Here is a 115,343-nt window from a genome sequence, read left to right as displayed (position 1 = left end):
CGATGATCTCAAGTGTTGCTTCTATGCCTAAATTATATTGTTTCATAGTACCACCTCTTCAACGCCAAAAATAACAAAGCTTATCTAATTATTTTTATAATCGCATATCTTCACTCTAAGTCCAATGCACACTTTCAAGTAACTATATTACTTTATTGTGTGTATTTACTTTTTTTGAAGCGTACAGAATAATAATATAAGTATCTACAAAAAGCAAAATATGTTACGCAAGAAAGGTGATTTATTATGAAAACTCTTGTGATTTTAGCTCATCCGAATATTGAAGATTCTAGAGTAAATCAAAGATGGAAACAAGAATTGCTTCAATATACCCATGAAATTACAATTCATGAGATTTATAAAGAGTATCCAAACTGGAGCATTGATGTCTTGAAAGAGCAAAAGTTACTTGAAGCATACAACAATGTAATATTTCAATTCCCTTTATATTGGTATAGTTACCCGCCTTTATTAAAAAAATGGATGGATGATGTCTTTACTCATGGATGGGCTTATGGTTCAAAAGGTAATAAGCTAAAAGGAAAGAAGCTAGGGATAGCAGTGTCCATTGGCGATAAAAAAGAAAATTATTTACCTACTGGTTCCGTTACGTTTACTGTAGATGAAGTTATAACACCTTTTAAAGCTAGCGCAGTACATGTTGGTGCAATATCATTACCCTATTTCGCTGTCTTTGGAGCCTCATTTCAAGCGAGCGATGAAGAAATTGATCAGAGTGCAAAAGACTATATTAAATATATATTCCAGTAAATAGAATGATTATTTATTTCTGATAACATGGCCATAAATGCCGTTCACCAGGAGATGAGCAACACACGGAGCTTCTTGACCATATGAAAACAGGCTCTTGGTGGCATCCAGCCAATCCAAGAACCTGTAATTGTTAGGGTAAGATGCGGTCGAGAGGACTCGAACCTCCACGGGGGGTTAGCCCACACGGACCTGAACCGTGCGCGTCTGCCAATTCCGCCACGACCGCATATTATGTATTCATACGATGTTTTTCAATCATCGTAATTAAGATTATATCTCCCATGAACCATAAAATCAAGTTATTTTTATATAATATTCTCTATAAATTTTTCCTGAAAACATACGAAAATAACTGGATGTCACACACCATATATGGTAAGATGAACGCATCAGGAAAGGAGGTGCGTCAACATTAGTAATCACATGTTGAGCGTATCCCTTACCCGGTACGTTATTCTCTAATTCTCAGAGATGACGGAGGCGCGGGATACGGATCAAAGCTTTAAATAAGCGCCACGGGTAAAAAGGCCGTCTACGGACGGTCTTTTTTATGTTAAACATCATACTATCGTAACCAAATTATATACTGGGAAAAGAGGTCACTCTATGTCTATTCGACCAGGGAAAGTGGAAGAGTTTAAAGAATTAACCGCTATATGGCTGGAAGCTTCCATAGAGGCCCATCATTTTATTGATCCACAATATTGGACATCACAGGTTGGACAAATGGAGGACAAATACCTTCCTCTAGCTCAAAACTACGTTATTATACAGGACGATCACACTATTGGTGGCTTCGTTTCCATGATAGATGGATATTTGGCGGCCTTATTTATACGAGTAGGTTCCCAACGAAAAGGCTATGGCAAGTTACTACTAGAATGGGTTAAGAAGCAATATGATCAGATCCAATTGAAAGTATACCAGTCCAACACGAAGGCATTTAACTTTTACACCAAAAATGGCTTTATCATTCAAGAGGAATCCGTTGATCCCGAAACGAATGAAAAGGAATTTCTAATGGTTTGGACAAGACATAGCCATCATTAAGTTACGCTGTCTCAATGAAACAAGGCTCTGCTCCCGTATGAATACGGCAAAAACAGAGCCTTGTTTCATTTTTATATACACTAATTAAATATGTTCTCTCATTTCAGCCCGTAAACCTCGGTATATAAAATTTGTCTAAATGGAGCAAAATCCTGCTCTGTCAGCGCACACGGATAACTCATAATTTGAAGCCTCAGATCGGACTGCCCTTCCCTCAAAGGAGGCTGTACATACTCAAAATCGTTGAGATGGAATCCCAAGCGTTCGTAAAAACCAATTCTTCTCCGAGTCCATTCATCCTCAGGTGGCTCAACCTCCAGCACTACCGGTTTATCGGACTGTGTAATAAATCTGCTCATGAGCTTTTTACCTAACCCGCCACCACGTATAGCCTGATCTACCGCAATATGCTCTACAAACCGAAAGTGTGTAAATTCCCAGCCTGCCAGAAAAGCGATCGTATGCCCTTGCTCATCCTTTTCAGTGATTAAGTGATAACAAGGATGATTTAGCAGAGCCTTTTGCGACGCAAAGATTCTACATTCCGTTTCAGGAAAAGAGGCTTCCATAATCGCATACACTTGTGAGAATTCAAGTTCATTCATTTTATATTCCCTGCTCCTTTAATTCTAACTTCCCTTTCCAGTTCAATTCAATCCGACCAAATTGTTGAAATCAATTTTCATGCCTTGTGTAATTCCGTAAGCGTCAGCAAAATATGCTCCAATAGCTCCGGGATATCCTCCATCTGATCTTCATTAATTTGTCTGGAAAATTGAAGCTCAATCTTATTTTGGTATGTAGCTGCCTTCTCCCCGTGAACAAAGCTGAGCGTTTGGACCGGCTTAAGATCCGGCTTCCAAATCTGCGTCAATATATCTTCAATCTGGCTACATTGTGTTTCAACCTCACGAACCTCCATATAGAAGCTGAGCAGCAGCACACATCCGGGGATTTGATCTTCGATCTCCAAAATTTCCGCAGCCAGGTTGTTTAAATCTGCCTTTAAGCGAATTTCTGCTGTCACACCGGGTCGTTCTGTCAGCCTGAACTGTATAGCGAATTCACGCGACATCACGGACATTTCCAATCGGTCGATCCGTTGCGTGATTTCAATACGTGAATCCAGACTATCCAGATCGTATACTGCATTTTCCATAGCTACCTTTAAATTATCAAAAACCGTCGGGTCGAACATGTTCATTTCACCTCTGTCTATCTTTCCACATGATTTATCCATTTAACATTCAAATAGGTTTCCAATCCAATGAGTATATCATAAATGTTGGCAGCCAAGAAATTCACCTGTTTTCCAGCAAAAAAGCTTTCTAACAAAACCCATAAAAAACCACAATATGTAGTGTTTATGATCGCGCGAGTGGGTTTTATGAAAATAATGAAAATTCATTAAACCCATTGCTTGCGTGTGCTGACTACTAAAACAAACTATCGCTTCTCCTTACCTTTCTATAACAAGTGAGGCGAAGCTGCTTATCCCCTTCGCCTGTTTCAACAATAAGTCCTCAAATATCACGCTACTCAACATATATATTCCGAATTATGTATTCCATTTTGAGCAGTTAGTACATACTTCATTCCTTTTCTACAGAACTTCCTTAGATTTTACTTCTGAGGGATGAAAAAATACACCTTTGTAACAAAATGTTCTATTATATTTATTTTATTGATAAATATTCCTTTTTATTGTTCCAATTTACTGGTAAATAGTATACAATAATTCAGGAAGCAATTACTAATATATTCATATAAATGAATATAAACCCCAAAATAAGAGAGGACGTTTATTCATGAAAAAAACACTGTTAGCTTCATTAGGTCTTACACTTTTGCTAAGCACTTCTGCAGGTGCCGCTTTTGCTGAAGATGCAGATTCTGCACCAGTAGCAAAGGAATCAAATCTCACCTCCTTACTTGAATATCATGAACAGGAGCCAAATAATAGTTTTGAAGAACCTAACTATTATTTTATAGGTGATGCTGTCATTGGAACCCTCGGTGAAGAGAAGCAGGGGATGTGGGAAAACTACGATGTATATACAATTAAGGCTTTTGAATCGAACAATGTTCAATTTACTATTCAGGGCGACAGATATCCTGATTCTTGGTTGGAACTAACTCTTTACGATAGTAATGGTCAAAAGGTTAAAAGATCAAGAAACGGTCAATATTTTTTAAACGCAGATCTTGAAAAAGGTAAGGACTACTACTTGACCGTCAATGCGTTAGGACTTCAACCTGGAGGACATATATTTGACTATAAAATCTCTTCTGAAGTTGTAAGGTAGACTAATTAAATTTATGTAACTTACCAAATAGTTAATCATTATTTAATGCCTGCTGTTGTATTGGATACATACAAAGGCACGTATAAAAATCAAAAAAATCCCTAACTACGCCAAAAAACCTCGCCCCTATCTCAAGGGGCGAGGTTTTTGTAGTTCAGTTATTCCATTCGGTACAATCAGTCATTTCACACTATACATATCTTAGGACAGACGTGAGCTAAAGTCCTCGTAGGAGAACTGGCGGATCACCTTAATGCCTTCTTCGTCGTTGTAGCTGGCGATGGCTGGCAGGTTGACTCCGTTGAACATGTGGTTTTTGACCATCGTATAATGGGCCATGTCGCAGAATACAAGCTTGTCTCCCGGCTTCAATGGCTCTTTAAAGGAGTAGTCTCCAATTACATCTCCGGCCAGGCAGGTAAGGCCACCGAGTCTGTAGGTGTGCGCATACTCACCAGGCTTACCTGCATCAATGATATTCGGGCGATATGGCATAGCCAGCACATCGGGCATATGACACTCAGCCGAAGTATCCAGAATCGCAATATCCATTCCGTTTTTCATCGTATCCAGGACTGTGGCAACCAGATAACCGGTATTCAAAGCGATAGCTTCGCCCGGCTCCAGGTAAACCTGTACACCATATTTATCCTGAAAATATTGAATACAGCGTACCAGCGTGTCCAGATCATAGTCTTCTCTGGTGATATGGTGACCGCCGCCAAAATTAAGCCATTTCATGTTCTTAATGTATGGCCCGAATTTCTCATCCACGACTTTAATGGTGCGCTCCAGCGTGTCTGAATTCTGTTCACACATCGTATGAAAATGAATACCGTCCACGCCATCCAGATCCTCAGGTCTAAAGTTAGCCAAGGTTACACCCATTCTGGAGTTGTTGTAGCAAGGATCATACAGCGGAGTTTCGATTTCCGAATATTCCGGATTGACCCGAATTCCGATGTCGATTTTTTTGGAAGTCACGCCTTGCACCTTACTTTTGAACCGTTTCAATTGATCGAAGGAGTTGAAAACGACGTGGTCAACATACTCCAGTAGCTCGTCAAATTCACTGTCAACATAAGCTGGTGCGTATACGTGAACCTCCTTGTCCATTTTTTCGCGACCCAGTCTCGCCTCGAACAACGAACTGGAGGTTACACCTTTTAAATATTTGCCAACCAGAGGAAAGGTCGAAAACATCGAAAATCCCTTAAGAGCAAGCAAAATGTTGCAGCCTGTTCGCTCTTGAACAGAATTTAAAACCTCAAGGTTTTTCACAAGAAGTCTTTCGTCAACAAGGTAACAAGGTGATGGAAGTCCGCTAATATCAATATTCATCACAGGCCTCAATCAAGCAACGTTGGCGTAAAGCTCTCTTGCCATGGCAATCCGTGTTTATTCAGTGCTTCCATGAATGGATCTGGATCAAATTCCTCAACGTTATATACGCCTGGTTTTTTCCAGATGCCTTTAATGATAAGCATTGCGCCGATCATGGCAGGAACACCTGTCGTGTAGGAAATGGCTTGGGAGCCAACCTCTGCATAGCATTCCTCATGATCACACACATTGTATACATAATACGTTTTTGGTTTTCCGTCTTTAATACCCTGGATGATACATCCAATGTTCGTTTTACCCTTGGTTCTAGGTCCGAGGGAAGCCGGGTCTGGCAAAATGGCTTTCAGGAACTGCAATGGAATGATTTGTTGTCCTTCGTAATCAATAGGCTCGATAGAAGTCATACCTACGTTTTGAAGCACGTTCAAATGATTCAGGTAGTTGTCCGAGAAAGTCATCCAGAAACGGATTTTTTTCACACCTTTAATGTTTACTGCAAGAGATTCCAGTTCTTCATGGTACAAAAGATATATGTTTTTCGGTCCGATTTCAGGAAGGTCGTATACCTTTTTCTCGGAAAGAGGCTCAGTTTCAATCCACTCTCCATTTTCAAAGTAACGGCCCTTCGCCGTAATTTCCCGAATATTAATTTCCGGATTAAAGTTAGTTGCAAAAGGATATCCGTGGTCCCCTGCATTCGCATCTACAATATCAATCGTATGAATTTCATCAAAATAATGCTTTTGAGCATAAGCCGTAAATACTCCAGTCACGCCTGGATCAAAACCGCTGCCCAGCAGAGCTGTAATGCCCGCTTTTTCGAATCTTTCTTTGTAGGCCCATTGCCAGCTGTATTCAAACTTCGGCGTATCCGGCGGTTCATAATTCGCCGTATCAACGTAATGAACGCCTGTCTCAAGGCAAGCATCCATAATCGTCAAATCCTGATAAGGGAGAGCCACATTGATAACTACATCCGGTTGAAAGCTTCGAATCAGGTCAATGACCATGTCGGTGTTGTCAGCATCAAGCTGAGCCGTTTGTATCTTCGTACGGCCTCCACCCAGCTTTTCTTTAAGCGCATCGCATTTCTCAACAGTTCTGCTTGCGATACAAATTTCTTCAAATACATCTGGGTTTTGGCAACATTTATGCACCACAACGCTGGCCACGCCACCGGCGCCAATAATCAATGCTTTTCCCAAAATAAATAACCTCCTTATTCCATACGCTAATCGCTAATCATTCTTGCAAACAAAATGATTATAAAGACATCCCACCAAATAATCAAGAAAAACGATAATTTGCAGTGTAAAAATTCACACCGCTATGTCACAAAAATTTTACAAATCCCAAATTCAGGTATGAAAACGCCATAAAATGAAGAGAACAATAGCACCTCCGAAGGCGTTCCAAGGAAGTCAGTGTACGTTTACCGGAGGTTTTTTTGCATTCCAGGTAAACAGCCTTAAAGAGTTAATATTATCTTATATCTAATAAAAAGGCCACCCCGCTAATTCCTATGAAGAAGATTCAAGGGGTGGCAAAATGATTGGCTGGTACTGTAGGATTGTTTATCATAAATAAAGCCGCCCCCGATGCGGGAACGGCTCTCTATAAAACTAAAACAAAACTAAACCTTATTAAACCATGATTTTGCAAATATCGTTGGTGAATTCAACCGGGTCTTGCAGTGGCAAGCCTTCGATCAACAGTGCCTGATTATACAGCAATGCCGTATAGAGATTGACCTTCTCCTTGTCCTCGGCAAAAGCCTCTTTCAGAGAGTTGAACACCGCATGGTTAATGTTGATTTCCAGCACTTTATTCGCTTTTACATCGGCGTTGTTCGGCATAGCATTTAAGATTTTCTCCATTTCAATCGTCACTTCGCCGTCTGCGGACAGACACACCGGATGTGTCTTCAAGCGCTTGGAGGCTTTAACACTGGATACCTTGCCTTCCAGCAAGCCCTTCATGTACTCGAACAGCTCTTTGTTGTCGTTTTGTTCCGCATCTGTTTCCTTCTCGTTCTCGTCAGCCTCAATGCCCAGATCGCCACTGGATACGGATTTGAATTCTTTCTCCTTGTAGCTCATGAGCATTTTAATAGCGAACTCATCGATATCATCGGTGAAATACAGAATTTCGTAGCCCTTGTCGGCCACCATTTCGGTCTGCGGCAGCTTCTCGATACGCTCATTGGACTCCCCGGAAGCATAATAAATATACTTCTGATCCTCAGGCATACGCGATACATACTCGTCCAGTGTAACCTGCTTTTTCTCCGTAGAAGAGTAGAACATGAGCAGATCCTGAAGCGTCTCCTTATGAGTGCCATAATCGTTGTAGACGCCAAATTTCAATTGTCTGCCAAATGATTTGTAGAATTGATCATACTTTTCCCGGTCATTTTTGAGCAGAGTCAGTAGTTGGCCTTTGATTTTGCTTTCGATATTTTTGGCAATCAGCTTCAGTTGGCGGTCATGCTGCAACATCTCTCTGGAAATGTTCAACGACAAGCTTTCGGAGTCCACCATACCTTTGACAAAGCTGAAATAATCCGGCAGCAGGTCAGGCGATTTTTCCATAATCAGCACGCCGTTGGCGTACAGCTCCAGTCCTTTTTCATACTCCTTGGAATAGAAATCAAACGGGATATTTTCTGGAATGAACAAAATAGCCTGGTACACGACCGCGCCGTCCGCGCTGACGTGGATATGCTGGAGTGGCTTGTCGTAGCCATAGCGTTTTTCCGCATAAAAATTTTGATAATCCTCGTCGGTCAGCTCGCTTTTGTTCTTTCTCCAGATTGGAACCATGCTGTTAATACGCTGTTCTTCCTCGTAATCTTCGAACTCGTTGTCACTGCCCTCTTTCAGACGTTTGCCTGTAACATCCATCTTGATCGGATAACGGATAAAGTCGGAGTATTTCTTGATCAGTGCTTTTAAACGATACTCGTCCAAATATTCGTCGTAGGACTCATCCTCGGTGTTTTCTTTGATTTTCAAAACAATCACAGAGCCGACCTCGTCTTTTTCAGCCGGTTCAACGATATATCCATCTGCACCTGTGGATTCCCACTTATAAGCGGTATCGCTGCCCAGTGCCTTTGTAGTCACTGTAACAACATCCGCCACCATAAATGCCGAATAGAAGCCGACCCCGAACTGCCCAATGATGTCATGTCCATCCTTGGATTCATTTTCATTTTTGAACGCCAGCGAGCCGCTTTTAGCAATGACACCCAGATTGTTTTCCAGTTCTTCCTTGGTCATACCAATCCCGGTATCGCGAAGAGTGAGCGTTCTGTTCTCCTTGTCGGCTGTTACTTTGATATAGTAATTTTCTTTGTCAAAGACCAGTTGATCATCCGTCAACGCTTTGTAATAAATTTTATCAATTGCATCACTTGCGTTGGAGATCAGCTCTCTTAGAAAAATTTCCTTTTGCGTGTAAATCGAGTTAATCATCATTTCGAGCAGACGCTTGGATTCAGCCTGAAACTGTTTTTTCTCCATTCTGATATCTCCTTTCGAATATGAACCTTATGTAAGGCTGCACATGGGGGACCGCCCAAACAGGAAAGCCTGTTAGCACTCCCCTCTTTCGAGTGCCAGCCTACCTTTTTTTATAACATTCCTCATTTTTTATGTCAATACGATATATGCATGATATAGTCCCAATCCCGAAATTATTAGTGCCTGATCTGCTTAAACATTACGTTAAACATCTCGACAGAAGAGGGAAACAGCCCTTGTACATGGGGAATCAGGTTTTCCCTGATCCGTAACTCGTCCTCGTCCAGATGCTGCAAATCCTCATGAAAGAACCATACGATAGGATAGTCCCCATCCTTATGTCTGCTTCCTGCATTCAAACAAACGGGGCCCTGATCGTCCTCAGCAATTGCAAAAGGAATATAACCTGCCGATAGCAAGGGCGACCATTCGCGGAGCAAATCATGAAATCCCTTCAAGCCTTGGCCGACAGGCAGTCGTGGAAACTCAACGAAGGTACAATCGCTCCAGTACACCCCCGGAATGCATTCGTTATCGAATTGTAAAGACACATAATGATAGGACATGATGAAACTTCTCAATAGGGGAGGAAGCTCGAAATGGTAGGTTTCCTCAAGATCCCGAACTTCCTGCTCTGTGATCTGCGAAGGAAGAGGCTTCCACTTGATCCAGCCTTCCTCATCGGCATTGCCGTCACGCATCTCGAAGGGTACATTTTCTACCAAATCCATAAAAAAAGCTTCATCCATATGTGCAAATAACTCCTTCATGGATGTGCGAATATCCGCCTTTTTGTCCATGTCCCCACACCTCTTTCCTTTCTATATCAGAACTGCATCATATGCCATACACATTTTTTTCAAGTTCAGCTTAACAGATTTTGCTTTTATCCTCATTTGCAAAATATTCGTATTACTAGCGAAGTGGCTTGTGGTTACGTCAGATGATCCAACACCCTGTCTTGCGTATTGGAGCATCTGGTGTAACTGCGGCATACCTTTTTCCTTCACGTCGCACTCTGCGGCCGTTTCTTGATTCAAACAGCTCATTCTGTTTCCTCCATCCAGCGTATGTATTTCCCGTTTGCTCCACAGGCCTCGTTCATCCCGTCAGGCGGCCTCGCACTTTCGTCAGCACAGACCACAGGTCTGTCACCGCCTTAACCTCTTCATAGTCCAGATAGGCATCGTGCTTGTCATAATATTTCACCGCTATAATTACCATCTGAAGCGTCACAGGCTGTCCTGTATCCTTGAGAACATCCACAATACCTTCGAAGGTCGCCAGCTCCAGCCACGTTTGAACCTGACGATCCGCCATCCACACGGGGATATACTCGTCCTGCTCGTTGGTTACGGCCGTACCGGCCTCTGCACATTCATCCAGCCAATGCTCGTCAAAATAATAAACCGGCGTATGAACAGGGTCCTGATCCCATTGATCCACATTCACATATAACCAGTTATTATCCAGTTGCCCCACGCTGCGCACCAGTTCCTGTAATCCTTCAAACATACGATAAGACGGACGCTCTCTGCGAAGGTAATCTGCAAGTCTCCGCTCGTATCTGCTCATTTCAAGCCCACCCCGTTTCGATATCAGCCGAAGTCTTAAAATTCACATATACATACATTTACAACTTATAAAACCCGATATAAGTACAAGCACCTCGTAAAGTGTCAAGACTACATAAGGAGATTGATCTATTCATGAAAAGAATCACCGCACTTGTTATCCTGTCCCTGCTATTACTTGTAACCCCGATCTACGCTGCTGCACCAACACCTATGCTGGTCTATGTGGATCAAAGTAACCATTCGTTCATCCCTCTCCGCCTCCTGAACAGCTATGAAGGGATCACTATCAACAAGACGGCTACGGACAAAAAGATTGAGATTGCCCAAGGCGATACCCGTATCACCTTATTTGCAGGACAATCTACGGCTAAAGTGAATGACCAGACCGTTCGTATGCACAGCGTTCCTTTTACCGACAACGGTTTAACCTACGTTCCCTTGCAGTTCATCAGCCAGCACCTAAACCTGCAAGTCTCATGGCAAAAGGAAACCTCATCCGTACATATCAAGCAGGGCACAACGTCCGTCAGGCTTCCGGTATTCACGGGCAAGCTACCTGGCAGCACCACACCGATCCAGACGGCTCATAAAAGCTTCAAGGTCGGATCACGCACCTTCTCCGCTAAGGTGGTCACCATCTCCATGCTTCATCCCAAGGTGAGTCTGGACGTGGCGCTGGCAGGCAATACCATCGGCAAGGTGGAGAACCTAAGCGGTCTCGCCAAACGCAATCAAGCAGTTTTAGCCATCAACGGTACCTACTTTGACGCCTATACCAAAAGCTCCTACAAAACGCCTTACGGCTATCTGGTCAGCCACGGGAAATTGTTGAAAAAAAGCTCTGGCGACCAACGAACCGTCTTTACGTACGATGCCAACCATTTGGCCGAGCTGGTTTCAGGTCCTGCCTTTGAGCAGTGTTTAAGTCAAGGCAACGTCGAAGGCGCCCTTCAAGCCGGGCCTCGTTTAGTGACGAATGGAAAGGTTTCCCTGAATATAAAAGCCGAAGGCTTCAAGGACCCTAAAATATTAACAGGCGGCGGGACCAGAAGCGCCCTCGGGATTACACGGGATCATAAGCTGATCCTCCTGACCACAAGCGGAGCCACCATGTCACAGCTCGCTCAAATCATGAAGCAGGCAGGCGCTTATCAGGCCATGAATTTGGACGGCGGTGCTTCCAGTGGGCTGTACTACAACGGCTCCTATCTCACCACACCCGGTCGCCAAATCAGCAATGCGATTATTGTAAAATATCAATAGACGGGTTAAGGGCTGTCTTCACGGATATGTAAGCCGTGGAGATGGCCTTTTCCATTCTCCTCAGTGCTGCCTTCGTTCCGTCTGCTCCTAGATTAAAAAAGCTACATTCTCCTGATTCAGCTCGCCTAACTCGTCCTCTTCAACGGACACCAATCCGGCTCATCATCCAAGCGATGCTTAAGTGCTTCCGTATCAAACAAGCAAAGGGTTTATTTCATATTGCTGAGGCAAATTTTCCCTGTATATAAAGTATAGCAATGCTTGCAGGGACAGACAACATGCTTGGGCTAACATCCATTCTGCATTAAAAAGCCTTCCCTCACTATGTAGTGAAAGAAGGCTGCTTAGTAGATTTAAGCGACGCTAACCTGCTGTTAGATCAGAAAAGATTTAGTAATAATCACCAGCAAAATGAACAATACCAGAATCGCGCCTGTGGATGTCCATGCTCCACCGCCACCGTAACCAACTTCACCCATGTCTGAATCCCTCCTTGCTTTAAAGCATACTCTTATCGTATGAAGAAAAACGGTTTACGACAGGGCGCATTGGCAACGTTTATTTGGCATGGTAGGACTTCTTAGAAAATAGACTGATACGTTTCAGATGGATCGGAAATCACTCGGGTTGATAACTGGTACAAAATGTCGTCGGTTCTACGTAGCAGCCTCTTCATATCCTTGTTCTTCATCTTTTGAAGGAGCGGGGTTTCTAACTGGGATGAAAGAAATTGAGTGGTGCCTATAAATACGACAACATCCAAGCCTGGATTGGTTTCGGTATGTAACAAGCGCAGCAGGTCAGTCATGGATAGGAAACCTGGAGACAAAGGCTATTGTTTTCCTTCATATATAGAGCTTTCAGCATAGAAGTCAAAGCCCAGTCACATAGGATAATACAGCATTGGAGTTGGTTTTGCTTTTGCAGGATTTTGGCTAGTTTCATGTGGTATTGGGATTGTGTGTGGAAATCAGTTATTGAATGATGTAAGTGTTGTTCGTGTCTGGATGGCTGGGTATGACTTTGGTTAAGGGTAGAAGGATCTTTTTTCATATCTATTCCTCCAGAGAATTTCAATATTAGTCTTATTATATCCAAAAATAATACTTATAGATATCATTAATATTTATTGTATTCATCATTCAATGTTTTCCTTTAGATATCTTGTCTACACTTTTAGAATAGTGAGGTGTAGACGATGAAAGATAAAGAAGTTCTCAAATTAGTGGGTGCCAGAATACGTGCTTTGCGAAAAGAAAAAGGCTTGTCTCAAGAATCGCTTGGAGAAAAAGGCGGATTTCATTTTTCATACATAGGGCAGATTGAACGTGGGGAAAAAAATGTATCGTTATTGAATATAGCTAAAATTGCAGATGCACTGGATGTTAATTTGATTCAGCTTTTTGCTTATGTAAATGAGGAAATTAAGGTTACAAAGCATGAAGCTGATATACAAGAGATCGTAGAAATGCTTATAAATTCAAGTTCAGAGAAAATCAATTTGGCAAGGAATGTGATAAGGGAGATTACAAATTAAAGAAGGAATGAAACGTTTCAATTAAGAAAGCCAAATAAACCCTCCTGTCCTCTTTATTATTGAAGTTGTGCTTCATCGGAGACCATAAAATAATAGGCATCATATGAATGAAGGTAATAATTTCTCCTCGCTTAAAATACTTAGTTAAAGGTTCTTTTAAAAGAATATCTTCATTGTTTTTTATTAATTCAATTGTCTTGGCAGTAAAATTCCAATTCAAACAACCAGTTAACCATAGCAATGAAGGAAGTCTTTCGAAATCTCTTTGTGAGAGTAATTCTTCTGCATCATATCCCCGTAATACTGCTTTTGCAAGAATTGGAGACATTTCATGAGATGTAATTCCATGCGTTCTAGCGTACCATTTTACTATCCAAGCTAGCCCTTCCACCCTTTCCGTGTATGTAATTGACTCAAAATCAACAACGCCAATAATCTCCCCCGCTTTATTCCAAAGTATATTTAGTATATTTAGGTCAGACTGGACTATATATTCATAACAATCAGTCTTGGCTTTATCTTTATGATATTTAATTTCATTTAAGTAAGTGTTCACCTTGAATCCACTCGAAAAGTACAAATTTCCATTCTTTGTCCACATCTTTTACTAATGTAATGGGTTCTCCATTAACGGTTGACACATGTTCCATGAAAGGGATATCGGAATTAACAAGGTAATTACAGAATCTCATTTGTTCAGTCAGTACTTCGCCTGACAATTTAATAAGCGCGTCCGTTTCATACCGCTTATTTCCAATAAATCTTGCTAAATAAGATTGATTATCCAAATGAATTTTGAAATGTAAGATGCCAACTGCTAGATTGGAGTTCCTTTTCAATTATTAGAATACTAGGATTTAATCCATATTGCTTTAACGACATTTGCAGTAACTGTATCTTATCCAAGATAGAGCCTCCTCCTTACACCTAGAAGCTCGAACAATTAAAGATTCTTTGATCTTATACAATGCATAAGACAAAAATACTTTTGTTGAAATGATCGTTTTCGAAACTATTGAAAGAATGCTAGAGGATGAACTCCATTCTTTGCGGAGATTGATACAGTAGAATTAATTGAAAAGTGGCGAAGCAACAAGGAAATTGTTTAAATGTAAGGCAATAGTATTGTTTATCACACTGGACAAGAACGTATCGAGATTGAATTGCGTAAAAATGCTTTGTACAGGAGTAGATAAGATGTAAATGGACTTGATAGACAATCTACTTCAAACTTCAATGATAACTTATAATATTTGCAGTTGCCTCATTATTGATTTCACACTGAATTATTGATATAAACTATCGCTAAGTATAGTTAAAATGATTCGTTGCTATATTCATAGATGAATATCTGTTTGTCCCTTGACTGCCATTCAAAATGTGCATGCAAACGCCTCCCTTATTTCTCTCCCTGCCATATAGCCGAAATCCCCACACTATAATAGAATAGGAATATAAATGTAGAATTCTCTACATAAATACCAAGCTGCATAACCGGAGGGAACTTATGAAAAAACATATTTACGTTGTTGGAGCTGTCATCATCGAAAATGAAAATATCCTCTGTGCGCAGCGGGGAGCTACTAAAACGTTGGCCTACAAGTGGGAATTCCCTGGCGGAAAGATTGAGGAAGGCGAAACACCTCAGGCTGCACTAAAACGTGAGATCGACGAAGAAATGAACTGCGAGATTGAGATTGGCGAGGCGATCGAAACGACCGTGTATGAATACGACTTTGGTTTCGTCCATCTGTCTACTTTCTATTGTTACCTTGTGAACGGCAAGCCTACCTTGACTGAACATGTTGCGATCCGGTGGCTACCTGCACATGAACTGATGTCTCTGGAATGGGCACCTGCTGACATTCCTACTGTAGAGAAAATTCAGGAGAAGTTGGCGAAATAAAATGGACAATCCCATACAGCATTTAAATGATTCTTTAAGCTGGGCGTTTATTAACCATCAGCAAGATTCCCTGGATCAATACAAACCTAAGCTTCTGGTCAATAACAAGGAGACGAGCGATTATGTCCTTACTCCTTTGTTGGAAGAACTGGATCACTGTCGCTCTTTCACTTTTTCCGTTGCGTTTATTACAGAGAGTGGATTGGCAACCCTCAAGTCTCATTTGGCTGATCTAAGCGCGCGTGGAATAACAGGAAAAATCCTAACCTCAAATTACCTGAACTTCAATCAACCAAAGATTTTTAGAGAGTTGTTGAAAATCACAAATGTTGAAGTTCGTTTGACAGATCTAAGCGGTTTTCATGCCAAGGGGTATGTCTTCCAGCATGTAGGTTACTCCACTATCATTATGGGAAGCTCTAACCTAACAGCTGCGGCGTTAAAAGCCAACTACGAGTGGAACGTGAAACTGACTTCTTTCAAACATGGGGGGCTTCTAGGACAGTTCCAAAGCGAATTTGAAAAGGCATGGCAGAATGCTGTCCCGCTAACGACCAAATGGATCGAAGCGTATCAAATTCTTTATGAAGAGACTCAAAAAGCAAACCGTAAGGTTCAAGAGGCACTGCCTCTGATTCCTGAAACGATTCCTCAGACCGTCTTTAGTCCAATCTCGCCCAATAAAATGCAGCAGAGTGCGTTAAAGAACCTGCAGGACCTCCGCAGCAGCGGGTCGCATAAAGGATTGGTCATTTCGGCGACTGGGACAGGAAAAACCTATCTCTCTGCTTTTGACGTAAGAAGCTTGGCGCCGAACCGAATGCTATTCATTGTGCACCGAGAGCAAATTTTGCAAAAGTCCATGTCCGACTATCAGCGAATTATTGGGGGGAAGGATGGCGATTACGGCATTCTATCTGGCACCAGCAGAGTTGTAGATGCCAAATACCTCTTTGCGACAATCCAGACAATTTCTAAAAGCTCATTTCTAACTAATTTTGATCCCAAGGCGTTCGACTATATCCTAATTGATGAAGTCCACAAAGCCGGGGCAGATTCTTATCTTAAAGTTATTAATCATTTTGAGCCCAGATTTCTGCTCGGTATGACCGCTACTCCAGAGCGAACCGATGACTTTAACATCTATGAACTGTTCGACTACAATATTGCCTACGAGATTCGCCTGCAGGAAGCTTTGGAAGAGGATATGCTGTGTCCGTTTCACTATTTTGGCGTCACTGATTTTGTACATAACGGTCAGCTTATTGACGATACAGCTATGCTCTCTCAACTAGTTACGAATGAACGGGTTTCTTATTTAATCGAAAAGATCGAATATTATGGACATTCTGGCGAATCGGTAAAAGGATTAATCTTCTGCAGTCGAAAGGAAGAGGCCTTGCAGCTATCGGATATGCTAAATGCGAGAGGTTACCGTACCGTGGCTTTGACTGGAAGTGATAGCCAGGAAGCACGTGTTCGCTGTGTAACCGACCTTGAATCTGGAAAACTGGATTACATCCTTACGGTGGACATCTTTAACGAAGGGATCGACATTCCTTGTATTAACCAGGTCGTAATGCTGCGTCAAACACAATCGAGCATCGTCTTCGTTCAGCAGTTAGGGCGCGGTCTACGTAAACACTCGGAGAAAGAGTTCGTCATAATCATCGACTTTATTGGCAACTATAAGAACAACTATTTGATACCAGTTGCCCTCTCCGGAGACAAGTCGCAAAACAAGGATAACATACGTCGCCATATGAAGGACACCAGCTATATTAAAGGCGTCTCGACAATCAACTTCGAAGAAATTGCGATGCAACAGATTTTTCGCTCGATTAGCAACAGTAATTTAACAGCGCTTAAAATACTTAGAGAAGCATATATCGAACTCAAAAATCGGTTAAATCAAATTCCTCAGTTGATAGATTTTATTGAAAATGATTCGATTGATCCGCTTATTTTTGCTGACGAGCACTCAAGCTACTACCATTTTTTACAGAAGATCAGAGAGACTGTGCCACGCTTATCCGAGCAGGAGCAAAAGTATTTGACGCTGCTTTCGGCTGAGGTTTTGAATGGAAAACGAAGGCATGAAATTGTACTGCTGAAGCTGTTGCTTGCCAAGGATAATGTTACCTATGAGGAGTATGTAAATTCCCTCAAAGAAAAAGGCTGTTCTACAGACTCCGAAACGATTAATTCCGTTAAGCGGGTTCTGGACCTGTCTTTTTTCACCGAACCGACTAAGAAAAAATACGGAGACACAGCAGTCGTTGAATTCGCTCAGGACCAGCATTTTGCTTTTCAACCGATAATGGCTCACTCCTTGCAGAACAATGCTTATTTCAGAAAAATGATCGTAGATATTATTCAGACCGCTTTTCATAAAAATGAGCAGTATGTGTGTAGTGAGCCGCTAACTTTGTATAAGAAGTATTCTAGAAAAGACTCCTGTAAACTATTAAAGTGGGATAGCGATGGAAAGTTCCACTATGTACGGGTACAAGACGAAGCATCAAACTTGCCCGATCTTTGTAACTTATCACAAACACGAAGAGGTAGAAGCGAGCACTAACTATCAGGAAGAATTCATTAGCCCAGAGATTCTGAAGTGGTCGACAAGAAGTAGACGAACGCTTGAATCTGAGGAAGTTAAAACAATTCTTGAGGCAGATCACTTAAAGATTGACCTGCATTTATTCGTGAAAAAAGACGATGCGGATGGAACTGAATTTTATTATCTGGGTAAAGTACACCCCGACCAAAAAAGCGCCGTCCAGGCGTCTATGCTCGATAAAAATGGCAAGTCGATATCCGTCGTACACATGAATCTAGTATTGGAGAGTACGGTGGAGAGTAAGTTGTATGGGTATTTGACTAAATTTTAAATTTAAGTTCCACTGGATTAAGAGATTTCTCAAAGTCCTGAAGCTATTTAGCAACACGCAAAACACCGTGTATACGCAGTATATACCTTGTTGCCTGTCTATGTGCACATTTTTAATCGTGGACTTAAGCCGATTATCGCATTGCTTACGTTAATCGTGACCATCGTCGTAGTGATTAGTCATAAAAACACAAAAGAAATAGACCGCCCTTGCCAAAGGAACCGGTCTATTTCACTTAAAAAAAGCTAATTCCGACTTGAATTATGAGGTGAAATGAGATTCTTCCACACAAAACAGTATGCCAAAGGACAAAAATCTAGCCTCTCAAATCAAGTAGTTTAAAAATCTAACATCATTGATTGCTGATGCCCTCTTTTCACTAATGTCCAAGGCTAACGATGAATGGCACCTTCACCTAGTCTTTTATTTATAGCAGAAACCTTTAGTTAATAAAACTTATCTATCAAACTCTCCCCTAAAACCTTACTTCCAAATCTCGTCCGCAATCTCTTTAATGAAGGCAAGCTTCTTCCACTGTTGCTCCTCTGTCAAAATATTGCCCTCTTCCGTAGAAGCAAAGCCGCATTGTGGGCTAAGGCAGATGTGGTTGATATCTACAAATTGAGTGGCTTCCTTAATGCGGTTAATGACCGTCTGCTTGTCCTCCAGCTCACCCGTTTTGGAGGAAACGAGGCCCAATACGACCTGCTGTTGGTCTTTCAGATGCTTGAGTGGTGTGAAATCGCCTGCACGGTCGGTATCGAATTCGAGGTAGTAGCCGTCGATGTTGTCGATGCCGAAAAGGGTTTCGGCAACTGGCTCGTAGCCGCCCGAGGATGCCCAGGTGGAGTGGTAGTTACCACGGCATACGTGGGTCGTAACCACTAGGTCGGCTGGAAGATCATTCACGGTTTCCTGATTCACGCGAGCGAACAGCTTTTTGGTTTCTTCCACATCGCCGCCCTCTTGTTGGCGGGCCTCCCAATAGTTTTTATCGCAGAGCATGCCCCATGTGCAATCATCCAGCTGCAAGCTGCGGCAGCCCTCATTATAGAATGCTTGAATCACGGATTTGTAAGCTTTAGCAATATCCGTCACCAGCTCACCCAGATTGCTGTAATAGGTATCGGTTGTCTCTTTGTTTTCTCCACGCAACAGCTCGGCCAAGAACTGTGCTGGTGCAGGAATGGTTTGGCGTGCAATCGCATCCTCACCTGCTACTTGCTTCAAGAATTTGAAGTCTTCAATGAAAGGATGACGGGAGTGACCGATTTTACCAGTCAAGCGTGCGGTTTCCGCTCTTGTTTCCACGCCTTGGAATTGGTAACCGTTCGAAAGCTCTACCTTTTCCACGCCATCCAGGCCCCACATAAAATCAAGATGCCACCAAGAGCGTCTGAATTCACCATCCGTCACGGCTTGAAGTCCTACGGATTTTTGCTTTTCTACCAGCTTGATAATTTCGTTATCTTCAATCTTTCTCAGTTCATCTGCAGAAATTTCGTTGTTTTGAAATTGAATTCTGGCATCTTTAATCGCTTGCGGACGCAGAAAGCTGCCGACCATATCATGTCTAAAAGGGGCCACTTTACGTTGGGATGCATTGTCAAGGATGCTGCTCATTAGGGTTATCTCCTTTTTCGCTTCTGTAGTGAAGTTCTTGTAACAAAGATAACACACATTTTTAGTTATAATGTAACTCCAATAAACTATAGCTAGTTATAGCCTAAAGCTATACCAAACCTTTTATTCGCCTATCGCCTCATGTAGCGCATCTACATAGACGGAAGCCAACTTGGAGAGCGAAGCATTTTTATGACAAATCCACCCCACATTAATAGATTCCTCACATTCCAAAGGTACGGAAATAATCTCGTTACCGTTCAGATCCTCACTGATCACCCCGGTAGAAATGGTATACCCGTTCAAGCCAATCAGCAGATTGAAAAGGGTCGCCCGGTCATTGACACGAATGCTTTTGGGATGCGACAACGTACTGAGAATTTCCTCAGAAAAGTGAAAGGAATTGTACTCCCCTTGCTCAAAGGACAGATATGGATAAGGATGAAGCTGGTCGATGGTCACAATGGACTGCCGGGATAGCGGATTATTCGTGCTGATAAAAATATGCGGATTGGCGGTAAACAGGCTGTTAAATTGCAGATTTTCATCTTTTAGCAGCTTATTAATGACTTTAGCGTTAAATTCATTCAAATACAGAATTCCGATTTCGCTTCGCAAGCTTTTGACATCCTGTATGATTTCATGGGTTTTCGTCTCCCGCAAAGCCAGTTCATACTCATCCTGTCCATATTGATTCACCAGATTCACAAATGCATTTACAGCAAAAGCATAATGCTGCGTGGATACGGAAAAATGCTGCGGTGAAGGCTTGGCATCCAGATAGCGACTTTCCAGCAGTTCCGCCTGTTCGACGACCTGACGCGCATAACCGAGAAACTCCACACCCTCCTTGGACAAAGAAATACCTTTATTGGTACGATCAAAAATCGTGATATGAATTTCTTCCTCCAGATCCCGAATCGCGTTCGACAGACTGGGCTGGGAAATAAACAACCGCTTTGCTGCCTCATTCATGGAGCCGCGATTGGCAACCTCGATGACATATTTTAATTGTTGTAAGGTCAACGCGTGATATCCTCTCGATTTATGTTTTCTCTATTATATAACACTTGGATACGACATGATTCATGTTATGAGGACGTCCGAGAGAAAATAAAAAACCACTTTCGGAAAAGTGGTTTTTAAATGAACTGTGCCCGATTAGATAAAGATGCTCAGCAGCATTACGATGCCAAAAGCACTGAACCCGAGAATGGTTTCCATGACCGTCCACGTTTTCAGGGTTTGCGGTACGGACAGGTTCATGTATTCTTTGACAATCCAGAAGCGGGAGTCATTGACATGGGACAAAATGATCGAGCCTGCTCCGGTAGCCAGTACCAGCAGCTCCGAGCTTACCCCCGGCATGGTGACCGCAATCGGGGCAACAATACCAGCCGCAGTCGTCATGGCTACCGTGGCAGAACCGACGGCTGCACGGATCAGACCTGCAATGACAAAGGCAAGTACAGGCGCCGATCAGCAGGATGATAGAAGCGACTGGACCAAGACAATCATTCGTAAATTTCAATAGCTGCTTGCTGTCGAAGTTACGTGCATAACCAAAAGAGTAGGGCGAGAACAACAAGGTATGAAATTCGTGGATGACCGAACGCCTAACCCTCTTTTCCTCCCTGAAATACGTCTTTGGCGATTTGAATAGCTGAGGCGGCTCGGGGCCATCCTACATAAAAGGCAAGCTGTGTGATCACCTCGACCAGTTCTTCTTCCGATATTCCGTTATCCTTGGCCAAATTCAGATGATAGGGAAGCTGACCCCCATGCTCACCCGCTACCAATGCGGAAATGGTTATGAGACTCCGTTCTCTGAGAGATAGCTCGCTTCTTCTCCATACATCTCCAAAAAGAACATTCTCCGTATAGTTCACAAAAGCGGGCGCAAAATCCCCAACCTTTTCCCGTACACTCGATGTGATTAATTTATGCTTCATTTATTCGACACTTCCCTTCGTTCCTGATGTGCAGTTATGCAGATCGTATGAAGATGCAGTTTCCAGCTATAAAATCATCTGGGCAAGTCCTTTGCCAAAGGACCAATCCTCTAATTCCGTTTCCACCAGTGTTACAAATACATCCTCCGGTCTGATCTTGCATTCGGCGGATAAGAGTTCGGCTAACCTTTGGTAGAAGCTCTTTTTTTGTTCCGTACTTCTGCCTGATCCGAGCGTAATTTGGATATAGAGCAGCTTGTCTGTTCTCGGTACCTGTAAATAATCCGGACTGTAATAAAACTCGCTCTGCCTATGAGCATGAAAAACCTGAAAATAATCCTTTACCGGCACCTGAAAATGTTCGATCAAAGCGTCCATGATACAGCGGCTAATCCCAGGTAGCTCCTTCTCTGTGTATTGATCCTCCATGTAACCTACTCGTACAAATGGCATGTTCATCTCTCCTGTCCGTCTGGATAAGATGATTTTACCCCATCCTCTTTCATCTGTATAATTGAAAATAATCATAAATATATTCATTTTTACCGATGGAGATGAGTGTCATGGATCTGAAAGAGCTAACCACGTTTCGTACCATTATTGAAGAAGGAACCTTCTCAAAGGCTGCCGCCAAATTAAACTACGCACAGTCTACAGTAACCAGCCAAGTTCAGAGACTGGAGAAGGAGCTGGGATTTCAGCTTTTTAAAAGAGGATGGGATGCGGAATTAACCGCTGCGGGTAAATGTTATGCAGAAGAGGTAGATGGGCTTATTCAGCATTGGAATTATGTATTGGATCAGGCCAAGTCTCTGAAAAAAGAGGAAATCGGCACCCTGCATATCGGGGTAATTGAAACGGTAGCGGCTACCGTGCTGCCCGAGGTTCTGCGTCAGTTTCGGGAGCATAAGCCGAATATGACGTGCCATTTTACAGTAGGAAACACGGATGCACTCTCGAATGCTCTGGTGGAGAACACGCTTGATTTTGCAATTTGCGGGGAACCATACTCGATTCCTTCCCTGCACTTTGAACCTGTGTATCACGAACAGATTGCTTTTATCGTATCCCGTAATCATCCCTTTGCGGCCAAAAGCGAGCTTCATCTCGAAGATCTGTATGAATACCCGCTGATCGTTGGAGGGAAGAACTGCCTGTACCATATTCGGCTGGAAAAAGAGCTTTCGCGCTTTCCGTCGATGCCGTTTTTTTATATTGTCAGTCAAATCTCATCCATACCATCATTTGTAAAAGCAATTCCTTCGGTCGGAGTAATTCTATCGTCGTTACCTGTGTCGGATGAACTCATCACGATCCCACTACAGTTAACAGACCCGGCTATTCCCGTTGGACTATTACACAGCAGCCAGCACCAGCAATACATGTCTTCGGCGCGAAAGCTGCTGATGCAACTGGTTAAGGAGCTTTATATGCGATAGCTCCAATGCAAAAACTACTAATAAGCTATATGCACAAGGCGACACCTTTGCTTAAAGAAAAAGCCGCCAAACACTCAGAAATCTGGTGTTTAGCGGCTTTACTACTATGAAAACCAGAGAGTGTGTGTCTCTCTTCTTATTTCTTTATTTTTGTGATGCCAATTATTTCGCTTCGAGCGGTTTTTTCCACAGTCCCAGAATGAGCGCGGAAATCACGGAGCCAATCGCCACTGCAAGCAAGAATAGCAAAGCATGATTGGCAAGGGCTGCTACAAAAATTCCGCCATGTGGAGCTGGAAGATTGATTTTCCAGAACTGCGTCAGACCACCAGCAATCGCTGAGCCTACAATACAAGAGGTTAAGACGCGCAGAGGGTCAGCTGCTGCGAATGGGATTGCTCCTTCCGTAATGAAGGACAAGCCGAGTACATAGTTCGTCAAACCAGACTTGCGCTCTTGCTCAGTAAATTTATTTTTGAAGAACGTCGAAGCCAATGCGATCGCCAGCGGAGGTACCATACCGCCCGCCATAACAGCAGCCATCATAGCCCCGTTTGTGTTACCGCTGGAAGTAAAGACACCGATCGAAAATGCATAAGCCGCTTTGTTGAAAGGTCCACCCATGTCAATCGACATCATTCCGCCCAGGATCAGACCCAGAATAACCGCATTACCTGTTCCTAAATTGTTCAGAACATTGACAAGCCACGTATTAATGCCACCGAAAATCGGATCAAACAGGTAGAACATAATTGCGCCTGTAATTAGTAGTCCAAATACCGGGTATAACAAGATTGGCTTTAAGCCATCCAGCGTTTTCGGCAGACCTGCAAAAGCTTTACGCAGGAAGATAACCACATAACCAGCCATGAAACCTGCTGCCAGACCGCCAAGAAAGCCTGCATTAGAGTTTACAGCCATCAGACCACCAACCATACCTGGCATCAATGCCGGACGATCCCCAATACTCATCGCGATAAATCCGGCCAGTATCGGAATCAGGAAGTGGAACGCACCTGTTCCGCCGCCAATCGTTTGCAGCAGCTTAACGATTGGATTCTCTGCGCCCGCCATCTGTTCGAACAGGAAGGAGATGGCCAGCAAAATCCCGCCGCCTACAACGAACGGTAGCATATGAGAGATACCGTTCATTAGATCCTTGTAAATTTTACTGCCGACGCTGGCTTTTTCTGCTTTCGTCTCCTCCGTGTTACCATTACCTTCACTACGGTAGATTGGAGCATCGCCGTTTAGCGCTTTGCGGATCAGTTCTTCAGATTTACGAATACCGTCACTTACCGGTCTTTGCAATACAGGCTTACCGTCAAATCTGGCCATTTCAACCTTTTTGTCAGCTGCGACGATTACACCTTTGGCACGACGAATTTCATCCGCTGTCAGTACGTTTTGTGCACCTTCCGAGCCATTCGTTTCTACCCGGATATTTACACCCATCTCTTTCGCTTTCTTAATGAGAGCGTCTTCAGCCATATACGTGTGCGCAATGCCTGTAGGGCAAGCGGTCACCGCAACCACAAACTCGTCTGAATTCGGGTTACCAGCGATAACGTCCGGCGTTTGCTGTGCTTTGGCAGCCTCTTTTTCTTTCTTGGCTGCTTCTTCTTTCGCCTGCTTGGTATCAAACAGCTCGGATACTTCATCCGGTGTTTGCGCATTCATCAGCTTTTCGATGAAATCGGTATCAATTAACAACCGGGAAAGTGCCGCCAGTGTGCGAAGATGCGTATTCGCTGCTCCCTCTGGAGCTGCAATCATGAAAAATACGTTCGCTGGCTCACCATCCAACGATTCGAAATTTACACCTTTACTGCTTTTCGCGAAAACGACAGTCGCTTCATTCACAGCTTTGGTCTTGGCATGTGGCATCGCAATGCCGCCGCCGATTCCTGTGCTGGATTCTGCTTCACGTTTGTAAATCATTTCTTTGAACAATGCCCGGTCATTAATGCGTCCGCTGGCTTCGAGACTGGCGATGAGTTCCTCAATCGCCCCGTCTTTTGTCGTAGCCTGCAAATCCATGATCATCGTTTCTTTAATCATCAGGTCTGTTATTCTCATTTTTCACACTCTCCTAAGTTCGGTCAGCGTGTGGACACACGCATAATAAGCTCATGCTGTAGCAGGGATTACCATTTTGAAATCGCAACTTGCGGCCGTAATTGTTCAATTTTCTCTCTGGTAGCCAGATCATCGGAGAAGGCGGTTGCGCTTCCGGATGCCACTCCTGCACGGAATGCTTCGATCGGATCGCCAAGAAGAGCCAGCGTACCCACGAATCCAGCAATCATCGAATCACCTGCGCCTACAGAATTTTTAACCGTTCCTGCTGGTACATTTGCGTGATACACTTCATCTGCCGTAATGAACAAAGCCCCTTCTCCTGCCATGGAAATCAGTACATTTTTTGCACCTGCTTCCAGCAGCTTACGGCCGTAAGTGACGATCTCCTCCTTTGAATTAATGGTTACACCAAACAACTCAGCCAGCTCATGGTGATTCGGCTTGACGAGCAGTGGCTTATGAACCAGTGCCTTCATCAGCGCGTCACCTGTGGTGTCGATGACGAATTCAGCCCCAGTCTGCTGGCATACGCTAATCAGCCGATCGTAGAAGTCTCCTCCAAGTGACGGCGGGATACTTCCCGACAAGACGACAATGTCATTTTTCTGGAGACCTGACAGCTTCTGCACCAACGCATCCGCCTCATGCTCACGAATCGCAGGTCCCAAACCGTTAATTTCCGTCTCATCGCCATGCTTGAGCTTAATGTTGATCCGAGTGTCATCTTCGATGATTACAAAATCAGTTTTAATGGATTCTTCCCGCAATGTATCGTTGATAAACCTGCCTGTGAATCCACCGAGAAAGCCAATCGCCGTGCTGTCTGCTCCTAATTGGTACAGTATCCGGGATACATTAATCCCCTTGCCACCCGGCAATTTCAAATCTCGTTTCATCCGGTTCAAATCCCCAAGCTTCAAATCGTCAACTTCCACGATGTAATCAATAGAAGGGTTCAGCGTTACTGTATATATCATTGTTATCCCTCGATTATTTTAGTTTTCTGAGCAATGGATCGGCGTGAGCGTTCAGGCACCAATTCGCTAATAAGAGTAGCTTCCTTTAGTTCGAACAGTTTGGCGAAGGTAATTTCTCCAATTTTACTGGAATCTGCCAACACATACGTTTTGCCGGACAGCTGGTGGGCCCGCCGCTTAATCAGCGCCTCTTCAGGATCAGGAGTGGTATACCCCATTTCCACGTCTACCCCGTTCGTTCCCAGAAAGCACTTGTCGAATCGAAAATTGTCCAAATTCTGCAGGGCAATACTCCCGATTACGGCTTTGGTATGAATTTTCATCATCCCTCCCAGTAGATAGCTTCTGATTCGCTTGCTTACCAGGGCTTCTACGTGGGATAGGCCATTTGTCACGACCGTCACGTCTTTAGCTTCAATGTAAGGAATCATCGCCATCGTTGTTGTTCCCGCATCCAGATAAATACATTCGCCATCCAAAATTTCTTTGGCGGCTATACGGGCGACTACATTTTTTTGTTGAACGTTTTTGAATGTTTTTTCTTCCATGCCAGGTTCCTGACTTTTCTGATTCAGCAAGGTCGCCCCGCCATGAATCCGCTTTAGCAACTGACGGGCTTCAAGATCGATTAAATCACGCCGAATTGTTGATTCAGAAGCGCCCAACAGATCAGCTAATTCCTGCAACTTTACAACACCGCGTTCTTGTAAGCGCTGTATTATTAAATTATATCTTTCTTCCGTCAGCATCTTCATTCCCCCAACTGTTCATATCGTACCATAAACCTCACAAAAAACAATCATTTTTCTTCAAAAGGATTCAAAAAACTTCATTCCAACTTCATTTTTTTACAAAATGGTGAATTCCTGCTCCAATCATCATGATCGCGTTTACATTGAAAGGAAAAGCCATCCATTTTTATGTAAATTCATTCTTCTTACATAGGAATTCAGCAGTAAACGTTCAAAAACGTTCTGATGCTTCCATCAGCACCATTTTACCATTAAGCGCACAAATCATCCCAACCTTCTCTATTCAGAAAAAAGCTAAACACCGGGACCGCTCCCCTCTGTGTTTAGCTAATCGAGACGCTTAATGCTCAGTCCTTCACGATTCCAATGACGAAACCGTCATACCCCTTGCTCCCCACGGTTTGGATAGCTGTAGCTGTAATTCTTGATTCTTCAGCCAGCATATCATAAAACTTTCTTACTCCCTGCACACGAGGGTCTGTGCTGTAAGCCTGAATTACTTCTCCTTCACGGATAACATTATCGCCGATAATAACGGTGCCAGGATGCGAGAAGCGAAGTGCCCAATCCAGATAAAATGGATTATTGGGTTTATCCGCATCGATAAAAATAAGATCAAAGGGGGCAACACCCTCCTCCTTCATCTGTGCTAACTGCTCCAAAGCGTCGCCCTCCCGAAGTTCCACCACTCCATCCAACTGAGCCAATGATATATTCGACCGGGCAATTTTAGCATGGTCCGGATTGGCTTCCAGCGTAACTATTTCTCCATCCTTCGGCAACGCCCTTCCCAACCAGATTGTACTGTAGCCTCCCAACGTACCGATCTCCAGCACACGTCGTGCTCCTTGCATTTGAGCAAAGATATTTAATAGCTTTCCCTGATTGGGGGATACATCATGCGGAGGTAGTCCCGCCTTTTGGTTAGCAGCCAATACTTGTTCCAAGACAGCATCATGCGGAATGAGACACTCCGAGATATACTGGTCTACTTGATCCCACGTGTTCGTTTGATTCATTCGCTCCACTCTCCTTTGGATTAACTTACAATTTGATTGTAAATGAATTATTATTATAAAAATAATATATGTTTTTGCTCTATTCATAATCTACATATATGAATCTGTCGGAAAGGGAGTATGGTCTTGAACCTGCATGCATTACGCTTATTTCACGTGGTCGCCTCTACAGGGAGTGTGACACGTGCCTCTGAACTTTTGAATATTAGCCAACCTGCGATTACCGCCCAGATTAAAAAATTTGAAAAAGAAATATCTCTCACACTGCTCATGCCGCTAGGAAGAGGGATTGCCTTAACGGATGCTGGTGAAAAGCTTGCTGTACTCGCCAAACGGCTCTTTGCCGTCGAACAGCAAATCGAACAATTCTCACAAGATTATCGTGATGGAGCCCATGGTCATATCCGGCTAGCGGCTACTTATTTACCGGCTCATTTTCTCATTCCGGCCTGGATCGCTAAATTCAAACAACAATACGAACATGTTGAAATGACGATTAACACCACAAATTCCAATGATGCTTTGCAGCAACTATTGAATATAGAAGTGGATTTGGCCATCTATGGGGGACTGCCGGAGCAATATCCCGATACGATTCAGACGGAAGAACTATTTCGTGATGAGCTGTGGTTCGTGGTAGCTCCAGATCATCGGTATGCAAATCAGCAGGTTTCTTTATTCGAAATGATGCATGAACCCTTTGTTATGCGTGAAAAGGGGAGCTCGACACGGGAGAGACTATTTTCCTTATGTCGAACCTACAATGCCCCCGCCCCCCAAGTCACCCTAAACTTCACAGGGCTGCATGAGGCGATTACCGCAGTTATCGCCGGATATGGTGCGAACTTTGTGTCCTCACTGGTCGTGCGCGAATATGTAGAACGCGGCGAGCTGTGCCGGGTATACGTCGAAGACATCCAGCTTCAAAATTCAATCGCTATCTGTACCCGCAAAAACGAACCTCTATCTGCGGCCAGCATGAACCTTATTCAGCTCATCCGCAACCATTCTTATTCATAAAATCGGTTTATGCATCTGTAAAAAGCCCTTATCGTGCTGAACACAGCAAAGAGCCATAAGTACGGTGGTACCCGCAGCTATGGCTCTTTTGCTTTTTTCGCCTAATCTAAAAGCTCTCCTTCGAGAATCTTCTCCAGAAAGATTGCGGGCTGTGCCAAAAATTCAGCAAAGCTGCACACATCCGCATATTCCTGATGCTCCTCGTCGTAATAACCTAGACACTTTTGCTTCGGATTCCACACCAACAGAATATCCGAGTAGTTGTCTACTTTTAAAGAAACACGTAGCAGCTTTTGTCGCCCCACCTTCATCTCAACGGTATCTACCAATGAGGAAAATTCAACAAATCCAATATCATAATCATTTTCAGGTACATCCACACGAAGCTGGTCACTCGTTAGGAAGGTCACAAGGTCCTTAGGGAGCTTGTAGCTTTTTAAGGCATGTCGTTTATTTTCCAGGTTATGAAACTCTGGAGGCTCCACAGACTTTAAATACTCTGCCATCTCCGTGTTTTTATTAGATATGGCAATCGTATACGCCCGTTCTCCATCTTTTTCTGCCAACGTCACATCTGCGCCTTGCTCGATCAGATACTTCACCATCGCAAAATTATTATCTCTGGTCGCTACGGTTAAAGGCGTGGCTTGATAAGGATATACCATATTAGGAGCATTGAAATTAATATCTACACCATGCTCCAAAAGGAAAGTTACCGTTTTTAAGTCATGCTTACTAACCGCGTTGCGCAGCGTTGCTCCACCATGTTGCTTTATATCCAGCCCAATTAGCGCTTGGCGTAAAGCAGGTATATTCCCTTCAACGATATGCATTGCGATCTCAGGAAGAATGTCAAAAGATATATTACATGTTCTTCGTTCTCTTTAAAATAATCGTAACAAGATCACTCCATTGATCTACACAGGCGAGGGGCAAAGTATGGATAATAATAAAAACCAAATCCCAATTAAAGATACGATATTACAACGAAAAGGGGCTCGCAAAGGAATAGATATTCCTGATGATGTGGTTCAACTGCTACAGCAGGGACAGCTTGAGTCGGTGAATTTGACCGAATGGCTGGCTGTCGATCATAGGGTACTGCTCCCCCGGTTAAGTGTAGATCAGAAATTGGCGGTTATTCGCACTTTTGCAGCGGATTCGCACTTTGGAGTGCGTGAAATTGCCTGGATGGCCGTGAGAGAACCTATTTCCAAGCAACTGCTTGAAGCGCTTGATCTGTTAAACGAATGGGTACGAGATCAGGATGCTAATATCCGTCGTTTTGCCATCGAGTCGACTCGACCACAAGGCGTTTGGGCCAAGCATATTCCCGAATTAAAAGAACGCCCGGAGCTGGCTCTTCCACTTTTGGAAGCTGTCCAATCCGACCCTGCCAAATATGTACAGGACTCTGTGGGCAATTTGGCTGAATGATGCCAGTAAAACCAATCCCGAATGGGTGCTTCAAGTGTGTTCTGCGTGGCTGGAGACTTCTGATACAAAGGAAACCAAACGAATTGTCACCCGGGCCCAAAAAAGCTTGAACAAAAAGAAATAATTGGAGACTCCAAACTCAATATGGGGATAGCGATTTGTCAGAGATTCGAAGTCTCCACCTGCCAAATCTCAGTTATGTTCCAAATCGTTTACGGTAACCGCATTTGCGACACAGCTCTTCCACCGCTTCTCTCTTGGAGAACCCGAAGTACAAACGATTTGCGCGTTCCCCTTCAACAATGTCGGAAAAAGATTGCTCATGCACGTTACCTAAATTAATAACGCCTTCCCCATCAAGACAGCAAGGGACCACCGTTCCATCCACCAATACCGCCGCCTGGCTGCGAAGCGCATGGCAAAAGCCTTTTCCATCATCTTCAGGGGCACTGAGGCTCGGCCATTCAAATTCGTGATCCTGATTCAAATAAACGTTTGGTGCGATTTTGACCCCACTGCCCGGTATCACTTTTTCCTCAATCCGGTAGTCCAGCCCAAACTCTTGCTCCAGTCGCTCAAGTGTCTCCCGGTTGCGCTGACGCTGCACATTAGTCAAATTATCTTGAGTCAGGTTCCAGAGACGGAACGAAATAATGACATTATGCTTCACAGCTTCCCTTACAAACGTAAAAATATTGCCCAAATACCCTTCCCGGTCTACCGAGCCTTCATGCCCGTCAAAGCTGTGAAGCGAAAAATTCATTTGCCGTAGCGCCGGTTGACCCAACAGCTTATGTCCGGTTTTGGGCAGCAGAGTGCCGTTGGTGGTAATATTCACCTTCAACCCTTTTTCATGAGCGCTTTCCAGTAAAAGATCAATTTTTGGATGGAGCAACGGCTCCCCTTTTACATGCAAATAAATGAAATCCGTATGCGGCTTGATCTGGTCAAGAACGTCGCGAAAAATTTCCGGATCAATAAATTTTTTAACACGCTGCGTCTGAGGGCAAAAGCTGCAAGCGAGATTACAGATACTTGTAATTTCAATATATACCTTTTTAAAAGTCTTCAACATGATTTCCCCATTCTAACCTTCATCCTGAGCATCTTGTTTATGCTCACTAATCTTATGATTATAACGGGTTATCACCGACAGGTAAACTCTCCAGTCTACCCCTTGGTGTGGGCATCAAATGCTCGACACATACTTATTTATGTTCGTTTTCCATGCAAAACAAACTTCTGATGCGGATAGTTAAATTCATCTGTCAGATCATCCACATACGCCTATCCAAGATTTGATTTGATATTTTCTATTGACCCTAGGTCTGACCTAAGGTTTATAGTGGAGTTATTCAACTACCAGTAAGGAGTCCTGTCATTGAAAGAACACATTACGATTAGCCAGCTTGCTCAGCTCATGAATGTATCTGTACATCAACTGCGATATTTTGAAGAAAAGGGGGTCCTGTATCCATCATATACAGAAGAAAATCAATATCGAATGTACGGGCTTCATGAGATTTATCAGCTTTCGCATATTTTATTACTACGTAAATTAAATGTCCCTGTCGGTCGGATTCAAGAATGTATGACTTCCTATGCTGCCGATGAGTATAACCGGCTTTTAGAGCATTCGTTGCAGAAGGTACAGGCTGAAATAGCTAACTTAAAGATGCATGAACAGTTTATTCACAAAGTGTTAGAAGAACATGATAATCGGACCCAGCAGGACGATGAGTATCAGGTCAAACGATTAGGTCCCCGTCATTTAAAGCTGTGGTTTGCATTGGAGAATGGTCAAGAGCTCACTGCCGGAAACCTATTTGAACACCGCCCTGCCCCACCTCGATTATTTGAAAATGATCTGCATTACTTGTCTGATGCTGGACAGGTGAAGCTATGTTATGAAACGACGGATGTGGCTGACTATATTCTGGAAGAAGGCAACTATCTTTATAAGCATCTTTCCGTCATTGAAGAACCTGAGATTGATTATGAAATCAAACAAATGGAACGATACGTAGCTCATCACCAATATAACTGCCAAAGCAAGATTGTTCTAGTAGAAAAATCTTATCTTTCGATGTTCGACAACAACAAGCTGCAATACGAAATTCAGGTTAAAGTAGAATAAACCTTGGAGGGCGTTAAATGAGTGCAAAATCCTTTGACATTGTTGCATACCAGAAACAAGACCATGAAGCTGTTTGCAGTCTTTTAGTCGAAGCGTTTAAAGCAAAATTCCAATCTCTTGTTACACTGGAGGATCAAGCTATACAGCAGTTGCTAATGAAGGTTTGGGTTCAAAATCCTTATTCTATATCTATGAAACAATTTGTAGCCAAAGAGAACGAAGATGTTGTCGGTGTTCTTTCCCTTAAATGGAAGGCCCCCTCCTCTTCACTTCCTGAAACAAATCCTATTTCTTTGGCTCCGCTCATAAATCAGTTTGGTTGCTTCAATGTATTTAAATTTTTGACAGGTATGTATGCGCTGGAGTATACCCCCGCTGCAAATGAGTGTTACATTGATCATTTGGCGATTCGTTCAAGTCATCGTAACCAGGGAATAGGACGCCGTCTTCTAGCTTTCGCACAGCAATTTACGGTTGAATCTGGTTTTCATGTATTGACGCTTCATGTAGCGCATAAGAACCAAGGGGCCATCCGTTTGTATCACAAACTGGCGTTTGAAGTAGAACAATCCAAGTATAATGGGTTACGACATTTTTGGTTCAAGGAGCCTGTATGGCATCTGATGAGTTGGAAAGAGAACCTGCATTCGAGGAGAGAACACCATTGAAAAAAACATTCAAGCTTACTTTTGGTATTGCAGCAGCTCTGACTGTTGCCTTGATACTAATTGTTCTATATCAAAATTCCTACAAGATGACAGAAGAAAAAATACAAATTGCGACACCTAAAGGGCTGTTAACAGGTACATTAGCTTTGCCTAAGAACTACTCGGGAAAGGTTGGATTGGTTGTTTTTGTCCATGGGGATGGTCCTATTAATGACACATATGATGATGGATACAAACCACTGTGGGAAAAGTTCGCTTCCAAGGGTTATGCCTCCCTGTCACTGAATAAGCCCGGTATTAACAGCGCTCCTGGCAATTGGCTGGACCAAAGCATGGAGGACCGCGCACAGGAAATCCGATATGCAATAGACTGGGCAAGAAGCTTACCTATGATTGATAAGCAAAAAATCGGCCTATGGGGAGCCAGTCAAGCAGGATGGGTCATTCCGAAGATCGTTAAAGAGGAGCATGATATTGCATTCAGCATCCTTGTATCGCCTGCCGTGAACTGGATTTCCCAAGGACAATTTAATACCAGAAAAGAAATGGAAGAAGAAGGAGCTACTCCGCAAGAAATTCAAAAGACATTGAACTACGATCAAGAAATTCTACAGTTACTGAAAAAACATGCTTCTTATGAAGAATATCTAAGCATAGCCGATCCTGACGATATGATTTCCAAAGAAAGATGGAGCTTTATAGGCAAAAATTTTCTGTCTGATTCCACCGAAGAATTAAGTCACTTCCATTCTCCTATACTCTTGGTTCTGGCTGGTAAAGATATTAATGTTGATGTAAAGGATACCGAGCGAGTATATCGCCAAAAAATACCTTCAGAGCTGCTGTCCGTGATTCATTTACCTGAAGCCGACCATTCCATGATGGATGAAAAAATCGCGCGTTCAAAATCTCTAACTTTTTTAACAGCCGTATTCGCCCCAAGAAAATTGGTGAATGACGAGTACCTGAAAATCCTTGCCGATTATGTCAGTCAGCGTTAAACAATGATGTTCTTTTTTGCCATACTTCTTTTGAATATGCTAATGAAAACCCCATCGAAAGATAAAAGGGCTGACCGGAACCCACAAAAATTCTTTCTGCACCTTTGTCCTTGACTCTTTTTATGGCTTCATAAATAACGGCTTTTCCAAGCCCCATTTTTCTATACTTAGGTATCGTACCTACCGGCTCCAGTATTCCTATTTTATTTAGCTCGTCGTACCAAAGAGTAGTGAAAGAAGCCACATCATTGTTTTGCCAGTATGACTACATCCAATTCCGGTATATAATCAGGGGCATTTCTCAATGATATATAACATCGTTCAGCGATATTATTATCTGGATAATCGCCCTTGTAATACCCAAATGCTCCTCCATGAGCAAACCCTTTTTCAAAATCTCCCGCTTCATTCGCATCCGATATTCTAAACCCTTTTGGTAATTCCACCTTTACATCATGGGGTACATTCATATAGGACGTCGTTTCTTTCCCATTCTGCAAGATATAACTTCTTTTTTTCAAAAGCTTCTTAAGTTGTTCTCCATCCTCGTTTACGATTAAATCTAAAGTGGATACGCTCTCATTGTGTAAAGCTAATTTCATTTCAGCATAATCTATTAATTCATTTAGAAATTCATTCGAAAAATCTCGATCTGCAAGCTGGAAATAGGCTTCACCTATGTTACCTTCTCCTTCCGGGTGAACAACAGCAACAATTTCTTTATGCTCAACCTCCCAAATCCCAACAGTCTCAGGCCACATTTCAAATGTATTGTGCATGATTTGTCCCCAATATCTACAAAAATTCCATCGATCTATAAACGGAGGAACTGACTCAAGGCGTACTTGAAGGAATTATAGAAAAAGACTACGTCATTCCATTTTGCCAGATCTGGTGGATTCCGTACAACGTTCTAGCACCAAGATCATCGCTCAGCTTAGCTGAGGAACGGGTAGAAATGCGTTACCTGACCGTTTCGGTAAACCTCTCGTATCTGCCTCTGCAATTCCAGCGATTTATGTTCCGAGTGTTCTATGCCACCCTCAATTTCAAGATTGCGCTGGAAGAGTAAAAAGAGCCGGGTTTGATGGCATTGATATTGATGCTGGCTCCTATGAAAGAATTGATTATATTTTCCCTCCCGCATATTTGGGAGATGCCTGTATGGATTATTTTGTGAACCGGCACGCAAACGCGTTCAGGTTTCTATGCAGCAAGCGCAATATGATTCCGTGTGAGTGAACTATACTCATACTTGCATATGTGATAAGTAGACCCAAAAAGCAGCCCACTTTAACGAGCAGACTGCTTTTTGCGATGCTTTTGTAATCCTATTTTTTCTGGCTCTTCGTTAGTTAGTTTTACGGATTCAATTGACGTGAACCCCACCTTAGTTTTTCACAAAACAGTCCTCCGTTTAGCCGCTGTAACCTGTAAAATCAGGTCATATGGTTAAGAAGACCTCTATGTTGTAGTAATTCTTTCGTACAATTCCACAGTTTATTTTGCATAGCGATATCTCCACCGGGGTGTACAGGTACAATCGAATGTCCGGTTCCGACATTAAAATACCCTCCTGTAACCGCCTGGTACTGCGGATCCACAATTAAACGAGTCATAATATCAGCTCCTCTACGTGGATCACCAATATGAAAAAAATTCAAAAAACGCTCAAGCATGGATGCAAACCAGAGCTCACGTCCGAGACCTGTAACATTAAACCCTGGATTCAGAGCGTTAACACTGATCCCCGTTCCAGTCCATTGACGTGCCAGTTCGCCAGTAAACATAATGTTAAACAGCTTGGTTTTCCCATATATTGCAGACGAGCCTCTGGAAGTAAAAGGAGATATATTGGTCAAATCCTCAGGGAGTTTAAGCTCGCCATGATTGCGTGAAGCCTCTGAAGCAACATTTACAATTCTGGCGCTTCCTGCATTTTTCAAGGAATGCTGTAAGGCGTGCGTCAATAACCACGGTGCTAAATAATTCACAGCTATCATTTCTGTAAATCCCTCGGAGGTTACCCGTTGTTCGAATGCATGCAGTCCTGCATTATTCAAAAGCACATCTATTTTGGGGTATGCAGTTGAAATCTCGTTTCCCATACGTCTGACATCTTTCATTAAGGATAGGTCCCCGAAAAAAAAGTCTACCTTTGTTGAGGGCATCATATCTTTTATAATTTTTTTAGTAGCTTCAGCGCGATCCCTGCTCCTGGCTGTCATGACAAGATGAGCACCCCGTTTAGCCAATTCAATCGCAACCAGTTGCCCCAGACCACTTGTTGCGCCAGTTATTACAACAATCGGATTAGCCGTCATAGTGATTCTCCTTTGTGCTGAATAGTCATTGTCAATGTAATTGGCCGTTCATTGCTTTACTCCGTTAGACCCGTCTCAAATTTTGACATGTAGCTGACGCAGCTATATACTTGATATAAATCAACTATATTATTTTGATTGATATATGTCAATTAATTGACTTGAACTATTTACTTTATCAATTAAGGTTAGGTGAAATAGGATGAATGATGATCGACACAAAAATACGCCGAGAGGACAACTGGAATTGGAACTCGGCGAGCAAATCAATGCCCTCATAAGCGCCTCACATGCGCTAAATGTCAAAACTGCAGCACGTTTCGATCCTTCAATACAACCTGCGGGTTTCCATATTATCCGTTGGCTGTACTCATATGGCCCAACAAGCGCCACTATGCTGGCGGAATCGACAGCTATGGATCGCAGTTCGGTGAGCCGTCTCGTCAAACAACTTGAGCTTTTGGGTTATGTGAAAAGGGAAGCCTCCCCTGATGATCGTCGAGGAATACTTCTATCCCTCACTGAGCTTGGACAGCAAAAGACGATTGTTGCTCTAAAAGAGAAAGAATTTGTATTTTACGAACACATTTCAAGATGGGACGATGAACAACTTGAAAATTTTATCGGAATGCTCAGGGACTTTAACGGATTTGATCACAAGTAACAGGTCCATTGATCATGAGTGTTAAGGAATGTGATGCTTAACTTCAAGAAGGAAGCCTATCTTCTTATAAGGCAAATTGGGAGGTGCTTAAGGTGAATGAACCCACATTCAAAAAGGCGATGGATACACTGGAGTTTCTAAGCCAAGATCGGGAAGCGCGACGTTTGTACGAGGAACGACAAAAATTTCTGCATGACGAGGCTTCTGCTCTTGAATGGGCTACGGAAAATTCCTCAAGCCAGTTCAAATGTAATGTAAAGGTTGAATGACCGCTTTTCTAAAAAGTTGAAGTAAAACTAAAACAAACGCCATGTCCTCATTCAAGAGAACATAGCGTTTGTTTTTATCAAGAAAATAGAGTCAACTGTGACCAAACGTGTGACCACGAAGGAAAACAAAGCTAAATTCAAAACAAAAAAACGGCATTTCTGCCGTTTTTCTAAAGGATGGACTCTCAGGGACTCGAACCCTGGACCAATTGATTAAGAGTCAACTGCTCTACCAACTGAGCTAAGAGTCCATATTATTATGGTGGAGCCTAGGGGGATCGAACCCCTGACCTCATCGCTGCCAGCGATGCGCTCTCCCAGCTGAGCTAAGGCCCCGTTTTATGTAATCTCAATCATCTGTTTGAAGCGACTCCTATATCATATAAAATTTTTCGCCCTGTGTCAATACTTTTATAAAAAATATAACCTTCCCACCATGAACCAAGATACAGTCAGCGATCTAGTCGCTGGCTGTGTCTTTGGATAACAGTGTTTTCAGTTCCTTCATAAACATGTTGATGTCTTTGAACTGCCGATAGACGGACGCAAAGCGCACGTAGGCCACTTCATCAACAGGATAGAGCTGTTCCATGACCAGCTCGCCGATCTGCTGGCTATCCACCTCTGTAGCGGCTGTGTTGCGAATGACGTTTTCCACCTGAGATACGATCATATCCAGTTGCTCGACAGATACGGGGCGCTTCTCGCAAGCCCGAATGAGACCGCGCAGCATTTTATCACGGCTGAACTCTTCACGGCTACCATCCTTTTTAATGACCATGAGCGGGGTCTCCTCCACCATTTCAAAGGTGGTAAAACGCCTAGCACATTGCTCGCATTCGCGACGGCGACGGATGGACTTGTTGTCATTCGCAGGCCGCGAGTCCAGTACCTTTGTTCCATTGTAGGCACAGTACGGGCATTTCATAAATTCATCACTTCCTTTTTCCAATAAATTCTCTATACTTTTTCGTAATAATTTTGTCAAAACGGTTCATAATATGTTTACCAAGTCGCGAGGAGGTGAACAACAATGGCACAAGGAAACAATGGCAACTCCAACAACCTGGTAGTCAGCAGATCCTCCGGCGCTCTGGAGCAAATGAAATTTGAAATCGCTCAAGAGCTGGGTATCAGCATTCCTCAAGATGGATACCAAGGAAACATGACTTCCTATGAGAACGGTTCGATCGGGGGCTACATCACAAAACGCCTCGTAACGATCGCCGAACAACAATTGGCAGGTCAATACCAATAATCGCGGTAATAATGCAAAAATAACAAAAAAAAGTGTTTGGATGGGCTACTAAAAACAGCCTGTCCTGCGCTTTTTTCATTTTAATGCCATCAGGCTCATTGTGTCATGACATATTTACACGCAGCCTCGCCATCCATTAAAACTGATTATAAATTTTCGTGTATTGCCTGTAGTAGTAAATAACCCGCTGTACATAATGTCGCGTCTCGCCAAAAGGGATTTGCTTGATGGATTCTTCTTTCCCATCCCATACGCCCTTGTCCAGCCACTCCTGTACTTTACCGGGGCCTGCGTTGTAAGCCGCAACGATAGCTACCGGATTGTCCTTAAATTTCACCGACAGATTATGCACATACCAGGTTCCCAGCTCAATGTTGGTGCCCGGCTCGTGCTTGACGCTATCCAGCGGAACCTTTTGAATCTGGGCGCTGTCCATAATCCAATTCGCGGTATCGGGCATGATCTGCATGAGTCCCAGTGCACCCTTGTGCGACTGCTTGCTGGTCTTAAAGTTCGTCTCAACACGGATAATGGACGCCACTAAAAATGGGTCCACTTCATATGTCTGCGAATATTGCCGGATCTCATCCTTATACTGAATCGGATAGAACCACGACATCCAGTTTGAATTAAAAAACAGAACCAAGACAAACCCGACAAACAAAGTCAGCAGGACTCTTTTTTTGCGCAAAATATTCATGCAAGTCCCTTTCGCTGCCAGAATTGATCAATTTGCTGTTTTGTTTCAGCCTGTGTTCCGCTATTGTCGATGACGATATCGGCCAGGCTTCTTTTGTGTTCAATATCCATTTGCGAAGACAATCGAAGTCCTGCTTGTTCCTCGGTCAATCCGTCTCTGAGCATCAGACGCTGGAGCTGCACATCGCGTGGTACGTATACCACCATAATTTCATCGTACAAGCTCTCTAATCCGGATTCATACAGTAGCGGGATATCTGCCAGAACGAGCTTGTCCGGATGTTCGCGCTCGTAAGATTCCATACGCGTGCGCATTTCCTCACGAATCGCGGGATGTGTAATATCATTAAGTGCCTGCCGCTGGACAGGGTCCCCAAATACAATCTCGCCCAGCTTTTTGCGGTGCAGAGTTCCGTCACTGTTCATCACAGCTTGTCCAAAATGCTGTATGACCGCCGCCAGCACCGGATGCCCCGGAAGCATCACTTCCCGGGCAATGGCATCTGCGTCGATCAGCAGCGCACCCTTGGCGACCAGCAGAGCCGACACGGTGCTTTTACCGGTAGCAATACCTCCGGTTAATCCGATATTCATGCTCTTTCACCTCATAACAGCTTCAATATGCCCATCATAATCAGTAATAATGCAGGTAACACACCCAGCGCCTTCATAAATCGAAATGCCGACAGACAGAAACCTGCTCTCATACCCGCAATCAAAAATGTTCCGCAGAATAACGCAATAGCCAGCGCGGTAGCAAGTGGCTGGAAGCCCAGCATAGCTGCTCCCAATCCTGCACCGAACGCATCAACCGATAAAGCGATACCTAACCAAACCGCCTCCATAGCGGAGATACTGCCCGAACGGTCCATATCCGCAGCAGACGGACTTCGGAGAATCCGAATAACAAGACCCCATTTGCGGAATTCCAACGAAAATACGGTCCGTTCCTCTTGTACTTCTTCAGATTTCTCTCCTGCCAGAACACTACTGTTCTCAGGATCGGGTTCATCAATCAGATCCTCCTTGCGATGCAAGGATTGATACAAAGAGTAGCAGCCAATTCCAATCAGGATAACAGCGCCAAAAACGGTCGTATATACAGGAGACAGAACCTGGGACAACAATGCGCCTAGCTGCATGGATATGCCGATGACCAAACCTGAACATACTGAAATGATGACAATGGATAGCAGTGGAATTTTCATTTTGCGCAGCCCATACGTAACCCCGACTCCAAAACTGTCCAGACTTAGTGCAAATGCCAACAGCAGCAGGGCTCCCCAATGATTAGCCACTCCAATTCCCTCCCATTGCGAAGGCAGGGCCTTAAAGCAGCCGGAACCCTTCGCAGTATTGGTACTTGGAATCAATATATGAGAGGTATGGGCTTTGGGTGACTGTACCCGCTTAGCGCAGAGGCTGGCAGACCGGACAATGATGTGTACCACGTCCGGCTACAACGGATTTTTCGATCAATGTACCACAGTTAACACAAGGCTTCGTATTACGCCCATAGATTTGCAATTGATGCTGGAAGTCGCCCGCTTCACCCTGTCCGTTGACGAATGATTTGATGGACGAGCCTCCGACCAAAATCGACGCGCTCAGTGTGGAGATAATAGCTTCGTGCAGCACACGGAACTGGTTTTCATCCAAACTTTTGGCCGGCTGTGCCGGATGTATCCCCGCCTTAAACAACGACTCATCCACATAAATATTCCCGATGCCCACGACATATGACTGGTTTAACAGCGCCGCCTTGATCGAAGTCGAACGGGTCCCCACAGCTGCGCGAAGTGCCTCCGGTGTAAAGGACTCGTCCATAGGCTCCAAACCAAGCTTGTTCAGCGGCTTCTCCAACAAATCCTGTCCTTCCGTAAATAAATGCATCGTGCCGAATTGGCGAACATCCTGATAACGTAATTCCGTTCCATCCGTAAAATGAAAGATAACGTGAGTATGCTTTTCCACAGGATCGTTTTGCGAATACAGGCCATATCGCCCTTCCATTCTGAGATGGGAAACGAGTACCAGCCCATCCAGCAGAATCCGCAAAAACTTCCCGCGTCTCTCCACTCCTGTAATCCGATGATCAGCCAGTTCCATAGCAAAAGCGTGTATATCATCGGGCCGTTGAATGATACGCGGCAAATTCACGGTCACATGATCTATATGTTTATCAACGATAAGCTCGTTTAACGTTCGTTTAATCGTTTCTACTTCCGGTAATTCCGGCATGATGTCTTCACCTCATCCTATATTATAACGGAAGCAGCGTTAAAATGGACTATCTGCTCATTGAAATAACTTATTTCGCTTCATACCAATTGCTTCCATAGCTAACTTCCGCTTTAAGTGGTACAGACAGCTTCAGCGCCGCTTCCATAGTAGCCGGGACAAGCTCTTTCATCGTTTCCATTTCCTCCGGCGGAACCTCGAAAACAAGCTCATCATGTACTTGAAGCAGCATACGGCTGCGAAGATTACGGTCGCGAAGCGCCGCGTCCATCTGTACCATCGCCAGCTTGATAATATCGGCTGCGGTACCCTGAATCGGCGTATTCATTGCGGTACGCTCCGCAAACGAACGCAGGTTGAAGTTGCTGGCATTAATCTCCGGCAAATAACGTCTGCGTTCCAGCAGCGTTTTTACGTACCCATCCTGCTTCGCATCCTTCACAATATCATCCATGTAACGGCGGACGCCCTGGAACACGTCAAAATACTGGTCGATAAAGCGAGCCGCTTCCTTGCGCGTAATATTCAGGTTTTGCGACAAACCGTAATCACTGATCCCGTAGACAATCCCGAAGTTAACCGCCTTGGCAGAACGCCGCATGTTAGAATCTACGTCTTCCGCAGGGATGCCGAACACATCGGACGCGGTCTTCGTATGAATGTCCATATCGTTTACAAAGGCATCCTTCAAGCGCTCATCATCCGAAATATCAGCCAGCACTCGCAGCTCGATCTGTGAGTAGTCCGCCGCCAGAATAGACCAACCGGGCTCGGAAGGCACAAATACCTTGCGAATTTTGCGTCCCTCTTCCAGACGAATCGGAATATTTTGCAAATTCGGAAACTGGCTGCTCAAGCGTCCTGTAGCCGCAACTGTTTGGCGGAAATACGTATGCAGCTTACCCGTTTTATCCGAAATTTCTTTAAGCAACCCTTCCACATACGTGGATTGGAGCTTGGCGATTTGACGATATTGCAAAATGTTTTGCACGATATCATGATACGGTGCCAGCTTTTCCAGCACCTCGGCATCAGTGGAATATCCGGTTTTCGTCTTTTTGATTACGGGAAGGCCCAGCTTGTCGAACAAAATTTCACCTAGCTGCTTGGGCGAATTCAGATTGAACTCTACACCTGCAATGATGTAAATTTCGCGCACCAGCGTTTCAATCTGGGCTTCAAATTCTTTACCCAAAGCACGCAGTTCTTCCACATTCACCAAAATTCCCTGCTTCTCCATATCCGCCAAAATCCGGGACAACGGCATCTCCAGCTCATGGAACAGCTTGTGCATTTCCGTTTTTTCCAGCTCGGCCTGCTGTACAGGCACCAGCGCTTCAATCACCGCCGCCTTGCGCGCCACATGATCGGACAGCACATCCATGTCAGGTACTTTATATTTAGCGCCTTTGCCGAATACTTCATCGTCCGGACGAATCGAGGACAAGCCATGCTTGGCTGCCAATCCGCTCAGCGACTGGTTTGCATCCGTTGGGTCCAGCAAATATCCGGCCAACTGTACATCGAACTCCGCCCCGGCAAATTCAATCCCGTGCCAATGCAAGGCTAAATCCGTACGGTGCAGATCATGCCCCCGCTTGTTACGCCCAGCATCGGCGAGCCATTCACGGACAGGCTTGGCTGCATCAGTTTGCAGTACATCTAAGGTCATAAAAAACTGTCGCCCCGCTCCGCCAAAGACCAGACCCACAATTTCAGCATGATGCGGGTTGTCGCCATGGGTCTCTACATGTAGCAGATCGACGGTATCCAGTACATTTACCAGCTCGCTAATCCGCTGTTCGTCCAATACGGTCACGTCAGCCGCAGCTTCCTCTACATCTATTCCTGCATTGCCAACCTCGCCCGAAAAGGATAAGCGCTCCAGCAAGGACTTGAACTCCAGCTTCGCCAGAGCAGGTCCCGCCGTTTCAGCTTGCAGCCCACCGAAGACGACATCCTCCAGTTGCTTGTCCAACGTTACATCCCGATAGATGGTCGCCAAATCCTTGCTCATCCGTGCATCATCTGCATGCGTTTCGACGCGCTCTTTCATTTTGCCTTTCAGCTCATCTGTATGCGCCAACACCTCTTCCACCGATCCATACTGGTGCAGTAGCTTGAGCGCTGTCTTTTCCCCCACACCCGGAATCCCGGGAATGTTGTCTGACGTATCGCCCATCAGGCCCTTGAGGTCGATAATTTGCAACGGCTTCAAGCCGTAACGCTCCTGAATCTGTTCAGGTCCGTATGTCTCCACCTCGGTAACCCCTTTGCGGGTCAAGCCGACAATGACGTTGTCCGAAGCCAACTGAAGCATATCCTTATCTCCGGTAACCACCAGCACGTTAAAACCAGCTTCGTCCGCGGTTTTAGATAGGGTTCCAATGATATCGTCCGCCTCATAGCCATCCAGCTCAAACTGGGCAATGCCAAAGGCGGTCAGCAGCTCTTTCAGCAGCGGGAATTGTTGGGACAGCTCCGGTGGTGTTTTCTCCCGTCCACCCTTGTAATCCTCATATCCTTTATGACGAAACGTTATTTTTCCGGCATCAAAGGCAACCAGTATATGCGTCGGCTTGTGCTCCTCCAAAAGCCGCAGCAACATCGTTGTAAATCCGTACACCGCGTTCGTCTGCTGTCCGCTCGAATTCGTTAACGGCGGCATAGCGAAAAACGCCCGGTAAATGATACTGTTGCCATCTATAAGCATGAGTTTATCCATTTAGCACCTCGCAAGTTCATCAATGCATTCGAAAGGTTCTTTCGTTTTACGCATTCCTTTTCCTATCTTAACATAAAGACTCCTTTTTCAGAAAAAAACGGCTGTTTCCTAACCAGATTCGCCTTTTGCACAAAGACAAGTCTGGGTCAGAAACAACCGCTATATACCTAAAAAGCCTACTGGTTCAAATCCGGCCGTTCCCCTGTCACGAGATATACGGTGCTTTCACCGATATTCGTCGCATGGTCACCAATCCGCTCAATATATCGTCCAACGAGCAGTTGCAGCATCGCTTGTGAAGCCTCTGCCGGTTTATCTACCATAAACGCATACAAATCGCTGATCATTTGGCTGTACATGGAATCCACACGATCATCTTCTTTAGCCATTTTATAAGCCAGATCTGTATTTTCATCCAAATAGGATGTAATGGCGTCGTCAATCATCTCTTTAACAATCGAAGCCATATGTGGAATATCCACCAGCGGCTTGATGATCTGCTGCCCTTCCAGACGCAGAGTGACCTTGGCGATATCTAGAGCCAAATCCCCCATCCGTTCCAGATCACTGGAAATTTTAAACGCAACAATGATCCGGCGTAAATCCTTGGCTACCGGCTGCTGGGTAATAATGAGCTTGGAGCCCATATCGAGAATGTTCTCTTCCAGCGCATTGAGGGATGCATCATTTTTGACCACCTGCTGGGCCAATTCCGTATTTTTGGTCTGCAAACATTCGATGGCCTGATCGAGTGCCTTCGATACATGTGCACCCATTTCGCGTAGTACGGCTCTCAGCTCATCTAATCCTTCATCAAAACCTTTTCTGCGTATCATTTCGAAGTCACCCCTCCTGGCATTACTAATTTGTTGGCTTTAGCCGAATCGGCCGGAAATATAATCTTCCGTACGGGAATCTTGCGGCGTGGAAAACATCGTCTCTGTATCCGCCGCCTCTACCACGACACCGTTCAAGAAAAACGCAGTCCGACCGGACACACGAGCCGCCTGATGCATGTTATGCGTCACCATGACGATCGTATACCTGTCGCGCAGCTCTTGAACCAGTTCTTCAATCTTCATCGTAGAGATCGGGTCCAGGGCTGACGTTGCCTCATCCATGAGCAAAATATCCGGCTGTACAGCAAGCGCCCGGGCAATACACAGACGCTGCTGCTGTCCACCGGACAAGCTTAGGGCTGAACGCTTGAGAAAGTCCTTAACCTCTTCCCAGAGTGCCGCCTGCCGCAAGCTTTGCTCAACAAGTTCGTCCAGCTTGTCCTTTTGCCGGATTCCATGCAGACGCGGGCCGTACGCCACGTTATCATAAATAGATTTAGGAAACGGATTAGGCTGTTGAAAAACCATTCCCACCTGCTTGCGCAGGGCTTCTACTTCCATTGTATCGCCATATATATCCTGACCTGCGATACTCACCGTTCCTTCAATACGCGTTCCCGGTATCATATCGTTCATCCGATTCAGCGTACGCAGCAAGGTAGATTTGCCGCAGCCGGACGGTCCGATGAAGGCTGTCACCGTTTTTTCAGGAATATCCAGGTTTATATGTTTCAGCGCTTGAAAATTTTCATAATACAAGTTCAGCTTCTCAATCCGAATAACGGAATCATTCATTAATTTATGATCTCCTTTGTGTTGCAGTTATGGTCCTCAAGCATTGCACCTGATTTGCACAATATGAAGATTATATAAGCTGTGTGTAAATTGAGTGTGGTGGATTTGTTAACGGTATGTAAAATGATCAGGGATTCAGCATAAGCTCCAGCTCCTGTGCAATCCCGGCTGCATTCAAAGCCGCTTCCTCTGCGGAACGGGACATTTCGTCGTTTTTGGTCTCAATTTCAGCAACGGCCTGCAACAGTTGGGTAAACGTTTGGGTTCCAGCGGATATATACCGGGAGCCGCTATTAATCTGCTGCATGCTCGTATCCGTCAGATCGGCAGTGTCACGCAGCATTTGTTCAATATCTGTAAGCAAGCTTGTAATCTGTGCGGAAAAGGCTTTCGTCTGAAGTGACATATTCCGCACCTCCTGAGACACGATCTGGAAGCCACGCCCGTGTTCGCCGGCATGTGCTGCTTCAATTGAAGCGTTGATCGCCAGCAGTCCACTTTGATCCGCGAGTGCGCGAATGGATGAAGCCATGTCAGCAATGTCACTTAGCGATTGGGTCAACGCTGTAATCTGCTCATGCTGGCGCTTCATTTGCTCTGTGACTGCACGATAGGAGAGCAGAACATCTTCCAGTTCTATTTTGCCACGGCGTGATAATTCACTCATCGAGCGGGTTAGACGCACACTGTCACTGGCCTCTTTAGCGGCATCCAGTACAGTTGTCTGAATCCGATGGACGCCATCATAGCTATGCCGTACCACGTTGCCCCGATGATCATCCGCTTCTTTCTGCATCCGCTGAACGACGGACAAAATATCACGAATGGTCAGGACGCCAAGCAACCGCGTACCTTCCCTAATTAGCAGACAATCGTAAAATTGTTGATCTTCGCGCAGCATCGCCTGCTCTACAATGTCCGATGCCGGGCTTTCCAGATCCACAATTAATGTATCGGGGTCGGCAAATATCGCCGCAGGCTTGTCATAAAATAGAGCCGCAGCAAACCTGCCCGTAAAATGTCGGTTATACGCATCTCTCATAATAATGCCCAACGGAAGGCCGTTTTTATCAATGACAATGACACAAGGAATGTCTTCTTGCGTTTTCATAAGTGCTAACAGCTCTTTACAAGACATATCCGTACCAATGATCGGAACCTCCCGGCACGGCACGTAGGTAGTAATCAGCTTGTTGGATTCACGTTCAATCACGGCGGTGGAGCTCGGCTGGGTCTTTGGTTCCGTTATCATCGTTCTGAAGTCCCCTTTTTTAACTACATGGAGTGACGGGAACATCATATCGGTCATTTGTTGATTGTAACGTCTATTTATGTTAACGAAATGTAAAATCACGAAATGTACACAAAAATGAACACAAAGAAAAACGCTTCTCATTTATAGTAAATGAGAAGCGCTTCTTTTTTTATTAACAACCAGCTTGTATCCAACTCCGCGAATCGAATCAATATGAACCGAATCGGGGTCCAGCTCCAGCTTCTTGCGCAATGAGCTAACATGCACATCCACCGTCCGTTGACCGCCGATGTAGTCAAAGCCCCAGACCGCGTTCATCAGATCGTCGCGAGTCAATACCACGCCCGGCTTACGGGACAAGTAGAGAAGCACCTCAAATTCCTTCGGTCTTAAGCTGATGGATTGTCCTCCGAGAATCACTTCATATTTTTCAGGATAAATCTCCAGCTCGCCTAATTGAATTTTGGAGCCGTCTTTCTGATCGGACAGCACGCCTTCATCCCCCCCGGAAGTACGACGCAGTACCGCCGTTACGCGGGCCAGCAGCTCGGAAACACCGAAAGGCTTCGTGATATAATCATCTGCTCCTGATTTCAATCCTTGGACAACCTCGGCTTCGCCGTTTTTGGCCGTTAAAATAATGATGGGTGTTGTCAGTCCCTGATGGCGTAGTCTGCTCAAAATATCCAGTCCGTTCATACCGGGCAGCATCAAATCCAGCAGGATCAAATCGTAGGACTCTCTGGAGGCTTTTTCAAACCCTGCACTGCCGTGATCCTCCGTATCTACTTCAAAGCCCTCTTGTATCAAATTGTAGGATAGCAATCTGGCAAGCGTTGGTTCATCCTCAATAACCAGCAAGCGTTGTCCCATAAATAAATTCATCTCCTGTTTACCTTTTAAAGGCGCATTGGTCAAAATTCCAAAATCTTTTCCAAACTCATGCGACACCCGTATATTTTATCACGGCATTGTTAACAGAATGTAAAAACTGATCTAGTTCATTCTTCCTGTTGCAACAACGGCAATTCGATTGTAAATGTGGTGCCCAAACCAAGCTCGCTTTCTACGGAAAGCACCCCATGATGCAGATCCACCAAATGCTTGACGATAGACAATCCCAGGCCGGTTCCACCCGAGTTGCGCGAACGTCCTTTGTCCACCCGGTAAAAGCGCTCGAAGATGCGTGGCAGGTCCTTCTTCGGAATCCCGATGCCCGTATCGCTAACCGTAAATACGACCTTCTCCGTGTCATTCTCCCGCTGTACCGTTACAACCTTGATTTTCACCTTGCCACCGTCGAGTGTGTAGTTAATGCCATTAGACAGAAGGTTTACAAAAATCTGCTGGAGCTTATCTTCATCCGCCTCCATAAACAGTTCATCCGGGACATCCATATGCAGCGTAATTCTCTTTTTGGCAGCTACATTATTCAGCTTTTCCAGCAATGATTCTATAAACGAGGACACATGGACCGGAGAGCAATCCAGCGGAGAACGCTTGGATTCAATTTTGGACAGCTCTAGAATGTCGCCGATCAGCCGATTCAGCCGTTCGCTTTCATCATAAATAATTTGCAAAAAAGAACGGGATGTTTCCTCATCCTTTACCCCGCCGCCGAGCAACGTCTCGGCAAAGCCCTTGACTGCGGCAATCGGCGTTTTTAGCTCATGGGAAACATTCGCCACAAATTCGCTCCGCATATTTTCCAGCCGCCGAATAGCTGTAATATCCTGCAATAGGAACAGCATGCCGCGATATCCGCCTTCATCCTCATACATCGGCACACCATCAAGCAGAATCAGCCGTTCCTCGGGATTATACAGATGAACCTCACCGTGCAGTCTTTCGCGACTTTGTATACTACCCTCAATCAGCTTCGTCAGCTCGTAGTGCTTTTTCAGCTCATGATACGGCTTGTCCGTCACCCGTTTGCTAGTGACACCGAGCATCCGCTCAGACTCACGGTTCACAAGCGCAATGCGCTCCCCGGCATCAATCATGAGAATCCCTCCGGTCATATTGCTCATGACGCTCTGAAGCAAATCCTCATTATCACGTATCGTTTTCATTTGGTTTTGCAGGCTGTCCGCCATGCGGTTAATCGCATCACCCAGTTGTCCTACCTCATCCCGGCGCTGTATGCCAACTCTTGCGTCATAATCCAGCCCGGAAATACGATTCGCTACGCCTGTAATATGCTCAATAGGCGAGGTTAGGCCACGTGCGATACGGTAACTGACCAATCCAGCCGCAAAGAATAACAAGACCAGACCAATGCCAATTGCCGTCCAGCCACGCTGCACACCTTCCTCCACCGCCTTCAGATTCATGGACAAACGAATATATCCGTCGAACCCCTTGTCGGATACGACAGGCTCTGCCACGTACAGCATATTCCGCTGCAAAGTTTCACTGTAGCGTATGGTTCGTCCGATTCCTTCCGACGCGGCTTCTTGGATTTCTTCACGTGATGCATGGTTCTCCATCTTGCGCGGATCACTTAGTGAATCACCAACCACCGTTCCATCCTTGCGAATGAAGGTCACCCGTGATTCGGTCAGATGGGCAATTTCCTTGGCCTTTTCCGAATAATAGGAGACGTAGTCGGTACTGGAAGGAGCATCTGCGTTGACAAAAGGAAATGTAGCCCGAAGCAGGTCGATCTCACGCCCCATATTTTCCTCAAGCACCTTCATGTTCGAGTTTTTAAAAATTTGTCCCATGGTGATTCCGGCAGCCAGGACAGATACGCCGATCAAAATCAGCATAATCAAGGTAAGCCTGAAACGAAACGACTTCATAAATATGCCCATCCTTTAGTTGAGTAGAAATTTTTATGATCATAACAGCTATGTAAGTTAAGTCCCATTCTACAGGCTACCTGCTTTTTGTTCCACTGTTAAAAAGGAAAAAAGGTCAGGGCACACGTTGCCCCAACCTCTCTCTTATCCGTTGACGACTTCACCGCCGTTAATATGAATGACCTGTCCACTTACATAAGATGAATCATCCGAAGCAAGGTACACATAGGCTGGCGCCAATTCTTCCGGCTGACCGGGACGTTTCATCGGCTGCGCGCCTCCGAACTCACTGACGGTCTTGGCATCAAAGGTTGAAGGGATTAGCGGTGTCCAGACCGGACCCGGTGCTACAGCATTTACCCGAATACCTTGATCGACCAAATTGAGCGAAAGGGAACGGGTGAATGAAGTAATCGCCCCTTTGGTGGATGAATAATCAATGAGTGTCTTGTTCCCGGCATAGGCCGTAATCGAGGTGGTATTCACGATGGCGCTGCCTTTCTTCAAATGCGGCAATGCCGCTTGCGTCAAGAAGAACATGCCGAAAATGTTCGTGCGGAATGTACGCTCCAACTGCTCTCTCGTGATATCCTCCAGCTTCTGCTGTGGATGCTGCTCTGCGGCATTGTTCACGACAATGTCCAGCTTACCCAGCTCGTTAACCGTCTGTTGAACTGCTTTTTTGGCAAATTGGTCATCTCCGATATCGCCGGGAATCAACACGCATTTGCGGCCCTCCTGCTCTACCTGACGTTTTGTTTCTTCCGCATCCTTATGCTCATTCAAGTAGATGATAGCTACGTCCGCACCTTCTTTGGCATACGTGACAGCTACAGCCCGTCCAATTCCACTGTCCCCACCAGTAATAAGTGCAACTTTACCTGTTAGCTTGCCAGCGGCTTTGTAAGTTGGTTTTTCAAACTGGGGTGCAGGCGACATTTTGGACTCAATCCCCGGTTGCTGGTCCTGATGCTGTGGGGGCAAGGTTTGCTGAGGTTGATTACTTTTAGGCATTGTACATTCTCCCTTCAAAATCAGATATTTTTTTAGGATGCAACATTTGCATCCACTCTACTCCTGATTTACCACACAAAGTTATTCGTTAAACGAAAAAAGAAAAATGTAGTTATTTGAGCGCACAAAAAAAACGGCCTATGCTTATTCAGCACAGACCGTTTTTTAAATTTAACATTTGTCATCATTCGATTATAGGCTCTCACCAAATGCATAATTAAATAATATGGCTGTATACCATTAAAAACGTAATTAAAATCAGGAAGACGGCAAGCAGCGTACTGAACATTCGCATTTTTCCAGCGTATTGCGTAATAGGCTGTTGGCTACGAATCGCTTCCAGCGACAGCCGTAACGGCTTACCCATGGCCCCAGCGATACCAGAAATGGCGAGAAACAACAACAAAACGACCACGATCCATGCTACGGAATATGGGCCCCAGGCAAAAATCATATAGATACCGCTAACAAGCACAAGGATCAGTGCGAATTGAGCCAAACGGTTCAATAGCTGAACAGCCGATATCGTCCCTTCCTGCACGGTGGGGGCCAGCTTGTCGATTTTACCAACTACAAACGGGAGCAATAAATAAAAACCCATCGCCAGCGAACCGATCATGTGAATAAAAAACATTCTTTACAACCTCCATTTCTTTGTTGACCTGCAAATTCATTTTTCCATAGAACGATCATATTCCAACGAGTAGACTACCATCATTTCAGTGTTTTGGGACATGCTTTTCTATGTACACTTTGAACCTCTCATGACTAAAGTCACGAGATTCTTGGGTAGTCCCTTCTAACGAAGAGAAGTTTACCAAGCTAACCCTGTCGTTCCGACAGTTCGTGTAGTAATTACACTGTAAGCAGTCTTTTGCCTTCGGCTAGAATGTTCAGGCTTGCATTGAAATCTCTGTCGTGATGCGATCCACAATCCAGGCAATCCCATTCACGCAGGTTCAGGTCTTTTACATCTTTATTTTTGTATCCACAACACGAACACAACTGCGAAGATGCAAATGTTTTGCCCACTCTCACCATCTTACGACCATACCATTTCGCTTTGTACTCTAGCATGGAGTGAAACATCGACCAAGATACTTCGCTAATCGCTTTGGCCAATTTGTGGTTTTTCATCATGTTAGATACTTGCAAATCTTCAATCGCAATGAGATCGTGGTTTTTGACGATATGCGTTGAAATCTTTTGCAAGTAATCTGTTCTTGCATTTGCAATATGTTCATGGATTCGAGCCACCTTCATTCGCTGTTGATTCCAGTGAGAAGAACCTTTCACACGTCTGGATAAGACACGTTGCTCACGAATGAGTTTTTGTTCCATATTCTGTAGAAATTTGGGATTCTCGAACACTTCACGGTTAGACAGAATAGCGAAATCCTTTAACCCAACATCTATGCCAACTTCTTTGCCTGTTTTGGGCAGCTCATGGATTTTAACTTCCGCAAGCACAGATACAAAATATATACCTGAGGGATTGCGTCTAACCGTAGCGTTGACTATACGACCTTCGACTTCACGACTTTTAGCAAAACGAACAAGACCCAGTTTCGGGAGTTTGATTTTGTTTCCGTCCACCGCAATATTTGCATTCGTGTAGTTGGTTTGGTAAGACTGTACAGGATTTTTCTTACTCTTAAACGTAGGCGCAGCGTTTTGTTTTTTGAAAAAACGATGGTAAGCATCACTTAAATTCCTCAGTGCATTTTGTAGAGAAAATTTGTCGGGTTCTTTCAACCAGTCTATTTCTTGTTTTAGTTTTGTGAGTTCAGCAGAACATGCACCATAGGTTAAGCCTTTGCCTGTTTCTTTGAAGGTATCGTTCCATAGGGCAAGAAAATGGTTGAACACAAAGCGGCTGCATCCTATCGTTTTGTTGATGAGTGTTGCTTGTTCTGACGTAGGGTACAGGCGGAATTTGTAAGCTTTATTCACTACCATTGCTTTTTCACTTCACCTTCTGATTTTGAATATACGTTCTTATCTGTGCTTCTGTATGTTCGCTTACGGTTGCAACAAAATAAGAAGGGTTCCAAAGATTTCCTCCCCACAACTTCTTTTTAATCTCAGGAAACTCTTTAAACAAAAGTCTCGCGGAAACCCCTTTTAATGCTTTAATCATACTGGGTATGGAATGCTGTGGTGTACAATCCACTAAGAGATGGATGTGATCGGAGTCGCTTTCAATTTCAGATATAGTGAAGTTGTTATCGGATGCAATCCGAATAAGAATTTCTTTTAAGTCTTACGTCTAATTCTTCTTCAAGAATCTGGTGTCGGTACTTTACACACCATACGATGTGGTACTGAATGGCATAGTCGTAACCACGACCATGCTTCATTTCTGACATATCATCACCTCTGACTACATAATAACATATGTCGGATAGTTAACGTGGCATAAGCCACGCCATATCCGAAGTTTTCTAACTCACGATTGAAGTCACGAGTTTGCGAAAACAATGAATCAATGCATACGAAATCTATTATACCGGGGAAGTAGAACAAAGCAAGGGGGGCGCGGGGAAAGTTTCAGCTTGGGTGGGTGCTGGAGAGGCTCCGCGAACGGAACGTTGCTACCATCGCTGTTGTCTCCGGATTTTATTGAATTGAATATAATATTCTACTTAAAAAGTAAAAAGAGGTGTCCGGCGGCCATGACTATGGCTTGGGGACACCTCTTCAAGTAAAAGTATACCGTTTTAATAGGTAAGCGAGCTTATACGGTTACTACTTTAATTACATTGCGGACTGATTCGGCGGATTGATCAAGCGCTGTTTTTTCTTCGGCTGTCAATTCCAGCTCGAACACCTTTTCGATGCCATTACCACCAAGAAGTGTCGGTACGCCGAGGAACAAGTCCTGATAACCGTACTCTCCCTCCAGATAGGCAATGACCGGGATAATACGTTTTTTGTCTTTTACAATCGCTTCTGTCATCTGCGTAAGCGAAGCTGCCGGGGCATAGTATGCGCTACCGTTGCCCAGCAGGTTAACAATCTCCCCGCCACCGACACGCGTCCGCTGTACGATCGCTTCGATACGTTCCTTCGAAATCAGGGTTTCGATAGGGATACCACCAACGCTGGAATAGCGTACCAGCGGCACCATATCATCACCGTGACCACCCAACACGAAGCCACGCACGTCTTCGACGGATACGTTCAGTTCCTGTGCAATAAAGGTACAATACCGAGCCGTATCCAGCACACCAGATTGGCCGATGACCCGATTTTTCGGGAAACCAAGCGTCTGGTATGCGGTATGGGTCATGGCATCGACCGGATTACTCAGAATAATGACGATAGAATCTGGCGCGTACTTCTTCACGTTTTCACATACGGATTTTACAATCCCTGCGTTCGTATTTACCAAATCGTCACGGCTCATGCCCGGCTTGCGCGCAATCCCCGCTGTAATAATAACGATATCCGAGTTGGCTGCATCCTCATAATTGGAAGTACCTGTGACCTGGCTGTCAAATCCCTGGACCGGACTGGCCTCCAAAATATCAAGCGCCTTGCCTTTGGTCGGATTCTCAAGTTGCGGAATGTCGATCAGAACGATATCCCCTAGCTCCTTTTGAGCCAGCAGCAATGCGGTAGTGGCACCGGTAAAACCGGCGCCAACAATGGATATTTTTTTACGTTGAATGGTCACGTGGCATTCCCCTCTTTACAGGTTGCTAATTATGGTATCTGCGAACTCGGAGCATTTCACTTGTGTAGCGCCTTCCATCAGACGGGCAAAGTCATACGTTACGATTTTCTTATTAATGGACGTTTCCAGTCCTTTGTAAATGAGGTTGGCCGCTTCGTGCCAGCCCAGATGCTCAAGCAGCATCACGCCGGACAAAATAACAGAACCAGGGTTCACGACGTCTTTGTCAGCATATTTTGGCGCTGTGCCGTGTGTAGCTTCAAAGATGGCATGCCCAGTAACATAGTTAATGTTTGCACCTGGTGCGATACCAATTCCACCGACTTGAGCAGCCAATGCATCGGACAAATAGTCCCCGTTCAGGTTCAGCGTAGCAATAACATCAAATTCGGAAGGACGAGTCAGCACTTGTTGCAGTGCAATGTCAGCGATCGCATCCTTGATGATGATTTTGCCTGCATCTTCAGCTGCTTTTTGAGCTGTATTTGCCGCATCTTCACCATCTTTTTCCTTGATTGCATCATATTGAGCCCAAGTGAATACTTTATCTGCAAATTCTTCCTCAGCCACTTCATAACCCCAGTTTTTGAAGGCACCTTCGGTAAATTTCATAATGTTGCCTTTGTGCACGAGCGTCACGCTCTTGCGTCCGTGGTCAACAGCATACTGAATGGCTGCACGCACCAGACGTTTTGAACCCTCGGAGGAAACCGGCTTGATCCCGATACCTGACGTTTCAGGGAAACGGATTTTGTTCACACCCAGCTCTTGCTGGAGGAACTGAATAACTTTTTTCACGTCCTCGGAGCCTTCGGCATACTCAATACCAGCATAAATATCCTCGGTATTCTCACGGAAAATAACCATGTCCACCAATTCAGGACGCTTCACCGGAGACGGAACACCGTTAAAGTAGCGAACAGGACGCAGACATACGTACAGATCCAGCTCTTGACGCAATGCTACGTTCAAAGAGCGAATGCCGCCGCCAATCGGTGTCGTAAGCGGGCCTTTAATAGCTACAAAATACTCACGGATGGCTTCCAGGGTATCGTTAGGCAGCCACTCGCCGTATGTATTGAAGGCCTTTTCGCCAGCAAATACTTCATACCAGGCAATTTTTTTGGTGCCGTTATATGCTTTATCTACAGCTGCATCCAGTACGCGCTTGGATGCTTTCCAGATGTCGCGTCCTGTGCCGTCACCTTCGATGAATGGAATAATCGGATGGTTCGGAACCTGTAGTTGACCGTTATCAATCGTAATCTTTTCGCCTTCAGTTGGGAGCTCAAACTTTTCAAATTTCACCATAAGTTCCTTTTCCTCCTCAGATATGAATGGGTACAGGGCGAAAGACGTGATCGTTATCACAGACAAAAATGTTCATCTCTCGCCGTCCCCTTTATTGTACCTTATTTTTTAAATTCAGGGTATACAACCTCAACATTCCTATAACAAGTGACTAGCGCAATTCCGGAGACACATACTTTTGGTCAATCGGACCTGTGTATTCAGCACGCGGACGGATCAGACGGTTATTTTCGTACTGTTCCAAAATGTGCGCAGTCCACCCGGATACACGGCTCACGGCAAAAATCGGTGTGAACAAGTCTCTTTTAATACCCAGTTGGGTATAAACAGAGGCAGAGTAAAAATCAACATTCGGCTTCAAGCCTTTTTGCCCTGTCACAATTTCCTCAATTCGAACCGAAATATCGAACAACGTGGTATTGCCGTTCATTTCGCCCAGTTCGCGGGACATTTTGTGCAGATGCTTGGCACGTGGATCACCATTTTTATAGACACGGTGTCCAAAGCCCATAATTTTTTCGCGGTTATCCAGTTTGGTCTGGATATATGAATCCACCTGATCCAAACCGCCAATTTCCTCCAGAGTTTTGGCAACAGCTTCATTGGCTCCACCATGCAGTGGTCCCTTCAAAGCTCCAATTGCCGATGTAATCCCGGAATAAATATCGGACAGTGTCGCTACCGTCACACGCGCAGCAAAGGTCGAAGCATTCAACTCATGATCGGCATGCAGCACAAGAGCCTGATCGAATGCTTTGATAGCCGTCTCTTCCGGGTCCTTGCCAGTAAGCTGATACAGAAAGTTTTCGGCAATGGAAACACCTTTCTTGGGCGCAATCGGCTCCAACCCTTCGCGCACACGCGCTATGGCTGCCACAATCGTGGGCAATTGCGCCTGAAGCTTGATGGTCTTAATCACATTGAACTCTCTGGACATATCATCCGCCTGTGGATCATACAGGGCGAGGGACGATACGGCCGATCTCAGGGCAGCCATCGTGCTCAAATCTTTCGGGTACAGCTTTAATTGAGTAATAATTTCATCCGGAATGGCAGCATATTCGCTTAATTGGTCGCGAAGCTCCTGCAATTGGGCTTGATCAGGCAATTTTCCGAACCACAACAAATAAGCTACCTCTTCAAAAGCGGCGTTAACAGCCAAATCATCAATGTTATAACCTCGGTACGTGAGAACGCCATCTACGATAGAGCTTATGGAGGAAGTGGTCGCTACGATCCCTTCCAGACCTTTAGTCGCTGTCATCGTTACATCTCTCCTTTGTAAAAACATTGTGAACGGACTTGCAATGTAAACATTTTCAAAAGTAAGTTTTGTCTTTTAAATAAATAAGTAATGTTAACGCCATATGTCAATATTTAAACCTTCTTTCACTATACTGGATTTTGTCGTTTATGTGAACATTCAGGGCTATTCCGACACATTCAAATGTTTTATCGGGTTCATAAATAAATTTTTGAAACCCCTTACAAAATTTATTATTCCATTTGCACTTTTTTACACAGGTCTTGTCTCACCCCCTTCTCGCATATGTATAGTAAAGCACTTATTTCATGGAATACAAGTGTAAAAGAAAGGAGCCGTGAGAGCTTGAGCCGGTTGATCCTGAATCGCATATTTCGCGCTCTGTGGGTCGCAGTCGTGATTGTAGCTCTGTTGCTGGGCATATACATGCTGTTCCCCCTCATCTATCCCTTCCTGCTCGCCTGGGTTGTGGCCTATGTCATGAATCCGCTGGTCCGCTTTCTGCGCAGCAAGGCCCGCATGCCACGTTGGATGGCTGTCACGGTCTCGTTATTTGTATATTTAGGCGGAATCGCCGTTGTCCTCTCTGCGGCCATAACGCGAATGGTTCGAGAGGTTATTAGACTCACTATGACCTTTGACGGGCATATTGAACATTTTAAAAGCCTGTTTATCGACTGGACTCAAAGCGATCTGATTCAAAATGTAATTAATGAAATCAACCATTTTATCCGGAATAACCCCGATTACTACCGTACGATTAACAGCAATATTGATAAGACAACCCAGACGGTCAGTTCGGCTGTCACCACACTGGTTGCCCAATTTTTTAATGGTATCCTGAATTTGCTTACCTCTCTGCCTAACATGGGCGCGGTGCTGATGGTTATTGTATTAGCGGCATTTTTTATCAGTAAGGACTGGGACCAACATAGCCGAATGCTCTCGAATACGGTTCCTGATACGATTCGCAAGCCCATGTCGGGGATATGGCACGATCTGCGCAAGGCAATGTTTGGTTATTTGCGCGCACAGTTTATTATCATTTCCATTACGGCAGTGACCGTCATTATCGGACTATTCATTTTGCGTGTAGAATCCGCCTTCACCATCGGTTTGATGATCGGGCTGGTTGATTTGCTTCCTTATTTAGGGGTTGGCATTGTGATGATTCCGTGGATTTTATATGCATATATGTCGGGTAATTTGGCATTAGGGGTAGGATTGTCGATCCTCTATATTATCCTATTGGTTGGACGGCAAATTGTAGAACCTAAGGTGCTGGCCAGCAGCGTGGGGCTGAACCCGCTTCCCACCCTCATTGGGATGTTCATCGGGCTCAAGCTGTTTGGTGTGTTGGGATTGATTATCGGACCTGTGTCTCTCATTGTAGTGGACGCGCTCAATCGCGCCAATGTCATTCAAGACTTGCGCAACTATATTCTCGCCGGAAGAGTACGTTAAGATCATTTGAGTAGGAAAAACGGTAGCTTACGTCAAAACCGCCGAAACGTAATGCTGCCATTTTTCATTTTTTTCTCCAACCACTTCAACAGAAAGCGTCGGTACAAAGCACGTGTCAAAGGGAAAACCAGCGTAAAACCGATAATATCCGTTAAAAATCCGGGGATAAGCAGCAAGCTCCCGCCGAAAAAGACACATAATCCATCCAGCATTTTGCGTCCGGGCATTTGTCCCCGATTCATTTCATTTTTCGCATCAGCGATGACCTTACGACCTTCAAATTGCATCATGGCGGCTCCGATCAGGGTCGTCAGAATGATAAGCAGAATCGTTTTACCCGCTCCAATCCAGTGACTTACCCATATAAACCCGTACAGCTCTGCCAGAGGAATAAGCAGCAACAACAGCCACAGACGTTTGCGCATCATCATGCTTTCTCTCCCTCCCCGCCCGTCATCGCAGACCGTAGCGCGGTGTACAGCTCAGGTAGCACCTGATCCAGCCGGACAGGCTTCCATTCGGTACTCACCCATACGTGGCGTGTCACTCCGGTTACGAGCAGCTCTCCTGGCAGTGTGTCTGCCTGTGTCCACACCTTTCCAACCTGGCTTTGATGCTCCTCGGCCGTTACACGCCGGACCTCATAAGTGTAGTTCAGACGTAGTCTGGAGAAGTCCGTAATCGCGGTATAAATGGTAATCAAATCATCATATCGGGCAGGACTCACATATTTCGCATTGATTTCGATAACGGGCAGCAGAACACCTTGTTCCTCCATGCTCCGATAGTTAAAGCCTGCCTGCCGGATCATTTCCGTACGCCCGATCTCAAACCAGTTCAGATAATTGGCATGATACACGACCCCCATTTGGTCGCTTTCCTGATAACGCACACGCAGCGGTGCTCCATACCAGCGTAATTCCGTTTGTTTCTCCTCTTGTGTCATACAAGCTCTCCTATCTGTGTACATCTTTATCTCTATTTTTGCCCTCTCTCCATTAAACCATATTTACCGCCCCGGAACAAAAAGAGGGCCGCACCGTGATGGTTCCGCCCTCTCAAGTATTTTATAATGATGATTTTATCATTTTGGCAATGGCTTGGACAGTTTGTAATATCCGCTTTCCGAAGCCATCTTCAGCAAGCTCTTAGCCTCGCTTCCCGCCCACGCATAACCGAGTCGTCTTTCCTCGCTAATTTTCATGATGTCCGTATACTTTTTACCATCCCGATCTGAAAAGAAATACTTATTGTCTTCCACATTGTAAAAACGATACCACATTACGCTCGATGCATCCTTTTGGAAAAACTCCGGACCTTGACGATTGTATTTGATACCGTCGATCCGGTTAGCGTCAAACCATTTCAAGGCGCTCTGAGCTGCTTTTTTCACCTCAGCCGTTTGCGGTTGGGACATCAAGAAAGCCGTGATGCCTACCGATTCCGTAGTTGTTTTGGAAGCAAGCTCAAATGCCCGGGCTCCAACAGATGCATAAGTAACCGGATCATGCTGTGCCCCCCAGATCGTCGGTGTACCATTATTTACAATTTGAGACTTAACTGTGTACTGGATGCCTTTGTTTAGCGCTTGCTGAAGTCTGGAGCGATATGTATTGTCCAGAATATCGCTATCAAACGGCTGCTTCTTGTTCACAATGTCATCAGCCAACACCATAACTTTTACCATTGCATCATCGTTGTAAGTTACAGCATCAGAATAATTACCACGTTTAGGATATACTTGCGGCCAACCACCGGAGGAATATTGAGAGGTTAAAACGAAATCAACTGCTTTTTGTACACTGTTTTTGATGTCTTTGTTTTTTGTTTTTTTGTATACATCCGCCAGAAAGCGAATTTCAGTTGTCGTGGCCTCGTTATCAAATGTTCCCAGTTCCACGCCATCCTTGTTGACCCAGGTGGAGCGTGCAGCTTTACCATCCCACTTGGATTTATAATTTTTTTCCATGGCTTTGAAGAATCCGCCATGCGGCAATTGCCAAGATACGATATTCAAGGCCAGCTTGGTATCCTTGGATACGTCGCCTGTAGAAAATTTACTGAAATCACGGTACTTGTCCAGTAGGCTGCTCGCACTCACACTAGCACTAGCACTAGCACTAGCAAATGGAACCATAGAATTTTCGTGAATGGCCGTATCACCGTACACTGCTTGGGTAACATTCACCTCCGTATCAGCTGCAACCTGCTCCGCTGCCGCCCACGAAGGGTTAGCAAGTCCCGTTGTTACCGTAATCGCCATTCCGGAAAGGGCGATCCATTTGACAGATGCCTTAACATTAAACCTCATTCCAAACCTCTCCTTTAATATGATTGTGGGTACCTCAGAAACTATTAAACACATATATTATATGAAAATATACCCAAATAATCAATATATTTTATTATATACAAATGAAAGAGTTTACTAAATTAATAAAAAAATCCTCTTACTAATACTAGATTAGTAAGAGGATTTATCCTATCTCATATAAAGTAAGCCGACGAATGGTCTCGCTTACCCAAACCGCCCCATAATGTACTGCTGGGTCAGCTCATTTTCAGGATTAGTGAAAATATCATTCGTTTTGCCATGCTCGACCAGACTCCCGATATAAAAATATGCCGTATAATCGGAAATCCGTGCGGCCTGCTGCATATTGTGCGTCACAATGACGATGCGCAGCTCTTTTTTCAACTCGGTAATCAGCTCCTCCACCTTGCCTGTAGATACAGGGTCCAGCGCGGAGGCCGGCTCGTCAAGCAACAAAATTTTCGGTTGGACGGATAGCGCGCGCGCAATACAAAGCCGCTGCTGCTGTCCACCAGACAACGCCAGAGCGGAATCATGAAGACGGTCCTTGACCTCATCCCATAGTGCTGCTTTACGCAGACTGCTTTCGACGATTTCATCAAGCTGTTTCTTTTTACGAACACCCCGGTATTTGGGACCGAAAGCGATGTTATTATAAATGGATTTGTAAAACGGGTTAGGCCGCTGCCACACCATGCCAATTTGCTGACGCAGCTTGATCACATCTGTGCCCGGTGCCGTCAAATCCTGTCCATCCATCCAGATGTGCCCTGTCGTAGAGGAAGACGCAATCTCGTCGTTCATCCGGTTGAGAGAGCGCAAAAAGGTCGATTTACCGCAACCGGAAGGCCCGATCAGAGCAGTCACTGTCTGCTCGGGAAAGGCCAGATTTACTTTTTTCACGGCCTCAAAGCTGCCGTAATAAATGCTCAAATCCTCGGTACTGAATGGTTGCGGAGGTTGCCCCGCCAGTTGTTCCGAGCGCGTAGATTGTATGGGCGTTGCAGGTGTTGCCGTTCGCGAAATGACTTGTTCCATGTTTCCCATCCCCTTTCTAATCCATCCGTTTGGCAGCCGTCAAGCGGCGATAGACGACTCTTCCGAACCATCTTGCGCTCAGGTTGAAGGCAAGTACGAGCAGCACCAGTACCGCGGAAGCGCCTGCGGCAATATCCTTGGAATCAGGAGCGATGCCTTCACTGTTAACCTTCCAGATATGCACAGCCAGTGTTTCGGCAGGACGCATCGGATTAATGGGCGATCTGGCATGCAGTGGGTTCCAATCGGTGAAATCAAGCGGCGGCGTACTCATCCCGGCTGTAAACAGCAACGCGGCTGCTTCCCCGAAAATGCGGCCTGCGGCCAAAATCGTACCCGTAATCAAGCTTGGCAGCGCAGCAGGCAGCAAAATGGAGGTAATGATTTTCCACTTGGACAATCCAAGCGCAAGTCCGGCTTCCTTCTGCTCCTTGGGTACTGCCCGGAAAGCCTGTTCTGTCGTCCGAACCATCAGTGGCAGATTGAAAACGGCTAAGGCCAAGGCCCCTGATAGCAGGGAGAAGCCAAAATTAAACGTATTTACGATAAGTAGGAGTCCGAACAAACCGATGACAATGGACGGAAATGAGGACAATACTTCGACGACAAGTCGTATGAAGTCCGTAATTTTCCCCGGCTTCGCATATTGCGCCATGTATATACCCGCACCCCAACCAATCGGAATGGTGATAATCAAAGTTAAAATAAGTAAAAATACAGAGTTGAACAATTGCGGGCCGATGCCTCCGCCTGCGCGTAACGTCTGAGGAGCACTGGTCAAAAAGTCAAAGGAAATGTGACTGACTCCGCGTGCCAAAATGAATCCCAGCAATCCCACCAGAAGTGCGACAATGAACAGTGCGAAGAAACAGATTACAAATGTAGCGATTTTGTCGGTCGTTTTAGCCTTCATCAAATCCGGTTTCTCCTTTCAAGCAGCCTTACCAGCAGCACGAAGATGAATGTCATGAGCAGGAGAACAAGCGCCATGCTCCAGAGAGCATTGTTATGAACGGAGCCCATAGCTGTATTGCCCATGCTAAGTGTAATGACGCTGGTCAAGGTCGAAGCGGATTCCAGCAAGGATTGCGGTATATGCGGAGCATTCCCGATCACCATCTGTACAGCCAGCGCTTCTCCGAAGGCACGAGCCATACCGAGAATAATTCCTGTTAACAGAGCAGGCAGCAGCGTCGGTATAATGACGCGTGCAATCGTCTGCCAGCGAGTAGCGCCCAGAGCGTAAGAAGACTCACGCAGACCACCCGGCAAGGAGGACAATGCATCCGCCATAATACTCGTAATCGTCGGCAAAATCATTACAGACAAGACGAGACAGCCCGCGAGAATCCCGATGCCTTGTCCCCCGAATACGTTCCGCAGCAACGGGACAATTACGGTCAAGCCGACAAAGCCGTATACTACAGACGGAATACCGGATAACAATTCAATCGCGGGCTGAAGGATACGTTTGCCGGATTTCGGTACGATTTCCGTCATAAACAAAGCCGCACACAAGCTGAGCGGGCTGGCGATTAAAGCCGCCAGAATTGTTACGGCAAAAGAACCGGTAATGAACGGAAGCGCTCCGAAGGACTTGGGTTCACCATCCGGGCTCCATCGGGTACCGAAGAAAAAATCTCGCAGACTGACTCCATTCACCGCAAATGTAGCTACACCTTTGGAGGCGACAAAAAATACAATGGAGACAATGACTGCAACCAAAAAAACGACACAAACCGACGTATATATGCGGCCGGTCCATTCTTCCCAGTAATGTCTTTCTTTCATACCTCGGGATCGTTTATTCTGTTCCATGTATGCCTTCCCTTCAATTGGTTCCATACTGTGACTCCTTTAACCGAAGAATAGAGGCCGGACGCTAGTCCGCCTCTTCTCCGTGAATATACTCGCGTTAGCTGTGTTTGCCCGAACAGGAAGTGTGGCTCTCCTTATTTCGTAATATTACCGTCAGCATCGCGTTTTACTTGCATACCTGCTACCGGAATGTATCCCAGGTCTACGACATCGGATTTTTGGATTTCATCGGACAGAATGTAATCCAGGAATGCTTTTACATGCTCTTTTGGCTCACCTTTGGTGTACATATGCTCGTAAGCCCATACTGGATATTTACCTTGCTCTACATTTTCCACGTTGGCTTCAACACCATCGTATTTCAATGCTGTTACCGTGTTATCGATGTAGGACAGAGCCAGGTAACCAATAGCACCCGGTGTTTCAGCAATCAGCTTTTTCACAGTACCGGAGGAATCTTCCTGAATGGAGCCTGGCAGATCTTCCGTTTTTTGTCCCAAAGCGTATTTTTCAAATGTCGCACGAGTACCGGAGCTGCTTGGACGGTTTACAATAACGATTTTTTGATCCGCACCGCCAACTTGTTTCCAGTTCGTGATTTTACCTGTGAAAATTTGTACCAATTGATCTTTCTTCAGGTCTGTTACGCCAACCTTAGGGTTTGCTACTGCTGACATTGCTACAACAGCTACTTGGTGATCGACCAGCTCATCTGCGCCGCTCTCCAGTTTTTCTTTTGCAAACACATCGGAGTTACCAATATCCGCTTGTCCGCCGGAGACTTGAGTCAAGCCAGTACCGCTACCGCCGCCCTGCACTTGAACTGCAATTCCTTTATATTTATCTACAGCCATAAATTTTTGTCCCGCTTGCTCTACCAATGGTTGAAGGGCAGTGGAGCCGACAGCCAGAATGTTACCTGTCAGTTCAGCAGCTGCTTTATTGTCTGTTCCTTTAGCAGCGTCTCCTTGTGGTGCAGCATTGTTACCCGATCCGCAAGCTGCAAGTGCAAATACCATGGTGAGAGTCATCAGAATGAACGGCCATTTTTTCAACATTTTTTATTGTCCTCCCCTTATTTAAGTGACGGTTTTTTATTTATGACCATCAACACTTTTACATTGTAGGCCCGGAATGTTAGACGAACGACTTGGTTTTGTAAAAGAAATATAAAATATTGATAGATAAATTATTTTTTAGTATATAATTAATCTATAGCTGATTTTTATACATGAATGCCATTTAAGGAGAGCTGTTTAAGTCCATGAATATTTTAAAATTGCGTATTTTGATGATGATCGACAAATTCCACAAGGCGACGGATGTGGCGGAGGCATTGCAAATTAAACAGCCTACCGTCAGCTTCCATATGAAAAGTCTGGAAAAGGAACTGGGAGTCTCCCTGTTCATCTCCCAGCAAGGAAGGATTATGCTTACAGAAGCTGGGAAAAAGCTGTTGCCTTATGCCAAGCAGATGGTTGCTCTGGAGCAAGAAGCAAGACAAACAGTGAGTGAGCTGGCTGAGCAGTCGCAGGGACAATTACACATCGGAGCCGAGTCCATCTCGGGCACGTATGTACTCCCTTCTATGATGGCTAAATTTGCTCAACAATATCCCGAATGCCAAATTCGGCTAGAAATTCAATCCCCGGATAAAGTCAGACAGCTGCTAAAGCAGGGGGAGATTGATTTTGCTTTTTTGAATGACGGAGAGTATTCTTCCGAGCATACGGTAGTAGAGCCTGTCGCTTCGGATCGAATTGGAGTTATCAGATCTATGTCTATGGAGTATACGTCCAAACCAATGGATGCTCTGGCGCCTGAAATGCTGGACAAGGGTACATGGGTGAGATATAGCGGGTCATCTGTTGTAGATCCATATTCCTCGTTGATCAAGCCCCATCTGGAAATGAATTCATGGGAGGCGTTAAAGCAGGTGGTAAGCAACGGAGAAGCACTTGCCTTCTTCCCTGCCTGTGGTGTTCTTCGTAACGAAGGTAGTGACGTTCCGTCGGTAGAGTGGCTTCCTTGGCCTCATGCTGAGGGGCAGAATGAGCGTTATCACATAAATTTACTGTATCCACGCGATACTAAACTTAGCATGATCCAACAGGCATTTCTGGATTTTACACGGATAGAAGGTCTGGAGGATCAGAGAAGCTAGAGAGCATAAAAAAAGAGCATCCAAGTCATAAATGACTTGAATGCTCTCTCTGCCGCACCTAGAAGATGAAGCCTGTCTGTTTTATTCCGAACAAGCTAAAGTTACGCTTGTGCAGGAACACAGCTAATTTTAATCAGGTTTGTAGAACCAGAAGCACCGAGTGGTATACCTGCGGTAATAACAACCAAATCGCCCTCTTTAACGAGACCGGATTTGCGACCGCCTTCCAGTGCGTTTTCGATCAATTTGTCCGTCGTGTCCACGACAGGTTTGCCTTGTACTGCATATACTCCCCAGATCAGAGCCAAGCGGCGAACTGTTCTTTCCTGCGTTGTCACAGCAATAATCGGAGCTTGTGGACGGTATTTGGAAATCATACGCGCCGTTGTTCCGCTTTGTGTGGACGTCAGGATGGCTTTGGCATGCAGGTCAAGCGCAGAAATAGAAACGGATTGGCTGATTGCTTCCGTAATACTAACTTCCTGAGCCGTTCTTTGTTTTTTGAACAAATCGCGGTAGTTCAGAGCGGATTCTGCTTTCTCTGCAATACGTGACATCGTCAATACAGATTCTACCGGATATTTACCCGCAGCTGTTTCGCCGGACAGCATAATAGCATCTGTTCCGTCAAAAATGGCATTCGCTACGTCACTCGCTTCCGCACGAGTCGGACGCGGGTTACGTTGCATGGAATCCAGCATTTGTGTTGCGGTAATAACAGGCTTGCCCGCTACATTACACTTGGTAATCATCAATTTTTGCGCCAATGGCACTTCTTCAGCAGGAATTTCAACACCGAGGTCACCACGGGCAACCATCAGGCCATCCGAAGCTTCCAAAATTTCGTCCAAATTGTCGACACCTTGCTGATTTTCGATTTTGGAAATGATTTGAATGTGACTCGCATTATGCTTCGCCAGCAATTCACGAATTTCCAGTACATCACTCGCTTTACGAACAAAAGAAGCTGCGATGAAGTCAACGTCCTGCTCAATACCGAAAGTGATGTCGTTAGCATCCTTTTCTGTAATGCCTGGCAAGGAAATGTTCACTCCGGGAACATTAACGCCTTTCTTGCTCTTGATCGTTCCGCCATTGACAATGCGGCATTTGATTTCACTGCCTGATACTCCAATAACGGTGAGTCCGATCAGACCATCGTCGATCAGAATGGTGGAGCCGGGCTCCACGTCCGAGGGAAGATCCTGGTACGTAACGGAAATACGATCTTTCGTACCGAGAATTTCTTCCGTTGTCAGCATAATACACTCGTCCTGAACAAGCTCAATAGGTTCAACTTCGAGCTTTCCTGTCCGGATTTCCGGCCCCTTCGTATCGAGCAAAATAGCAACGTTTTTGTTAAGCTCCTTACAAGCTTGGCGGATATTTTTGATCCGGTTGCCATGCTCCTCGAAATCACCGTGAGAGAAATTCAGGCGGGCTACGTTCATACCAGCCAAAATCAGTTTCTTCACATTTTCCAATGACTCACTGGAAGGACCGATGGTACATACAATCTTAGTTTTGCGCATTTGGGTTTTTCCTCCGTTTTCAAAGATGCTACTTTATATCTTTTTCCAACAATTAAATCTACTACACTTTTTCCTATTTGTATAGGAAGTTCGTCATATTTATCGTTACCCGTTCCTAGGATATTACAACATAGGATCTGGTTCCGCAGTTTTCAAAAAGGTATATTGGCCTATTTTTCGGAACTTTTGATACCGATCTTCCCTCAATTCGTCGCAGTTCATATTCAAAAGGTCGGCCAAATGGCGTTCCAGCGACTCCTTGATAGCAGCAGCGGTTACTTCATAGTTACGATGCGCGCCCCCCTTCGGCTCCGGCACGATATCCTCGATGACCTCCATGCGCAGGAGGTCATTCGCCGTAATCTTCATGGCCTCGGCAGCCTGATCCGCCTTGGAAGCATCCTTCCACAGAATTGAGGCCGCTCCGTTTGGAGAAATGGCCGAGTAGATGGCATGCTCCAGCATCAGCACACGGTTGCCGACGGCAAACGCAAGTGCACCGCCGCTTCCACCCTCGCCGATGACCACACAAATAACAGGCACCGAAAGCTTGGCCATCTCCCGCAAATTGCGGGCAATCGCTTCCGATTGACCTCTCTCCTCTGCTGTATTACCCGGATAAGCGCCCTTCGTATCAATAAATGTAATAATAGGACGTTTGAATTTGTCAGCCTGCTGCATAAGACGCAAGCCTTTACGGAATCCCTCCGGGTGCGCACTCCCGAAAAACCGTGCGATGTTATCCTTCGTATCCTTGCCACGTTGCTGTCCAATGACGGTTACCGGAATACCATTCAGCTTGGCAATTCCACCCACGACCGCCAGATCGTCGCCATACAGGCGGTCGCCGTGCAATTCGATAAAGTCCGTAAACACCTGCTCGATCAGATCAAGCGATGTCGGTCGCTGATGATGACGGGCCACGTGCATTTTTTGCGATGCTGTAATGTTTGTGTATATTTCTTCCTCCGTCTGGAGATAACGTTCCTCCAGACGGTTAATTTCATCTGTAAAATCAATTTGCTTATCCTGTCCGAATTGCTTGAGTTCATCGATCTTCTGTCGCATCTCGACCAGGGGCTTTTCATAAGGCAATTCGCCAGCCATCTATTCCACCTCTTTCGCGCTGTGCAAATCGAGCAGTTGGCCAAGTGTATCGCGCAGTTCCTTGCGATGTACAACCATATCCAATTGTCCGTGCTGCAAATTAAATTCGGAGGTTTGAAAATCGTCCGGTAGCTTCTGTCTGATCGTCTGTTCGATCACGATACGTCCGGCAAAACCGAATACTGCCCCAGGCTCCGCAATGTTAATATCTCCAAGCGTAGCAAAGCTGGCGGATACTCCACCTGTAGTCGGATCGGTGATAACGGAAATATAGAGCAATCCCTGCTCGTCCATGCGAGCGAGAGCCGCACTTGTTTTGGCCATCTGCATCAGGCTCAAAATACTTTCCTGCATACGCGCCCCACCAGATGTGGAGAAAATAATAAGCGGAAGACGCTTGTCTATCGCCTGCTCAATGGCGCGGGTAATTTTCTCTCCGACGACCGAACCCATGCTGCCAGTGAAAAAGTCAAAGCTCATCACCGCAACAACAGTCGGATGCCCATGAATAAGCCCATCGCCCGTAATGACAGCCTCTCGCAAACCGGATTTCAGCGTCTGCTGCTCCAGCTTGCTCGCATATCCCGGAAAATCCAGCGGATCAACCGAAATCATATCGGCATCATATTCTGTAAATGTATCTTCATCGAGCACCATACGGATACGATCCATCGCGTTAAGACGCATATGATATCCGCACACCGGGCACACTTTCAGATTTTTTTCCAACTCTTTACTGTATTGAATGCTTCCGCACTTGCCGCATTTGGTCATAAGACCTTCGGGAATTTCCCGTTTGGGACGATCTGGCATGTCCGCTTGATCGCCGCTCAGCGCCCGTTCCGAAGGGATGGTCGCGTATTTACGCTTCTTTTGGAATAAATCTTTAAACACAACTACACCTCTCCAGCCGTTTATTTGTCAGCCGTAACCGATACAAGGTCCTCTGCCGTCTGTGCGGCACCTCTAAGCATTATGTTTATACACACGTCAACGCCTGTTTTGCAAAACATTACCGCCAATCGTGCATCCTTCGTTCCATTCATGCTGCTGTATCACTTTCCGCCGTTCCGGACTCAAGGGCGCAAAATCGAATTAAGCACTTCCTGTATTTCTTCGACTTCACCCGAAGGCACAAGTATCTCAAACTGCTGCTTGGACGCGCTGATGGCCCGGGCCTGCACCATAAAACCTTCTTCCGACAGTTTGAGCTTAATCATGTCAGCCAGTCTGGCCGTCGGTGCTATATAGATCACCGTCCACATGCCTTGTTTCTACCCCCTAAGCCTCAAGTTTTGAGCCCATATAATAGACTCATGATAACATACCTTACTTTTTTCCCGCAACAAAAGCCCTCCTGCTCGGTCAAGATCGGTCAGAGGGCCCAGAAAATCATTGACTCTGTTTGAACAGGTAAATCAAGTGTCCAATGACGAAGGGTATTGCTTGGCATGCAGGCTGCTATGAGCAATGCGCGAAGAAGCGGCAGCAGCCAGTCCGGCGACCAGATCGTCCAGAAATACATGAATACCGCTGCCTTTATGGTTTAGCTGTTCAATGATTCCCGTCTTTTGTTTATCCAGATAACCAAAGCTGGTCAAGCCAATCATACCATAGACGCTCGTAATCCCGAGGGCCAGTGTCTCGTCCACCCCGTACAGGGGCTCATCTGCCTCCATAATGGCTTGCAGTGGCTGGGGAAGAAGTTTTTTTCGGCCAGTTCATCCAGTGCAATCCCCGTGAATAGCGTATATTGCACTTCTCGCTTCTGCAAAACTGCCTTTACGCTGTCTACACATTCTTCAATGGTCAACTGGGGGTAATATTTTAGCTGAAGCTGAAAAACAATGTCCGCTATGGACTCAATACTAATGCCTCTGCGAATTAACAAGGATTCTGTGTATTCATAGGACATGATTTCCCTCCCGCCTTCACCATACAGTTCTGTCTTCCACCTTGCGGAACCTCATGATGCTGGATAAGTGCTGGTGTTCCTGTTCCGCCAGTGTTCCAAGTGTATGCGGGAGGGGAGGGAAATGTTCATTATTTGACTTTCACTGTGCCTGCCCCCAGCATCGACTCCATCCGGTCAAAAAGCTGAGGCGAAGGCTTGATGCTGTAGGCATCACTCAACGCCAGCAAACGCTGGCTGCTCTCATAAAAAAGTACGGTAGGCAATGCACCGGGATGCTCCTGTAGCAGCGCCTTGAGGCTGACCAGCAAGCTGGCGTCCTCCTCGGCCTGGCGGGTGATTTTGACAAACACCCGCTGACGGGCTGTCGGCTCCGAACTACGCGGAGCCGAGGCTTGTCCGCCGAGAGCCGCTTCCGTGGCGTGCGGCGTAGTGCCCGTGGCCGGGCGAGCCGTCGAAACGGGCGGGACCGCTGGCGCCGCAGTCGTCCCGGCTACCGACGGTTTCAACGGCACGCGCGGCGCTCCCCCGCCGGGGCCACCAGCGGCAGAGCCAGCCGCTGACGCGGATTTCCCAGCCGCAGCGGACGAACGCGCTCCGGCACGCCGGCGCTGGAGAAGCCGCGCCAGCGAATCCTCCGCCAGCGGCGCGGCTTCGTCCGCAAGGAGCTTGAAATGCTCGTCCTGTTGCTGCATTTTGGCACGAAGCGCAAGCAGCGCTCCCTTTTCAATCCACTGGTGGCTTCGCTTCCAAACTTCGGGAAACAACACAACCTCACAGCGCTCAATCTGATCCTCCAGCTCGATAAAGGCCATAGCCTTACCCTGCTTGGTCGTAATCGTCTTGAGCGACACAACCATACCAGCGGTCACGACAACCGTTTCATCCGGCACGTCTCCTAATTCCATCAGACGCTCCGAATCGCTGCTTTCCAGCAACGGCTCAAAATCATCCAGCGGATGCCCGGACAGATACAGTCCCAACAACTCACGTTCCAGCTCTAACTGCTGACCTGTACTGAATTTTGGTACTTCGGGATATTCGATATCCCAGTTAGGCATTTCCACAAAACCAAACATATCAATTTGCAAATCGTCACGTTCCTTGCGCCATTTGACCGCTGCATCCACCGTTTCATCCAGCATGGCAAGCAACTGTGCCCGATGACCTGGCAATGAGTCAAACGCCCCTGCCTGAATAAGCGACTCGATCACCCGCTTATTGCACACCCGCAAATCCACACGGCGACAAAAATCGAGCAAGCTGTCAAAAGGACGCTCCTGGCGAACAGCGAGAATACTTTCCATCGCCTGCGTGCCGACATTTTTAATCGCGGCCAGTCCGAAGCGGATATTACCCTGCTGCAACGGAGTAAACAACACCCCGCTTTCATTCACATCAGGCGGCAGGACCGCTATATCCATACGACGGCATTCGACAACATATTCCGCCACTTTCCGGTGGCTACCCATCACCGCTGTCAGCATGGAAGCCATAAACTGCACCGGATAATGGGCTTTGAGATACGCCGTCTGGAACGCCAGCACACCATAGGCAGCCGCATGTGCACGTGGAAATCCATAGTCCGCAAAACGGACGATCATATCGTAGACTTTTCCGGCTTCCTCTTCCGTGTAGCCCTGCTTGACACTACCCTCTACAAAATGACCTCGCTCAAGATCCAGCACTTCGCGCTTTTTCTTGGACACGGCGCGGCGCAGCAGATCGGCTTCTCCCAAGGAAAAGCCCGCCATGCGCGAAGCAATCTGCATAATTTGCTCCTGATATACGATAATGCCGTACGTATCCTTCAAGATGGGCTCCAGATCAGGATGCGGATAATGAACCTCAATCTCCCCGTGCTTGGCCTGAATAAAGTTAGGAATGAAGCCCATTGGACCCGGACGATACAAGGCCAATACAGAAATAATATCCTCGAACACACTTGGCTTTAGATCCTTGAGCACCCGGCGTACCCCCGCCGACTCCAACTGGAACACACCGCCTGTGTCGCCTTTGCCCAGCATGTCATAGGTATGTGGATCATTGTCAGGGATGCGGCTAAAATCAGGCGTTTTCCCATATTCTTCGGTAATCCAACGCATACAGCGTTCAATAATAGAAAGGGTACGCAGTCCAAGAAAATCCATTTTCAGCAGACCAATCCGCTCGAGATTTTCCATTGAGTATTGCGTCAGGGGAACCCCTTCACTGCCCTCTTGAAGCGGAACTGCATCGGTCAACGGGGTCCGCGAAATGACGACACCCGCCGCATGAGTTGAGGCATGACGCGGCATGCCTTCTACTTTAATCGCCATATCCAGCAGCTCGCGCGTCTTGGGCTTGGTTTCATACAGTGTCTTCAGCTCCGGGGTGATCTCAAGCGCATGACGGATATTAATTCCGAGCTGCGCCGGAATCAGCTTGGCCGCCTTGTCCACTTCGCCATACGGTACATTCAACGCACGCCCAACGTCACGCACTGCGGCTCTTGCCGCCAGCGTTCCGAAGGTAATAATCTGCGCTACATGCTCGTTACCGTACTTCTGCACCACATAGTCGATAACCTCATCCCGTCGTTCATCGCTGAAATCAATATCTATATCCGGCATGCTAATCCGTTCAGGATTCAGAAACCGTTCAAACAGCAGGTTATATTTCATCGGATCCACATTCGTGATGTTAAGCACATAGGCAACCAGACTGCCCGCCGAGGAACCCCGTCCCGGGCCGGTAGCAATATTATGCTTATGAGCGAAAGCAATAAAATCCCACACGATCAGAAAATAATCACTGAATCCCATGCTGTCAATCGTGTTCAGCTCATAACTGAGCCGCTGCTCCAGCCTTTCCCGGTCCTCCGATTGTTCCCACCCCAGATCATTCCCATAACGACGCTCCAGCCCTTGCGCACACAAACTGCGCAGATAGGACGAAGGAGTCATGCCTTCCGGCAGCGGACGATATTCAGGCAAAATGGATTGCCCAAATTCCAGCTCCAATTCGCATTTTTCAGCAATACGCACTGTATTGTCGATGGCTTCCGCCACATGGGGGAATAAACGAGCCATCTCTTCCTGGCTTTTCAGGTACAACTGACGTGTCGGTATGCGCAAGCGCTCCTCGTCGTCGATCGTCTTGCCAGTTCCAATGCAGATCAGAACGTCTTGTACATCTGCATCCGGCTCGGTCAGGTAATGCACGTCATTCGTCGCTACCAGTTGAATATCCAGCTCCTTCGCCAACGCGATCAACAGAGGATTTACGCGCTTTTGCTCCGACAGACCGTGATCCTGAAGCTCCAGATAAAAATCATCGCCAAAAATGTTGCGGTAGCGTTCCGCCGCCCGCCTTGCCTCGGCTTCCCGGCCATGCAGCAAATGCTGCGGCACTTCACCGCCCAAACATGCGCTCAGGCATATGATGCCTTCATGATGGGCAGCCAGCGCTTCCATGTCGATGCGCGGCTTGTAGTGAAAGCCCTCCAAATGGCCGATAGAGCACAGCTTCATCAGATTTTGATAACCTGTTTTATTTTTGGCGAGCAAAATTAAATGATATATGGGCTGATCCTTTCGGCTACCACGCTCCTTGCGCGAGCCTGCCGTCATATAGGCCTCACACCCGATAATCGGCTTAATGCCGTTCTCCACACACGCTCTATAAAAAGGAATGGCACCATACATAACCCCATGATCCGTAAGGGCCAGTGCCTTCATTCCGTAAGCTGATGCCTGTTTGACCAACTCCGCGGTACGAGCCGCGCCGTCCAGCAGGCTGTACTCGCTGTGAACATGCAAATGCACAAATGAACTCATGCGCTTCTCTTCCTTTCACCGCTTGTTTTTCTTCAAACTATTTTATCATATCCACGTTGGTAGCGCCCATACAATAAAAGTACAGACCTCGGCGGACAAGCGCGGTCCTGATTCGTATACCTAAGGAGGAAAAGAGCATGAGCACTTTTATATCCAAAGCGATTCTCGACTTCTTCATTGCCTTCGGCATCGTGCTCGGGGGAGCCATGCTCGGCGGAATGGGAGCTGTGGTATCGCTTCAGCCGCCTACCCAGACGATGCTGGAGGTTGCCGGAAGAATTAAAATATGGGCGCTTGCCGCCGCTGTGGGAGGAACGATGGACCCGATCCGGGTCATTGAGAGCAATATGCTGGATGGTAATTTGTCGCCCGCCATTAAGCAGATATTATATTTGATTTTCGCCTTTTTAGGCGCTCATATGGGTGCAGAGCTGGTCAAGTGGGTGTGCGGCAACGGACGTCCGTGAGGTGAACAGACCATGAGAGTGCCCCCCTTCGAGCGCCTGCGCCCTTTTATGCAATTATCCTCCGTGTTTGTGCTGGGCATGATTACCGGAGCGATTGTTTACAATGCCATCTGGCACGCCAGCTTCAATGAGCTGTGGATGAACAATCAGGACCTTCAATTCCAGCTCCTGCAAGCGCAGGAGGACAATAAAACACTGCGCAAATACAGCAAACGCCAGACTGTTGTCAAGGAAATCAAATTAATCGCCGAAGAAGCTTCTGCCGAAAAGATTGACTCTATTAATCTAAAGGAGCTTCTTCGCCGCGTCAGCCGGGATTTGGAGGTGCTGCGAGGCCGGGACATGTTCGAGATTGATTCCGACAGCAAGCTGGTACGCATGCTGCTTCACCAAAAAAAATACACCGTTCGTGACAAGGAGTATACAATCCAGGTCAAAACGATGCTTGTAATGGAAGGTGTGCTGCAAATTTGGCTGGAGGCAAGAGAGAGACTTCCCGAAAGTCATTAATCCGCTCTGTTCCGACTCCACTTACCACACACGAATGGACACTAGCCGTGTTCAATGGAATGAAGTGTCATCACCGCTTTGCATACCAATTGGTTTTCCCGTGAAATTGCAATTTCCAGCTTGCAGCTGCGGCGGCTCGTTTCCAGCAACAACGGACGAAGGACTATGGCATCCTCGATCTGTACCGGTCTGATAAAATAGGTCGTTAAATTGTCCAGCACATAATCCTTCCCGCTCATGTCTCTGGCCGCCCGGTAGCCCGCTTGTGTCATCACGTTCACCAGCACGCCTTCCGAGATGGTACCCAGATTGGTCGCCATCTGAGGAATGACGAAGCCACGAAAAAATAATGATCCGTCCTCATCACGCTCCTCGGCAAATCCGTTCCAGATCAGCTGGTCGAACGTCTCGCCAAGCTGAGGCTGCTTTTGGGCGTTGCGCAGTGCATCCAGTACCTCCCGCCGTGTAACGGAACCCAGCAGCTTGCGGTTGCGATCCACGACCGGTAAATAATCCACACCTTCCCACGCCATCATCTGCGCAGCCGAAGCGAGCGAGGTCTGGTAGGTCACGGTTACCGGATTGCGGATCAGGCATTTGTCCATCGTATGCTCGGGTTGCAATCCCTCCACATCCTTGCGGCTGACGATGCCGATCAGACGGTTCCATTCATCCACCACCGCAAAATGGTGGTTTCCAGTCGTCACCGAAAGCTCTTCAAATTCGGTAAGAGTACTGTTGATTTTCAAGGTCTGTGTCTTCGGTTTGCCTGCCGCGATGTCTTCAATCAGCATAATTTTCTTTTTGATCAAGCGGTCGAAAATCGCTCTGTTAATCATAGAGGCCACCGTAAAGGTATCGTGACGCGAGGAAATGATCGGCAAGCTGATCTGGTCCGCCAGTTGCTTGACCTCCCGGCTCGTCCCGAAGCCGCCTGTAATCAGCACACCAGCTCCCTGCTCCAGCGCAAGGGAGTGCGCATCCTCGCGGTTACCGACGATCAGCAGGCTGCCTGCATCGATGTATCGGGCCATAGCCTCTTCACGCATCGCTCCGATGACATACTTGTGCAAGGGCTTTTCCAGTCCCTCGCTTCCCCCTAGTACATGCCCTTCCACGATATTCACAACATCCGCAAAGGTTAGCTGCTCGGACAACCCGCGCGGACGCTTTTCCACCCGTACCGTCCCGATCCTTTCCTTGGTAATAACGATCCCCAGGTTCTCCGCTTCCTTCACGGCCCGGTAGGCCGTTCCTTCGCTGACACTCATTTCTTTAGCCAACCTGCGCACAGAAATTTTGGAGCCTATTTTCAACTGCTCGATATGGCGCAATAGCTGCTCATGCTTCGTAACCGTTTCGTCTAGCCCGTCCAACTCTGTTACACCCCCAACGTTCAATCTGTATCATTCTGTATCTATTATAGCACAAAACCCTATCTTTTTAGACCCTCGTGAATCACTGAATTTCAAGGCCAGAAATAGCAAAAAGCGATCTCCTTTTTACAGGGACCGCTTCTTAACTATCACGGATAGGCAGCATCAGAGCATGCTCACGACAAGCCGGGAGGAAACCTTTATAGCGTGCTGCCTTTATCAGCTTCTTTATCCCATTTCATCTGCCACTGCTTCATTTTGGCCCGCCGCACACGCTCCAGCGTTTTCCTTTTTTCCTCATCCACGCCAAGCAAAAAGTGCAGATTCGCTCCGATGACAAGCAGCGCGAACAGTACCCAGACGATACCGAAGCCGTTGACCCAGTTCAATCCGCCCGTAAGCGAGATACGCGGCAGCGCGGTAAGCACCATAGCCAGCGCAATCAGTGTGTACAAGCCGTGTTTCCATTTTTTAAAGGTACCCAATGTTATCCCTTCCTCTCCCTGTGACTCTATGTATCTAGTCTATGAGAGGGCAGGAAGGAATATGAGACAAACTTACAGAGACGAGCCGTACAAATGCTGAAGGCTGTCTGCGATAATTTTGTTAACGTCCTCGATGATCACGCTCAGGCGGCGTTCGGCGTCGAACAGACGGCGGATATTCAGGTTCAGGCTCAGCACCTCGAACAGCTTTTCCATTTTTTCCATCTCTTCCTGTGCCGGCATATCACCGCTCATCATCCGCTGCTGTACTTCCATTTGGCGCTCACGGAAATCATCGAGCATTTTCTTGGCTTCCGGGTCGGTTTCAATCAGCTTCATCGCTGACGTAATTTCCTCTACCTCTTTGCTTTCCTTCAACGTTTTCGCCAAATCATGGGCTTTGTCATAGATATTCATATTCGTTATTTCCTCCAATTCAAATAATAGTGCAAACATTTCACATTGTCCGTCAATCACCAAGGGATATATGTCCTCATATGATGAATCAGTGCTATTACAGCCCTTCACGTTTCCCGTTACTTTTAAGACATCAAGTTGCTGCCTGGAAGGAGATCCACGATGTCCATCAAAAAAACAACGATTCAAATCATCGGATCGGGCATCTTGCAGGATGACGTACTCATGGTCGGCGAGTCCTTGCTTCGCAAATGGAAAATATCCGCAGGCCACCCCGTACAGCTCGCCTTCGGTTCGTTCCGCCAGCAGGTTACCGTCATTTCGGTACCCCGTTACAGCGGCCTGCGTGTGGGAAGCGTGCTGGCCCGCAAAATGGGACTTCATTCCAATTGTGGGCTGCGAGTAACCTACAGCCGAGGACGCCGGACACTTCGAGTGGGCCCACTTATTAGCGTGCTGGTCAGTCGGGACTATCCCGAACAGCCCGACAAGCCTTTCGGGTCGATCACCCTGTTCTGCCGTGAACTGATCGGGGAATGCCGCAGACAAGGAGCATATGTGTATTTTTTCACCCCGGAGCATATTGGAAATCAGCCCGGACGCGTTCAGGGATGGGTCTATGACGAAGGCTGGAAAAAGACCGTCATGCCCGCCGGGGATGTCGTCAATAACCGGCTCACCTCTCGTAAACTCGAGAACAGAACTAGCGTACAGCATTTTATGAAAGAAGTAAAATCACAGTACGGCACGACCATTTTTAATGAAAAGTTTCTCGATAAAAATGAAGTGTTCGACGCGCTTAAATCCAATTCATCCCTGCGCAAGTATTTACCCGAGTCCCACTTGTTACAAACCTTTGCGGTCTTCAAAAAAATGTGTCACCAGTACCCCACCGTTTTTCTCAAGCCTGTAAGGGGAAGTCTGGGCAAAGGCATTATGCGCATTACGAAGCAAGCCGATGGCACCTTTTGCGTACTGTCCACCACCGCCGGCACACCCCGAAAGCAAATGTATCCGAACGTCGAAAAGCTGTACAAAGGCTTGGCAGGAAAAATGAAAACGACGCGCTTCCAGCTCCAGCAGGGCCTTACCCTGATTGATCACGGCAAGCGTCCGGTTGACTTTCGTGCGCTTGTGCAGAAAAACGCCTCTGGCGAATGGACCGTGACCTCCATCGTCGCCCGGATTGCCGGGGGGAGCCATTTTGTGTCCAATCTGGCGCGAGGTGGCACGCTGAGCACGGTCAAGGAGGCCTTGGCCAAAACCACGCTGCCTGCCTTAGTCAAATTGAACGGACAGACTCATCTGAAAACAGCTGCGCTCGAAATTGCAAACGGCGTTGAGAAGGCGATTCCAGCCCATTTCGCGGAATTTGGCATTGATCTGGCGATTGACAGCACGGGGCATACCTGGTTGCTGGAGGTCAACTCCAAACCTTCGAAAAATGACAATACGCCGTTAAATGATCAGAAAACCCGACCGTCTGTGAAGAAAATGATTGAATATTGCCGTTATTCAGCCGGATTCAAATAAATCCGTCTCTTACGGAATCCAGCTGCCAAAGGAGGCTGTTATCGGTGTCTCTTGTCGTACCAGACACACTGGGCGTGCTCGTCAGCCGGAATCAGGCGGCGATTCCCCCGATTACCGAAGCGGAGTTTTGTCGCAGGCTAAGTCTGTTGGGCAGGCGCTCCGGCCTTAACGTAATGGCGTTTACCGCCGAAGGAATTTCGCCCGAAGATCACTCCATACGAGGTTATACCTATCGCGATGGAGTATGGACATCCGGCCGATTCCCTTTGCCTGATATTGTGTATAATCGCTGTTTCCACGCCCACGGTAGCCAGAGCGCCGGGCACGCACTGGAGCATATAGCAGAGCAGGAATCACGCAAGCTTATCTACTGGTCGCGTAACTTGCCCGGCAAATGGCAGGTATATCGTACGCTGCACGCAATAGATGAAGTGCGTCTCTTTGTGCCGCCTACGGCGCCTTACCGGGACACGACTCAGCTTGTAGAATGGCTGCATCGCCATTCGGCGCTATTTATGAAGCCCCAGGCCGGATCGCACGGCAAGGGCACGTTGTATCTACGACTATCGGACGGAGACACCGCACTGCTCGTGCAGGGCAGAGACTCCCGAAACCGTCCGTTCCGGCGCCTGTTTTCCGAGCTAGATGCCGGATTATCATGGGTCGACGGGATTGCACGCAGACGATCCTATATCGTGCAGCCTTATTTGAAATTAACGAGCCAAAGCGGTCATCCCTTTGATGTCCGCGCGCTCATGCAAAAGGACGGCAACGGCTGCTGGCGCCTGACGGGCTTTGCCGTGAGAGAAGGCAGGAAAGGAACCCTGACTTCCAATCTGCACGGAGGGGGTAAAGCCCATCCGGCAGAGTCTTACCTTCGTGAACAATATGGCGCGGACAGCACGCGTCTCATCATCGGGCAGATGATGGCGCTGTCCCTGACCATTACCGGGGCGCTGGAGGAACGATACGGCCGTCTTGGCGAGCTGGGAATTGATTACGGTATTGACCGGAGCGGGAACATCTGGCTATTGGAGGTTAATTCGCGGCCGGGTCGGGCCTCCTTCTTTCAGACCCGTCAGCCAGAGTGCGCTTACCGGTCAGTCAACCGCCCGCTCGAATATGCCCGGTATTTAATGACTCATTCGAAACCGACGGGGTCAAAGGGCGCGGGCGCCTCCCTTGAACATACGGTATAGGAGGATAAACAGATGAGTTTAACGCATTGCAATGTGCATTTCTCACAGCAGCCCGACAAGGTGGCGTATATATCCACTTCCTTGTTGAAAAGCCTTAAATTATCCGGAGTCAAGTCCATTCGTCTGCGGCTCGGCAAGGATCAGATTCCCGCGACGATAAAACCGATTCAGAAGGCGGGACGCCATCTGTACCTGACCTCAGGCTTGCGTAATGCCATCCGTGTTCCTAAAAGCGGGTCCATCTATTTGCGGAATCTGGATGGAGATATACAGCTCGGACCGTTAATTGGCGTGCTGTCTGACGGCACCGCCTCTGCCACCCGCCCTTTTGGCTCACGCACGGGCTTCATTAAGCAACTGCTGAAGGAAGGCAGCAAGAAATCTTATATTTTCGTCTTCACCCCTCGGGATATCAACTGGCAAAATGATACAATTAACGGCTATTTTCTGTCCTCGGGTGGGGATTTCACACGTAAAATCGTACCCCTGCCGGATGTGATTTATAATCGGCTGCCGAGCCGCCGCTCTGATTTTTCCCCGGCGATCAATCAGTTGCGCGAGCGCTTTTCCCGCAAACGGATTCCCTTCTTCAACTGGAGCTTCTTCAACAAATCGGATATCTATCATTTACTGGAAAATAACCCGGAGGTCAACCGTTATGTCCCCGAATCGTATATGAACCCCAGCTCAGAGCGTATCCGGGGTATGCTGGACCGTCACCAATTTGCTTATTACAAGCCGAGCGGGGGCAGTCTCGGCAAAGGAATTTACCGTCTCTCCCATGTTCCGAAGCAAGGTTATTATGTGAGGTACCGTAAGAAAAACAGCAATGTATTGCTGCGCTTCACCTCTTTTAACTCCATGCTCCGTATGCTTCACTCCAATCAGGGCCAGACGTTAAAGGGCTACGTCATTCAGCAGGGTATCCAGCTGATTGAGATTGACAATTGCCCGATTGATTTCCGATTTCATATGCACAAAAACGGCAACAACCAGTGGGTCGTCGTCGGAATTGGAGCCAAAAAAGCCGGACGCGGCAGTGTCACGACCCATATTAAAAACGGCGGCTCCCTCATGACACCCGAGCAGGCGCTGAACCGGGTATTCGGAGACCGGGCGGGTGAGGTGCTTCAGCGTGCCAAGAACGCAGCGGTTACGCTCGCAGAAGCTATCGAGCACCATCACCAGCATCTGCTAGGTGAAATTGGCTTCGATCTGGGCATTGACCAGCAGGAAAAGGTATGGATGTTCGAAGCCAACTCCAAGCCGGGACGATCCATTTTTCAGCATCCATCGTTGCGTGCGGAGGGTAAAGCATCCGTGGAGCATATTTTGGACCACTGTCTTTACCTCAGTAAATTCCGCAGAAAAGAGGAACTATGAATACCCGGGCGCAGCAAAAACCTGTCGTTGCCGTATTGACCGTGCACGACCAAGGACAATTTTTTAAGGGTAATCAGCGCAATTTTAAGGATATTCTTGAAACCGGAACACGGATGGGCTATCAGGTGTACATCATTACCGTCAGGGATCTGAAGCTGGCATCCGAAACGGTCAAGGGCTATATTTTCAGCAAAAGCTCACAGACGTGGGAGGAACAGAATTTTCCACTGCCGCAGGTCATTTATAATCGCATCCCGAACCGCAATTATGAGCTTAAAACCTCTGTGCGCACAAAGCTGGATGAAATTTCACATGCCTCTGGCATTGAGCTGTACAATCCGGGCTTTTTCAACAAATGGGAGCTGTTCAAATGGCTCCGTGCCTCGGAATCCACTCGTCAGCTCGTTCCGGCAACCAAACGGTTAAGCAACCTGTCTTCCTTGGGAAAAATGCTGTCTACGTATCCATACCTGTATCTCAAGCCGGAGAACGGTAAGGCCGGAAAAGGGATTATGATTCTCAAATACCAGCCGGACCATCTGATGGCCTACAGGCTGACGATTCAGCATGACAAAAAAAGTGTAACCTACAGGTCGGTATCATTATCCCGACTGTGGGGGCGCATCCGCCGGGAAGCGGGTGCGTCACCTTATATCATCCAGCAGGGTATCGAGCTGGTAACCTATCAGAAAAAGCCGTTCGACCTGCGGATCCTGGTGCAAAAAAACGCCCGTGGCTCATGGAGCATTACCGGAGTTGGTGCCAGATTGGCAGGCAAAGGAAGTATTACGACACATGTCCCGCGCGGCGGAAGTGTGGAGGACCCGTTCAAGCTGCTGTCTGCGTTGTTTGGGCCTGAAAGCAGCACGATCCTGCTAAACAAGATCAAAAGTACAGCCATTCAGATCGCACGCCAAATTGAACGTGGCTCCGGCCTTTCCCATGGGGAAATGTCTATGGATTTGGGGGTGGATACGCTCGGTACTCCCTGGTTTTTTGAAGCCAACGCCAAACCCATGAAATTCGACGAGCCGGAAATCCGTCAAAAATCGCTGAGACGCATATTCCAGTACAGCTCCTATTTGGCCGGACGAATGAAATTATGAGTCAAGGAAGTGGAATCATGCCGCACATTAGCGATGTTCAACATTTGCCTGCCCGGAGCTGGCTGCTGAGACGACGGCAACTGCTATTTCTGGCCCGCAGCTCAGGCGGCATGCGCATTACCCGAGATGCCCTGCGGCAGTTGGCCGTTTTAACGCCGGAGCAATTAAAATCCCCCGGCTCCTCCCTCCTGTGCGCTTATCTGCGCACGGAGCAAGGGCTGCGGATTGCGGGCTTTTGTCTCGCTCTGAATTACGGTGAGGATGCGTGCATCGTGATCATTCGTCCGCTTTATCGGGGCCGCAGACTGGGCGCTAGACTGCTGTCCGCCCAGCTCAAACAGCTGCGTCGCCTGACGTGCAGCGTGGCCGCTGACAATATGGCCAGTCTCAAAACCTGCTTTCACGCAGGACTTGTGGCGCATGAAATGACGACTGGACCGACCGGAAAGCCCACCCTCGTATTTCGCGGGAAGCTGTCCGAAGATGAGCAGACGGCAGAGGAAGGTGGAATGCTGTGCCAAAACCTGTCCTAGGCATCATGGCCTTGTATTTGAACAACAAAAAGCAATTGGAGGAACGCGCCATATATGAGCGCATGATTACAGAAGGTAAAAGACTGGGGCTGGATATGTATGTATTCACTCCAGCCGATGTCCACAAGGATCGCAGGCTGCTCCTTGCCCAAATGTATGATCCACACAGTGGAAAATGGACCCTGAAATGGCGTGAATTCCCGGATATGATTTTCGACCGTTGCCGAGTACAGCGCAGTGAACGATATCGTCAGTTGCAGGAATTTCGGGTGCAATATACAGATCTCGTATATTTAAACCGGCCACTGAGTAACAAATGGGCCATTCATCAGCAGCTTGCGAGAAAGTCTGCCTTCCGATCGCATCTCCCTGAAACGGAGCCGTTCGTAGGATTTCATAGTGTAAAACGGATGCTCAAAAAGAATTCACTGGTCTACCTCAAGCCGATTAACGGTACCGGAGGACGCGGAATTTTACGCATTGAGCCTGTTAACAAGCAGAGCGGCCTGTATCTGATCGAGGGCCGCAATCGCAAACGTCATATTATTCCTCAACAGCGGGTGCGTCTGGACCGTCTGGAGCCACGTTTGAGCAGTTGGAACATGGATAATTACATTGTTCAGGAGGGCATTCCTGTGCAACTGCCCAATGGCAGGGTTCATGATTACCGCATGCTGGTGCAAAAAAATGGCCAGGGGACATGGGAGTTAACCGGATGTGCAGGACGGATCGGGGCACATCGCAGCGTCACTTCCAACCTGCATGGCGGAGGCAAGGCGGTACCGATGAAACAACTGCTGACACAATGGATTCGTGATGAAAACCAGAGAGAGAAGATCACCAAGCAAGGGGAAAAGCTCGGTCTGGATATCGCTGCTTATCTGGAGAAAAGCTACGGGGCATTGTGCGAGCTTGCGCTCGATTTGGCGATCAACAAGGACGGTCGCATTTATGTACTGGAGGTCAATCCGAAGCCAGCACGCGAGGTATTTGCACGTATCGGTGAAAAAGAAACCTACCGCCGCTCTATCGCCAAGCCCATGGAATACGCCTTGTGGGTCTATCACACACAAATTAATCCAAAACCTCTGACGGATCACAACACAGAGAGCAAAACTGAAAGCAAAACCGAAAGCAAAACTGAAAATAAAGCAAAGGAAGGCTCCGCGTAAAAGCGGCCGCCTTCCTTGTTTTGTCATTTATTCGACTAGCCTCGCATGTTTTTTATATGGGTACGTCAAGCATTTCTATAACCAGTAACCTGTGCTTCGTAGCTACTCGGCGTTTTTATAAAGTGTGAGCAGCTGCGTGAAGTCCGTAATAATCGCATCGGAACCCTTCAACTCGTCGTTTACGCCAAATCCAGCATAGGCGCAGCCGATGACTGTTTGTCCGTTCTTTTTGCCTGCCTCCACATCAGAAGAACGGTCACCTACCATCCATACGTTTGAAATCCCGTGCTTGCTCAACAAAATCTCCAGCAAATTCACTTTGGAAAGTGTGCTGTATTCACCAGCGCTATACAGTCCTTCAAAAATCGGGACCATTTCATATGCAGCCGCTATCCCTTTTACATAATCCTCCAGTCCGTTACTAGCTACGAACAGCCGAACACCCTGCTCGTGGAGGGTCTGGAGCGTTTCTTTTACATGTGGATACAGGGCATGACTTCCGTTCTTCAATCCCTCCAGCTCCAACTGGAGCAGCAGCTCGTCCGCTCTTCTGTGGGCCGCTTCGCTGGCTTCCGGCATTACTCTTCTCCAGATTTCATCCAGCAGCATACCCAAACTATTCAAAATAAGCTCCTCGGGCGGCGTCTCTCCTTCAAAAAGCCCTTCGGCGCGCAGCGTATCAAACAGCTTGTGATAAGCAGGAAGCAGCAGCGTCTCCGTCTGAAAAAGTGTACCGTCCATATCAAATACCATAGCCTCAGGTTTCTTCAACACAGGTGCATTGTTCATGTAGTTGTCAGTCATTCCTTTCCTATGTAGGTTTACAGTTCGGACCCCTCTCATGTTAAGCAATAAGAGAGGTCCGTGTAAACCTCATTGCGCATACCGTTAACTCTTATATTTTTTCAAAACAGCCCTGAAACAATGCAAACCGCCCCACAAATCCGTATGCAAGGCGTCCGGCGGAAGGTTGAGATCAACGTCGCTCCAGTACGAAAACCCCGCCTGACTCATCCATTGCTCCATCGTGGACAGATTAACCGTAGGATAATCAAAGGTCAGCAGAAGCGTCCCGTCATCCCGCAAAGTCCGGTGAAATTCACGCAAGGCAGCTAACGAGTCATCAGGGGTTAGATGCTCCAGTACTGAAATACATACAATTTTGTCAAAAATGGCCGCCTCATAAGGCAAGGCGGTTAAATTAGCATGCGCAGAGTGAAGACGAATCGGTAAAATTTCCTGAACACGCTCGGCTGCCTCCTCTCCGATATCCCGGCGCACTTCGGCCAATATGGCATCCACGGAAACGATCCTCATATCCAGATCGCAGGCATAGGCCTGAGCGCAGCGCCGGGCCAGCTCAAACTTGAACGGATGCGGGATACCACATGCCGCGTCAAGCACCGTATCCTGCCCGGACATAAAGTGCAGACACCACTCATACTCATAGGGACGGCTCCACCAGCTTTGGGGCAGCCTGTAGATCAGGCTAGAGGTATTGGGGTCAGAATGCATGAAAAAACGGGAGAGGTACGGATCAGCAGCGTTCATGGATGCAGCCTCCTTTTTTGAATGAAAGGTGAAACGATATGGGATCAGACCGTATATTCCCCCAGCCAGCTCAGATCGCCTTTGCCACACAACATAGCTCATGACCACGTTTCTCACCTTGAAGTTTGGCCAACAGCCCCATCCGCTCCGTGAAAGTAAGCTCGCCATACAAGGGATGTGCCTCTATCAAGGCGTCCAGACCGGAAGGAAGCTGACGGGTGAACAGGGCCACCGGGCGCAGACCGGACTTCGCCAGCAAACGTGTCAGCGTGTGCTCTGAATAATGATACAAATGATCTTCCTCGGTAAATAAAGGCGAGTGAGTACCATAAGCCTCATTGGTAAACGAGTTTTTGTTGGGTACTGTAATGTATAACGTTCCATCCGGTTGAAGCTGCTCGCGTAAATCCGTTAAAAATGCTACGGGGTCTGCAATATGCTCCAGCACATGCCAGCATGCAACGGCCTCATATTCGTGATCCAGTGATAAGGCAGTATCTCCCTCTGTTTCTGGCGCTTCATTCGCCACTTCTTCTCCTGTTTCTATCCCTGTATCGCCATTCCAGTAGCCCGGCAGCAGATCCACGTCATATTTGTATTTGGCATATGCGCGCGAGTCTATGGAAGGCTCAATGCCCACAGCATTCCATCCACTCTGAAGGGCAGCATGAATAAATTCTCCCGTACCTGATCCGATTTCCAGCAAATTTCCTTTACCGGGACTGAACATATCCAGCAGCATGAGTCCGAAAAGAGCATGGTCCCCGTAGGTCGAAGCGGCTGCACTATCGCGCATGGCGACCCATTTGACGTTATAAATATCTGCGATCATATCCTCAGGCTGTATCCGATCCACATCATGGCGAAAAATAAGTCCGCAGGAGCCGCATCCTATCAATGTAAAATGTTCATACCGATGGAACACCGCCGTATTGGACGAGCCGCACAGTTTGCACGCCATGCCCTGTTCTTCTCCTTTCCCTTTTTCATAAAGCGCGTCCTCTATTTCGTCTTTGGTAAGCGTTCGGGAGCCAATAATAGCATGAACACCGGCAATCTTAGCGACAGCACTTGTGTTGACAGGGCTCGAAGGGTTAATAACTTCATGAGCAGGAGCAGTTTCAACGGGGTTGGCAGCGTTAGCCATTTGAACAGCTTCAACGGTATGAATTGCTTCAATTTTATTCTCAGCAGTCGCATCCTCGATATTCATGCCCGTGTTCACATCGGATTTTACGCTGGCAGCGTCTCCGGATTCAGCCTCATGTTTATTGCTTACATCATCCCGGCCTGGATCTATCCAGAGACTGAGACGGGGAGTTGGGTCCAAAATGGACTCATATTGTTCCTTCCACCCATAACGGGCATCCGGGTCCAGTTGTTGATAGCGTTCATATTTGGATGTGCGAATAGCTGGTGTATACCAGCCCCAGTGCTGGATACGATAGTCGCTAATTTCACTGGGAAGCTCAAGCACATTATCGGGAAATCTCCCGCAATGCAAATATTGCTCTTTCCATTTATAAGGAAAGCTATCTCGATACCGAGTTAAAAAAGGACGGTAATAACGATGAGCCTGCCAGTAATCATCATCACGGTAATGCGTGGGAGACCACATATCAAACAGCCTGAAACAAAGGGTATCGGCTTTCGTTCCGGCTAATAAAGCATGCACAGCTTGAGCAAATCGGGATTCAAATATTTCGTCAGCATCCATGTTTAAAATCCATTCCGGGGAAGATGCCAGCGTCTCTCTCCATTGCTGTTTTCGCAGCTCCACTTCATTCGTAAAGGAGGCCCTCTCATTACGGATCAAACGCAGTGGAATCCCTTTTAGCAGATCCCGGCACAATTCACCGCTATCATCACGGCTGCCATCATCAATAATGACCGCTTCATCAATATATTCCCGATGACTTCGAAGCACTTCTGCGAGCTTGCGATCTGCCTCATTGCATACCGTCATGCTCAGTGTCAATTTGGGCCTGAAGACAGGCGGAGCATGAAGCTCACTATGTCGTGGACCGGATAAGGCTGTTGGCACGACAAAAGAATCCGCAGCATGCTTTGCAAAGACAGTAGACTCGCGGAGATCCGGTGGAATGGTGATTTCAGGGGATTTAGAGGCAGTGTTGGATGGAGAATTTTCTGAAATATTTGAATTTTCAGGAATGAGTGAAGCTTCTTGGTCGTCCGTATTAGCTGCGGCCTGCGTAATAATTCCATTCAGAGTCAGTAGCAGTTGTTCTGCCTTGATGCGGTCCGCTTCGCGGTACAAGTGCATGGCCGGGTAATGCGTATCCACAAAAAGCGGAAACCCGTACGCCGCCGCTCGAATGCAAAAATGTCGATCCTCTCCCCAAAAAGAAACGTTAGAGATTTTGCCAAAATGAATTCCGGCTTCCAGCGCCCGTCTGCGAATTAAGGTACACGCACCCAGACCGCCTACCTCGTACAAACCGGGAACATGCAACTGATGTATAAAATGTAGCTCGCGATGTGCCCGCTCTTCTGCCGATAGCACTTCACCTTCTTCACGATGGAACAGATTGTATTCATCACTGACCCACACCTGAGGCAATAACGCCCCATCGGGCTGCCAGCGTGTCCAGAAAATCTCGGATACGATATCCTTCTCTGTCTCGACCAGTCTGCATAAAGTACGGGAATGGAGAACCAGGTCTGAATCAACCAAAAATAGCGCGTCGTAATGATGCTGAAGCGCGTAGTCAATGAGACGATTTTTGAACCCGGCCACTTTCCAGACGAGGGAAGGGGGCCAATAATGGGTATGCTCATCACTTCGGTTCTCATATTGCTGCAAGCCTGACAGCGGGGGCAAAACACGCCCCGGGAGCCGGTCCGCAAAATCGGCCAGCCATTGGCTTGAGGCCGGATTGTCATTATCATCGACGAACAAATAATCCGGCAGCACATCGGGTGCTTCCAGCCGCTCCAAAGCTTGAAGAAATAAAGCTAATATTTCGGGCTTCTGATACACCGGACTGCCGATTAATATACGCATGAGTCGACGCCTCCCATCAGGCGGAAGCCTCATAACCGTTCCTCCTGCTTGCTTTGACGCATACGCTAATTGCGATGAAGCGATAAGGGAGTGAGCGTGATATGAATGGACTTACACCTGGAAATATCGATGAAAACAATATCAATACACTGCTTGCCTGCATCGCCTTTCAAGAGCTGTCATTAAGTCACCTGATTAATGCTGAAGGTGAAGCAAGCTTCGATCCGTTCCGCCTCATTTTTTACAATCATGCACAGTGAAATGAACGGGCGGTTCATGCCTTCCCCCCTTGCATCAGACTTTGATTTTCTAATCTATTAGAGCGCTGCCCCATTTATGATCATCACCATACCCTTCACTCGTTCAACCTAAATTCCTACATAATGAGCAAGCTATCCTAATAAACTGGAAATCATACCAAGTTTTTTGGGAGGGACAAAGAGCATGGTAACCGTCAGCTTATGCATGATTGTCAAAAATGAAGAAGAAGCACTTCACACCTGCCTCAAATCAGTCCATGATCTGGTGGATGAAATCATAATCGTCGATACCGGCTCTACCGACCGCACCCAAGAGGTAGCCGCATCGTTCAATGCTCGGATATACGATTTTGAATGGTGCGATGATTTTTCCGTAGCCCGTAACTATGCATTTGATCAGGCAACACAGGACTATCAATTCTGGCTGGATGCCGACGACATCCTGGAAGAGCAAGACCGACTGACATTTCTCGACTGGAAAAAGCAAGACACCCTCTCGTATGACAGCATTACGATGGATTATGTGCTATCGGTAGATGAACAGGGACAACCGCTGTATAAGCTCAAAAGAAACCGGATTGTCCGCCGGGACCGTCATTTCAGATGGATCGGATTTGTGCATGAATTCCTGCAAGTGACCGGAAGCACCTTTCACAGCAATATGGCGGTGACTCATAAAAAGACACGTGCCTACACTGACCGTAATTTACATATTTATCTCAGGCACCGGGAGCAGGGCACCCCATTTTCTGAACGAGATCACTACTATTTTGGCAATGAACTGTATGACAACGGACGGACGGTAGAAGCCATACAGCAGTACGAACACTATTTAAGCCTGAATCAGGGATGGATCGAGGACCGGATTGCTGCTTGCTTTAAGCTTGCAGATTGTTACGGCCGCCAAGGTCAAAAGCAGGAGCAGCGCATCACTCTGCTTCGCACGCTTACTCTCGACACACCACGCGCCCAGTTCTGCTGTGCCTTTGGCAATTTATTGATTGAAGCGGAACAGTATGCCCAAGCCATTTACTGGTTCCGTCAGGCTACACTGATCGAACCGCCACAAGATGCGATGGCCTTAACCAATTCGTCCTATTACACCTGGCTTCCGCACTTGCAATTATGTCTGTGTTACGACCGGATTGGTGACATCGACAAAGCAAAGCTGCATCACCGTATTTCCCAGCTGCACCATCCTACTCATCCCAGCGTTTTATATAATGAACAGTATTTCTCACAGCTACAATAGGGATGAGAAAGACGGGCACCGGGTATGTCATTCTATGCAGTCGACCGCACGAACGATGTGCTGACACTGGCGAGTGCCGGAACCTACTACATTACCTATGAGGTGAACACAACGGCTGGTCTTCTGCTGAGCACCCGTTTGCTCATTAACGGCGTGCAGGCTCCAGGCTCCGTCATTTCACCCGTGCTCTCCCTCTCTTCTTATATCAATACCGTTATTGTGAACGTAGCAGCCGCTACAACCGTCAGCGTGCAATTTTTCGGGGCCGTAGGTGCTGCCACACTGGTCGGAGGCGGCGCGACAGGCGCAGCCCTGACGATTATCCGCCTTAATTAATGTACTCCATGATTTGCAACTGGTTCAGTGGCTCGTTGAGCCGTTTCCCGAGATCATTTCTGCTCACTTATATAGACAACACGAAGGGCGCTTCGATGCTGAAGCGCCCTTCATAAATTACAATTCTCAAAAGAAAAATGTCTCCTGCAAGCATTAACTTACCAAGAGACATTCTGAATGATTTCCTTAAAACACTTTCCTTTGATTCCGGTCTTCCTTCAAAATTTCCACAGACTCGCGGAAGCGGAGCGAATGGATTATTTCACGTTCGCGCAAAAACTTCAAACTATCCTGCAAATCCACATCATCTGTCAGATCAATCAGCCACTGGTATGTAGCTCTCGCCTTTTCCTCTGCCGCTATGTCCTCATATAAATCGGCAATCGGGTCGCCTTTGGCTTGAATATAGGCCGCTGTAAAAGGAACTCCGGCAGCGTTTTGATAATACAGCGCATGATCATGCGCCGCATAATGTTCGCCCAGACCGGCCGCTTTCAATTGCTCCACACTCGCATCCTTCGTCAGCTTGTAAATCATCGTGGCAATCATCTCGAGGTGGGCAAACTCCTCTGTCCCGATGTCATTCAACACACCAATGACTTTATCAGGAATCGTATATCGCTGATTCAGATAACGCAAAGCTGCAGCGAGCTCACCATCTGCTCCCCCATACTGCTCCATAAGCAATTTGGCCATATGAGGATCACATTTGCTGACACGTACAGGATATTGCAGCTTTTTTTCATATACCCACATTTATGTTCCTCCTTTATAAAAGGTTGTATCTACCTATACCTGCCACGGCCAAGGGGTTTGGTTCCATTCCCAAGGATACTTGGAATAGGCACGGCCAAAATTTTGCAGAGGTCCGTATAGGATCTGATACTCATTGGCAATCCCGGTCCTTTCCTGCGTCAGCTTATTGAACTGTTCGATAGCCTGTAAATCATCCGGGTGCGTATTGAGATACAAATTCAGTTCCACCAATACAAAATCCACCGCCTGGAGCTTCTCCAACAGTGCATAAAACTGTGCATCACCCGGCTTGGTCTGGGGCGCATAGCCTTGGTATGGGTTTCCGTCGTACTGATTGTAGCCCTCAGTATGGTTTTGTTGTTGATACGGGTTTGAATAGGGGCTTTGATTCTGATTCTGGTTCTGCTGCTGGTTCTCAACCTGATTTCGATACTGAGGCTGATTTTGGGCCTGACCCTGATTTGGATAATCCATTTTACTCGCCTCCCCCCTGGTTTCTGCAAGACTCATAAGGGCTGTAAAACAAGGGCCACAGTGTTCCCTTCCTCAGTGCCTCCTCCGGACTGAGTTGAGGCAGACCTGGGGGCTGAAATTGCACAAACAGGTTCGGTGGAAGCACAAAGGTTTTACACAAAACGGGCGGGCACGGATCGAACGGACCGACAAACGGGGCAAACTCACCTTGCTGTGGAAATTTCACGGGCCGGGGCCTCCTTTGATTGATCCATCTGCTTTACTATTCAATATATGCGGCATCGCCCAAGTCTCGAACACAAAATTACAGATAAAAAAAGAACCTTCAAAACCACGATAACGTGGTGCTTAAAGGCTCTTGCATTTACACTCTATAATAGCTTTCATACCGAACTGACCCTAACCATATCTATGGATCAGGACTCATCGGTGGAAAGTTCATCTTCGATTACAGGGTTGTAGGGCTTGTGGTGAATCCTCACTCTCATAATACGAAGCCTTGTCGCTTCCTCCACCTCAAAGGTCAGGTTATAAAACTCAATCTTTTTCCCCTTCACCGGGCTACCTTCCAGTTCTTTAAACAGCCAGCCCCCGATGGAATCCACCTCGTCGTCTTCAATGTTCACCCCGGTCAGATCATTGACATCCTCAATGAGCATACGACCGTCCACGGAAATGAGATTATCCTTAATCTCCACGCTTGGACGTTCATCCTCAAATTCATCGTAGAGATCCCCGACGATTTCCTCCAATATTTCCTCCGCTGTCAGAAGTCCGGCCGTTCCGCCGTACTCATCGACCACGAGAGTCATCTGGGAATGCTTTTTCTGCATAAGACGCAGCACGTGACTTACTTCCATGGATTCTGGCACATTCAAAATAGGACGCACCACCGAGGCCAGATCCAGTTGCTCACCCTGCTCAGCCAACAGAAGATCGGTAATATGAACAAAGCCGATAATTTGGTCCTTATCCTCAACCGCTACCGGGTAGCGAGAATGCTTGGTATCACTGATGATTTTCAGATTTTCCTTAAACGATAAATTCGTATACAAGCAGTCCATATCCGTACGAGGAAGCATAATTTCACGGGCCAGCAAATCGGAAAAATCAAAAATATTGTCCATCAGCTTGATTTCGTCCTTATCAATAACACCGCTTTTGGCGCTCTGATTCATCAAGATACGGATCTCTTCCTCCGAATGCGCCGCTTCCGCTTCACTCGCAGGCTGGATGCCGAACGCCCGTAATAGCAAATTCGCAGCGGCATTCAACACCCAGATGACAGGCAGAAATATCTTGTAAAAAAGCAGCAAAGGAGCAGATAAAAACAAGGCCACACCTTCGGTTTTCTGGATCGCCAAAGACTTTGGAGCCAGCTCACCCAATACAATATGCAAAAAGGTAATCACGCAAAATCCGACGACAACGGATACCGTTGTAATCAGTGTACCGTCAGTTACACCGAGTTTGTGCATGAGTGGCTCGATCAGGTAGCCGGATATTGCTGGTTCACCAATCCAGCCCAAGCCCAACGAAGCCAGCGTAATGCCTAATTGGGTGGCGGACAGATAAGCATCCAGCTTCTGGTTCACCTTTAGCGCATAGCCTGCCATACGATGCCCCTCACTTTGGAGCTGCGTCAATCGGGATTGGCGCATTTTGACCAGCGAAAATTCCGCTGCCACAAATACACCGTTCAGAAAGACGAGCAGCAGTACCAAAAGAAGATTCACCGTTAGCAATCCCCAATGAAACTCGGTATGACCTTCCAATACGAACTCCCCATTTCTATAGTTGTAATGCTTTTCTGGATTTAAAATCTACTCCCTTGTAATACATATCCGCTACGAGCAGATTCGGTCCGCAGCAGGCAGCGGCATCACAATGACAGTTCACGGTCTGATTCAACGGATGCTCATTCAGCCATTCACCGAAAATATCGTCCAGACCGCGCTCCTGAATATTTCCGAAAGCCGGAATGTCTGCGAAATCCGTCACATATACGCTGCCCGTGAACATATTCACATTTACGCGATTTCTTCCGTCCGGATCATTACGCACCGTGATATTCGGTTCTTGGCGCAGTCGGCGAAGCAGCTTGCGGTCTTCCTCCCGGTCCGAGCAGGCAAAGAACGGCAACGTGCCAAACAGCATCCACATATCCTGATTACGCACATCCAGCAGCTTATGAATGGAGTTGCGCATATCGTCGAGTGAAAGGACTGGCAAGGCAGAGGCAAAATTCGATGCGTACATCGGATGAACCTCATGCCGTCGACAGCCCATTTCATTAATCAACTGGTGAATACCATCCAGCTTCGTGTGAGTACGGTAATTAATCATGGATTCGGCAGAAATGAACATCCCCATTTCGCTCAACCTGCGGGCGTTTTCCACCATTTTCTCATAAAGGCGAACAGCCCCCGCGCGTGGAGTCGCACGTCCGGTATTTGCAAAACCCACTTCATAAAAATCGTCTTCATTCAAATAATTAAACGATATATGCATGACATCCAGATAAGGAAGCATCTTCTCATATCTGCGAATATCCAATGTCAGGTTGGAGTTGATTTGCGAGCGAATGCCACGCTCTTTGGCATATTTCAGCAACGGAACGATCACTTCGTCCACCGTTTTATCGAGCAAAGCGGGTTCTCCGCCTGTCATACTGATCGTCTCCAGATGCTCGACTTCATCCAGTCGTTTCAGCATCAGATCTAATGGAAGGAAGGGAGCCTCCTTCATAACAAGCATGTCGCCCACAGCGCAGTGCTCACAGCGCATATTGCACAGATGCGTCACGGTCATTTCCACACTTGTCAGCAAATGACGACCATGTGTACGCAGAGAGACAATCGGGTCCCACGGATCATACGCTGGCGATATTTGTGGAAGTATGTTGTTTTGTAGAACTGTCATTATTTTTCACCTTATTTCTGTTATTAACCTCAAAAGACGTATGAATATCATATCATGTTGTGTAAAGTGTCTGCATGTTTTCTTCCACTTCATCTGCTAATCCACGTGTATTGCTCCAAAAGGGGAAGCTGTAGCGCCCAGTGTGTTGGTAATCATCACCGAAAGAGATACGGACAGATCCACATCGTAAGGTGCTTTCAGTTCCTGTCCATCCCGATCCCTCACAATGCGAATAACGGGCCTTTGCGGGATTTTGGAGTGTATGCGCACCACAACCCCTTCTTCCCCCGTATTGAGCACTACAGAGAGCCCCAGCGGGTATATAGCTACACAATCGCGGAATGCCTCCAGCATCCGTTGCTCATATAACGTGCCTGCACCGGCATACAGCACCTCCATTGCTTCATAGGGCAACAATGCCTGCTTGTATATGCGGCTTGCTGTCATCGCATCGTAAGAGTCTGCCAGGCCGATCCATTTGGCGTATTCGTGGATTTGGTCCTTCTTCCAGCCGTTCGGATATCCACTGCCGTCGATACGTTCATGATGCTGTAATGCACAGTGAGCAGACAGCAGGGGGATTCCCGGTTCGTCTTTAAGCAGCTTGTAGCCGATCACCGTGTGCGTTTTCATGTGCTCGTATTCCTCGTCCGTCAATTTGCCCGGCTTATAGAGCACTTGGGGTGAAATTTTCATTTTTCCAATATCGTGCAGTAGTGAACCTATGCCCAGCTCCATGAGCTGGTTGTTATCGTAACCACTGGATATTCCCAGTACAAGCGAATAGAGACATACGTTCAATGAATGATGATACAGATCCTGATCTGCCGCCCCGATATCCATCAGCATAATGACGGCATCCTGACGGCCTCCGATATCGTCCAGAATGGATTCCATCACCTTATAAAATGACTTGCCAAAGTATTGGTGCTTATGATCTACGGAGTAGGAGGACAGACCCTGAAACTGCTTTTTGATCTCCTGTAGCGCCGCAGCCCTCGTCTGTTCATGGATCATTTCGGGGATCACGATATCTTCTGTCACCGCATCCTCAATGTATACATATCCAATTCCGACTTGGCCTAGACGCTCAATCAATCGCGAAGTAAGCTCAACACCTTCCGAGAGCAACACCATTCCATTTTCATTGTATATTTTTTTGCCCAGCTTCATGCCGGCTCTCAATAATGTAATAGGTACCAGTCGCAGCTTAATCCTCTCCCGATTGTTTTGATACCTGAAGCCACCTAGCTGCAAAACACTCTTCCATCGCGCCCGGACGCTTCAACTCCATTTCAATCAAATCCCGCAAAAATTCTGGAAGCATAAATCGAAGTTCCGTTCCGTTCGCAAGCACCTCATAACCTGCTCTGAAAGTGAACATATCCAACGTACCCACCGTATATTGCTCATTTTCCTCCAATGAACGACCCGCTACACGTATATCCGTCACTTTATCATAAGGAGCGCGGGCCGGATCAAATTGAATCTCCAGACCTTCCACACACATCGTACCCAGCACTTTACCTCTAAAGCCAAATCCCGTCATTTTCTTGTCAGCAAATTCCGGTAGCAAAGACTGCTCCAGCGCGAGCCGAATATCTCTTCCCCACAGCTTCATGGTACAGGCATTAATCGGCGAAGGGCATAAGGAATGCAGCATTCCTTTACTGATATCACCTTGAGGCAAAGAGCCAAGCAGTTGGCCCGCATTCACTAGAGAAATAGCGGTTCCCGTAAAATGTGACACCGATTGTGCCAGCAAATTTCCGAAAGGAGATTCCCGATCATATGCGATCTCCAGTTTCCGATCCGTCACCGTAACCGTGCTCTCCATGGCACGCACTGCCTGTCTGCGATGCAGTACAATGGCCGACGCCACCTTTTCATCCAGCAGTGTGTGATCTACAGGAACTACGCGGCCTGACGTAACCCGAAACGGTTCATGACTGCTGCTGCGGCTTAGGGTCACTTCACCTAGTAGCGTTCCATACTTACCAGCTCCGCATAGAGCTGTGTTCCCGATCCACAACGGTTCCTCCAGCACATGATGGGTATGCCCTCCAAGAATCACGTCAATCTCCGGAAACTGCGACGCCAATTTCTTATCCGAAGGTAAACCCAGATGCGACATCACGACCAGAACATCGACCTGCTGTCTCAGGGACGGAATTTGCTCGCCCAATACCTCAAACGGATCGAGTGCATCCCAACCCAGTAATTGATAGAACTCGCCAAAAGGAGCCGTCACTCCGAGCAAGCCTACCTTAATCCCCGCCTTGTCCAAAATGAGCGAATCCGTCATCCACGAAGGCTTCATCCCTGTGGTGCTCTCCCTGATATTTCCGCATACGACCGGGCAGTGAATTCCCGCATAGGCCTGTGCAAGAATATCCGGGGTAAAAGTCAGACCCTCGTTGTTACCAATCGTAATCGCATCGTACCCCGTCAAATTGATCACATCCACATTCGCCCCACCCAGCGTTCCTTCCGTTTCGGGGGCCATCCGGTCCATGTGGTCTCCCATATCCAGCACAAGCAGCGCATCTCCTGATGCAGCTCTTCGTTTATGAATCATCGCGGCTATCGAAGGCATACTGCCAAAATGACTATGTATATCATTGGTATGCAAAATGGTTAACGTTTGCTGAGTCGTCATCTCCATAACCGCCCTCCTCTATAGTTTATATATCGACTCTGTTGCTTCTAATGTTTAAGGATACCATGTTATTTCGCATTATGGTACATGTCGGCGGGGGTGTGCTACAACCTACGATTTAGCTACTCTGTTGCCTCAGGATAGAGACCCGGAGAGAAGCAAGGCCACAATGTCTTCGTATGCCTCTGAGAAGAGACGGGTTCCTGAGACCTATTTTGCAGCTAGGAATAATAGTAAATCAGTCGTTGTCATCCCATATAATTCTTGATATATTAGGTTTGCTTCGTATTTTCGACAAATTTACGACAATAAGGAGGTTAAGCACATGAGAGTTCACGTTACCGATGCCAAGCCAGGAGATCGTCTCAGATCTGATACATACAATGAACACGGCGTACCCGTCATGATTCAGGGCACCATGCTACAGCACGACGATATTTCCAAGCTCATCATGCACGGTGTCGATTATATCGACATTGATGCCGGTTCAGCGAGCATTCCGGTTGACTTTGCCCCCGATGTTCCAGCTTCCCCCGAGTCCCTTAAACGCGTCGTTCCGCTCATGGAGCAGACTATTCATGGCTTTGAAAGCATGTTTCTCAAAGCTTCCGCAACCGGCAAATTTGATGAATTTCGAGTCGATGAGCTGTTCGGCCCCCTCGTTTCAGAGCTGACTCATCAAAAAGATGTCGTATCTCTGCTGTTAATTATGGAGCGGGGAGATCACTATACGTACAATCATTCTCTCCAAGTAGGTGTACTGTCGTATTACATTGCCATATGGCTTGGATATACGGAAGAAGAAGCCTATGCCGCCGGCAAGGCCGGATATTTACATGATATAGGCAAGTCCATGATACCGGATGAGATTCTGAATAAGCCTGATAAGCTGACGCCTGAAGAATTTCAGGAAATGAAAAAACATTCGCTCTACGGCTATGATATCATTCGCAATTCAACCAGCGATGAGATTTCAGCCATCGTCGCCTTGCAGCATCACGAAAGAGAAGATGGGAGCGGATACCCGCACGGACTGTTCAAGGAGGATATTCATCCTTTCGCTAGTATTACGGCGATTGCGGACGTATATAGCGCTATGATCTCCAACCGTGTGTACCAGACGAAGCAGGAGCTGCTCACCGTACTGCGCGAGCTGCACAGCATGAGCTTCGGACATCTAAACCCGGAAGCCACTCAAGTCTTTATCCGGCATATGCTTCCGAACTTTATTAACAAGCAGGTACTTCTGACTTCTGGTCAGACAGGAACGATTATTCTGAACAATCCTGCTGACTACTTCAGACCTTTGGTAAAAATTACTGAAAATGAGTATGTAGATTTGTCCAGAGATCGACATGTATCCATTGATGAAATTTATTTGGAATCCTGATTTGCAATTGCCGCTCGGCGGTTCTTCGGTAGAACAGAACGGAATGTTCTGCCGAGGCACATGCTACGCGAAAGAGACTGTCCTTCGTAGATTCTTTCTACGAAGGACAGCCTCTTTTTATGTTACAACAAATGCTTGGTGGTTATCATAGCTCAGCTCCAAGTTAACCCTTATAAAATAAGGATAACTCATTTAAAGTTGGAAAGTTCAACGTTTATCGACTTTACGAGTATCCCCATCACGACGTCTTAAACCGAGTAATCCAACTAAACCTAAAAGGCCAAGCCATCCCCAATCATTATTATCGTCATCATTATTATTTGTCGTCTGCATTTGTGTTGTACCTGTGTCAGTAGTGTTCGTCCCATTTCCAGTGGTTTCAGCAAATGCGACTGCTGCTCCCAGACTTGAAATCATTAATACCGTTAAAAACATCATCTTAACCTTTAACACATGATCGACTCCTCTAATTTAGTGTTAACAATAGCTTAAGTATGTCCAATGTATTATTTTGTATGCAGCATACTTTTAATACCTATTGATATGAAGTGTCTATGTGAAAATTATGTATTCTTAGCTTATATCTGGTCTTACTTAATTTCTTCATTGTTGGGCACTCTAAACTCGCACGAAATAAAATACAAAGGAGCGACAAATACGATGGGTATCCTAAGCGGTAATCCAAAAAATGAACCTATGCACTATGGAGAAATTTATACCGTCTGGCAGTTCTCTACATTAGCAAAGGGCGGTGTTTCATTTTACCAAGCATTTTTAAACCACGCTGGAGACAAGGAACTAAAAAAAGTACTGGAAAATCTTATTGATCAGGCTAAACTTGAAATTAAAGAATGCGATACATTGCTCACTGATAACGGAATTGCTCCCGCTCCTACCATGCCAGAAAGACCATCTGTGAAACTTGAAGATATCCCTGCTGGGGCTAGGTTTACTGATCCCGAAATAGCAGCTAAAATCGCATTAGATACATCAGTCAGTTTGGCGTCTTGCAGCCAAGCTATGGGCCAATCCATTAGAGAAGACATCGGTGCTTTATTCGCTAAATATCACCTCACTAAGACCGCTTTAGGGGTTAGAATACTCCAAATGAACAAAGAAAAGGGCTGGCTTATTCCCCCGCCTCTTCAAATAAAACGCCCTGAACTTGTTCAAGCATAAATTTATTTAGGAGCTTGTTCGTAACGACACATATGTACAAAATCCCCGCCGACTCATTATGGTTAGCGGGGATTTCCTATTTAATTAACAATTTTACACGCATTTAGGTATAGGATGCGATTCGTCTGGAAGAAACCGACGTGTAAACCCCGATATATCAGGCTTAACCAATACTGCCTTCCATTTCGAATTTGATTAAATGAGGTATCCGCATAATTGCATACTCTTTAAAAATGCTTTTAAAACAAAAATTCGATTAAATATCTTTTTAAACAGCAACTTTGGTTAATTAGCTTTGTCGGCACGAATTCGGCACGTCCTCCAAAATGTAATTCATAGTATTCCTTTGCCATTGAGCGCCTATGCTTAAATGGCATTTTTTTATTCAACTAATACAAGTTAACGACGAGTTTCTTCTATTATAAATAAATACGTAATTAACGTAAATATGTTCTTGGGATGTCCTCCGAAAACTATTACCATCTCTAACTTGTAATCAAAAAATTGTAAGAGCCTGAAGGTGATATAGCCTCAACTTGAACAGGAGTCTTTATTTGGTATACATGGATCACAAACCGAATGAAAATTTCGAAATTCTCCTTTTCGACTTCCCACGGTATTTCAATTTGATGTTTTCCCATATAATGAAACTCCTCTACCGTCTGTTATTCAAGGTGATAGTCTATTCGAATATAGTCATGTAGGTCTGTTTACTGTCCAGCTAAAATCCTGTATACTCCGAACGAAATAATTTTCCTCATAATAAGGAGCGAGAAAAGAATTGAAAGTCTCCCGCGGGAGATGCTTGCTTCTACCACTCATAAAGGATGGAACCAGACTGAGTATGCGCGCAGATCGGGCCGTTCCAAACGTGTTATTTCCCATTTTTGCAACGGGAGAACCGTAATGACTCCCGAAGATATGTACATCGCCACTAAACTACTTGGATGCAAATGGGAAGATATTTATGAGTTCATAGTAGAAATGAGTAAGCGGGTTTTGTATCCGCGCTCTCCCCCTGAACATTCCTAATAGGCTCCCACATAACACATATCCCCTTCACATAAATGGTAACAAATATCCTTTAATTCTATATTTGTTACTTGTTAGAGGAAATCTACGATAATATTCCACCTGCAAAACTTATTCCCCAAATCGGTATGACCGAACAGGAAGTATTGGATTCAAAATGGGGACTGCCAAAACACGTAAACAAAACCACAACTTCATATGGAGTAAATGAACAATGGGTCTATGAACATTACAAGTATATCTATCTTGAGAATGGAGTCGTGACGGCAATTCAAGACTAAACTCAAATAGATTGATTTAATATAGAAAAATATTCCTAGGTCTGATAGACTATATATGGAGTATATTACTGATCCATTAGAGGGAGAAAAAAAGCTTGAAGAAACCTGTTTATAAGAAGTGGTGGTTTTGGGTCATTATTGTTATTGTGATTAGCGGAATAGGTAATATGGGTAAAGATAAAGAAGAGAATAAGAACGCTAGTGATACGGGTACAAAGCAATCCACTCCGGCAGATGCCACGCAGAAATCCACACCAGAAAAGAAAATTGAAACGCCTGTCGCTGTTTCTGATCCTAAGAAAGAAGCAGCAGATAAAAAAATGAAGCAGCAACTGGTTATTAATTTTGAGAAAACATTTTTTAGTGTTGAGAACAGTGGATCAACTGTATTCAATAAATACAAATCAAACATGGATTCCTTAGGTAAAGGTAAGACTGACGTGTTGACGGTATATGGATCAACTAAGGACGCAAAAGATACAGCTTTATCGTTAATGTCACAATATAATGAGCTTGAAGTTCCAAATGCTTTGCCTTCTGAGGTTAAAGATCTTCTTGAACAATCCAAAAGACACTTGGCAACTGCCTATTACTCGAAAAGTGAAGCATTTAATTCAGTACTCTCATATCTTGATGAACAAAAACCTAGTTATATGAATGACTTCGAAGAGAATATCAAATTAGCAGATCAGGACACAATGCAAGGTGTTCTTAAACTAATGGAAGCAAAAGAAAAAGTCGGTCTTAAAATTACTGAAAAGAAGAAGTAATGCATAAAGAGCCCCGGAGCAATCCGGGTTTTAATCTGCTTGAACGAAAAAAGTGATCTCGGAGTTATATCCCAAGGTCACTTTTTTTATACCGCTGCGTTTTGTTGGTTTGTCTTCTTCTTGCTGAATATTCCCATGAATCCAGCAATAATAAGCAACACACCTGGAAGTAAAATAATGAAATGCTTATGAACCCAGCAATACCGCTCACAAGCATCAACCATCCGGCAAGCTTAGTTTTCGATTTTGCGTAAGAAGACAAAGAAAAAAGGAACCAAAAACCGACGCGGCCCACGCAGACGTTAAGGATTCCTTGGTAGAGGGCGGCTTACACAGCGCCTTTTATACCCAATCATAACATATCGGATTTATATAAACAATCTGCTGGCGAGCCTACGCGGGAGGGATGCAGAATGATGACAGAAGAAGATATCCTGTATCAAAACGGTGACTACTGGATCAGAAGAGTACAGGGCAAGCGAAGTGCGTACTATGAAGTTATCCATGACACTATCACCCACGGCGAAGTATGTATAATCATTGGGGAAGGGCCGGGACCAAATCTCGGCATAGAGCGTGCAAAAGCTGAATGCGATAAGAAGGCTGGGTCAGAGTAAAATAAAGAAGGGGCTGAGGCCCCTCTATAGGAGGTAATTGTATGGAGAGTATAACGATGGTTGTTAGCATTGCGGCCTTGGTCGTCTCGGTGTATGTCGCGGTAAAGGTCTGGAGGGATCGGGTATGAGCGCCGAATTTGATAATCTGTTAAAGTCCATGTTGGATCTGCACCGCAAACATGGAATAATGACCATAGACCTGTCCCGCGAAAATGATGTGAGTTTGCTGAGAAGTTATTTAGCAGACGCACACAATTTGGGGCTGCATCAAGGAACTCGCATCGCAAAGGATGCGCGCAAATAAAACAAGCTCTACCGACCAATTAAGTTTAGCAGAGCTTGTTTTATTACTCGACTATTTATTTTTTTCTGAATATGAATAGCCCAATAAGTGCAACAACTATTATAGCGGGAATTCGCCATGAATTCGGTAGAAATTTTGTTAACCATAGAGCAGCGAATACTGTGGCTATTGCCAAATAACCTAAACGTTCAGATGGTTCAAATTTCTCCCTATTGAAGAAAACATTCAAATAGCCTATCGGTGGGGTTATGATGATCATTAAAATTATGACCATTGGCCTTAAATACCACTTTCTTTTCATTCTTCCTCCGTCACTCGTCGTTGTTAATCACAGTTATTAAAGGAATAGAGCGCCGATAGCTCTAGCGATAATATCAGCTAACCATCCCGCTACACCTAAATACTGCATAGCCTGTGATAGCGCATCTTCAATACTACCACTGAAATCTGTGACCACATCTAAAGCCTTTATTAGCGCATCGACTTTGACAATATTAACAAGATTCTTTTTAACACTATCACTTACGGGTAGCCATTCAATCGTCGTTTTTATAACATTATCAATTTTGCTTGCCTGTGATTTAAGAGCCGCCTTTATTCCTTTAATTGTCCAAGAGACTTTACCTTGCGTCGTTACATCTCCATTAAGACTTGGATCAGTACCGTTAATTACTGGTGGCACAACACCTTCTGGTTGATTGACGGATTCGTTATATGTAGAAGAAGTCACAGATGTACTTGCAGCAGAAGCGGAAAATGGAGACACAACAGAAAATAGCAGGGTTGCAGTTGCAGAACTTAACATGATTTTTTTTGTTAATGCATTTACACTCATTTCAAACTCTCCTTTTTATTGTATTTACGTAATTAATATATAATTAATCGCATGTCGAAGTAAGGGAAAGCTTGTCCTGCTAAAAAAAGATTCTATCAGAAATTGCAGATAGAATCTTTATCCGTTATTTAACTATAAATTCTACTCGGGTCCCGTCCGGATAGTCATCCAGCTTATGACCTACCCAACTACCAGCTCCACGGTTATCCTTCGGACTTATGTATTTGATATCTGCTCCCTCACCGCCTTCTGTACACATTGCGATTGGCCATTCGTCGCGGTCATATCCTTTTTTTATTGGAACTCCCTTTAAGGATTCCTTTCGGTTTTCCTAAGCCCCGTCCCGGTCAATAGTACATACAGCAGAATGTCCGGCTGCTATTGCATCTTTGATATGTGCTCCCATTTTCTGGATAACGTGAACTCGGAAACTCCAACGTATACCCAGCTGCTGCTTGTACACTTCTCGAAACAGGTTCGGCATATGCTCCTTGTACGGAAAAGATAGCTGCCAGTAAAAATACAATTAATCCTTTTGCGATTCCTTTTATCATAGGACACCTCCATAGTATTTAAATCTTCTCTATACTAATTGGAGGGTCATATCGAAGTATCGCATATGTTGTCGCATTGCTTATGTACTTTCTAAGTCAGACAGGACTACGGATTAGCGAGGCCTTAGCCGTCAAATGGACAGATATAAAAAACGGGAAACTGACAGTTAACGTCAAACACGTAGGGATAATAAAAACAAGCTAAAATTAACAACTTTAAAAAACACTTCTTCTTATCGAACGATAGCACTGAATGATGATTTATTGCAAGAATTGATAAGATTCAAATTTAAACAAGATGAATTAATATCTAGCAACGTTCATTTTCGTAAAAATGATGATGGCATAGTCTTTCAAAACTATCTAGGCAATTATCTAACACCCTCCACCGCTCGTGATTCAATTGAAAGATATTGTGAAGGAGCTGGCGTAGGATACAAGGGGACTCACGGATTTAGACATACTCACGCTGTGCTTTTATTGGAATCCGGGGCCAGTATTATATTTGTATCGCAACGATTAGGACATAAGACAATTAAGACAACTGTCGACACCTACCTAGACATTACGAAAAAAATAGAAGAAGACGAACTTAAAAAGTTCGCCTCTTACACTAGCAGGGAATCCGAGTCGGCACAAAATCGGCACGACCCGTCTTTAACCCCTTGAAATCATATCATAAACCTTGATGCAACAACGTTTATGACGTTTTAACCTATACTGCCTTCCATTTCGAACTTGATCAAACGGTTCATCTCTACCGCGTACTCCATCGGCAGTTCTTTGGTGAACGGTTCGATAAAGCCCATAACGATCATTTGTGTCGCTTCCGCTTCGGTCAGACCGCGGCTCATCAGATAGAACAACTGATCCTCCGATACCTTGGAAACCGTCGCTTCGTGCTCCAGCGTAATGTCGTCGTTCATGATTTCATTATAAGGAATCGTATCGGAGGTCGACTGGTTATCCAAAATCAACGTATCGCACTTGATATTCGATTTTGCCCCTTGAGCCTGACGACCGAATGAAGCCAGTCCGCGATACGTTACTTTACCGCCATGCTTACTGATCGACTTGGATACAATCGTCGATGTCGTATCTGGTGCCAAATGGATCATTTTCGCCCCTGCATCCTGATGCTGGCCTTTGCCTGCAACTGCAATGGACAAGACCATACCTTTAGCTCCACGGCCTTTCAGCACAACTGCCGGGTATTTCATCGTCAGCTTGGAACCAATGTTACCATCGACCCATTCCATCGTTGCATTTTCTTCTGCAACCGCACGTTTGGTCACCAGGTTAAAGATGTTTGGTGCCCAGTTTTGGATCGTTGTGTAACGAACGCGTGCGTTTTTCTTACAAATAATTTCCACCACTGCGCTATGCAGCGAGTTCGTGCTGTAAATCGGAGCCGTACAGCCTTCTACATAATGAACGAAGCTGTCTTCGTCGGCAATAATAAGTGTACGCTCGAATTGTCCCATATTTTCCGAGTTAATACGGAAGTAAGCCTGCAATGGAACTTCACATTTTACACCCTTCGGTACATAGATAAAGCTTCCGCCTGACCACACCGCACTGTTCAGTGCTGCAAACTTGTTGTCCGCAGGAGGTACAATTGTTGCAAAATACTCTTTCAGAATTTCAGGATGCTCACGCAGCGCCGTATCGGTGTCCATGAAAATAACGCCCTGATCTTCCAGTTCCTTTTGCATGCTATGGTAAACAACCTCGGATTCATACTGTGCGGATACACCAGCCAGAAACTTTTGCTCCGCCTCAGGAATCCCCAGTTTATCAAAGGTTTCCTTAATTTCCGTAGGAACCTCTTCCCACGTTTTTCCTTGCTTCTCGGAAGGTCTTACATAGTACTGGATATCGTTGAAATCCAGCTCACTCATATCTCCGCCCCAGTTTGGCATAGGCATTTTTTCAAACTGCTTTAGTGCTTTCAGACGGAATTCCAGCATCCATTCTGGCTCATCCTTAATTTTGGAGATTTCCTTTACGATTTCCGGAGTGAGACCCTTACCTGTTTGGAAAATGGATTTGTGCTCGTCGCGAAAGCCATATTTATACTCTTCCATTTCCGGTGCTTTCTTGGCCATGTTTCTCAAACCTCCTCTATTCTAGTTAAATTATTGTTCTTCATCAATTCCTTTGCGCAGCGCGTTCCAGGCCAAAGTCGCACATTTGATACGGGCCGGGAACTTATTGACACCTGACAAAGCTTCCAGTTCTTCATAATCGTCGAATTCGGCGGCTTCACCCTTCATCAGAGAAGAGAAGCGATTCGCCATATCCAGCGCCTGATCAATCGTTTTTCCCTTAACCGCCTCTGTCATCATTGAAGCGGAGGACATGCTGATTGAACAGCCTTCCCCTGTAAAACGGGCATCCTCGACAACGCCGTCCTTCGTCTTGAGTTGAAGAGAAATCCGGTCACCACACGTAGGATTGTTCAAATCCACCGTGACCACATCATCCTCAAAACGTCCGCGATTCCGCGGATTTTTATAATGATCCATAATTACACGTCGGTACAAGTCATCAAGTTGCATCGCCAAAATACTCCTTTGTTTGGATTAAGGCGCTGATCAAAACGTCGACTTCCTCTTCTGTGTTGTAGAGGTAAAAGCTGGCTCGCGCCGTTGCACTGGCTTTCAACCAGCGCATCAATGGCTGGCAGCAGTGATGGCCTGCACGTACAGCCACCCCTTTACTATCCAGCACGGTCGCTACATCATGCGGATGCACATCATCCAGATTGAATGTTACGAGTCCCACATGACGTTCAGCAGGACCGTAAATCGTCAAGCCTTCCACTTCGCGAAGACGTTTGAGAGCATAGTTGGCCAGACGGCTTTCATGCTGTGCAATCGCGTCCAGCCCGATGCTTTCCAGAAAATCAATGGCAGCTCCCAAACCGACAGCTCCGGCAATGATCGGGGTTCCGCCTTCGAATTTCCAAGGCAGCTCCTTCCATGTGGATTCATACAATCCCACATCGTCGATCATTTCCCCGCCGAACTCAATCGGCTCCATGTTTTCCAACAGCGCCTTTTTGCCGTATAATGCCCCGATCCCTGTAGGACCACACATTTTGTGACCAGAAAAAGCATAAAAGTCAGCATCGATGTCTTGCACGTCTACTTTCATATGTGGTGTGCTTTGTGCACCGTCTATAACAATGACTGCGCCTTTGCGATGCGCAATAGCAGCAATCTCTTTGACAGGGTTCACAACACCAAGCACATTGGAGACATGCGCAATCGCTACAATTTTCGTGTTTTCTGTAATGGTATTCTCCACATCAGCAAGATCAACGCTACCATCCTCTTGAAGTGGAATATATTTCAAAGTCGCGCCTGTGGCTTTGGCTACCTGTTGCCACGGAATCAGATTACTGTGATGCTCCATCTGTGTGATGACAATCTCATCACCTTCCTGACAGTTGGCTCTACCATAGGAAGAAGCGACCAGATTCAGCGCCGTTGTTGTTCCTCTTGTAAAAATAATTTCCTGACTGCGCTTTGCATTCAGAAAGCGGGCTACCTTCTCCCGCGCACCTTCATAAGCATCCGTTGCGCGGCTACCCAAGGTATGCACACCACGGTGAACATTCGAATTATCATATTCGTAGTAGTGCTTGATCGCCTCGATGACCGCCAGCGGTTTTTGCGAAGTGGCCGCATTATCCAAATAAACCAGCGGATGACCGTTAATCTCCTGATGTAAAATCGGGAATTGTTCACGGATCAATGCAGTATTCATTGGCCTAACTTCCTTTCAACAAGGCTTTGCAGCTGCTGTTGAAGTCCTTCGAGCGGAATTTCAGAAACGACAGGTGCCAGGAAGCCATAAATAATCAGACGTTCAGCTTCTGCACGGCTAATCCCGCGAGACATCAAGTAATACACTTGTTCACGATTCACCTGACCGACCGAAGCTGCGTGACCTGCGGTCACATCATCCTCATCAATCAGCAGGATCGGGTTAGCGTCACCACGCGCTTTCGGGCTGAGCATCAGGACACGTTCTGTTTGCTGACCGTCTGCTTTGGTAGCACCTTTTTCAATTTTTGTAATTCCGTTAATGATGGAAGACGCTTCTTCACGCATCACTGCGCGCGTAATCATCTGACTGGCGGAATTTTTACCAAAATGCTGTGCTTGTGTCGTATAGTTCAGCTTTTGTGAGCCGGAACCAACAGCAATAATTTTGGCATCCGAGTTGGAGCCATTGCCTTTCAGCACGGACATCGTATTGCTCGCTGTATTGCCGTAGTTCATTTCTCCAACAATCCATTCGATAGCTGCGTCATTACCCAACGCAGCACGGCGGATGGAAATATCCGTTACTTGCTCTCCAAGCTGATGCACCGTTGCATAGCGCACCTTGGCTCCTGCATTTGCAACAACTTCTACCGCACCGTTATGAAGAACAGGTGCCGCCAAATCCGCAGATACATAGTTGTCTACGTACGTTACGGAGCTATTGCTTTCAGCAATGAGCAGTACGTGAGGTGCAAACGTCGCTGTCGCATCGTCCGTCAGGAATACAGCTTGAAGCGGAACGTTCAGCTCTACATTTTTAGGCACATAAGCAAATACTCCACCGTTCCAGAGTGCTGCGTGCAATGCAGATAGTGAATTTTCATCCGTCTTAATAACCGTGTTCAGATGAGCTTTAACTAAATCACCATGCTCCTTAACCGCCGTTTGCAGATCCGTGAAAATAACGCCTTGCGCTGCCAATTCCTCGCTCAGCTTCACAAATACCGCGCCGGAGTTGCGCTGGATAATCAGACCGCCCTCCTGCTGCTCTTTCACCAGATCGGCAATCGCTGCGGGAACCTGCCCCACCGATGCAATCGCCTCGCTGTTTTTATGTTGACCGTAATCGTTGAGATTCCAACGTTCGATTTTGGTTTTTTCAAATACCGGAAGCTCCAGTTTGCCTGCAAGCTCAAGTGCTTTTTGTCTGTCTGCGGTCAGCCATGACGGCTCGCCGTTACGTTCGGACAGAACACGCAGTTGCTCGGAATCTACCGGAAGGATTGTTTGTGTACTCATTAGTTTTCCTCCTCGCTTCCGGCTTACGCCTCTTGTCCTACAGTTTCATCAACGATACCCAGTTCTTCCTTGATCCAATCGTAACCGTCCGCTTCCAGACGCTCAGCCAGCTCAGGTCCACCGGATTTAACGATGCGTCCTTGCATCATAACATGTACAAAATCAGGCTTAACGTAATTCAACAGACGCTGGTAGTGAGTAATGATGAGGAAACCGCGTTCTTCGGAACGCATAGCATTAACACCGCTAGCCACGATTCTCAACGCGTCAATATCCAGACCAGAGTCGATTTCGTCAAGAATGACGATTTTCGGATCGATCATCATCATTTGCAAAATCTCATTCCGTTTTTTCTCACCACCGGAGAAACCTTCATTCAGGTAACGGTGAGCAAACTCAGGATTCATTTCGAGTTCCTTCATTTTGCTTTCCATTTGGCGGATAAATTTAATCAGAGAAATTTCCTGTCCTTCTTCACGGCGTGCGTTAATTGCACTACGCAAAAAGTCGGAGTTGGTTACCCCTGCAATTTCACTTGGATACTGCATAGCTAGGAACAATCCTGCACGTGCGCGCTCATCCACTTCCATGTCCAGAACGTCTTCTCCGTCCAAAGTTACTTTGCCATCCGTGACTTCATATTTGGGATGCCCCATCAAAGCAGAAGCCAATGTACTTTTACCCGTTCCGTTAGGACCCATGATGGCATGGATTTCTCCGCCCTTCATTTCGAGGTTGATGCCTTTCAGAATTTCCTTGCCTTCAATGGTCGCTTTGAGACCTTCAATCTTAAAGTTTGTAGCCATATTCGGAATACCCTCCAAAATTTGTAGTGTGGTGTCGAAATCAGAAAGTATATTTAACAGGGGAGCCCCCTGATTTCAAGCAAGCGAAATATTTAAAAATTTATTTATAATCATTCTAAACTGATTCTCAATGATTCTCAAGTTATTTTATAATAAATATCTTCAAGGGTGCAACCAACAGACACACGTTATCAGACTTTCTTCATAAAATATTCATAATACTCAACACTTTTACCGTGATTTTCTGCTTCCTAACTTTTATATTATAGCTTAATTCTTCATCATAACTGTATATCCAACCATAATCGCTTCCCATCTATGAAAAAACATTAAAATGATGGAAATTGTCTTTTTCAGCCATAAAAACGCTACCGACAACATGATGTCAGTAGCGTTTTTACATGTGTAGCGCTTATTTCAGAACACGGTCCCACTTCTATCGGGATAAGAATTTAACTGTCAGAATCAAGCTTTCAGCATCATTGTTATGGTTAGCCCAGATAAGAACGAAGCATCCACATATGTTTTTCCAGATCCGCCTTATAACCAATCAGCAAATCTGCGGTTGGCTGATCAGAAGTACTTTCTGCCAATTCAATCCCTTCCTGAAATTCCTCACAGACGGTGGCAAAGTCCTCAATCAGCGTTTGTACCATTTTAGGCGCATCCTCATTACCACTTGCTTCGTGAATCGAGGACAGCTCCAGATATTCCTTTAACGTTGCGGAAGGAGAACCTTTCAGCGCCAACAGGCGTTCAGCGATCTCGTCCATTTTTAGCGTAATTTCATTATATAGCTCTTCAAATTTGACATGGAGTGTAAAAAAGTTGGAGCCTTTCACATACCAGTGATAGTTATGAATCTTCACATATAGCACATTCAGATTAGCCACCTGACGGTTTAACAGTTCTTCCACCGATTTCGTTTGCGTATTTTTCGAGTTGCTTGCTGTTTTAGCCATAATAAATCCCTTCCTTTTCATCAAATTGATCATTCAGGAACGTTTACGTATTCATCCACCGTCCTTCTGACGGGAAGACGCCAGCGGGCACGGTATTTCGCCTGCCGGACGTCTGTTTATTATTTACCCATCTCATATGAAGACGAAACAAAACAACAGAGTTCCTGAGTACTCTTCCGGCGTTTCGTAAAAAAAATGTACAAAATTCAAGCGTTTTTCGTTATACTTGGCTCTATCCAAGCAAAATGGTTGGTTTAATCTTTTAGTATTTTGGAAATCGACTTAAGCACATTTTATGGAGGTGACTTCGTTGTCCCAATATCATGCTTTAACGACAGAAGAAGCAATTGAATTTGTGAAGAATATCCCCGGATTTTTTAGTCAGGACGCCCGTCTGGAATGCCGCGAAATCGGTGATGGTAACCTGAATCTGGTTTTTCATATTACGGATTCTGAATCTGACAAGAGTATCATTGCCAAACAGGCGCTTCCCTATGTGAAAATCGTAGGTGAATCCTGGCCGCTGTCACTGGATCGTGCCCGTATTGAACGCGAGGCGCTTCAGAAGGAGCACCACATTTGCCCTGAGCTGGTTCCTGCGGTGCTCGGCTATGACGATGAACTCGCCTTGACTGTGATGGAGGATCTAAGCTCATACACAATCATGCGCAAAGGATTAATCGAAGGAAACACATATCCGCATTTCGCTGACCATATTGGAGAATTTCTGGCACGTACGCTCTTTTTCACCTCGGATCTGGGCATGAATCAGCAGGACAAAAAAGAGCTGGTCAAGCGCTTTATCAACCCGGATCTTTGTAAAATCACCGAGGATCTTATTTTGGATGAGCCTTATCGGTTTTCAGATAATAACAACTACGGTTCCTATATCGAAGACGAGGCAGAGGCGCTTCGTACAGATCAGGCCATTCATCTGGAAGTGGCTTTGCTGCGCGAGAAATTTCTGACGCAAACAGAAGCGCTACTGCATGGCGATCTTCATACGGGCAGTATTTTTGTAACAGCGGAGTCCACTAAAGTCATTGATCCCGAATTTGCCTACTACGGACCGATGGGCTTTGATATCGGAGCGGTGATTGCCAATCTGCTGTTGAACTACGCAGCACAGCCCGGATGGACTACTGGCGAGACAGCTATGCAGCAACGGCGTGACTGGCTTTTAGAGACTGCCATTCAGGTATGGGAGCGGTATGAGAGCGGGTTCCGCAAACTGTGGGACGAGCATGTTACCGACCACATGGCCCGCACACCGGGATATCAGGACTTGTACCTTCAGAAAGTGCTGCAAGATACGATTGGCTTTGCAGGCTGCAAAGTCATCCGTCGCATCATCAGCTTGTCGCATGTGGCCGATATAGACACGATTGCCGATCCTGCGATCAAGGAAGCAGCGGAAAGACTGGCGCTATCTATCGGGAAAGCCTTGGTTCTACGCAATCGTGAGGTGCATTCGATTCGTGAATTGGGAGATATTATTCAGACAGCAACGGCTGCCTCAATTAATGGAGCTTAATGGATATGAGTGAAAACAAAGAATCTGCGACTGAAGCTTCCAACTGAAGCAATAGTGCCTGGTCAGGCTCTCACGTCGCTGGTGTGGAAAGGTGACCACTTGTCCAATGCTGGATCAGCGACTGCTGCCCGAATCTATCGTGATGCTGGATTTGTTCACAGCTGAAGAAGTGTGGGATGGCATCCATGCCATGAAGGTTGAATCGTTTTACTTGATAAAATGTAACTTTTCTATTGAAAAAACCGGAGCGAAGTTGCCCCGGTTTTTCGCGTTTTTCTACCTTCGTAGAGCAAAAGCCCTACCACTTAGACCAGCTTCAAAAGCGCCTCATACCCCGGCATACCCGGCTTAATCCCAAGCTGCTCCGCTTCCGTTGTCACCGACTCCATGGGCGCTTCCAACAATTCGCGCAGCGTTTTTACACCCACAGCTCGTGCGGCAAGAATTTTCCGATCTCCCAGCCGTTCATTCAGCAATCCGACATCCAGTGCGCCGCACATGATGTAACCACGGGAATTGGAGATGGTCAATAGCGTTGTTTTAGGCAGTTTGACCTCAACTCCGATAAATGTATGCTCACCCACCTGTACGGGTTCCATGTGTATCATTGTCCTCACGTGCACCTCCTCTTTGTTCATCCGGGATATTTTATGCAGCATTTGCGCGTGAGTGTGGACACCCGTGGATATGTATTGAATTTTAGTACACTAATTTTGTGGAGTGCCTATTGCGTAATGTGCATTTTCTGCGCATTCCACATCAATCGGTTAAGAATGAATGATTTTATTCTAGGATTCTCAATTCTCTGTGCCCACTTTATAATCTAAATCCAGGATTTACAAAATTGGACTTCCAATGAGTAGTAATTCAATTATCTTTAGCATAAGTTGAATTGCATCCCACTTTATTCAAACGGGTAACTCTACAAAAAAGCCCACTTCTTTATACATTCAAAGAAGTAAGCTCAATATAAATTATTTTGTAACATCAATTATTTTCTTAGCAATCAATCGACACGCTTCAATACTTTTATCGAACTCCTTTTTAAAAGATTGTGCAAATACAAAATGAATTTGTTCGGCTAATTCTTCTACAGAGTTTGTTTCATTACTTTTCTCATAAATTTTACGTATTTCGGAATAGTACTCATCTTCTAATAAAGGATATATTTCGATTGGATTCCATTCATTAATGATTTGTACGATATCATCGTTCATTTCTATACACTCCTACTCTCCAAATAACGATTTAGATAGTGCTTTATATGCATCATCATACTTACTCTTAGGAATAACTGTAACAAGTGTCCCATCGTTAGCAACTACAGCGGCACCTTCTTTTGAAAAAAACAAATGCTTACTACCATTATTCTGGGAAAGGGCAGTAGTATCTTTCAAATCGTGATCTTCAACCATATCATGTAACTCAGGGATAAGTGTTAAAAGCTTTTATAGTTATGTAGCTGCTGTCTCGTTGTGATACCGATCTCTTGTGTAATGTCTAATGGTGTTTTGCTAGCATAAACCGTCCCTAACTCCTTACAAATCAAAAAGGCTAGACGGACAATCCCATCCAACCTTCTGTATTGATCATAAGAATTTAATGATCTGCTTCAATAACTGATGCGAACTTAAATCACTTATGCCTATTAGAGATGATTAAATTTCGCCGTGATGTGTCGGTTGATAACTAGACCCTTTATCTGGAAATTGTAAAGGTATAGTCACTACTGCTACTAACATAAAGCTGGCTACTAAAAAGGTTAGAATAATTTTACGTTTCATCTTCATCCACCTCATTAATCAAATTTCTGAAAACTGCCCTTGTCTCAGCAGAAGCATGTTCTTGAAAAAACTCAAACAGTCTCATACATTTAATTATATACGATTTATTATTGATTAATGTAGATTTTTCCAAACAACTTAATAAAAATCTAAAGCCATCAGAAAATCTTCCTTTGGTCAAATAGTAAACTGATAATTCCTTCGAAAAATGTAT

111 protein-coding genes, 3 tRNA genes and 9 pseudogenes (2 of these 123 cut by a window edge) are annotated in these 115,343 nt (G+C 46.0%); 37 read left to right on the top strand and 86 right to left on the bottom strand.

Translation table 11 applies throughout. The features are described 5' to 3' along the window. A protein-coding gene (locus AC0WRU_RS08295; RefSeq protein ID WP_103048052.1) for a winged helix-turn-helix transcriptional regulator crosses the window boundary here: on the bottom strand, positions 1-46 show its 5' end (the start). The gene continues 311 nt to the left of window position 1, outside the view; the window shows 46 of its 357 coding nt (coding positions 1-46); it begins with the start codon at positions 44-46; the stop codon falls past the left edge of the window. A 200-nt stretch (positions 47-246) separates the two neighbouring features. Here AC0WRU_RS08295 and AC0WRU_RS08290 point away from each other — a divergent pair, with 200 nt between their 5' ends. Further along, positions 247-771 (top strand): NAD(P)H-dependent oxidoreductase, encoded by a 525-nt coding sequence (locus tag AC0WRU_RS08290; protein ID WP_476127942.1) that lies wholly within the window; start codon positions 247-249, stop codon positions 769-771. Positions 772-915: 144 nt separating this feature from the next. Here AC0WRU_RS08290 and AC0WRU_RS08285 read toward each other — a convergent pair. Next, positions 916-1,000: transfer RNA gene (locus AC0WRU_RS08285), tRNA-Leu, on the bottom strand. A gap of 380 nt (positions 1,001-1,380) precedes the next feature. On the opposite strand from AC0WRU_RS08285, the gene AC0WRU_RS08280 reads away from it, so the two are divergent. Beyond that, a complete protein-coding gene (locus AC0WRU_RS08280; RefSeq protein WP_476127941.1) occupies positions 1,381-1,824 on the top strand; it encodes an N-acetyltransferase in 444 nt (147 codons plus the stop codon). Positions 1,825-1,922: 98 nt separating this feature from the next. Here the strand turns inward: AC0WRU_RS08280 and AC0WRU_RS08275 are convergent, their stop codons facing one another. Both AC0WRU_RS08275 and AC0WRU_RS08270 read right to left on the bottom strand, forming a co-directional pair. Continuing rightward, positions 1,923-2,429 carry a GNAT family N-acetyltransferase gene (locus AC0WRU_RS08275; protein ID WP_476127940.1) on the bottom strand — a complete coding sequence of 169 codons (507 nt, stop codon included), beginning with the start codon at positions 2,427-2,429 and terminating at the stop codon, positions 1,923-1,925. A 77-nt stretch (positions 2,430-2,506) separates the two neighbouring features. Beyond that, positions 2,507-3,022: a hypothetical protein gene (locus AC0WRU_RS08270; protein WP_476127939.1), complete on the bottom strand. Its 516-nt coding sequence runs from the start codon at positions 3,020-3,022 to the stop codon at positions 2,507-2,509. Between the two features lie 610 nt (positions 3,023-3,632). Here AC0WRU_RS08270 and AC0WRU_RS08265 point away from each other — a divergent pair. Beyond that, positions 3,633-4,130 (top strand): hypothetical protein, encoded by a 498-nt coding sequence (locus AC0WRU_RS08265; RefSeq protein WP_476127938.1) that lies wholly within the window; start codon positions 3,633-3,635, stop codon positions 4,128-4,130. A gap of 201 nt (positions 4,131-4,331) precedes the next feature. Here AC0WRU_RS08265 and nspC read toward each other — a convergent pair whose 3' ends face one another. From nspC to AC0WRU_RS08240, 5 genes are all read right to left on the bottom strand, one after another. Continuing rightward, positions 4,332-5,471: a carboxynorspermidine decarboxylase gene (gene nspC, locus AC0WRU_RS08260; RefSeq protein ID WP_476127937.1), complete on the bottom strand. Its 1,140-nt coding sequence runs from the start codon at positions 5,469-5,471 to the stop codon at positions 4,332-4,334. 8 nt (positions 5,472-5,479) lie between these two features. Next, positions 5,480-6,679 (bottom strand): saccharopine dehydrogenase family protein, encoded by a 1,200-nt coding sequence (locus AC0WRU_RS08255; RefSeq protein ID WP_014280785.1) that lies wholly within the window; start codon positions 6,677-6,679, stop codon positions 5,480-5,482. A 438-nt stretch (positions 6,680-7,117) separates the two neighbouring features. Beyond that, positions 7,118-8,998, bottom strand: a complete 1,881-nt coding sequence (htpG, locus tag AC0WRU_RS08250) for a molecular chaperone HtpG (RefSeq protein WP_476127936.1) — start codon at positions 8,996-8,998, stop codon at positions 7,118-7,120. Positions 8,999-9,174: 176 nt separating this feature from the next. Beyond that, positions 9,175-9,798 carry an SMI1/KNR4 family protein gene (locus AC0WRU_RS08245; RefSeq protein WP_476127935.1) on the bottom strand — a complete coding sequence of 208 codons (624 nt, stop codon included), beginning with the start codon at positions 9,796-9,798 and terminating at the stop codon, positions 9,175-9,177. A 301-nt stretch (positions 9,799-10,099) separates the two neighbouring features. After that, entirely contained in the window at positions 10,100-10,573 is a 474-nt protein-coding gene (locus tag AC0WRU_RS08240; protein WP_476127934.1) for a DUF7716 domain-containing protein, read from the bottom strand. A gap of 134 nt (positions 10,574-10,707) precedes the next feature. Here AC0WRU_RS08240 and AC0WRU_RS08235 point away from each other — a divergent pair, with 134 nt between their 5' ends. After that, positions 10,708-11,838 (top strand): phosphodiester glycosidase family protein, encoded by a 1,131-nt coding sequence (locus AC0WRU_RS08235; RefSeq protein ID WP_476127933.1) that lies wholly within the window; start codon positions 10,708-10,710, stop codon positions 11,836-11,838. A gap of 125 nt (positions 11,839-11,963) precedes the next feature. On the opposite strand, the gene AC0WRU_RS08230 is transcribed toward AC0WRU_RS08235, so the two are convergent. From AC0WRU_RS08230 to AC0WRU_RS08220, 3 genes are all read right to left on the bottom strand, one after another. Continuing rightward, positions 11,964-12,038, bottom strand: a complete 75-nt coding sequence (locus AC0WRU_RS08230; RefSeq protein WP_476128598.1) for a hypothetical protein — start codon at positions 12,036-12,038, stop codon at positions 11,964-11,966. A 174-nt stretch (positions 12,039-12,212) separates the two neighbouring features. After that, positions 12,213-12,317 carry a hypothetical protein gene (locus tag AC0WRU_RS08225; protein WP_014280781.1) on the bottom strand — a complete coding sequence of 35 codons (105 nt, stop codon included), beginning with the start codon at positions 12,315-12,317 and terminating at the stop codon, positions 12,213-12,215. A gap of 101 nt (positions 12,318-12,418) precedes the next feature. Continuing rightward, positions 12,419-12,646 (bottom strand): hypothetical protein, encoded by a 228-nt coding sequence (locus AC0WRU_RS08220; protein WP_245233402.1) that lies wholly within the window; start codon positions 12,644-12,646, stop codon positions 12,419-12,421. Positions 12,647-13,036: 390 nt separating this feature from the next. On the opposite strand from AC0WRU_RS08220, the gene AC0WRU_RS08215 reads away from it, so the two are divergent. Then, positions 13,037-13,375: a helix-turn-helix domain-containing protein gene (locus tag AC0WRU_RS08215; protein WP_476127932.1), complete on the top strand. Its 339-nt coding sequence runs from the start codon at positions 13,037-13,039 to the stop codon at positions 13,373-13,375. On the opposite strand, the gene AC0WRU_RS08210 is transcribed toward AC0WRU_RS08215, so the two are convergent. Further along, positions 13,365-13,931 carry a BUD32 family EKC/KEOPS complex subunit gene (locus AC0WRU_RS08210; protein ID WP_476127931.1) on the bottom strand — a complete coding sequence of 189 codons (567 nt, stop codon included), beginning with the start codon at positions 13,929-13,931 and terminating at the stop codon, positions 13,365-13,367. The two genes, AC0WRU_RS08215 and AC0WRU_RS08210, sit on opposite strands and share 11 nt — an antisense overlap. A 951-nt stretch (positions 13,932-14,882) precedes the next feature. Here AC0WRU_RS08210 and AC0WRU_RS08205 point away from each other — a divergent pair. Continuing rightward, on the top strand, positions 14,883-15,281 hold the full coding sequence (locus tag AC0WRU_RS08205; RefSeq protein ID WP_476127930.1) for a (deoxy)nucleoside triphosphate pyrophosphohydrolase: 399 nt from the start codon (positions 14,883-14,885) through the stop codon (positions 15,279-15,281). A 1-nt stretch (position 15,282) separates the two neighbouring features. Further along, positions 15,283-18,175 (top strand): annotated as a pseudogene (locus AC0WRU_RS08200) (DEAD/DEAH box helicase). 483 nt (positions 18,176-18,658) lie between these two features. Here AC0WRU_RS08200 and AC0WRU_RS08195 read toward each other — a convergent pair. The 5 genes and pseudogenes from AC0WRU_RS08195 to AC0WRU_RS08175 all read right to left on the bottom strand — a co-directional run bounded on the left by AC0WRU_RS08195 (position 18,659) and on the right by AC0WRU_RS08175 (position 22,203). Beyond that, positions 18,659-19,798 carry a 5-methyltetrahydropteroyltriglutamate--homocysteine S-methyltransferase gene (locus AC0WRU_RS08195; RefSeq protein ID WP_476127929.1) on the bottom strand — a complete coding sequence of 380 codons (1,140 nt, stop codon included), beginning with the start codon at positions 19,796-19,798 and terminating at the stop codon, positions 18,659-18,661. Between the two features lie 123 nt (positions 19,799-19,921). Then, entirely contained in the window at positions 19,922-20,824 is a 903-nt protein-coding gene (locus tag AC0WRU_RS08190) for a LysR family transcriptional regulator (protein ID WP_025685086.1), read from the bottom strand. A gap of 135 nt (positions 20,825-20,959) precedes the next feature. Then, a pseudogene (locus tag AC0WRU_RS08185) lies at positions 20,960-21,383 on the bottom strand (GntT/GntP/DsdX family permease); the annotation flags it as partial. Between the two features lie 31 nt (positions 21,384-21,414). Beyond that, a complete protein-coding gene (locus AC0WRU_RS08180; protein WP_476127928.1) occupies positions 21,415-21,750 on the bottom strand; it encodes a carboxymuconolactone decarboxylase family protein in 336 nt (111 codons plus the stop codon). A 66-nt stretch (positions 21,751-21,816) separates the two neighbouring features. After that, entirely contained in the window at positions 21,817-22,203 is a 387-nt protein-coding gene (locus AC0WRU_RS08175) for a tautomerase family protein (RefSeq protein ID WP_476127927.1), read from the bottom strand. Between the two features lie 110 nt (positions 22,204-22,313). Here AC0WRU_RS08175 and AC0WRU_RS08170 point away from each other — a divergent pair, with 110 nt between their 5' ends. After that, a complete protein-coding gene (locus AC0WRU_RS08170) occupies positions 22,314-23,189 on the top strand; it encodes a LysR family transcriptional regulator (protein WP_476127926.1) in 876 nt (291 codons plus the stop codon). 162 nt (positions 23,190-23,351) lie between these two features. On the opposite strand, the gene AC0WRU_RS08165 is transcribed toward AC0WRU_RS08170, so the two are convergent. From AC0WRU_RS08165 to AC0WRU_RS08150, 4 genes are all read right to left on the bottom strand, one after another. Then, positions 23,352-25,268: a PTS fructose transporter subunit IIABC gene (locus AC0WRU_RS08165; RefSeq protein WP_476127925.1), complete on the bottom strand. Its 1,917-nt coding sequence runs from the start codon at positions 25,266-25,268 to the stop codon at positions 23,352-23,354. A gap of 68 nt (positions 25,269-25,336) precedes the next feature. Next, the gene (gene pfkB, locus AC0WRU_RS08160; protein ID WP_134910388.1) at positions 25,337-26,248 is read right to left on the bottom strand and encodes a 1-phosphofructokinase; all 912 of its coding nucleotides are present in this window, start codon (positions 26,246-26,248) and stop codon (positions 25,337-25,339) included. A 2-nt stretch (positions 26,249-26,250) separates the two neighbouring features. Beyond that, positions 26,251-26,997, bottom strand: a complete 747-nt coding sequence (locus AC0WRU_RS08155; RefSeq protein ID WP_476127924.1) for a DeoR/GlpR family DNA-binding transcription regulator — start codon at positions 26,995-26,997, stop codon at positions 26,251-26,253. Positions 26,998-27,347: 350 nt separating this feature from the next. Beyond that, a complete protein-coding gene (locus tag AC0WRU_RS08150) occupies positions 27,348-28,019 on the bottom strand; it encodes an O-methyltransferase (protein WP_476127923.1) in 672 nt (223 codons plus the stop codon). Between the two features lie 126 nt (positions 28,020-28,145). On the opposite strand from AC0WRU_RS08150, the gene AC0WRU_RS08145 reads away from it, so the two are divergent. Continuing rightward, a complete protein-coding gene (locus AC0WRU_RS08145; RefSeq protein WP_476127922.1) occupies positions 28,146-29,039 on the top strand; it encodes a LysR family transcriptional regulator in 894 nt (297 codons plus the stop codon). 101 nt (positions 29,040-29,140) lie between these two features. Here AC0WRU_RS08145 and AC0WRU_RS08140 read toward each other — a convergent pair. Next, positions 29,141-29,827, bottom strand: a pseudogene (locus tag AC0WRU_RS08140) (ankyrin repeat domain-containing protein); the annotation flags it as partial. A 151-nt stretch (positions 29,828-29,978) separates the two neighbouring features. Here AC0WRU_RS08140 and AC0WRU_RS08135 point away from each other — a divergent pair. After that, positions 29,979-30,600, top strand: a pseudogene (locus AC0WRU_RS08135) (DNA alkylation repair protein). A gap of 72 nt (positions 30,601-30,672) precedes the next feature. On the opposite strand, the gene AC0WRU_RS08130 reads toward AC0WRU_RS08135, so the two are convergent. After that, positions 30,673-31,551, bottom strand: a complete 879-nt coding sequence (locus AC0WRU_RS08130) for a radical SAM/SPASM domain-containing protein (protein ID WP_476127921.1) — start codon at positions 31,549-31,551, stop codon at positions 30,673-30,675. 306 nt (positions 31,552-31,857) lie between these two features. Here AC0WRU_RS08130 and AC0WRU_RS08125 point away from each other — a divergent pair, with 306 nt between their 5' ends. Genes AC0WRU_RS08125 through AC0WRU_RS08115 form a run of 3 tightly spaced genes read left to right on the top strand, consistent with a single transcriptional unit; the run spans position 31,858 to position 34,282 of the window. Continuing rightward, positions 31,858-32,613: a helix-turn-helix domain-containing protein gene (locus AC0WRU_RS08125; protein WP_025685074.1), complete on the top strand. Its 756-nt coding sequence runs from the start codon at positions 31,858-31,860 to the stop codon at positions 32,611-32,613. 17 nt (positions 32,614-32,630) lie between these two features. Further along, positions 32,631-33,281, top strand: a complete 651-nt coding sequence (locus tag AC0WRU_RS08120; RefSeq protein WP_476127920.1) for a GNAT family N-acetyltransferase — start codon at positions 32,631-32,633, stop codon at positions 33,279-33,281. Further along, complete coding sequence (locus AC0WRU_RS08115; protein WP_476127919.1) at positions 33,278-34,282, top strand: alpha/beta hydrolase family protein; 1,005 nt, start codon at positions 33,278-33,280, stop codon at positions 34,280-34,282. The genes AC0WRU_RS08120 and AC0WRU_RS08115 overlap by 4 nt, the downstream gene beginning before the upstream one ends. Here AC0WRU_RS08115 and AC0WRU_RS08110 read toward each other — a convergent pair. From AC0WRU_RS08110 to AC0WRU_RS08100, 3 genes are all read right to left on the bottom strand, one after another. After that, positions 34,269-34,526 carry a GNAT family N-acetyltransferase gene (locus AC0WRU_RS08110; protein ID WP_476127918.1) on the bottom strand — a complete coding sequence of 86 codons (258 nt, stop codon included), beginning with the start codon at positions 34,524-34,526 and terminating at the stop codon, positions 34,269-34,271. The two genes, AC0WRU_RS08115 and AC0WRU_RS08110, sit on opposite strands and share 14 nt — an antisense overlap. A gap of 1 nt (position 34,527) precedes the next feature. Then, positions 34,528-35,061 (bottom strand): hypothetical protein, encoded by a 534-nt coding sequence (locus tag AC0WRU_RS08105; RefSeq protein ID WP_476127917.1) that lies wholly within the window; start codon positions 35,059-35,061, stop codon positions 34,528-34,530. Between the two features lie 660 nt (positions 35,062-35,721). Further along, the gene (locus tag AC0WRU_RS08100; RefSeq protein WP_476127916.1) at positions 35,722-36,606 is read right to left on the bottom strand and encodes an SDR family NAD(P)-dependent oxidoreductase; all 885 of its coding nucleotides are present in this window, start codon (positions 36,604-36,606) and stop codon (positions 35,722-35,724) included. Positions 36,607-36,808: 202 nt separating this feature from the next. On the opposite strand from AC0WRU_RS08100, the gene AC0WRU_RS08095 reads away from it, so the two are divergent. Both AC0WRU_RS08095 and AC0WRU_RS08090 read left to right on the top strand, forming a co-directional pair. Next, positions 36,809-37,270 (top strand): MarR family winged helix-turn-helix transcriptional regulator, encoded by a 462-nt coding sequence (locus AC0WRU_RS08095; RefSeq protein ID WP_476127915.1) that lies wholly within the window; start codon positions 36,809-36,811, stop codon positions 37,268-37,270. 68 nt (positions 37,271-37,338) lie between these two features. Then, positions 37,339-37,512 (top strand): annotated as a pseudogene (locus AC0WRU_RS08090) (PD-(D/E)XK nuclease family transposase); the annotation flags it as partial. Between the two features lie 205 nt (positions 37,513-37,717). Here AC0WRU_RS08090 and AC0WRU_RS08085 read toward each other — a convergent pair. From AC0WRU_RS08085 to nrdR, 3 genes are all read right to left on the bottom strand, one after another. Then, positions 37,718-37,790: transfer RNA gene (locus AC0WRU_RS08085), tRNA-Lys, on the bottom strand. Positions 37,791-37,799: 9 nt separating this feature from the next. Next, positions 37,800-37,875: transfer RNA gene (locus AC0WRU_RS08080), tRNA-Ala, on the bottom strand. Between the two features lie 124 nt (positions 37,876-37,999). Further along, positions 38,000-38,467, bottom strand: coding sequence for a transcriptional regulator NrdR (nrdR, locus tag AC0WRU_RS08075; RefSeq protein WP_025685070.1), 468 nt, complete (start codon positions 38,465-38,467; stop codon positions 38,000-38,002). Between the two features lie 105 nt (positions 38,468-38,572). Between nrdR and AC0WRU_RS08070 the strand changes: the two genes are divergently transcribed. Next, entirely contained in the window at positions 38,573-38,797 is a 225-nt protein-coding gene (locus AC0WRU_RS08070; protein WP_025685069.1) for an alpha/beta-type small acid-soluble spore protein, read from the top strand. Positions 38,798-38,933: 136 nt separating this feature from the next. Here AC0WRU_RS08070 and AC0WRU_RS08065 read toward each other — a convergent pair whose 3' ends face one another. The 17 genes and pseudogenes from AC0WRU_RS08065 to citZ form a co-directional block, all read right to left on the bottom strand. Continuing rightward, the gene (locus tag AC0WRU_RS08065; RefSeq protein ID WP_476127914.1) at positions 38,934-39,497 is read right to left on the bottom strand and encodes a lytic transglycosylase domain-containing protein; all 564 of its coding nucleotides are present in this window, start codon (positions 39,495-39,497) and stop codon (positions 38,934-38,936) included. Then, a complete protein-coding gene (gene coaE, locus AC0WRU_RS08060) occupies positions 39,494-40,090 on the bottom strand; it encodes a dephospho-CoA kinase (RefSeq protein ID WP_025685067.1) in 597 nt (198 codons plus the stop codon). Before coaE ends, AC0WRU_RS08065 begins: the two co-directional genes overlap by 4 nt. Positions 40,091-40,101: 11 nt before the next feature. Beyond that, positions 40,102-40,794 carry a sporulation membrane protein YtaF gene (gene ytaF / locus AC0WRU_RS08055; RefSeq protein ID WP_476127913.1) on the bottom strand — a complete coding sequence of 231 codons (693 nt, stop codon included), beginning with the start codon at positions 40,792-40,794 and terminating at the stop codon, positions 40,102-40,104. A 112-nt stretch (positions 40,795-40,906) separates the two neighbouring features. Beyond that, complete coding sequence (mutM, locus tag AC0WRU_RS08050) at positions 40,907-41,737, bottom strand: DNA-formamidopyrimidine glycosylase (protein ID WP_476127912.1); 831 nt, start codon at positions 41,735-41,737, stop codon at positions 40,907-40,909. Between the two features lie 70 nt (positions 41,738-41,807). Then, the gene (gene polA, locus AC0WRU_RS08045; RefSeq protein WP_476127911.1) at positions 41,808-44,462 is read right to left on the bottom strand and encodes a DNA polymerase I; all 2,655 of its coding nucleotides are present in this window, start codon (positions 44,460-44,462) and stop codon (positions 41,808-41,810) included. A gap of 176 nt (positions 44,463-44,638) precedes the next feature. Next, positions 44,639-45,298, bottom strand: coding sequence for a phosphate signaling complex protein PhoU (gene phoU / locus AC0WRU_RS08040; RefSeq protein ID WP_476127910.1), 660 nt, complete (start codon positions 45,296-45,298; stop codon positions 44,639-44,641). 39 nt (positions 45,299-45,337) lie between these two features. Beyond that, entirely contained in the window at positions 45,338-46,096 is a 759-nt protein-coding gene (gene pstB / locus AC0WRU_RS08035) for a phosphate ABC transporter ATP-binding protein PstB (protein ID WP_025685062.1), read from the bottom strand. Positions 46,097-46,223: 127 nt separating this feature from the next. Next, positions 46,224-47,348: a methyl-accepting chemotaxis protein gene (locus tag AC0WRU_RS08030; RefSeq protein WP_476127909.1), complete on the bottom strand. Its 1,125-nt coding sequence runs from the start codon at positions 47,346-47,348 to the stop codon at positions 46,224-46,226. Positions 47,349-47,492: 144 nt separating this feature from the next. Next, on the bottom strand, positions 47,493-48,224 hold the full coding sequence (locus AC0WRU_RS08025) for a response regulator transcription factor (RefSeq protein WP_010349065.1): 732 nt from the start codon (positions 48,222-48,224) through the stop codon (positions 47,493-47,495). Positions 48,225-48,352: 128 nt separating this feature from the next. Beyond that, positions 48,353-50,155: a two-component system histidine kinase PnpS gene (gene pnpS / locus AC0WRU_RS08020; protein WP_476127908.1), complete on the bottom strand. Its 1,803-nt coding sequence runs from the start codon at positions 50,153-50,155 to the stop codon at positions 48,353-48,355. A gap of 144 nt (positions 50,156-50,299) precedes the next feature. Further along, on the bottom strand, positions 50,300-51,169 hold the full coding sequence (locus tag AC0WRU_RS08015; RefSeq protein WP_476127907.1) for an SDR family oxidoreductase: 870 nt from the start codon (positions 51,167-51,169) through the stop codon (positions 50,300-50,302). 217 nt (positions 51,170-51,386) lie between these two features. Then, positions 51,387-51,803, bottom strand: coding sequence for a hypothetical protein (locus tag AC0WRU_RS08010; protein WP_476127905.1), 417 nt, complete (start codon positions 51,801-51,803; stop codon positions 51,387-51,389). Between the two features lie 221 nt (positions 51,804-52,024). Continuing rightward, a complete protein-coding gene (gene tnpB / locus AC0WRU_RS08005; RefSeq protein ID WP_476127904.1) occupies positions 52,025-53,128 on the bottom strand; it encodes an IS200/IS605 family element RNA-guided endonuclease TnpB in 1,104 nt (367 codons plus the stop codon). Positions 53,129-53,135: 7 nt separating this feature from the next. Further along, positions 53,136-53,538 (bottom strand): annotated as a pseudogene (tnpA, locus tag AC0WRU_RS08000) (IS200/IS605 family transposase). A 368-nt stretch (positions 53,539-53,906) separates the two neighbouring features. Then, a complete protein-coding gene (mdh, locus tag AC0WRU_RS07995; RefSeq protein WP_476127903.1) occupies positions 53,907-54,848 on the bottom strand; it encodes a malate dehydrogenase in 942 nt (313 codons plus the stop codon). Between the two features lie 15 nt (positions 54,849-54,863). Next, on the bottom strand, positions 54,864-56,159 hold the full coding sequence (gene icd, locus AC0WRU_RS07990; protein ID WP_476127902.1) for an NADP-dependent isocitrate dehydrogenase: 1,296 nt from the start codon (positions 56,157-56,159) through the stop codon (positions 54,864-54,866). 151 nt (positions 56,160-56,310) lie between these two features. Further along, on the bottom strand, positions 56,311-57,423 hold the full coding sequence (gene citZ / locus AC0WRU_RS07985; protein ID WP_476127901.1) for a citrate synthase: 1,113 nt from the start codon (positions 57,421-57,423) through the stop codon (positions 56,311-56,313). 345 nt (positions 57,424-57,768) lie between these two features. On the opposite strand from citZ, the gene ytvI reads away from it, so the two are divergent. After that, a complete protein-coding gene (ytvI, locus tag AC0WRU_RS07980) occupies positions 57,769-58,887 on the top strand; it encodes a sporulation integral membrane protein YtvI (RefSeq protein ID WP_476127899.1) in 1,119 nt (372 codons plus the stop codon). A 32-nt stretch (positions 58,888-58,919) separates the two neighbouring features. Here ytvI and AC0WRU_RS07975 read toward each other — a convergent pair whose 3' ends face one another. From AC0WRU_RS07975 to AC0WRU_RS07945, 7 genes are all read right to left on the bottom strand, one after another. Beyond that, a complete protein-coding gene (locus tag AC0WRU_RS07975; RefSeq protein WP_013309596.1) occupies positions 58,920-59,318 on the bottom strand; it encodes an FxsA family protein in 399 nt (132 codons plus the stop codon). Beyond that, on the bottom strand, positions 59,315-59,833 hold the full coding sequence (locus AC0WRU_RS07970; RefSeq protein WP_476127898.1) for an acyl-CoA thioesterase: 519 nt from the start codon (positions 59,831-59,833) through the stop codon (positions 59,315-59,317). Before AC0WRU_RS07970 ends, AC0WRU_RS07975 begins: the two co-directional genes overlap by 4 nt. Positions 59,834-59,971: 138 nt before the next feature. Beyond that, positions 59,972-61,198 (bottom strand): pectate lyase, encoded by a 1,227-nt coding sequence (pelA, locus tag AC0WRU_RS07965; RefSeq protein ID WP_476127897.1) that lies wholly within the window; start codon positions 61,196-61,198, stop codon positions 59,972-59,974. 207 nt (positions 61,199-61,405) lie between these two features. Then, a complete protein-coding gene (pstB, locus tag AC0WRU_RS07960) occupies positions 61,406-62,239 on the bottom strand; it encodes a phosphate ABC transporter ATP-binding protein PstB (protein ID WP_476127896.1) in 834 nt (277 codons plus the stop codon). A 16-nt stretch (positions 62,240-62,255) separates the two neighbouring features. Next, positions 62,256-63,152, bottom strand: a complete 897-nt coding sequence (gene pstA / locus AC0WRU_RS07955; protein WP_025685049.1) for a phosphate ABC transporter permease PstA — start codon at positions 63,150-63,152, stop codon at positions 62,256-62,258. Beyond that, entirely contained in the window at positions 63,152-64,084 is a 933-nt protein-coding gene (gene pstC, locus AC0WRU_RS07950; RefSeq protein ID WP_025685048.1) for a phosphate ABC transporter permease subunit PstC, read from the bottom strand. The genes pstA and pstC overlap by 1 nt, the downstream gene beginning before the upstream one ends. Positions 64,085-64,191: 107 nt before the next feature. Continuing rightward, positions 64,192-65,115 (bottom strand): phosphate ABC transporter substrate-binding protein PstS family protein, encoded by a 924-nt coding sequence (locus AC0WRU_RS07945; protein ID WP_476127895.1) that lies wholly within the window; start codon positions 65,113-65,115, stop codon positions 64,192-64,194. A 206-nt stretch (positions 65,116-65,321) separates the two neighbouring features. Here AC0WRU_RS07945 and AC0WRU_RS07940 point away from each other — a divergent pair, with 206 nt between their 5' ends. Then, positions 65,322-66,221, top strand: a complete 900-nt coding sequence (locus tag AC0WRU_RS07940; protein ID WP_476127894.1) for a LysR substrate-binding domain-containing protein — start codon at positions 65,322-65,324, stop codon at positions 66,219-66,221. 101 nt (positions 66,222-66,322) lie between these two features. On the opposite strand, the gene pyk is transcribed toward AC0WRU_RS07940, so the two are convergent. The 6 genes and pseudogenes from pyk to AC0WRU_RS07910 form a co-directional block, all read right to left on the bottom strand. Further along, positions 66,323-67,753: a pyruvate kinase gene (gene pyk, locus AC0WRU_RS07935; protein ID WP_476127893.1), complete on the bottom strand. Its 1,431-nt coding sequence runs from the start codon at positions 67,751-67,753 to the stop codon at positions 66,323-66,325. 123 nt (positions 67,754-67,876) lie between these two features. After that, entirely contained in the window at positions 67,877-68,860 is a 984-nt protein-coding gene (locus AC0WRU_RS07930; protein ID WP_476127892.1) for an acetyl-CoA carboxylase carboxyltransferase subunit alpha, read from the bottom strand. Further along, positions 68,861-69,754: an acetyl-CoA carboxylase, carboxyltransferase subunit beta gene (accD, locus tag AC0WRU_RS07925; protein WP_134910428.1), complete on the bottom strand. Its 894-nt coding sequence runs from the start codon at positions 69,752-69,754 to the stop codon at positions 68,861-68,863. Positions 69,755-69,936: 182 nt separating this feature from the next. Next, on the bottom strand, positions 69,937-70,125 hold the full coding sequence (locus AC0WRU_RS07920) for a hypothetical protein (RefSeq protein WP_013309585.1): 189 nt from the start codon (positions 70,123-70,125) through the stop codon (positions 69,937-69,939). A 153-nt stretch (positions 70,126-70,278) separates the two neighbouring features. Continuing rightward, positions 70,279-70,775, bottom strand: a pseudogene (locus AC0WRU_RS07915) (phosphatidylglycerophosphatase A family protein). A 128-nt stretch (positions 70,776-70,903) separates the two neighbouring features. Further along, on the bottom strand, positions 70,904-74,590 hold the full coding sequence (locus AC0WRU_RS07910) for a DNA polymerase III subunit alpha (RefSeq protein ID WP_476127891.1): 3,687 nt from the start codon (positions 74,588-74,590) through the stop codon (positions 70,904-70,906). A gap of 137 nt (positions 74,591-74,727) precedes the next feature. Here AC0WRU_RS07910 and AC0WRU_RS07905 point away from each other — a divergent pair, with 137 nt between their 5' ends. Both AC0WRU_RS07905 and AC0WRU_RS07900 read left to right on the top strand, forming a co-directional pair. After that, positions 74,728-75,057, top strand: coding sequence for a YtrH family sporulation protein (locus AC0WRU_RS07905; protein ID WP_013309582.1), 330 nt, complete (start codon positions 74,728-74,730; stop codon positions 75,055-75,057). Positions 75,058-75,069: 12 nt separating this feature from the next. Beyond that, on the top strand, positions 75,070-75,567 hold the full coding sequence (locus AC0WRU_RS07900; RefSeq protein WP_476127890.1) for a sporulation membrane protein YtrI: 498 nt from the start codon (positions 75,070-75,072) through the stop codon (positions 75,565-75,567). Between the two features lie 41 nt (positions 75,568-75,608). Here the strand turns inward: AC0WRU_RS07900 and AC0WRU_RS07895 are convergent, their stop codons facing one another. The 3 genes from AC0WRU_RS07895 to AC0WRU_RS07885 form a co-directional block, all read right to left on the bottom strand. Beyond that, positions 75,609-76,943, bottom strand: coding sequence for a DRTGG domain-containing protein (locus AC0WRU_RS07895; protein ID WP_476128597.1), 1,335 nt, complete (start codon positions 76,941-76,943; stop codon positions 75,609-75,611). A 200-nt stretch (positions 76,944-77,143) separates the two neighbouring features. Beyond that, positions 77,144-77,428 carry a hypothetical protein gene (locus AC0WRU_RS07890; protein WP_014280689.1) on the bottom strand — a complete coding sequence of 95 codons (285 nt, stop codon included), beginning with the start codon at positions 77,426-77,428 and terminating at the stop codon, positions 77,144-77,146. Positions 77,429-77,500: 72 nt separating this feature from the next. After that, the gene (locus AC0WRU_RS07885) at positions 77,501-77,845 is read right to left on the bottom strand and encodes a YlbF/YmcA family competence regulator (RefSeq protein WP_476127889.1); all 345 of its coding nucleotides are present in this window, start codon (positions 77,843-77,845) and stop codon (positions 77,501-77,503) included. Between the two features lie 162 nt (positions 77,846-78,007). On the opposite strand from AC0WRU_RS07885, the gene AC0WRU_RS07880 reads away from it, so the two are divergent. From AC0WRU_RS07880 to AC0WRU_RS07855, 6 genes are read left to right on the top strand one after another with little or no spacing between them, the layout of a single operon-like run. Further along, positions 78,008-79,378, top strand: coding sequence for a YheC/YheD family endospore coat-associated protein (locus tag AC0WRU_RS07880; protein WP_476127888.1), 1,371 nt, complete (start codon positions 78,008-78,010; stop codon positions 79,376-79,378). 44 nt (positions 79,379-79,422) lie between these two features. Beyond that, positions 79,423-80,577: a YheC/YheD family endospore coat-associated protein gene (locus tag AC0WRU_RS07875; RefSeq protein WP_476127887.1), complete on the top strand. Its 1,155-nt coding sequence runs from the start codon at positions 79,423-79,425 to the stop codon at positions 80,575-80,577. A 12-nt stretch (positions 80,578-80,589) separates the two neighbouring features. Then, positions 80,590-81,960 carry a YheC/YheD family endospore coat-associated protein gene (locus AC0WRU_RS07870; RefSeq protein WP_476127886.1) on the top strand — a complete coding sequence of 457 codons (1,371 nt, stop codon included), beginning with the start codon at positions 80,590-80,592 and terminating at the stop codon, positions 81,958-81,960. Continuing rightward, positions 81,957-83,066: a YheC/YheD family endospore coat-associated protein gene (locus AC0WRU_RS07865; RefSeq protein ID WP_476127885.1), complete on the top strand. Its 1,110-nt coding sequence runs from the start codon at positions 81,957-81,959 to the stop codon at positions 83,064-83,066. The genes AC0WRU_RS07870 and AC0WRU_RS07865 overlap by 4 nt, the downstream gene beginning before the upstream one ends. A gap of 17 nt (positions 83,067-83,083) precedes the next feature. Next, positions 83,084-83,599: a GNAT family N-acetyltransferase gene (locus tag AC0WRU_RS07860; RefSeq protein ID WP_476127884.1), complete on the top strand. Its 516-nt coding sequence runs from the start codon at positions 83,084-83,086 to the stop codon at positions 83,597-83,599. Then, positions 83,581-84,771, top strand: coding sequence for a YheC/YheD family endospore coat-associated protein (locus AC0WRU_RS07855; protein ID WP_476127883.1), 1,191 nt, complete (start codon positions 83,581-83,583; stop codon positions 84,769-84,771). The genes AC0WRU_RS07860 and AC0WRU_RS07855 overlap by 19 nt, the downstream gene beginning before the upstream one ends. A 102-nt stretch (positions 84,772-84,873) precedes the next feature. Here the strand turns inward: AC0WRU_RS07855 and AC0WRU_RS07850 are convergent, their stop codons facing one another. From AC0WRU_RS07850 to AC0WRU_RS07840, 3 genes are all read right to left on the bottom strand, one after another. Further along, on the bottom strand, positions 84,874-85,575 hold the full coding sequence (locus tag AC0WRU_RS07850) for an HAD family hydrolase (RefSeq protein ID WP_025685391.1): 702 nt from the start codon (positions 85,573-85,575) through the stop codon (positions 84,874-84,876). A gap of 84 nt (positions 85,576-85,659) precedes the next feature. Continuing rightward, positions 85,660-86,322 carry a class I SAM-dependent methyltransferase gene (locus AC0WRU_RS07845; RefSeq protein ID WP_476127882.1) on the bottom strand — a complete coding sequence of 221 codons (663 nt, stop codon included), beginning with the start codon at positions 86,320-86,322 and terminating at the stop codon, positions 85,660-85,662. A gap of 70 nt (positions 86,323-86,392) precedes the next feature. Continuing rightward, the gene (locus AC0WRU_RS07840; protein ID WP_476127881.1) at positions 86,393-89,347 is read right to left on the bottom strand and encodes a methyltransferase domain-containing protein; all 2,955 of its coding nucleotides are present in this window, start codon (positions 89,345-89,347) and stop codon (positions 86,393-86,395) included. Between the two features lie 101 nt (positions 89,348-89,448). On the opposite strand from AC0WRU_RS07840, the gene AC0WRU_RS07835 reads away from it, so the two are divergent. From AC0WRU_RS07835 to AC0WRU_RS07825, 3 genes are all read left to right on the top strand, one after another. After that, positions 89,449-89,607, top strand: coding sequence for an alpha-helical endospore appendage domain-containing protein (locus AC0WRU_RS07835; protein WP_155985448.1), 159 nt, complete (start codon positions 89,449-89,451; stop codon positions 89,605-89,607). Between the two features lie 184 nt (positions 89,608-89,791). Further along, a complete protein-coding gene (locus AC0WRU_RS07830; RefSeq protein ID WP_476127880.1) occupies positions 89,792-90,859 on the top strand; it encodes a glycosyltransferase family 2 protein in 1,068 nt (355 codons plus the stop codon). A 24-nt stretch (positions 90,860-90,883) separates the two neighbouring features. Next, positions 90,884-91,195, top strand: coding sequence for a BclA C-terminal domain-containing protein (locus tag AC0WRU_RS07825; protein ID WP_476127879.1), 312 nt, complete (start codon positions 90,884-90,886; stop codon positions 91,193-91,195). Positions 91,196-91,381: 186 nt separating this feature from the next. On the opposite strand, the gene AC0WRU_RS07820 is transcribed toward AC0WRU_RS07825, so the two are convergent. The 7 genes from AC0WRU_RS07820 to AC0WRU_RS07790 all read right to left on the bottom strand — a co-directional run bounded on the left by AC0WRU_RS07820 (position 91,382) and on the right by AC0WRU_RS07790 (position 98,012). Continuing rightward, on the bottom strand, positions 91,382-91,951 hold the full coding sequence (locus AC0WRU_RS07820; protein ID WP_476127878.1) for a manganese catalase family protein: 570 nt from the start codon (positions 91,949-91,951) through the stop codon (positions 91,382-91,384). A gap of 33 nt (positions 91,952-91,984) precedes the next feature. Further along, entirely contained in the window at positions 91,985-92,425 is a 441-nt protein-coding gene (locus AC0WRU_RS07815; protein WP_476127877.1) for a spore coat protein CotJB, read from the bottom strand. 1 nt (position 92,426) lies between these two features. Further along, positions 92,427-92,651 (bottom strand): spore coat associated protein CotJA, encoded by a 225-nt coding sequence (locus AC0WRU_RS07810; RefSeq protein ID WP_476127876.1) that lies wholly within the window; start codon positions 92,649-92,651, stop codon positions 92,427-92,429. A 190-nt stretch (positions 92,652-92,841) separates the two neighbouring features. Continuing rightward, positions 92,842-94,200: a hemolysin family protein gene (locus tag AC0WRU_RS07805; protein WP_476127875.1), complete on the bottom strand. Its 1,359-nt coding sequence runs from the start codon at positions 94,198-94,200 to the stop codon at positions 92,842-92,844. Positions 94,201-94,216: 16 nt separating this feature from the next. Continuing rightward, entirely contained in the window at positions 94,217-95,347 is a 1,131-nt protein-coding gene (gene yfkAB, locus AC0WRU_RS07800) for a radical SAM/CxCxxxxC motif protein YfkAB (RefSeq protein WP_025685382.1), read from the bottom strand. Between the two features lie 96 nt (positions 95,348-95,443). After that, the gene (locus tag AC0WRU_RS07795) at positions 95,444-96,604 is read right to left on the bottom strand and encodes an HD-GYP domain-containing protein (protein WP_476127874.1); all 1,161 of its coding nucleotides are present in this window, start codon (positions 96,602-96,604) and stop codon (positions 95,444-95,446) included. After that, positions 96,558-98,012, bottom strand: a complete 1,455-nt coding sequence (locus AC0WRU_RS07790) for a bifunctional metallophosphatase/5'-nucleotidase (protein ID WP_476127873.1) — start codon at positions 98,010-98,012, stop codon at positions 96,558-96,560. Before AC0WRU_RS07790 ends, AC0WRU_RS07795 begins: the two co-directional genes overlap by 47 nt. A 319-nt stretch (positions 98,013-98,331) precedes the next feature. Between AC0WRU_RS07790 and AC0WRU_RS07785 the strand changes: the two genes are divergently transcribed. Beyond that, entirely contained in the window at positions 98,332-99,396 is a 1,065-nt protein-coding gene (locus AC0WRU_RS07785) for an HD-GYP domain-containing protein (protein ID WP_476127872.1), read from the top strand. A gap of 207 nt (positions 99,397-99,603) precedes the next feature. Here AC0WRU_RS07785 and AC0WRU_RS07780 read toward each other — a convergent pair whose 3' ends face one another. Further along, complete coding sequence (locus tag AC0WRU_RS07780; protein WP_476127871.1) at positions 99,604-99,849, bottom strand: WGxxGxxG family protein; 246 nt, start codon at positions 99,847-99,849, stop codon at positions 99,604-99,606. A 207-nt stretch (positions 99,850-100,056) separates the two neighbouring features. Here AC0WRU_RS07780 and AC0WRU_RS07775 point away from each other — a divergent pair, with 207 nt between their 5' ends. The 4 genes from AC0WRU_RS07775 to AC0WRU_RS07760 all read left to right on the top strand — a co-directional run bounded on the left by AC0WRU_RS07775 (position 100,057) and on the right by AC0WRU_RS07760 (position 103,579). Next, positions 100,057-100,575 (top strand): DUF3231 family protein, encoded by a 519-nt coding sequence (locus AC0WRU_RS07775; protein WP_476127870.1) that lies wholly within the window; start codon positions 100,057-100,059, stop codon positions 100,573-100,575. Positions 100,576-101,983: 1,408 nt separating this feature from the next. Further along, positions 101,984-102,658 (top strand): hypothetical protein, encoded by a 675-nt coding sequence (locus AC0WRU_RS07770; protein WP_476127869.1) that lies wholly within the window; start codon positions 101,984-101,986, stop codon positions 102,656-102,658. Positions 102,659-103,071: 413 nt separating this feature from the next. Continuing rightward, positions 103,072-103,275: a hypothetical protein gene (locus AC0WRU_RS07765; RefSeq protein WP_025685374.1), complete on the top strand. Its 204-nt coding sequence runs from the start codon at positions 103,072-103,074 to the stop codon at positions 103,273-103,275. Between the two features lie 124 nt (positions 103,276-103,399). Beyond that, complete coding sequence (locus tag AC0WRU_RS07760; protein ID WP_025685373.1) at positions 103,400-103,579, top strand: hypothetical protein; 180 nt, start codon at positions 103,400-103,402, stop codon at positions 103,577-103,579. 337 nt (positions 103,580-103,916) lie between these two features. Here AC0WRU_RS07760 and AC0WRU_RS07755 read toward each other — a convergent pair whose 3' ends face one another. Next, a complete protein-coding gene (locus AC0WRU_RS07755) occupies positions 103,917-104,414 on the bottom strand; it encodes a hypothetical protein (protein ID WP_025685371.1) in 498 nt (165 codons plus the stop codon). Between the two features lie 124 nt (positions 104,415-104,538). After that, positions 104,539-104,968 (bottom strand): annotated as a pseudogene (locus AC0WRU_RS07750) (NucA/NucB deoxyribonuclease domain-containing protein). Positions 104,969-105,232: 264 nt separating this feature from the next. Here AC0WRU_RS07750 and AC0WRU_RS07745 point away from each other — a divergent pair. Further along, on the top strand, positions 105,233-105,637 hold the full coding sequence (locus AC0WRU_RS07745) for a tyrosine-type recombinase/integrase (RefSeq protein WP_476127868.1): 405 nt from the start codon (positions 105,233-105,235) through the stop codon (positions 105,635-105,637). Positions 105,638-105,678: 41 nt separating this feature from the next. Here AC0WRU_RS07745 and sufB read toward each other — a convergent pair whose 3' ends face one another. The 6 genes from sufB to AC0WRU_RS07715 all read right to left on the bottom strand — a co-directional run bounded on the left by sufB (position 105,679) and on the right by AC0WRU_RS07715 (position 111,811). Further along, complete coding sequence (gene sufB, locus AC0WRU_RS07740; protein ID WP_476127867.1) at positions 105,679-107,076, bottom strand: Fe-S cluster assembly protein SufB; 1,398 nt, start codon at positions 107,074-107,076, stop codon at positions 105,679-105,681. Positions 107,077-107,106: 30 nt separating this feature from the next. Then, positions 107,107-107,529, bottom strand: a complete 423-nt coding sequence (gene sufU / locus AC0WRU_RS07735) for a Fe-S cluster assembly sulfur transfer protein SufU (RefSeq protein ID WP_025685368.1) — start codon at positions 107,527-107,529, stop codon at positions 107,107-107,109. Beyond that, positions 107,519-108,742, bottom strand: a complete 1,224-nt coding sequence (locus AC0WRU_RS07730; RefSeq protein WP_025685367.1) for a cysteine desulfurase — start codon at positions 108,740-108,742, stop codon at positions 107,519-107,521. The genes sufU and AC0WRU_RS07730 overlap by 11 nt, the downstream gene beginning before the upstream one ends. After that, entirely contained in the window at positions 108,739-110,043 is a 1,305-nt protein-coding gene (gene sufD / locus AC0WRU_RS07725) for a Fe-S cluster assembly protein SufD (protein WP_476127866.1), read from the bottom strand. Before sufD ends, AC0WRU_RS07730 begins: the two co-directional genes overlap by 4 nt. A gap of 23 nt (positions 110,044-110,066) precedes the next feature. Further along, positions 110,067-110,849 (bottom strand): Fe-S cluster assembly ATPase SufC, encoded by a 783-nt coding sequence (gene sufC / locus AC0WRU_RS07720; protein ID WP_025685365.1) that lies wholly within the window; start codon positions 110,847-110,849, stop codon positions 110,067-110,069. Between the two features lie 491 nt (positions 110,850-111,340). Continuing rightward, positions 111,341-111,811 (bottom strand): Dps family protein, encoded by a 471-nt coding sequence (locus AC0WRU_RS07715; RefSeq protein WP_476127865.1) that lies wholly within the window; start codon positions 111,809-111,811, stop codon positions 111,341-111,343. Between the two features lie 310 nt (positions 111,812-112,121). On the opposite strand from AC0WRU_RS07715, the gene mtnK reads away from it, so the two are divergent. Together mtnK and mtnA are read left to right on the top strand one after the other, a co-directional pair. Further along, complete coding sequence (mtnK, locus tag AC0WRU_RS07710; RefSeq protein WP_476127864.1) at positions 112,122-113,345, top strand: S-methyl-5-thioribose kinase; 1,224 nt, start codon at positions 112,122-112,124, stop codon at positions 113,343-113,345. A gap of 5 nt (positions 113,346-113,350) precedes the next feature. Further along, a pseudogene (mtnA, locus tag AC0WRU_RS07705) lies at positions 113,351-113,544 on the top strand (S-methyl-5-thioribose-1-phosphate isomerase); the annotation flags it as partial. Between the two features lie 106 nt (positions 113,545-113,650). On the opposite strand, the gene AC0WRU_RS07700 reads toward mtnA, so the two are convergent. From AC0WRU_RS07700 to AC0WRU_RS07685, 4 genes are all read right to left on the bottom strand, one after another. Beyond that, positions 113,651-113,953: a YunC family protein gene (locus AC0WRU_RS07700; RefSeq protein WP_134914362.1), complete on the bottom strand. Its 303-nt coding sequence runs from the start codon at positions 113,951-113,953 to the stop codon at positions 113,651-113,653. A 366-nt stretch (positions 113,954-114,319) separates the two neighbouring features. Next, complete coding sequence (locus AC0WRU_RS07695) at positions 114,320-114,562, bottom strand: DUF1871 family protein (RefSeq protein WP_476127863.1); 243 nt, start codon at positions 114,560-114,562, stop codon at positions 114,320-114,322. Between the two features lie 12 nt (positions 114,563-114,574). Next, the gene (locus tag AC0WRU_RS07690) at positions 114,575-114,760 is read right to left on the bottom strand and encodes a hypothetical protein (protein ID WP_476127862.1); all 186 of its coding nucleotides are present in this window, start codon (positions 114,758-114,760) and stop codon (positions 114,575-114,577) included. A 358-nt stretch (positions 114,761-115,118) separates the two neighbouring features. Then, positions 115,119-115,343: the 3' portion of a transcriptional regulator gene (locus AC0WRU_RS07685; RefSeq protein WP_476127861.1), read on the bottom strand. It continues 1,146 nt past the right edge of the window; the window shows 225 of its 1,371 coding nt (coding positions 1,147-1,371); its start codon lies beyond the right edge, outside the window — the gene reads right to left on this strand; the stop codon is at positions 115,119-115,121.

The sequence above is a fragment of the Paenibacillus sp. 1-8 genome (assembly GCF_056316205.1).
The sequence above is the reverse complement of the archived record's forward strand: the minus strand, read 5'-3'. Positions and strand labels throughout refer to the sequence as shown.

Coding starts and splice junctions, on each gene's coding strand:
- AC0WRU_RS07845 (WP_476127882.1), bottom strand. CDS start 86,322: ATGAACGCTGCTGATCCGTACCTCTCCCGTTTTTTCATGCATTCTGAC.
- AC0WRU_RS08120 (WP_476127920.1), top strand. CDS start 32,631: ATGAGTGCAAAATCCTTTGACATTGTTGCATACCAGAAACAAGACCAT.
- AC0WRU_RS08265 (WP_476127938.1), top strand. CDS start 3,633: ATGAAAAAAACACTGTTAGCTTCATTAGGTCTTACACTTTTGCTAAGC.
- sufB (WP_476127867.1), bottom strand. CDS start 107,076: ATGGCCAAGAAAGCACCGGAAATGGAAGAGTATAAATATGGCTTTCGC.
- AC0WRU_RS07880 (WP_476127888.1), top strand. CDS start 78,008: ATGTCCATCAAAAAAACAACGATTCAAATCATCGGATCGGGCATCTTG.
- AC0WRU_RS07690 (WP_476127862.1), bottom strand. CDS start 114,760: ATGGTTGAAGATCACGATTTGAAAGATACTACTGCCCTTTCCCAGAAT.
- pfkB (WP_134910388.1), bottom strand. CDS start 26,248: ATGATATATACAGTAACGCTGAACCCTTCTATTGATTACATCGTGGAA.
- AC0WRU_RS07945 (WP_476127895.1), bottom strand. CDS start 65,115: ATGTTGAAAAAATGGCCGTTCATTCTGATGACTCTCACCATGGTATTT.
- AC0WRU_RS07885 (WP_476127889.1), bottom strand. CDS start 77,845: ATGAATATCTATGACAAAGCCCATGATTTGGCGAAAACGTTGAAGGAA.
- AC0WRU_RS07835 (WP_155985448.1), top strand. CDS start 89,449: ATGAATGGACTTACACCTGGAAATATCGATGAAAACAATATCAATACA.
- AC0WRU_RS08270 (WP_476127939.1), bottom strand. CDS start 3,022: ATGTTCGACCCGACGGTTTTTGATAATTTAAAGGTAGCTATGGAAAAT.
- AC0WRU_RS08175 (WP_476127927.1), bottom strand. CDS start 22,203: ATGCCATTTGTACGAGTAGGTTACATGGAGGATCAATACACAGAGAAG.
- pelA (WP_476127897.1), bottom strand. CDS start 61,198: ATGAGGTTTAATGTTAAGGCATCTGTCAAATGGATCGCCCTTTCCGGA.
- coaE (WP_025685067.1), bottom strand. CDS start 40,090: ATGAATATCGGATTAACCGGAGGTATTGCTACCGGTAAAAGCACCGTG.
- AC0WRU_RS07695 (WP_476127863.1), bottom strand. CDS start 114,562: ATGAACGATGATATCGTACAAATCATTAATGAATGGAATCCAATCGAA.
- AC0WRU_RS08280 (WP_476127941.1), top strand. CDS start 1,381: ATGTCTATTCGACCAGGGAAAGTGGAAGAGTTTAAAGAATTAACCGCT.
- AC0WRU_RS08030 (WP_476127909.1), bottom strand. CDS start 47,348: ATGATAACGGAACCAAAGACCCAGCCGAGCTCCACCGCCGTGATTGAA.
- AC0WRU_RS08240 (WP_476127934.1), bottom strand. CDS start 10,573: ATGAGCAGATACGAGCGGAGACTTGCAGATTACCTTCGCAGAGAGCGT.
- icd (WP_476127902.1), bottom strand. CDS start 56,159: ATGGTGAAATTTGAAAAGTTTGAGCTCCCAACTGAAGGCGAAAAGATT.
- AC0WRU_RS08065 (WP_476127914.1), bottom strand. CDS start 39,497: ATGAATATTTTGCGCAAAAAAAGAGTCCTGCTGACTTTGTTTGTCGGG.
- polA (WP_476127911.1), bottom strand. CDS start 44,462: ATGGATAAACTCATGCTTATAGATGGCAACAGTATCATTTACCGGGCG.
- phoU (WP_476127910.1), bottom strand. CDS start 45,298: ATGATACGCAGAAAAGGTTTTGATGAAGGATTAGATGAGCTGAGAGCC.
- pstB (WP_025685062.1), bottom strand. CDS start 46,096: ATGAATGATTCCGTTATTCGGATTGAGAAGCTGAACTTGTATTATGAA.
- AC0WRU_RS07700 (WP_134914362.1), bottom strand. CDS start 113,953: ATGATACACATGGAACCCGTACAGGTGGGTGAGCATACATTTATCGGA.
- AC0WRU_RS08235 (WP_476127933.1), top strand. CDS start 10,708: ATGAAAAGAATCACCGCACTTGTTATCCTGTCCCTGCTATTACTTGTA.
- pstC (WP_025685048.1), bottom strand. CDS start 64,084: ATGGAACCAATTGAAGGGAAGGCATACATGGAACAGAATAAACGATCC.
- AC0WRU_RS08150 (WP_476127923.1), bottom strand. CDS start 28,019: ATGAATCAAACGAACACGTGGGATCAAGTAGACCAGTATATCTCGGAG.
- AC0WRU_RS08225 (WP_014280781.1), bottom strand. CDS start 12,317: ATGGGTGAAGTTGGTTACGGTGGCGGTGGAGCATGGACATCCACAGGC.
- AC0WRU_RS07765 (WP_025685374.1), top strand. CDS start 103,072: ATGATGACAGAAGAAGATATCCTGTATCAAAACGGTGACTACTGGATC.
- AC0WRU_RS08205 (WP_476127930.1), top strand. CDS start 14,883: ATGAAAAAACATATTTACGTTGTTGGAGCTGTCATCATCGAAAATGAA.
- AC0WRU_RS08105 (WP_476127917.1), bottom strand. CDS start 35,061: ATGCACAATACATTTGAAATGTGGCCTGAGACTGTTGGGATTTGGGAG.
- sufU (WP_025685368.1), bottom strand. CDS start 107,529: ATGCAACTTGATGACTTGTACCGACGTGTAATTATGGATCATTATAAA.
- AC0WRU_RS08010 (WP_476127905.1), bottom strand. CDS start 51,803: ATGTTTTTTATTCACATGATCGGTTCGCTGGCGATGGGTTTTTATTTA.
- AC0WRU_RS08095 (WP_476127915.1), top strand. CDS start 36,809: ATGAATGATGATCGACACAAAAATACGCCGAGAGGACAACTGGAATTG.
- citZ (WP_476127901.1), bottom strand. CDS start 57,423: ATGACAGCGACTAAAGGTCTGGAAGGGATCGTAGCGACCACTTCCTCC.
- pnpS (WP_476127908.1), bottom strand. CDS start 50,155: ATGAAGTCGTTTCGTTTCAGGCTTACCTTGATTATGCTGATTTTGATC.
- AC0WRU_RS08155 (WP_476127924.1), bottom strand. CDS start 26,997: ATGCTGACGGAAGAAAGATATAATTTAATAATACAGCGCTTACAAGAA.
- AC0WRU_RS07920 (WP_013309585.1), bottom strand. CDS start 70,125: ATGTGGACGGTGATCTATATAGCACCGACGGCCAGACTGGCTGACATG.
- nspC (WP_476127937.1), bottom strand. CDS start 5,471: ATGAATATTGATATTAGCGGACTTCCATCACCTTGTTACCTTGTTGAC.
- AC0WRU_RS07815 (WP_476127877.1), bottom strand. CDS start 92,425: ATGGATTATCCAAATCAGGGTCAGGCCCAAAATCAGCCTCAGTATCGA.
- AC0WRU_RS08025 (WP_010349065.1), bottom strand. CDS start 48,224: ATGGGACAACGCTTGCTGGTTATTGAGGATGAACCAACGCTTGCCAGA.
- AC0WRU_RS07865 (WP_476127885.1), top strand. CDS start 81,957: ATGAATACCCGGGCGCAGCAAAAACCTGTCGTTGCCGTATTGACCGTG.
- AC0WRU_RS07790 (WP_476127873.1), bottom strand. CDS start 98,012: ATGGAGATGACGACTCAGCAAACGTTAACCATTTTGCATACCAATGAT.
- AC0WRU_RS08100 (WP_476127916.1), bottom strand. CDS start 36,606: ATGACGGCTAATCCGATTGTTGTAATAACTGGCGCAACAAGTGGTCTG.
- AC0WRU_RS08070 (WP_025685069.1), top strand. CDS start 38,573: ATGGCACAAGGAAACAATGGCAACTCCAACAACCTGGTAGTCAGCAGA.
- pstA (WP_025685049.1), bottom strand. CDS start 63,152: ATGAAGGCTAAAACGACCGACAAAATCGCTACATTTGTAATCTGTTTC.
- AC0WRU_RS07715 (WP_476127865.1), bottom strand. CDS start 111,811: ATGGCTAAAACAGCAAGCAACTCGAAAAATACGCAAACGAAATCGGTG.
- AC0WRU_RS07825 (WP_476127879.1), top strand. CDS start 90,884: ATGTCATTCTATGCAGTCGACCGCACGAACGATGTGCTGACACTGGCG.
- AC0WRU_RS07930 (WP_476127892.1), bottom strand. CDS start 68,860: ATGGCTGGCGAATTGCCTTATGAAAAGCCCCTGGTCGAGATGCGACAG.
- AC0WRU_RS08215 (WP_476127932.1), top strand. CDS start 13,037: ATGAAAGATAAAGAAGTTCTCAAATTAGTGGGTGCCAGAATACGTGCT.
- AC0WRU_RS08290 (WP_476127942.1), top strand. CDS start 247: ATGAAAACTCTTGTGATTTTAGCTCATCCGAATATTGAAGATTCTAGA.
- AC0WRU_RS07975 (WP_013309596.1), bottom strand. CDS start 59,318: ATGATGATGCGCAAACGTCTGTGGCTGTTGTTGCTGCTTATTCCTCTG.
- sufC (WP_025685365.1), bottom strand. CDS start 110,849: ATGGCTACAAACTTTAAGATTGAAGGTCTCAAAGCGACCATTGAAGGC.
- AC0WRU_RS07870 (WP_476127886.1), top strand. CDS start 80,590: ATGAGTTTAACGCATTGCAATGTGCATTTCTCACAGCAGCCCGACAAG.
- AC0WRU_RS08275 (WP_476127940.1), bottom strand. CDS start 2,429: ATGAATGAACTTGAATTCTCACAAGTGTATGCGATTATGGAAGCCTCT.
- htpG (WP_476127936.1), bottom strand. CDS start 8,998: ATGGAGAAAAAACAGTTTCAGGCTGAATCCAAGCGTCTGCTCGAAATG.
- AC0WRU_RS07860 (WP_476127884.1), top strand. CDS start 83,084: ATGCCGCACATTAGCGATGTTCAACATTTGCCTGCCCGGAGCTGGCTG.
- AC0WRU_RS07830 (WP_476127880.1), top strand. CDS start 89,792: ATGGTAACCGTCAGCTTATGCATGATTGTCAAAAATGAAGAAGAAGCA.
- AC0WRU_RS07840 (WP_476127881.1), bottom strand. CDS start 89,347: ATGCGTATATTAATCGGCAGTCCGGTGTATCAGAAGCCCGAAATATTA.
- yfkAB (WP_025685382.1), bottom strand. CDS start 95,347: ATGACAGTTCTACAAAACAACATACTTCCACAAATATCGCCAGCGTAT.
- pstB (WP_476127896.1), bottom strand. CDS start 62,239: ATGGAACAAGTCATTTCGCGAACGGCAACACCTGCAACGCCCATACAA.
- AC0WRU_RS07900 (WP_476127890.1), top strand. CDS start 75,070: ATGAGAGTGCCCCCCTTCGAGCGCCTGCGCCCTTTTATGCAATTATCC.
- AC0WRU_RS07820 (WP_476127878.1), bottom strand. CDS start 91,951: ATGTGGGTATATGAAAAAAAGCTGCAATATCCTGTACGTGTCAGCAAA.
- mutM (WP_476127912.1), bottom strand. CDS start 41,737: ATGCCGGAATTACCGGAAGTAGAAACGATTAAACGAACGTTAAACGAG.
- AC0WRU_RS07940 (WP_476127894.1), top strand. CDS start 65,322: ATGAATATTTTAAAATTGCGTATTTTGATGATGATCGACAAATTCCAC.
- AC0WRU_RS07970 (WP_476127898.1), bottom strand. CDS start 59,833: ATGACACAAGAGGAGAAACAAACGGAATTACGCTGGTATGGAGCACCG.
- AC0WRU_RS07755 (WP_025685371.1), bottom strand. CDS start 104,414: ATGAGTGTAAATGCATTAACAAAAAAAATCATGTTAAGTTCTGCAACT.
- AC0WRU_RS08015 (WP_476127907.1), bottom strand. CDS start 51,169: ATGCCTAAAAGTAATCAACCTCAGCAAACCTTGCCCCCACAGCATCAG.
- sufD (WP_476127866.1), bottom strand. CDS start 110,043: ATGAGTACACAAACAATCCTTCCGGTAGATTCCGAGCAACTGCGTGTT.
- AC0WRU_RS08180 (WP_476127928.1), bottom strand. CDS start 21,750: ATGAAGCATAAATTAATCACATCGAGTGTACGGGAAAAGGTTGGGGAT.
- AC0WRU_RS07760 (WP_025685373.1), top strand. CDS start 103,400: ATGAGCGCCGAATTTGATAATCTGTTAAAGTCCATGTTGGATCTGCAC.
- AC0WRU_RS07730 (WP_025685367.1), bottom strand. CDS start 108,742: ATGAATACTGCATTGATCCGTGAACAATTCCCGATTTTACATCAGGAG.
- AC0WRU_RS08220 (WP_245233402.1), bottom strand. CDS start 12,646: ATGACTGACCTGCTGCGCTTGTTACATACCGAAACCAATCCAGGCTTG.
- AC0WRU_RS07905 (WP_013309582.1), top strand. CDS start 74,728: ATGAGCACTTTTATATCCAAAGCGATTCTCGACTTCTTCATTGCCTTC.
- AC0WRU_RS07850 (WP_025685391.1), bottom strand. CDS start 85,575: ATGACTGACAACTACATGAACAATGCACCTGTGTTGAAGAAACCTGAG.
- AC0WRU_RS08195 (WP_476127929.1), bottom strand. CDS start 19,798: ATGAGCAGCATCCTTGACAATGCATCCCAACGTAAAGTGGCCCCTTTT.
- AC0WRU_RS08170 (WP_476127926.1), top strand. CDS start 22,314: ATGGATCTGAAAGAGCTAACCACGTTTCGTACCATTATTGAAGAAGGA.
- nrdR (WP_025685070.1), bottom strand. CDS start 38,467: ATGAAATGCCCGTACTGTGCCTACAATGGAACAAAGGTACTGGACTCG.
- tnpB (WP_476127904.1), bottom strand. CDS start 53,128: ATGGTAGTGAATAAAGCTTACAAATTCCGCCTGTACCCTACGTCAGAA.
- AC0WRU_RS07775 (WP_476127870.1), top strand. CDS start 100,057: ATGGGTATCCTAAGCGGTAATCCAAAAAATGAACCTATGCACTATGGA.
- AC0WRU_RS07910 (WP_476127891.1), bottom strand. CDS start 74,590: ATGAGTTCATTTGTGCATTTGCATGTTCACAGCGAGTACAGCCTGCTG.
- pyk (WP_476127893.1), bottom strand. CDS start 67,753: ATGCGCAAAACTAAGATTGTATGTACCATCGGTCCTTCCAGTGAGTCA.
- AC0WRU_RS08165 (WP_476127925.1), bottom strand. CDS start 25,268: ATGAGAATAACAGACCTGATGATTAAAGAAACGATGATCATGGATTTG.
- AC0WRU_RS08130 (WP_476127921.1), bottom strand. CDS start 31,551: ATGTTGAAGACTTTTAAAAAGGTATATATTGAAATTACAAGTATCTGT.
- AC0WRU_RS08245 (WP_476127935.1), bottom strand. CDS start 9,798: ATGGACAAAAAGGCGGATATTCGCACATCCATGAAGGAGTTATTTGCA.
- AC0WRU_RS07785 (WP_476127872.1), top strand. CDS start 98,332: ATGAGAGTTCACGTTACCGATGCCAAGCCAGGAGATCGTCTCAGATCT.